The 115343-nt window shown below is 71.1% G+C and carries 100 protein-coding genes and 1 pseudogene (1 of these 101 running past the window's edge); 39 read left to right on the forward strand and 62 right to left on the reverse strand.

Annotated features, from left to right (window positions below):
- Positions 1-871: 871 nt before the first annotated feature.
- The 3 genes from ispG to dxr form a co-directional block, all read right to left on the reverse strand.
- A complete protein-coding gene (gene ispG / locus QSK21_RS22555) occupies positions 872-2029 on the reverse strand; it encodes a flavodoxin-dependent (E)-4-hydroxy-3-methylbut-2-enyl-diphosphate synthase (RefSeq protein ID WP_285698669.1) in 1158 nt (385 codons plus the stop codon).
- Positions 2030-2149: 120 nt separating this feature from the next.
- Positions 2150-3343, reverse strand: coding sequence for a M50 family metallopeptidase (locus tag QSK21_RS22560; protein ID WP_285698670.1), 1194 nt, complete (start codon positions 3341-3343; stop codon positions 2150-2152).
- A gap of 21 nt (positions 3344-3364) precedes the next feature.
- Positions 3365-4612, reverse strand: a complete 1248-nt coding sequence (dxr, locus tag QSK21_RS22565) for a 1-deoxy-D-xylulose-5-phosphate reductoisomerase (RefSeq protein ID WP_285698671.1) — start codon at positions 4610-4612, stop codon at positions 3365-3367.
- Between the two features lie 277 nt (positions 4613-4889).
- Between dxr and QSK21_RS22570 the strand changes: the two genes are divergently transcribed.
- The gene (locus QSK21_RS22570) at positions 4890-5855 is read left to right on the forward strand and encodes a trypsin-like serine peptidase (protein WP_285698673.1); all 966 of its coding nucleotides are present in this window, start codon (positions 4890-4892) and stop codon (positions 5853-5855) included.
- A 16-nt stretch (positions 5856-5871) separates the two neighbouring features.
- On the opposite strand, the gene QSK21_RS22575 is transcribed toward QSK21_RS22570, so the two are convergent.
- The 3 genes from QSK21_RS22575 to QSK21_RS22590 all read right to left on the reverse strand — a co-directional run bounded on the left by QSK21_RS22575 (position 5872) and on the right by QSK21_RS22590 (position 10186).
- Positions 5872-6972, reverse strand: a complete 1101-nt coding sequence (locus QSK21_RS22575) for a sensor histidine kinase (RefSeq protein ID WP_285698674.1) — start codon at positions 6970-6972, stop codon at positions 5872-5874.
- Between the two features lie 1305 nt (positions 6973-8277).
- Entirely contained in the window at positions 8278-9492 is a 1215-nt protein-coding gene (locus tag QSK21_RS22585; protein WP_285698676.1) for an extracellular solute-binding protein, read from the reverse strand.
- A gap of 334 nt (positions 9493-9826) precedes the next feature.
- A complete protein-coding gene (locus QSK21_RS22590; protein WP_285698677.1) occupies positions 9827-10186 on the reverse strand; it encodes a hypothetical protein in 360 nt (119 codons plus the stop codon).
- Positions 10187-10529: 343 nt separating this feature from the next.
- On the opposite strand from QSK21_RS22590, the gene QSK21_RS22595 reads away from it, so the two are divergent.
- Positions 10530-11921 (forward strand): hypothetical protein, encoded by a 1392-nt coding sequence (locus tag QSK21_RS22595; protein ID WP_285698678.1) that lies wholly within the window; start codon positions 10530-10532, stop codon positions 11919-11921.
- On the opposite strand, the gene QSK21_RS22600 is transcribed toward QSK21_RS22595, so the two are convergent.
- Together QSK21_RS22600 and QSK21_RS22605 are read right to left on the reverse strand one after the other, a co-directional pair.
- On the reverse strand, positions 11857-13359 hold the full coding sequence (locus QSK21_RS22600) for a CoA-acylating methylmalonate-semialdehyde dehydrogenase (protein WP_285698679.1): 1503 nt from the start codon (positions 13357-13359) through the stop codon (positions 11857-11859). The two genes, QSK21_RS22595 and QSK21_RS22600, sit on opposite strands and share 65 nt — an antisense overlap.
- Complete coding sequence (locus QSK21_RS22605) at positions 13356-14663, reverse strand: aspartate aminotransferase family protein (RefSeq protein ID WP_285698680.1); 1308 nt, start codon at positions 14661-14663, stop codon at positions 13356-13358. The genes QSK21_RS22600 and QSK21_RS22605 overlap by 4 nt, the downstream gene beginning before the upstream one ends.
- A 101-nt stretch (positions 14664-14764) precedes the next feature.
- Between QSK21_RS22605 and QSK21_RS22610 the strand changes: the two genes are divergently transcribed.
- The 3 genes from QSK21_RS22610 to QSK21_RS22620 are packed head-to-tail and all read left to right on the forward strand — an operon-like array spanning position 14765 to position 18173.
- Positions 14765-16357 carry a PucR family transcriptional regulator gene (locus tag QSK21_RS22610; RefSeq protein WP_285698681.1) on the forward strand — a complete coding sequence of 531 codons (1593 nt, stop codon included), beginning with the start codon at positions 14765-14767 and terminating at the stop codon, positions 16355-16357.
- A 30-nt stretch (positions 16358-16387) separates the two neighbouring features.
- Complete coding sequence (locus tag QSK21_RS22615) at positions 16388-17506, forward strand: carboxylate-amine ligase (RefSeq protein ID WP_285698683.1); 1119 nt, start codon at positions 16388-16390, stop codon at positions 17504-17506.
- Between the two features lie 13 nt (positions 17507-17519).
- Entirely contained in the window at positions 17520-18173 is a 654-nt protein-coding gene (locus QSK21_RS22620; RefSeq protein ID WP_285698684.1) for a class I SAM-dependent methyltransferase, read from the forward strand.
- 508 nt (positions 18174-18681) lie between these two features.
- Here the strand turns inward: QSK21_RS22620 and QSK21_RS22625 are convergent.
- Positions 18682-19167 carry a helix-turn-helix transcriptional regulator gene (locus QSK21_RS22625; protein WP_285698686.1) on the reverse strand — a complete coding sequence of 162 codons (486 nt, stop codon included), beginning with the start codon at positions 19165-19167 and terminating at the stop codon, positions 18682-18684.
- Positions 19168-19327: 160 nt separating this feature from the next.
- On the opposite strand from QSK21_RS22625, the gene QSK21_RS22630 reads away from it, so the two are divergent.
- The 8 genes from QSK21_RS22630 (at position 19328) to QSK21_RS22665 (ending at position 29959) form a co-directional block, all read left to right on the forward strand.
- Entirely contained in the window at positions 19328-20533 is a 1206-nt protein-coding gene (locus tag QSK21_RS22630; protein ID WP_285698688.1) for a hypothetical protein, read from the forward strand.
- A gap of 62 nt (positions 20534-20595) precedes the next feature.
- Positions 20596-23010 carry a serine/threonine-protein kinase gene (locus QSK21_RS22635; RefSeq protein WP_285698690.1) on the forward strand — a complete coding sequence of 805 codons (2415 nt, stop codon included), beginning with the start codon at positions 20596-20598 and terminating at the stop codon, positions 23008-23010.
- A 28-nt stretch (positions 23011-23038) separates the two neighbouring features.
- Positions 23039-24178 (forward strand): PP2C family protein-serine/threonine phosphatase, encoded by a 1140-nt coding sequence (locus QSK21_RS22640; protein WP_285698691.1) that lies wholly within the window; start codon positions 23039-23041, stop codon positions 24176-24178.
- On the forward strand, positions 24175-25479 hold the full coding sequence (locus QSK21_RS22645; RefSeq protein WP_285698692.1) for a vWA domain-containing protein: 1305 nt from the start codon (positions 24175-24177) through the stop codon (positions 25477-25479). Before QSK21_RS22640 ends, QSK21_RS22645 begins: the two co-directional genes overlap by 4 nt.
- Positions 25480-25481: 2 nt before the next feature.
- The gene (locus QSK21_RS22650; RefSeq protein ID WP_285698693.1) at positions 25482-26198 is read left to right on the forward strand and encodes an FHA domain-containing protein; all 717 of its coding nucleotides are present in this window, start codon (positions 25482-25484) and stop codon (positions 26196-26198) included.
- A 139-nt stretch (positions 26199-26337) separates the two neighbouring features.
- Entirely contained in the window at positions 26338-27765 is a 1428-nt protein-coding gene (locus QSK21_RS22655) for a GlnX family signal transduction membrane protein (RefSeq protein WP_285698694.1), read from the forward strand.
- Entirely contained in the window at positions 27762-28607 is an 846-nt protein-coding gene (locus QSK21_RS22660) for a glutamate ABC transporter substrate-binding protein (RefSeq protein WP_285698695.1), read from the forward strand. The genes QSK21_RS22655 and QSK21_RS22660 overlap by 4 nt, the downstream gene beginning before the upstream one ends.
- A 137-nt stretch (positions 28608-28744) precedes the next feature.
- Positions 28745-29959 carry a hypothetical protein gene (locus QSK21_RS22665; RefSeq protein WP_285698696.1) on the forward strand — a complete coding sequence of 405 codons (1215 nt, stop codon included), beginning with the start codon at positions 28745-28747 and terminating at the stop codon, positions 29957-29959.
- Here the strand turns inward: QSK21_RS22665 and QSK21_RS22670 are convergent.
- On the reverse strand, positions 29920-30486 hold the full coding sequence (locus tag QSK21_RS22670) for a hypothetical protein (protein ID WP_285698698.1): 567 nt from the start codon (positions 30484-30486) through the stop codon (positions 29920-29922). The genes QSK21_RS22665 and QSK21_RS22670 overlap by 40 nt on opposite strands.
- A 366-nt stretch (positions 30487-30852) precedes the next feature.
- Between QSK21_RS22670 and QSK21_RS22675 the strand changes: the two genes are divergently transcribed.
- Positions 30853-31365, forward strand: coding sequence for a PH domain-containing protein (locus QSK21_RS22675; RefSeq protein ID WP_285698881.1), 513 nt, complete (start codon positions 30853-30855; stop codon positions 31363-31365).
- Positions 31366-32306: 941 nt separating this feature from the next.
- On the opposite strand, the gene QSK21_RS22680 is transcribed toward QSK21_RS22675, so the two are convergent.
- Positions 32307-33401 carry an XRE family transcriptional regulator gene (locus QSK21_RS22680; protein WP_285698699.1) on the reverse strand — a complete coding sequence of 365 codons (1095 nt, stop codon included), beginning with the start codon at positions 33399-33401 and terminating at the stop codon, positions 32307-32309.
- A complete protein-coding gene (locus tag QSK21_RS22685) occupies positions 33398-34090 on the reverse strand; it encodes a hypothetical protein (RefSeq protein ID WP_285698700.1) in 693 nt (230 codons plus the stop codon). Before QSK21_RS22685 ends, QSK21_RS22680 begins: the two co-directional genes overlap by 4 nt.
- Positions 34091-34188: 98 nt before the next feature.
- Here QSK21_RS22685 and QSK21_RS22690 point away from each other — a divergent pair.
- Positions 34189-34773: pseudogene (locus QSK21_RS22690) on the forward strand (DUF6461 domain-containing protein).
- A 12-nt stretch (positions 34774-34785) separates the two neighbouring features.
- Here the strand turns inward: QSK21_RS22690 and QSK21_RS22695 are convergent.
- From QSK21_RS22695 to QSK21_RS22715, 5 genes are read right to left on the reverse strand one after another with little or no spacing between them, the layout of a single operon-like run.
- Entirely contained in the window at positions 34786-35616 is an 831-nt protein-coding gene (locus QSK21_RS22695) for an ABC transporter permease (RefSeq protein ID WP_285698701.1), read from the reverse strand.
- Complete coding sequence (locus QSK21_RS22700) at positions 35613-36569, reverse strand: ABC transporter permease (RefSeq protein WP_285698702.1); 957 nt, start codon at positions 36567-36569, stop codon at positions 35613-35615. Before QSK21_RS22700 ends, QSK21_RS22695 begins: the two co-directional genes overlap by 4 nt.
- Positions 36569-37840, reverse strand: a complete 1272-nt coding sequence (locus QSK21_RS22705) for a polyamine ABC transporter substrate-binding protein (protein ID WP_285698703.1) — start codon at positions 37838-37840, stop codon at positions 36569-36571. The genes QSK21_RS22700 and QSK21_RS22705 overlap by 1 nt, the downstream gene beginning before the upstream one ends.
- Entirely contained in the window at positions 37837-39081 is a 1245-nt protein-coding gene (locus tag QSK21_RS22710) for an ABC transporter ATP-binding protein (RefSeq protein WP_285698704.1), read from the reverse strand. Before QSK21_RS22710 ends, QSK21_RS22705 begins: the two co-directional genes overlap by 4 nt.
- Positions 39082-39112: 31 nt before the next feature.
- Complete coding sequence (locus QSK21_RS22715; protein WP_285698705.1) at positions 39113-40561, reverse strand: gamma-aminobutyraldehyde dehydrogenase; 1449 nt, start codon at positions 40559-40561, stop codon at positions 39113-39115.
- Between the two features lie 166 nt (positions 40562-40727).
- On the opposite strand from QSK21_RS22715, the gene QSK21_RS22720 reads away from it, so the two are divergent.
- Entirely contained in the window at positions 40728-41189 is a 462-nt protein-coding gene (locus tag QSK21_RS22720; RefSeq protein WP_285698706.1) for an Lrp/AsnC family transcriptional regulator, read from the forward strand.
- Positions 41190-41279: 90 nt separating this feature from the next.
- Positions 41280-41582 (forward strand): type II toxin -antitoxin system TacA 1-like antitoxin, encoded by a 303-nt coding sequence (locus QSK21_RS22725; protein WP_285698707.1) that lies wholly within the window; start codon positions 41280-41282, stop codon positions 41580-41582.
- On the opposite strand, the gene QSK21_RS22730 is transcribed toward QSK21_RS22725, so the two are convergent.
- Positions 41574-41990: an HIT family protein gene (locus tag QSK21_RS22730; protein ID WP_285698708.1), complete on the reverse strand. Its 417-nt coding sequence runs from the start codon at positions 41988-41990 to the stop codon at positions 41574-41576. The two genes, QSK21_RS22725 and QSK21_RS22730, sit on opposite strands and share 9 nt — an antisense overlap.
- A 1101-nt stretch (positions 41991-43091) precedes the next feature.
- Here QSK21_RS22730 and QSK21_RS22735 point away from each other — a divergent pair.
- The 4 genes from QSK21_RS22735 to QSK21_RS22750 all read left to right on the forward strand — a co-directional run bounded on the left by QSK21_RS22735 (position 43092) and on the right by QSK21_RS22750 (position 48414).
- Positions 43092-43619 carry a PadR family transcriptional regulator gene (locus QSK21_RS22735; RefSeq protein WP_285698710.1) on the forward strand — a complete coding sequence of 176 codons (528 nt, stop codon included), beginning with the start codon at positions 43092-43094 and terminating at the stop codon, positions 43617-43619.
- A 14-nt stretch (positions 43620-43633) separates the two neighbouring features.
- Positions 43634-44362 carry an ABC transporter ATP-binding protein gene (locus QSK21_RS22740; protein ID WP_502871591.1) on the forward strand — a complete coding sequence of 243 codons (729 nt, stop codon included), beginning with the start codon at positions 43634-43636 and terminating at the stop codon, positions 44360-44362.
- Between the two features lie 5 nt (positions 44363-44367).
- The gene (locus tag QSK21_RS22745) at positions 44368-46233 is read left to right on the forward strand and encodes an ABC transporter permease (protein ID WP_285698713.1); all 1866 of its coding nucleotides are present in this window, start codon (positions 44368-44370) and stop codon (positions 46231-46233) included.
- A 975-nt stretch (positions 46234-47208) separates the two neighbouring features.
- The gene (locus tag QSK21_RS22750) at positions 47209-48414 is read left to right on the forward strand and encodes an IS256 family transposase (RefSeq protein WP_285698882.1); all 1206 of its coding nucleotides are present in this window, start codon (positions 47209-47211) and stop codon (positions 48412-48414) included.
- Between the two features lie 278 nt (positions 48415-48692).
- On the opposite strand, the gene QSK21_RS22755 is transcribed toward QSK21_RS22750, so the two are convergent.
- The 3 genes from QSK21_RS22755 to rlmN form a co-directional block, all read right to left on the reverse strand.
- Positions 48693-49508 carry a DUF1963 domain-containing protein gene (locus tag QSK21_RS22755; protein WP_285698715.1) on the reverse strand — a complete coding sequence of 272 codons (816 nt, stop codon included), beginning with the start codon at positions 49506-49508 and terminating at the stop codon, positions 48693-48695.
- Positions 49509-49580: 72 nt separating this feature from the next.
- Positions 49581-50090 (reverse strand): DivIVA domain-containing protein, encoded by a 510-nt coding sequence (locus QSK21_RS22760; RefSeq protein ID WP_285698716.1) that lies wholly within the window; start codon positions 50088-50090, stop codon positions 49581-49583.
- Positions 50091-50130: 40 nt separating this feature from the next.
- Positions 50131-51324, reverse strand: a complete 1194-nt coding sequence (gene rlmN, locus QSK21_RS22765; RefSeq protein ID WP_285698718.1) for a dual-specificity RNA methyltransferase RlmN — start codon at positions 51322-51324, stop codon at positions 50131-50133.
- A 130-nt stretch (positions 51325-51454) separates the two neighbouring features.
- On the opposite strand from rlmN, the gene QSK21_RS22770 reads away from it, so the two are divergent.
- Positions 51455-52609 carry a suppressor of fused domain protein gene (locus QSK21_RS22770; protein ID WP_285698719.1) on the forward strand — a complete coding sequence of 385 codons (1155 nt, stop codon included), beginning with the start codon at positions 51455-51457 and terminating at the stop codon, positions 52607-52609.
- Positions 52610-52679: 70 nt separating this feature from the next.
- Here QSK21_RS22770 and QSK21_RS22775 read toward each other — a convergent pair whose 3' ends face one another.
- From QSK21_RS22775 to rpsB, 5 genes are all read right to left on the reverse strand, one after another.
- Positions 52680-53765 carry a phosphatidate cytidylyltransferase gene (locus tag QSK21_RS22775; protein ID WP_352231312.1) on the reverse strand — a complete coding sequence of 362 codons (1086 nt, stop codon included), beginning with the start codon at positions 53763-53765 and terminating at the stop codon, positions 52680-52682.
- Between the two features lie 572 nt (positions 53766-54337).
- Positions 54338-54895 (reverse strand): ribosome recycling factor, encoded by a 558-nt coding sequence (frr, locus tag QSK21_RS22780; RefSeq protein ID WP_285698720.1) that lies wholly within the window; start codon positions 54893-54895, stop codon positions 54338-54340.
- 84 nt (positions 54896-54979) lie between these two features.
- Complete coding sequence (gene pyrH / locus QSK21_RS22785) at positions 54980-55759, reverse strand: UMP kinase (RefSeq protein WP_285698721.1); 780 nt, start codon at positions 55757-55759, stop codon at positions 54980-54982.
- A gap of 623 nt (positions 55760-56382) precedes the next feature.
- Positions 56383-57219, reverse strand: a complete 837-nt coding sequence (gene tsf / locus QSK21_RS22790; RefSeq protein WP_285698723.1) for a translation elongation factor Ts — start codon at positions 57217-57219, stop codon at positions 56383-56385.
- 513 nt (positions 57220-57732) lie between these two features.
- Positions 57733-58659 (reverse strand): 30S ribosomal protein S2, encoded by a 927-nt coding sequence (gene rpsB, locus QSK21_RS22795; protein WP_285698725.1) that lies wholly within the window; start codon positions 58657-58659, stop codon positions 57733-57735.
- A 399-nt stretch (positions 58660-59058) separates the two neighbouring features.
- On the opposite strand from rpsB, the gene QSK21_RS22800 reads away from it, so the two are divergent.
- Complete coding sequence (locus QSK21_RS22800; protein ID WP_285698727.1) at positions 59059-59733, forward strand: M23 family metallopeptidase; 675 nt, start codon at positions 59059-59061, stop codon at positions 59731-59733.
- A 689-nt stretch (positions 59734-60422) separates the two neighbouring features.
- Here the strand turns inward: QSK21_RS22800 and QSK21_RS22805 are convergent.
- On the reverse strand, positions 60423-61340 hold the full coding sequence (locus tag QSK21_RS22805) for a tyrosine recombinase XerC (protein WP_285698728.1): 918 nt from the start codon (positions 61338-61340) through the stop codon (positions 60423-60425).
- 280 nt (positions 61341-61620) lie between these two features.
- Between QSK21_RS22805 and QSK21_RS22810 the strand changes: the two genes are divergently transcribed.
- From QSK21_RS22810 to dprA, 3 genes are read left to right on the forward strand one after another with little or no spacing between them, the layout of a single operon-like run.
- Positions 61621-61974 carry a YraN family protein gene (locus QSK21_RS22810; RefSeq protein ID WP_285698729.1) on the forward strand — a complete coding sequence of 118 codons (354 nt, stop codon included), beginning with the start codon at positions 61621-61623 and terminating at the stop codon, positions 61972-61974.
- The gene (locus QSK21_RS22815) at positions 61975-63537 is read left to right on the forward strand and encodes a YifB family Mg chelatase-like AAA ATPase (protein ID WP_285698731.1); all 1563 of its coding nucleotides are present in this window, start codon (positions 61975-61977) and stop codon (positions 63535-63537) included.
- Positions 63534-64790 (forward strand): DNA-processing protein DprA, encoded by a 1257-nt coding sequence (gene dprA, locus QSK21_RS22820; RefSeq protein ID WP_285698773.1) that lies wholly within the window; start codon positions 63534-63536, stop codon positions 64788-64790. The genes QSK21_RS22815 and dprA overlap by 4 nt, the downstream gene beginning before the upstream one ends.
- On the opposite strand, the gene QSK21_RS22825 is transcribed toward dprA, so the two are convergent.
- From QSK21_RS22825 to ffh, 9 genes are all read right to left on the reverse strand, one after another.
- Positions 64784-65098 (reverse strand): DUF2469 domain-containing protein, encoded by a 315-nt coding sequence (locus QSK21_RS22825; RefSeq protein WP_285698776.1) that lies wholly within the window; start codon positions 65096-65098, stop codon positions 64784-64786. The genes dprA and QSK21_RS22825 overlap by 7 nt on opposite strands.
- Positions 65095-65841: a ribonuclease HII gene (locus tag QSK21_RS22830; RefSeq protein ID WP_285698777.1), complete on the reverse strand. Its 747-nt coding sequence runs from the start codon at positions 65839-65841 to the stop codon at positions 65095-65097. Before QSK21_RS22830 ends, QSK21_RS22825 begins: the two co-directional genes overlap by 4 nt.
- Positions 65842-66854: 1013 nt before the next feature.
- Positions 66855-67775: a signal peptidase I gene (gene lepB / locus QSK21_RS22835; RefSeq protein ID WP_285698779.1), complete on the reverse strand. Its 921-nt coding sequence runs from the start codon at positions 67773-67775 to the stop codon at positions 66855-66857.
- A 567-nt stretch (positions 67776-68342) separates the two neighbouring features.
- Positions 68343-68693 (reverse strand): 50S ribosomal protein L19, encoded by a 351-nt coding sequence (rplS, locus tag QSK21_RS22840; protein ID WP_285698780.1) that lies wholly within the window; start codon positions 68691-68693, stop codon positions 68343-68345.
- 134 nt (positions 68694-68827) lie between these two features.
- The gene (gene trmD, locus QSK21_RS22845) at positions 68828-69613 is read right to left on the reverse strand and encodes a tRNA (guanosine(37)-N1)-methyltransferase TrmD (protein ID WP_285698781.1); all 786 of its coding nucleotides are present in this window, start codon (positions 69611-69613) and stop codon (positions 68828-68830) included.
- Complete coding sequence (rimM, locus tag QSK21_RS22850) at positions 69610-70197, reverse strand: ribosome maturation factor RimM (protein WP_285698782.1); 588 nt, start codon at positions 70195-70197, stop codon at positions 69610-69612. The genes trmD and rimM overlap by 4 nt, the downstream gene beginning before the upstream one ends.
- 2 nt (positions 70198-70199) lie before the next feature.
- On the reverse strand, positions 70200-70442 hold the full coding sequence (locus tag QSK21_RS22855) for an RNA-binding protein (protein WP_026414632.1): 243 nt from the start codon (positions 70440-70442) through the stop codon (positions 70200-70202).
- A 1-nt stretch (position 70443) separates the two neighbouring features.
- Complete coding sequence (rpsP, locus tag QSK21_RS22860) at positions 70444-70902, reverse strand: 30S ribosomal protein S16 (protein ID WP_285698785.1); 459 nt, start codon at positions 70900-70902, stop codon at positions 70444-70446.
- Positions 70903-71589: 687 nt separating this feature from the next.
- Entirely contained in the window at positions 71590-73164 is a 1575-nt protein-coding gene (gene ffh / locus QSK21_RS22865; RefSeq protein WP_285698786.1) for a signal recognition particle protein, read from the reverse strand.
- 323 nt (positions 73165-73487) lie between these two features.
- Between ffh and QSK21_RS22870 the strand changes: the two genes are divergently transcribed.
- Positions 73488-74201 (forward strand): RNA polymerase sigma factor, encoded by a 714-nt coding sequence (locus QSK21_RS22870; protein WP_285698787.1) that lies wholly within the window; start codon positions 73488-73490, stop codon positions 74199-74201.
- A gap of 72 nt (positions 74202-74273) precedes the next feature.
- A complete protein-coding gene (locus QSK21_RS22875) occupies positions 74274-75206 on the forward strand; it encodes a hypothetical protein (protein ID WP_285698788.1) in 933 nt (310 codons plus the stop codon).
- A gap of 54 nt (positions 75207-75260) precedes the next feature.
- Here the strand turns inward: QSK21_RS22875 and QSK21_RS22880 are convergent, their stop codons facing one another.
- From QSK21_RS22880 to rsmD, 13 genes are all read right to left on the reverse strand, one after another.
- Entirely contained in the window at positions 75261-77690 is a 2430-nt protein-coding gene (locus QSK21_RS22880; RefSeq protein ID WP_285698789.1) for a [protein-PII] uridylyltransferase, read from the reverse strand.
- A 14-nt stretch (positions 77691-77704) separates the two neighbouring features.
- Positions 77705-78043: a P-II family nitrogen regulator gene (locus tag QSK21_RS22885; protein ID WP_285698790.1), complete on the reverse strand. Its 339-nt coding sequence runs from the start codon at positions 78041-78043 to the stop codon at positions 77705-77707.
- Positions 78040-79392: an ammonium transporter gene (locus QSK21_RS22890; protein ID WP_285698791.1), complete on the reverse strand. Its 1353-nt coding sequence runs from the start codon at positions 79390-79392 to the stop codon at positions 78040-78042. Before QSK21_RS22890 ends, QSK21_RS22885 begins: the two co-directional genes overlap by 4 nt.
- A gap of 181 nt (positions 79393-79573) precedes the next feature.
- On the reverse strand, positions 79574-80734 hold the full coding sequence (gene ftsY / locus QSK21_RS22895) for a signal recognition particle-docking protein FtsY (protein ID WP_285698792.1): 1161 nt from the start codon (positions 80732-80734) through the stop codon (positions 79574-79576).
- A 787-nt stretch (positions 80735-81521) separates the two neighbouring features.
- The gene (smc, locus tag QSK21_RS22900) at positions 81522-85184 is read right to left on the reverse strand and encodes a chromosome segregation protein SMC (RefSeq protein WP_285698793.1); all 3663 of its coding nucleotides are present in this window, start codon (positions 85182-85184) and stop codon (positions 81522-81524) included.
- A gap of 715 nt (positions 85185-85899) precedes the next feature.
- The gene (locus QSK21_RS22905) at positions 85900-86097 is read right to left on the reverse strand and encodes a hypothetical protein (RefSeq protein ID WP_285698794.1); all 198 of its coding nucleotides are present in this window, start codon (positions 86095-86097) and stop codon (positions 85900-85902) included.
- Positions 86098-86275: 178 nt separating this feature from the next.
- A complete protein-coding gene (locus tag QSK21_RS22910; RefSeq protein WP_285698885.1) occupies positions 86276-86572 on the reverse strand; it encodes an acylphosphatase in 297 nt (98 codons plus the stop codon).
- A gap of 14 nt (positions 86573-86586) precedes the next feature.
- On the reverse strand, positions 86587-87465 hold the full coding sequence (mutM, locus tag QSK21_RS22915; protein ID WP_285698795.1) for a bifunctional DNA-formamidopyrimidine glycosylase/DNA-(apurinic or apyrimidinic site) lyase: 879 nt from the start codon (positions 87463-87465) through the stop codon (positions 86587-86589).
- A gap of 1 nt (position 87466) precedes the next feature.
- A complete protein-coding gene (rnc, locus tag QSK21_RS22920; protein ID WP_285698797.1) occupies positions 87467-88294 on the reverse strand; it encodes a ribonuclease III in 828 nt (275 codons plus the stop codon).
- Between the two features lie 375 nt (positions 88295-88669).
- Positions 88670-88849 (reverse strand): 50S ribosomal protein L32, encoded by a 180-nt coding sequence (rpmF, locus tag QSK21_RS22925; RefSeq protein ID WP_285698798.1) that lies wholly within the window; start codon positions 88847-88849, stop codon positions 88670-88672.
- 1 nt (position 88850) lies between these two features.
- A complete protein-coding gene (locus QSK21_RS22930; protein ID WP_285698799.1) occupies positions 88851-89546 on the reverse strand; it encodes a YceD family protein in 696 nt (231 codons plus the stop codon).
- A 142-nt stretch (positions 89547-89688) separates the two neighbouring features.
- Positions 89689-90168, reverse strand: coding sequence for a pantetheine-phosphate adenylyltransferase (gene coaD, locus QSK21_RS22935; protein ID WP_285698800.1), 480 nt, complete (start codon positions 90166-90168; stop codon positions 89689-89691).
- 99 nt (positions 90169-90267) lie between these two features.
- Positions 90268-90852, reverse strand: a complete 585-nt coding sequence (gene rsmD, locus QSK21_RS22940; protein ID WP_285698801.1) for a 16S rRNA (guanine(966)-N(2))-methyltransferase RsmD — start codon at positions 90850-90852, stop codon at positions 90268-90270.
- A 270-nt stretch (positions 90853-91122) separates the two neighbouring features.
- Between rsmD and QSK21_RS22945 the strand changes: the two genes are divergently transcribed.
- Positions 91123-92112 (forward strand): LPXTG cell wall anchor domain-containing protein, encoded by a 990-nt coding sequence (locus QSK21_RS22945; RefSeq protein ID WP_285698802.1) that lies wholly within the window; start codon positions 91123-91125, stop codon positions 92110-92112.
- A gap of 107 nt (positions 92113-92219) precedes the next feature.
- Here QSK21_RS22945 and QSK21_RS22950 read toward each other — a convergent pair whose 3' ends face one another.
- The 4 genes from QSK21_RS22950 to QSK21_RS22965 form a co-directional block, all read right to left on the reverse strand.
- Positions 92220-92567, reverse strand: a complete 348-nt coding sequence (locus tag QSK21_RS22950; RefSeq protein ID WP_285698804.1) for a hypothetical protein — start codon at positions 92565-92567, stop codon at positions 92220-92222.
- 8 nt (positions 92568-92575) lie between these two features.
- Positions 92576-94063 carry a protein kinase domain-containing protein gene (locus tag QSK21_RS22955; protein ID WP_285698806.1) on the reverse strand — a complete coding sequence of 496 codons (1488 nt, stop codon included), beginning with the start codon at positions 94061-94063 and terminating at the stop codon, positions 92576-92578.
- 130 nt (positions 94064-94193) lie between these two features.
- Positions 94194-96395 carry an ATP-dependent DNA helicase RecG gene (gene recG / locus QSK21_RS22960; RefSeq protein ID WP_285698807.1) on the reverse strand — a complete coding sequence of 734 codons (2202 nt, stop codon included), beginning with the start codon at positions 96393-96395 and terminating at the stop codon, positions 94194-94196.
- Between the two features lie 30 nt (positions 96396-96425).
- Positions 96426-98027, reverse strand: coding sequence for a DAK2 domain-containing protein (locus tag QSK21_RS22965; protein ID WP_285698809.1), 1602 nt, complete (start codon positions 98025-98027; stop codon positions 96426-96428).
- A 211-nt stretch (positions 98028-98238) separates the two neighbouring features.
- Between QSK21_RS22965 and rpmB the strand changes: the two genes are divergently transcribed.
- A complete protein-coding gene (rpmB, locus tag QSK21_RS22970) occupies positions 98239-98433 on the forward strand; it encodes a 50S ribosomal protein L28 (protein ID WP_285698811.1) in 195 nt (64 codons plus the stop codon).
- 752 nt (positions 98434-99185) lie between these two features.
- Here rpmB and thiD read toward each other — a convergent pair.
- The 3 genes from thiD to QSK21_RS22985 all read right to left on the reverse strand — a co-directional run bounded on the left by thiD (position 99186) and on the right by QSK21_RS22985 (position 101637).
- The gene (thiD, locus tag QSK21_RS22975) at positions 99186-99986 is read right to left on the reverse strand and encodes a bifunctional hydroxymethylpyrimidine kinase/phosphomethylpyrimidine kinase (RefSeq protein WP_285698813.1); all 801 of its coding nucleotides are present in this window, start codon (positions 99984-99986) and stop codon (positions 99186-99188) included.
- 31 nt (positions 99987-100017) lie between these two features.
- A complete protein-coding gene (locus QSK21_RS22980; RefSeq protein WP_285698815.1) occupies positions 100018-100491 on the reverse strand; it encodes a cellulose binding domain-containing protein in 474 nt (157 codons plus the stop codon).
- 225 nt (positions 100492-100716) lie between these two features.
- Positions 100717-101637 carry a thiamine-phosphate kinase gene (locus QSK21_RS22985; RefSeq protein ID WP_285698817.1) on the reverse strand — a complete coding sequence of 307 codons (921 nt, stop codon included), beginning with the start codon at positions 101635-101637 and terminating at the stop codon, positions 100717-100719.
- Positions 101638-101731: 94 nt separating this feature from the next.
- On the opposite strand from QSK21_RS22985, the gene QSK21_RS22990 reads away from it, so the two are divergent.
- Complete coding sequence (locus QSK21_RS22990) at positions 101732-101965, forward strand: Lrp/AsnC family transcriptional regulator (protein ID WP_285698818.1); 234 nt, start codon at positions 101732-101734, stop codon at positions 101963-101965.
- Positions 101966-101978: 13 nt separating this feature from the next.
- Complete coding sequence (locus QSK21_RS22995; protein WP_285698819.1) at positions 101979-102461, forward strand: DUF3515 domain-containing protein; 483 nt, start codon at positions 101979-101981, stop codon at positions 102459-102461.
- Positions 102462-102467: 6 nt separating this feature from the next.
- Here the strand turns inward: QSK21_RS22995 and QSK21_RS23000 are convergent, their stop codons facing one another.
- The 5 genes from QSK21_RS23000 to QSK21_RS23020 form a co-directional block, all read right to left on the reverse strand.
- Entirely contained in the window at positions 102468-103163 is a 696-nt protein-coding gene (locus QSK21_RS23000) for a substrate-binding periplasmic protein (RefSeq protein ID WP_285698820.1), read from the reverse strand.
- Positions 103160-104539 carry a glutamine synthetase family protein gene (locus tag QSK21_RS23005; protein WP_285698821.1) on the reverse strand — a complete coding sequence of 460 codons (1380 nt, stop codon included), beginning with the start codon at positions 104537-104539 and terminating at the stop codon, positions 103160-103162. The genes QSK21_RS23000 and QSK21_RS23005 overlap by 4 nt, the downstream gene beginning before the upstream one ends.
- 11 nt (positions 104540-104550) lie before the next feature.
- A complete protein-coding gene (locus QSK21_RS23010; RefSeq protein ID WP_285698822.1) occupies positions 104551-105882 on the reverse strand; it encodes an NAD(P)/FAD-dependent oxidoreductase in 1332 nt (443 codons plus the stop codon).
- A gap of 99 nt (positions 105883-105981) precedes the next feature.
- Positions 105982-107175, reverse strand: a complete 1194-nt coding sequence (locus QSK21_RS23015; RefSeq protein ID WP_285698824.1) for a cytochrome P450 — start codon at positions 107173-107175, stop codon at positions 105982-105984.
- A 12-nt stretch (positions 107176-107187) separates the two neighbouring features.
- Entirely contained in the window at positions 107188-108708 is a 1521-nt protein-coding gene (locus tag QSK21_RS23020) for an APC family permease (RefSeq protein ID WP_285698826.1), read from the reverse strand.
- 494 nt (positions 108709-109202) lie between these two features.
- Between QSK21_RS23020 and QSK21_RS23025 the strand changes: the two genes are divergently transcribed.
- From QSK21_RS23025 to QSK21_RS23055, 7 genes are all read left to right on the forward strand, one after another.
- Entirely contained in the window at positions 109203-109985 is a 783-nt protein-coding gene (locus QSK21_RS23025) for a FadR/GntR family transcriptional regulator (protein ID WP_285698828.1), read from the forward strand.
- Positions 109986-110039: 54 nt separating this feature from the next.
- Positions 110040-110798 (forward strand): cache domain-containing protein, encoded by a 759-nt coding sequence (locus tag QSK21_RS23030; protein WP_285698829.1) that lies wholly within the window; start codon positions 110040-110042, stop codon positions 110796-110798.
- A gap of 201 nt (positions 110799-110999) precedes the next feature.
- Positions 111000-111239 carry a hypothetical protein gene (locus QSK21_RS23035; protein ID WP_285698830.1) on the forward strand — a complete coding sequence of 80 codons (240 nt, stop codon included), beginning with the start codon at positions 111000-111002 and terminating at the stop codon, positions 111237-111239.
- Between the two features lie 304 nt (positions 111240-111543).
- Positions 111544-111801 (forward strand): hypothetical protein, encoded by a 258-nt coding sequence (locus QSK21_RS23040; RefSeq protein ID WP_285698831.1) that lies wholly within the window; start codon positions 111544-111546, stop codon positions 111799-111801.
- Between the two features lie 312 nt (positions 111802-112113).
- Positions 112114-112398 carry a hypothetical protein gene (locus QSK21_RS23045; RefSeq protein WP_285698832.1) on the forward strand — a complete coding sequence of 95 codons (285 nt, stop codon included), beginning with the start codon at positions 112114-112116 and terminating at the stop codon, positions 112396-112398.
- A 116-nt stretch (positions 112399-112514) separates the two neighbouring features.
- Positions 112515-112787 carry a hypothetical protein gene (locus QSK21_RS23050; RefSeq protein WP_285698833.1) on the forward strand — a complete coding sequence of 91 codons (273 nt, stop codon included), beginning with the start codon at positions 112515-112517 and terminating at the stop codon, positions 112785-112787.
- A 91-nt stretch (positions 112788-112878) separates the two neighbouring features.
- Positions 112879-114279, forward strand: a complete 1401-nt coding sequence (locus QSK21_RS23055; RefSeq protein WP_285698834.1) for a zinc metalloprotease — start codon at positions 112879-112881, stop codon at positions 114277-114279.
- Here the strand turns inward: QSK21_RS23055 and QSK21_RS23060 are convergent.
- Positions 114252-115343 carry the 3' portion of an alpha-amylase family glycosyl hydrolase gene (locus tag QSK21_RS23060; RefSeq protein ID WP_285698835.1) on the reverse strand. The gene runs 537 nt beyond the window's last position, so 1092 of the gene's 1629 nt are visible here — the last part of the coding sequence; its start codon lies off the right edge, out of view; its stop codon occupies positions 114252-114254. The two genes, QSK21_RS23055 and QSK21_RS23060, sit on opposite strands and share 28 nt — an antisense overlap.

Here is a 115343-nt window from a genome sequence, read left to right on the forward strand (position 1 = left end):
GCCTCAAGAACCGAGACCTCGGTCGCCCACCCGCGGCCAAACACAACCACGAACAGTAACCAACAACAACATCAAGGGGTTACGGTTCAAACGCCCTCAGGGGGTCACGATTGAGGCGCCGTTGACAGATCGCAACGCCTGGGCGCCGTTCGGGGCTGGGGTTAGGGGCTGAGGTGGTTGCGAGGTGGTTATTTGCAGGTACGAGCTGCGCTCCGTTCATTGGCAAGCACGAGCTGCGCTCCTCGCCTGGCGGCTCGTCGCTTGTCGTGCTTGCGGCGATCGCTGCATCGCTCCGACTCGCCCAGGGGCTCGCTACGCGATCAGGTTTCTCGCAGGCTCGAAACCTGCCTTCGGACGCGATCGCAACGCCTGAGGTTGGTGCGGGGCTGGGCTGTGGGCTGAGGTCGGTGGGCTTGCTTGACCGCTTGAGGTCTGCCCTGCTCAGGGTGGAGCGGACCTCAAGCGCTGGAAGGCAGTGGGAGAAACCGGATCGCGCACCGACTCGCCAGACGGGCCGCGAGGCACAACAAGCACAACCAGCAGCCCAGCCCCGCAGCGACCCTAACCGCCGCGATCGCGTCCGAAGGCGGATTCGAGCGAAGCGAGAATCTGATCGCGGAGCGAGCCGCCAGGCGAGGAGCGCAGCTAGCGCTTGCCAATGAACACAGTCGCACCCACCTCAGCCCCCAACCCCAGCCACGAACGGTCGCTCAAGCGTTGCGATCGCGACCGAAGGCAGGGGCGAGCGCGAGCGAGACCCTGATCGCGTAGCGAGCCCCTGGGCGAGTCGAAGCGATGCAGCGATCGCCGCAAGCGAGACAAGCGAGGAGCGCCAGCGACGAGCGCAGCTCTCGCTTGCAAATAGGCACGCTTAAGGGGTGCTTTCGATGTCTATGCCCATGTTTTCGGCGAGGCGCATGGCTTCTTCGATGAGGGTTTCGACGATCTGGGATTCCGGGACGGTCTTGATGACCTCGCCTTTGACGAAGATCTGGCCTTTGCCGTTGCCGGAGGCGACGCCGAGGTCGGCTTCGCGGGCTTCGCCGGGGCCGTTGACGACGCAGCCCATCACGGCGACGCGCAGGGGGACGGGGAAGTCCTTCAGGGCGGCTGTGACCCGCTCGGCGAGGGTGTAGACGTCCACTTGGGCGCGGCCGCAGGACGGGCAGGACACGATCTCCAGGCCGCGCTTCCGCAGGCCGAGGGACTCCAGGATCTGGGTGCCGACCTTGACCTCTTCCACGGGGGGCGCGGACAGCGAGACGCGGATGGTGTCGCCGATGCCCTGGGAGAGCAGCGCGCCGAAGGCGACCGCCGACTTGATCGTGCCCTGGAAGGCGGGACCTGCCTCGGTGACGCCCAGGTGCAGCGGGTAGTCGCAGGCGGCGGCCAACTGGCGGTACGCCTCGATCATCACGACGGGGTCGTTGTGCTTGACGGAGATCTTGATGTCGCGGAAGCCGTGCTCCTCGAACAGCGAGCACTCCCAGAGGGCGGACTCCACCATCGCCTCGGGGGTGGCCCTGCCGTACTTCTCCAGCAGCCGCTTGTCCAGCGAGCCGGCGTTGACGCCGATGCGGATGGGGACGCCGGCGTCGGAGGCGGCCTTGGCGATCTCGCCGACCTTGTCGTCGAACTTCTTGATGTTGCCCGGGTTGACCCGGACGGCCGCGCAGCCCGCGTCGATCGCGGCGAACACGTACTTGGGCTGGAAGTGGATGTCGGCGATCACCGGGATGGGCGACTTGCGGGCGATCTGTGGCAGCGCGTCCGCGTCGTCCTGGGAGGGGACCGCGACCCGTACGATCTGGCAGCCGGCGGTGGCCAGCTCGGCGATCTGCTGGAGTGTGGCGTTGACGTCGGCGGTCAGCGTGGTGGTCATCGACTGCACGGAGACCGGCGCGTCGCCCCCGACGGGGACGTCGCCGACCATGATCCGCCGGGAGGCGCGGCGCGGCGCGACCTGCGTCCGCTCACCGGCTCCGTCCCCTTCGCCGCGGATCGTCGGAATTCCGAGTGAAACGCTCATCCCTCTCCCTTTGAACGACCCCGTACGCGGGATGCCTGCACCCAGTCGGCACCCGCCTCCCCACCCTAAGTGCCCGCGGGGCATGGGATGACGCGGACCCGGGAGAAGTCTTGGTGATCGCTATTGCGGAAGCCGCAGGGGGTTGACCAAGTCCGCCGCGATCAGGAGCAGTCCCAGGCCGATCAGCAGGAAGATGGCCACGTAGGTGATGGGCATCAGCTTGGCCACGTCCACCGTGCCGGGGTCGGGCCTTCCGCGCAGCCGTGCCAGCAGGGCGCGGGCCCGTTCGTAGGCGACGATCGCCAGGTGGCCGCCGTCCAGCGGCAGGATGGGGATCACGTTGAGCGCGCCCAGGAAGATGTTCAGCGAGACGACCAGCGACAGGTACAGGACGAGCTTGTCCTGCCAGGAGCTGTCGGAGGCGAAGATCTGCCCCGACACGTCGCCCGCCCCGACCACGCTGCCGACCTGGCCGCCCGGGGTGCTGGCGCGGTCCTCGGAGAACAGGTGGGGGACGGCGGCGGGCAGGTCGGCCAGGGCCCGGCCGATGCCGCCCACGGTCTCGCCGATCGCCCGGGACGCGAACGCCGCCGCGCCGACCGGTCCGACGCGCTCGTACCCCTCGCCGACCACGCGCGCGGACATGCCCAGGAACGGCTGCCCGCCGGACGAGGCCAGCCTCGGCCGCAGGGTGACCCGCGCACGGGCGCGGTCCACCACGACGGTGACGGTCCGCCCCGGCCGGGACGCCGCGATGGCGTGCCGCAGCTCGTCCCAGTTCCGGACGGGCGTGCCGTTGAACGAGATCACCCGGTCGCCCTCGCGCAGCCCCGCGGCGGCGGCCGGTGAGGGCGGGTCTCCGCGGGAGCAGGCGGCCTTCGCGTTCGCCGGGACGCACGGGCTGACCTCCCGCACCGTGGTGGTGGCGGTGCCGGGGACGTGCAGCCCGATCGCCATCGCCATCAGCATGAGCAGCACGAAGGCGAAGGCGAAGTTCATCACGACGCCGCCGGCGATCACGACGGCCCTGCGTCCCGCGGGCTGCCGGTAGAAGGCGCGCGGCCGGTCGGCCGGGTCGATCTCCTCCAGCGGCGTATAGCCGACGATCTTGACGAAGCCGCCGAGGAGGACCGCCTTGATCCCGTACTCGGTCTCGCCCCTGCGGCGCGACCACAGCGTGGGGCCGAAGCCCACGAAGTACTGGGTGGCCTTCATGCCGAAGCGCTTGGCGGTCACCAAGTGGCCCGCCTCGTGCAGCATCACCGAGATCAGCAGCGCGGCGACGAACAGCACCACGCCGAGGAGAAAGGACACCGCGTCCCTCCCCTCCCGTGGTCAGGCCGACCCTGTGATCTCCCTCGCCCGCGCCCGCGCCCACGCGTCGGCGGCGAGGACGTCGTCGAGCGTCAGGCCGGCCGTGGCGGCCGTTCCGTGCTCCTCCACTACCCGCGCGACCGTGTCCACTATCCCCAGGAATGGGAGGCGTCCGGCGCGGAACGCCTCGACGCATTCCTCGTTGGCCGCGTTGTAGACGGCGGGTGCGGTCCCGCCTCTGGTCCCGACCTCGGCGGCCAGCGCGACGGCGGGGAACGCCTCGCGGTCGAGCGGGAACAGCTCCCAGGTGTGGGCCCGCGTCCAGTCCACGCCGGGCGCGGCGTCGGGGACCCGGTCGGGCCAGGCCAGTCCCAGCGCGATCGGCAGCCGCATGTCGGGCGGGCTGGCCTGGGCGAGCGTCGAGCCGTCGGCGAACTCCACCATCGAGTGGATCACCGACTGGGGGTGCACCATGACCTCGATCCGGTCGAACGGGACGTCGAACAGCAGGTGCGCCTCGATCACCTCCAGCCCCTTGTTCACCAGGGTGGCGGAGTTGATCGTGATGACCGGGCCCATGTCCCAGGTCGGGTGGGCGAGCGCCTGCTCGGGGGTGACGGCGGCCAGCTCGTCCCGGGTACGGCCGCGGAACGGGCCGCCGCTGGCGGTGAGCACCAGCCGCCGCACCTCGGCCGCGCGCCCGCCGCGCAGGCACTGTGCCAGCGCGGAATGCTCGGAGTCGACGGGAACGATCTGGCCGGGCCGGGCCCGCTCCTTCACCAGCGGCCCGCCGACGATCAGGGATTCCTTGTTGGCGAGCGCGAGCGTGCGTCCCGCGTCCAGGGCGGCCAGCGTGGAGGACAGGCCCAGCGCGCCGGTGACGCCGTTCAGCACCAGGTCGGACGGCCAGGACGCGACCTCGGCGACCGCCTCGGGACCCGCGACGATCTTCGGTATGGCGTACTCGCCCGCCGCGTACCCGCGCCGCCTCGCCTCGGCGTAGAAGGCCAGTTGCAAGTCCTGGGCGGCGGACGCGCGGGCCACCGCGACGATCTCGGGGCGGAACTCCAGGGCCTGCTCGGCCAGCAGCTCCACCCGTCCGCCGCCGGCCGCGAGCCCGGTCACCCTGAACCGGTCCGGATTGCGGCGGATCACGTCGAGGGCCTGGGTGCCGATCGACCCGGTCGAGCCGAGCACGGCGACGTCGCGGCGGCCCCGCGGGCCTCCGGAGGAGCCGTCGGAGGGGACGGCGGCGCTGGGAGATGGCATCACGCGGTCCATTGTCGGCCATCGCGGCTCCCGGGCGCGCGGACCCGCGCCGCCGTGCCCACCCACCGGCGATCTTCCGATCACCCACGGTGGCGGTCCGCCGTCACCCGGAAGGGCGATCCACATGCGGAAACGTCCAAGACTGTGCAGATGCATGGCTCTGTTTGTGGATTTATGCCACTAGTCGCGCCATGGTCGGCGAAATACGGTCCGCTTACCGTCCGCTCACGAACGGACACGCCTCGCCTTCCACCTCCCCCGGCTCTTCGGAGGCCCCATGAAACGCTCCCCTCACTTCCGGGCCATGACCTTCTCCGCGCTCGGCGGAGCCGTCCTCGTCACGCCGCTGCTGGCCGCCCCCGCCCAGGCCGCCCCGCCCTCGCCGAAGGTCCGCGCGCAGGCGATCGGGGACGCCGCGGAGAAGCGCGTCACCGCCTACTGGACGCACGAGCGCATGCGTTCGGCCGTACCGATGGAACGGCTGTTCAAGGCCAGGCCCTCCAGCCAGAAGGCGGTGAAGCGAGGCGTCAAACAGCAGTTCCCCGCCACCAAGGCGCTGCCCCTCCTCACCCCGGGAGCGGCCTGGACGCAAGGCGGCAAGGTCGCGCGCACGGCGGGACGCGTGTTCTTCACCTTCCAAGGGCGCAACGCGTCCTGCTCAGGGGACGCGGTCACCAGCGCCAACAGGAGCACGGTCATCACGGCGGGCCACTGCGTGAAGCTGGAAGGCTCCTGGCACACCAACTGGGTGTTCGTCCCGGGCTACGACGACGGGCAGCGCCCGTACGGCACCTGGACCGCCAGGCAGACCCTGACCACACCCCAATGGGACGCCACCGAGGACATCAACTACGACGTGGGCGCCGCCGTGGTGAACTCCCTGGACGGCCGCAACCTGGTCGACGCCGTGGGCGGCCAGGGCATCGCGTTCAACCAGGACCGCGGGCAGACCATGTACGCCTTCGGCTACCCGGCCGAGGCGCCCTACGACGGAAGCGCGCTCACCTACTGCAGCGGCCCCGTCATCAACGACCTGCTGGGCACCACCGCGCAGGGGATGACGTGCACCATGACCGGCGGGTCCAGCGGGGGACCATGGTTCCTGAGCTTCGACGAGGCGACCGGCACGGGCGTCCAGAACTCGGTTAACAGCTTCAAGTACAACTTCTTGCCGACGCACATGTTCGGGCCGTACTTCGGCGCCGACGCGCAGAACCTGTACCGGAGGGCGCAATCGTCGTAACGGCGGCGGGCCTGGCTCAGCCGGTCCCCTTGGCGCGCGTGGTGGCGCGCATGGGCGGGCGGAACGTGGCGCGTTCCGCCCGCTCCGGGTCGTCCTCCTCGGCCTGCTCGCCCCTCTCGCGCCGGCGGTACAGGGGGAGCCGCAGAACGAGACGCGCGCCGCGGTCACTGTCCGCGACGTTCAGCCGCCCGCCGTGCGCGGCCACGATCTCGCGGGCCACGGGCAGCCCGAGGCCGCTGCCGCCGCGGTCACGGCTGCGCGCGGAGTCCAGGCGGGCGAACGGGTCGAAGACGCGCTCCCGATCGCCCACGGCGATGCCGGGCCCGTCGTCGCGCACCTCCAGCACCGCCTCACCCCCCTCGGTTCCGAGGGTGACGGTGATCTCCCGCTCGGCGTACCGTTCGGCGTTGTTGAGCAGGTTCACCAGCGCCCGGACGATCTGCGGGCGGTTCCCCTCCACCAGCACGCCGTCCCGCAGGCCGCTGCGCAGCGGGACGGCCGACGTGCGGGCCGCCACCTCGTCCCGGACCAGGCCGGTCAGGTCCAGCGGCGCGCGCTCGGGCCGCGCGCCGACGTCGATCCGGGCCAGGGCCAGCAGGTCCTCCGCGATCTGGTGCAGCCGCTCGACATCGCGGAGCGCGTCCTTCAGCGTCGCCACCGGATCGATCTCCTCCGGATCCGCCAGCGCCACCTCGATCTTGGTGCGCAGCCCGGCGATCGGGGTGCGCAGCTCGTGCGAGGCGTCCGCGGCGAACTGGCGCTGCCGCGCCACCGTCCGTTCCTCCCGGTCCAGCATGCCGTTGACCGTACGGGTGAGCCGAGCGATCTCCCCTCCGCCGCGGTCGGCGGCGCCGGGCGGGGGGACGCGCAGCCCCCACCCGGACTCGGCGACCTCCGACAGCCGCGCCTCGAACCGCTGGACGGCGTCCGTGCGCCGGTTCGCCGAACGCCGCAACGACCACAGGACCGGCGTGAGCAGGAGCAGGCAGAGACCAGCGCCCACCACGGCACCGGGCAGGAACGTGTCCATCGCCCAGGCGCCGGTGGTGAGCAGCGACGTGGCGACGATCGCCACGGAAAGGGAGAGCAGCCGCAGCGGCGCCGGCCTGTCACGCACCGGACGCGACGACCTCGCCGGGCGATCGGCCCCGCTGTTTCCCCGCATCTCTCATTTCTATGCGGAGACCATCCAAACCAGGGCAAAGCGGGCGCCGCGATCCGGCCCCCTCCTCCCCCGCAATTCCCACCCCGCCTGCGGCGACGGCAGATCACCCATGTGCATTCCCGGAACGGCCACCCCGGACCGCCCGGCACACCCCCTGACCTTTGCCGCCATTTTCACTGAGAGTAACGAGAGCAACACGTTTCACCACCTATAAAGGATTCTGTGATGTCGGCTCCCGCTACACAGGGGGAATGGGCAATGGGCCACACGGGGGAACCACGGTTCGACCCCGGCGTGCTGACCGCCGCGCAACGCCAAGGCGACGCCTGCGTCGTCTGCCACAAAAAGTGGCCGCGGCCACGAGTACGCCTAGGGCTACTGCCCGACGGCCAAGGGGTGTTCGCGTGCGACGATTGCGCACCCGCCCTGCCGGTCCCCCGCGGGCCCCAAGGCCCGGAGCCGACCACCGCCGCCCGCCCGCCCACCCGGCGGGCCAGAGCGGCGATGCCGGTACTCGACTAGCTCGCTAGACCGACACCGGCATCCAGGAGATCTCTCCAGGAGAAAGGGTGACCCGGACCATCGGGGGGAGGTCCGGGACCACCCGGGTGGCGCGCCCGGCTGGGGGCGGCCGGGCGCGCCCTTTCTTATTTGCTTCAGCGAGCTGCGCTCCTCGCCTTGACGGCTCGTCGCTTGTCGCTTCCGCGGCGATCGCTGCATCGCTCCGACTCGCCCAGGGGCTCGCTACGCGATCAGGGTCTCGCTGGCGCTCGCCCCTGCCTTCGGTCGCGATCGCAACGCCTGGCCGCCGTTCGGGGCTGGGGGTTGCGGGCTGAGGTAGTTGCGCGTGTGTTTATTGCAGGCGCGAGCTGCGCTCGTCGCTGGCGCTCCTCGCTTGTCGCGCCTGCGGCGATCGCTGCATCGCTTCGACTCGCCCAGGGGCTCGCTACGCGATCAGGGTCTCGCTGGCGCTCGCCCCTGCCTTCGGTCGCGATCGCGGCGGTTGGGCGCCGTTCGGGGTTGGGGTTGGGGGCTGGGGTGGGTGCGAGAGGTGACTATTTGCAGGCGCGAGCTGCGCTCCTCGCCTTGGGGGCTCGTTGCTTGTCGCTTGCGCGGCGATCGCTGCATCGCTTCGACTCGCTGCTGGCTTCGGGCGCGAGCGCGCCGGTTGGTGTTGTTTCGGGACCTGGTTGCTCGACCTGGGGCCGCACGCCGTTGGCTGTCGCTGGCGGTCGTTCTTGTCTGCTGTTGGTGGGCTTAGGACTTGGTGGCTTGGATCCAGGCTTTTGTCCACTCCGTGTAGTCGGTGCAGTCGCGGCGGCCGTTCATGTCGTTCTCGTCGCCCGCGCCGCATTCTCTGGACGGGGTGTGGGCGAAGATGACCTTTTCCAGGTAGTCGCGGTCGCTCACGCGGTAGGCGTTGCAGAAGGCGGCGCGCAGGCGGTCGCCGGTGCATGCCTGGGGGTTGGCGGGGGCCACGCCCGACCACTCGGCGACCTGTTGCTGGACGTCGGGTGACGCGGTCCACTGCAACCACTGGTACATGCAGTTGGGGTGCTGGGCGCGGGCGCCGATCATCCATGCCTTCATCCAGCCGGTGACGCCGCCGTCGGGGACGACGCCCTGCACCGGCTTGCCCGCGCGGGTCAGGACGTCCACCTGGTACGGCCAGACCTGGCCCACGGCCGCTCCCCCGCCGGCGAAGGCGCTCACGGCGTCGGCGGGGAGCTCCCAGTACTCCTTCACGTGCGGGCGCTGCCGGACCAGGATCTTGATGACCTCGTCGAGCTGGCGGCGGGTGAGGGAGTACGGGTCGCTGATCTTGAGCTTGCGGTTCTTGCTGCGCAGGTAGAGGGCGGCCTCGGCGATGGTCAGGGGGCTGTCGCGGATCACCAGCCGGCCCGAGTGCTTCGCGGCCTGGGCGGGGTCGAACAGCGCGGCCCAGCTCGACGGGGCCGAGTCCACCGCCCTGGTGTCGTACATGAGGAGGTTCGAGCCCCAGACGTAGGGGACCCCGTACACCTTGTCGTCCTTCTTGAGCAGGGCGCGCAGGCGGGGCTGGAGCTTCTTGTAGCCCTCCACCAGGTCCGGGTTGACCGGGGCGACGTCCTTGCCCTCGATGAGCCGACCGGCGACCTCCGGCGGGGCGGCCACGCCGTCGTACCGACGGGACTCGTTGCTCATCAGCTCGGTCAGCTCCTGGGCGTTGCGGGCCCCCTTGACGCTGACCTTGCACCCGGTGCGTTCCTGGAACGGGGTCACCCAGTCGACCCGGGGGTCGGTGCCGCCCGCCTCCACCTCGCCGGGCAGCGTCACCAGGTTGAGCGCCCCCTCGCCGGGGCCCAGGGTGCTCGCCGCCCGCATCGCGCCGACCGGCTCCCGTTCGTCGTCACCGGTGCAGGCGCCGCCCAGCGCCCCGACCATCGCCGCCACGGCCAGCACCGAGGCCGCCGCCTTGGACCTCCGCCTCATCACGCTCCCGAATCGCCCACGTCACCCGTCGGCGCAGCGTAGCGCCTCCAGGGCCGCTTCGGGATCCGTTCGGACGGCGGCGGCACGCGAATTCCGCGACGCGCGGGCACGGCGCGGCTTTTCCGGTGCTGTTTTTAGGGCGCTCCGGTGAACACCATTAAGGAATAGCCTTTGGGTCGTGGCGCACGAGAAACCGCCACGGCCCGGGGGGACGGCGGGTGCTGGCGTCCGCGCCACACACGGAGGTTGCTGGAGAGGGATATGGCGCGGGCTGACCGTCCGTCCCGGGCCGTGGCGGCACCGGTGGGGCGTGGCGAGGTTGGGGAACAGCGGATCACCTTGCAGTGCTGCCTGGCCACACGATCACCGGTACCCGCCGGGACGCCGCCGGTGTGATGCCCTCGAGACGGAGGAGGTTCGAGGGCCGGTGCGCGTCCTGCCGGGGGTCTGGCGGGGAGTAGGCCCTGGTCGGGGCCTGGCTCCCGGGCTCTTGCCGGGTGGTTTCGCCGTGCTGGACCACCTCGATCCGTGCGATGAGCCGCTGCGGTGACTCGGCCTCGACGAACCCCGCCGGGTTCCGCTCCCGCGGAGGGAGCGCCCACCAGCGGCGGGTGAACGGGCCGAACCAGACGGTCCAGCCCGGATACCGCCGGCTGAGCGCCTCGGCCTCGGCCGAGTGGTCGCCAGTAGTCATCGCGCGGAACCCGTCCTTTTTAATTGCATCTCGAATTAATTGAGACAATCAGATTGTGGCGTCTCGCCACAGAGCCAGTCAACACCTGTAGCTATTATTTGTCGGAGGCGGCGTGACGAAAATTGACGACGAAAACCTGCGAACGGCAGGAAATGCCCATCATCCGGACCTGCCGGTTGTCACAGCGGGTCGCGGACGCGTCCCTCCCCGTCGGCGGCGGAGCCCGGACGGACCTTGCCCGAAGGTTCGATCAAGGCATCGCCGGCGTCTGGTGAACATGACCTGTTCACCAAGTCAGGCGCGGCGTTCACGGCGCGCGACCTGTGGTGCCTAGCCTGACCTGGTGGGTCGGCTTTTTGGTCAGATATGTCCCACTCATGCGCCGTTCGTCGCCGCGCTCGCCTTGGGCGCCGCCGTCCGGTGGCTCACCATGCTCGGATATCCCGGCGTGCTGTGGTTCACCGGGGACTCCTACTTCTACCTCGGTTACGCGCTGCGTCCCGCTCCGTCGCCGAGCAAGACGCTGGGCTATTCGTTCGTGCTGAGGCTGCTCGAACCCGTCCACAGCCTGGCCCTGGTGGCGAGCTTGCAGCACGCGATGGGGCTGGCCGTCGCGGTGATGGTCTACGCGCTGCTGTGCCGGGCGGGGTTGCCGGGGTGGGCCGCCACGCTGTTCACACTGCCGATCCTGTTCGACGCGTACACGATCGAGCTTGAGCACCTGCTGATGTCCGAAGCGCTGTTCACCTTCCTGATCGCGGCGGCGTTGACGCTCGTGCTGTGGAGGTCCGAGTGGTGGATGGCCGCCGTCGCCGGAGGGCTGCTCGGGTACGCGGTGCTGGTGCGGTCGGCCGCCCTGCCCCTGCTTCCGGTGGCCTTCCTGTGGCTGCTGCTCCGCAGGTGGCACGCTCTGGTCTTCGGTGCGGCCGCCGTGGTGCCACTCGCGGCTTACGCCGTCTGGTTCCACGGTGCTCACGGCTCCTACGGCCTCACGTCCAGTGACGGCATCTACCTGTGGGGACGGACGACGGCGTTCGCCGACTGCGGTGAGATGCCACCCGGCTTGAAACCGCTGTGCCTCAGCCCCTCGTTGCGCGCCAAGGGGTATCCGCCCGGACGTCTCATCTGGGTGAGCCAGGCCCCACCCCGGGTCGTGTACGAGAACGTCACCGGCCGGGAGGCCAACGCCACCCTGCGTGACTTCGCGGCACGCGCCATCGTCACCAATCCCGGCGGCTACCTGAAGGCGATCGGCGACGGTGTCGGCATGGCCTTCGGCCCCCACCGTTCCCCGCATCCGACGGCAAGCACCGAGGCGCTGTACCACTTCCCCGACCGGCCCCAGGTCCTCCCCTCCCGCAAGGGGTGGGGCGGAGGGCACAGCACGGCGCTGGCTGACGCGACCCGGTACGAGCGGTCACCCGTCGTGAGCCGGGTCGTCCAGCCGTACGCCGACCTCATGATCGCCTACCAGAGGTGGGTGTACCTTCCGGGGCCGGCGCTGGGCGCGCTGTTCGCGGTCGGCGCGGTGGGGCTCACCCGTCGCGGGCCGGCGCCGGCATGGGCGTCCGCCGTGGCGTTGCTGGTGTTCCCCATCGCCAGCGCCGACTTCGACTACCGGTACGTGGTGCCCACGATCCCGTTCGCCTGCCTGGCCGCCGGGCTCGCGCTCAGCCGTTGGTGGGGAAGCCCAGGTTCACTCCTCCGTGGGACGGGTCGAGCCAGCGCGCCGTGACCGCCTTGGTCCTGGTGTAGAAGTGGACGCCCTCCATGCCGTAGGCGTGGCTGTCGCCGAACAGGGACGACTTCCAGCCGCCGAAGGAGTAGTAGGCCATCGGCACGGGGATCGGCACGTTGATGCCGACCATGCCGACCTCCACCTCGTTCTGGAAGCGGCGCGCCGCCCCGCCGTCGTTGGTGAAGATCGCGGTGCCGTTGCCGTACGGGTTCCCGGCGATGACCTCCATGGCCTCGTCGTAGGAACGGACCCGGACCACCGAGAGGACGGGACCGAAGATCTCGTCCTTGTAGGCGTCCATCTCGGGCGTCACATGGTCGAGGACGGTCGGGCCGAGCCAGAACCCGTCGCCCGGATCGCCGAGGATCGGGGTCTTGCGCCCGTCCACCACGAGGGTGGCGCCCTGGGCGACGCCCGCGTCCAGGTAGGACGCGACCTTGTCCCGGTGCGCCCTGGTGACCAGCGGACCCATCTCCGACTCGGGGTTGTCCCCCGGACCGACCTTCAGCTTGGCGACGCGCTCCGTGATCTTGCCGATCAGCTCGTCCCCCACCGGGTCGACGGCGACGACGACGGAGATGGCCATGCAGCGCTCGCCCGCCGAGCCGAACCCGGCCGACACCGCGGCGTCCGCGGCCAGGTCGAGGTCGGCGTCGGGCAGCACCACCATGTGGTTCTTGGCGCCGCCGAGGGCCTGGACGCGCTTGCCGTGGCGGGCCGCCGTTTCGTAAATGGAGCGGGCGATCGGGGTGGAGCCGACGAAGCTGACCGCCTTGACGTCGTCATGGTGCAGCAGCCCGTCCACCGCGGCCTTGTCGCCGTGGACGACGTTGAAGACGCCCTCGGGCAGCCCGGCCTCCGCCCACAGCTCCGCCAGCCGGACCGAGGCGGACGGGTCCTTCTCCGACGGCTTGAGGACGAAGGTGTTCCCGCAGGCGATCGCGACGGGGAACATCCACATCGGCACCATCGCGGGGAAGTTGAACGGGGTGATCCCCGCGACCACGCCCAGCGGCTGAAGGATCGAGTAGGCGTCCACACGGGACGAGACGTTCTCCGAGAACCCGCCCTTGAGCAGGTGCGGGATGCCGCAGGCGAACTCCACGACCTCCAGGCCGCGCGCCACCTCGCCCGCCGCGTCCGAGACCACCTTGCCGTGCTCGGACGAGATCAGCCTGGCCAGCTCGTCGCGGTGCGCGTTCACCAGTTCGCGGAAGCGGAACAGGACCGCGGTGCGCCGGGCGAGCGAGGTGTCCCGCCAGGCGGGGAAGGCGGCCTTCGCCGCGGCGACCGCGGCGTCGATCTCCTCCCGCCCGGCGAAGTCGACCCTGCCGCTCACGCGGCCGGACGAGGGCTCGTACACCTCGCCCTGCCGTTCGGCGGGGGCGCCGGTGTGCGGCTTGCCGTCGATCCAGTGGGTGATGTGCCTGGTCATGACGTCGCGTCCTCGTTCACGCTGTGGAGGGCGTCGGTCAGGATGGCCAGGCCCTCGGCCGCCTCGGCGTCGGTGAGCGTCAGCGGAGGCGCCATCCGGACCACGTTGCCGTACAGGCCGCCCTTGCCGACCAGCAGCCCGCGTTCCCGCGTGGCCTCCAGCACGGCGGCGGCCAGCGGCGGGCTGGGCTCGCCCGTCGCCGGGTCGGCCAGCTCGACCGCGAACATCAGCCCCTTGCCGCGCACGGCCCGGACGATGTCCAGCGTCTCGGCCGCGGCGCGCAGCCCGCCGATGATCGTCTCGCCCTGCCGGGCGGCGTTGGACTGGAGGTCGTGCTCCAGGACGTAGTCGAGCGTGGCGTTGCCGGCCGCCATGGCGATCGGGTTGCCGCCGAACGTGGAGATCCCCACCGCGGGCAGCGCGTCCATCAGGTCCCCGCGGGCGACGACGCCGCCGATCGCGAAGCCGTTGCCCAGGCCCTTGGCGAAGGTCATCATGTCGGGCGTCACGCCGTGGCTCTGGATGCCGAAGAAGCTCTGCCCGGTACGGCCCCATCCCGTCTGCACCTCATCGGAGATGAGCAGGATGCCGTACTCGTCCAGGACCTCCTTGTACGCCCGGAACAGCCCGTCGGGGGCCATGGTGAAGCCGCCCACGCCCTGGATCGGCTCGGCGATCAGCGCGCCCACCTCACCGCCCGCCGCGGTCGCCAGCACGTGCCGCAGGTCCTCGACGCACACGTCGATGTACGCCTCGTCCGACAGGTCCTTGAACTGCGGCAGGTGCCGGTCGGCGCCGTGCAGGAAGTGGACGTGGACCGGCGAGTACGACAGGTTCGTCCAGGCCCGGGTGCCGGTGACGCCGATCGCGCCGAACGAGCGGCCGTGGTAGCTCTGCCGCATCGCCAGCATCTGGTCGGTGCGGCGGGTGTAGGCGGCCAGCAGCAGCGCGGTCTCGTTGGCCTCGGTGCCGGAGTTGGTGAAGAACACCTTGGCGCCCGGGATGCCGGACAGCCGCGCGATCTTCTCCGCGAGCTCGATCTGGCCGCGCAGCAGGTAGGAGGTGGAGGTGTGCACGATGCCGGTGGCGATCTGCCGCTCCACCGCCTCCCTGACCTCGGGCACGTCGTACCCGATCATGTTGCTGAGGATGCCCGTGAAGAAGTCGAGGTAGCCGTTGCCCTCGCCGTCGGTCACGCGGTTGCCCTTGCCGGCGACGATCTCGATGGGACGCTCGTAGTTGAGGGCCACCCAGGACGGCATGACGGCCCGGTGGCGCTGCAGCAGACTCGCATGTTCCGACATGCCCACAGTCTGGTCCCGGCGGCCTGCCCTGGGAACCGCCACAGTGTCACGATCCAGGCCGGACGCTTGACGGAGTGGCACCCTTTACACTGTGTAAGACCATGCTTCCCACGCTGGGCGATGTGCTCTGTCTCGACGCGGTGCGCCGCGGCCAGCCGCATGTGGTCGCCGGCGGCGACCGGCTGGACAACCGGGTCCGCTGGGTCCATGTGGCCGAGGTCACCGACATCGCGCACCTGCTGCACGGCGGCGAGCTGGTCCTGACCACCGGCATCGCCTTACCGGACGAGCCGGAACGGCTGCGGGCCTACATCGCCGAGCTGGCCGAGGTCGGGGTCAGCGGGCTGATGATCGAGCTGGGCCGGCGGTACGCCGACGCCCTGCCGCCCGCCCTGCTGGCCGCCGCCGAGGAGCACCGGCTGCCGGTCGTCATGCTGGCGCACGAGCCCGCGTTCGTGGACATCACCGAGTCCGTGCACGCCCGGATCGTCCAGGAGCAGTACGCGGAGCTGCGCGCCTCCGAGCGGCTGCACGAGATCTTCACCCAGTTGTCGGTGGAGGGCGCCTCCACCGAGGAGGTCGTCCGGCAGACCGCGGCGCTGGGCGGGCACGCCGTCGTCCTGGAGAACCTGTCGCACCAGGTGCTGGCCGCCGACGCCGACGGGCGCGACCCGGCCGAGCTGCTGTCGGCGTGGGAGACCCGCTCGCGCGCCGTCCGTCCCGGGCAGCGCACCGCGTACGACGCGGCGTCCGGCTGGCTGGTCACCATGGTCGGCGCCCGCGGCGAGGACTGGGGGCGCCTGATCATCACGTTGGGCGCGCCGCCCACCGCCCGCGACACCGTCCTGATCGAGCGGGCCGCCACCACGCTGGCGCTGGGCCGGCTGCTGGACCGGCACGCCGAGAGCGTCGAACGCCAGGCGCACGGCACGATCATCGCCCGGATCCTGGAGCACTCCTACTCCGACCCGCAGGAGGCCGCCGCCCGTTCCCGCGCGCTGGGCGTCCCCCTGTCGGGCCGCCGCCTGATCGGCGTGGTGCTGCGCACCCGCGGCCACGCGCAGCCCTCGGAGGTCTCCGAACTGGCCGAGGTCGCCGCCGCGGCCTGCAAGGACGCCCGGCTCGCCGCGCTGGTCGGCGTCCTGGACGAGGGCGGGCCCTCGGCGCGGGTCGGCGTCCTGGCGTCCCTCCCGGCGCGCTCCGACCCCGAGACCGCGCTCACCGCCGTGGCGACCCGCGTCCGCAAACAGTCCGACGGGGTCATGGCGGCCGGGTCGGTGGTGGCCTCCATCCGGGACGTGCGCCGCTCGTTCCTGGAGGCCGACCAGGTCGCCGACGTGGCCAGCGGCTCCTCGGGCGACCGGCTCTTCTACCGCCTGCCCGACCTGCGCCTGCGCGGCCTGCTGCACCTGCTCCGCGACGACGCCCGCATCCAGACCTTCGTCGAACGCGAACTCGGCCCCCTCCTGGAGTACGACGCCGAGCGCAAGGGCGACCTGACCCACATCCTGCGCCTCTACCTGGACGCGGGCCGCAACAAGGCCGTCGCCGCCCAAAAGGCCCATCTGTCCCGTCCCGCCTTCTACGAACGCCTGCGCCGCATAGAACGCGTTCTCAACGCCGACCTGGACGACGTGGAGTCCTGCGTCTCCCTCCACGTGGCCCTCTTGGCCCTCTCCTCCCTCCGCCAGTGAAGGCGCTGATAAGGCGGGCACAACACAACGATGGACGTGCGAACGTTCGGGGTCGAGGAGGAGCTGCTGCTCGTCGACCCCGACGGCGGGGGACTTCGGGCCGTGTCGGACGCGGTGATCCGGTACGCGCGGGAGCACGGGGGCGTGCCGCTGGCGGGGGCGGGCAACGCGGGGATCTTCGAGACCGAGCTACAGCGCGAGCAGCTCGAGATGTGCACGCTGCCCTGCGCGACGCTGGACGAGCTGGCCGAGCAGGTTGTCACCATCCGCCGGGCCGCGTCGATCGCGGCGTCCGGCGTGGGCGCGGCGGTGGCGGCCCTGGCCACCTGCCCGGTGGAGGTGCACCCGTCGCTGACGCCGTCCCGCCGGTACCGGCGCATGGCCGACGCGTACGCGCTCACCGCCGACGAACAGCTCACCTGCGGCTGCCACGTGCACGTGAGCATCGGCTCCGCCGACGAGGGCGTCGCCGTCCTGGACCGGATCAGGCCCTGGCTGCCGCCGCTCCTGGCGCTCAGCGCGAACTCCCCGTTCTGGCAGGGGCACGACACCGGGTACGAGAGCTGGCGGCAGCAGGTCTGGTGGCGGTGGCCGTCCAGCGGCCCGACCCAGTTGTTCGGGTCGGCAGCAAAGTACCGCGCGGCCGTGCAGGCGCTGATCGAGACCGGCACCCTGCTGGACGAAGGCATGATCTACTTCGATGCCCGGCTGTCCCGGCACCACCCGACCATCGAGATCCGGGTGGCCGACGTGTGCCTGCGCTCGTCCGACACCGTGCTGGTGGCGGCGCTGGTACGGGCGCTGGTCGACACCGCCGCGACCGCCTGGCGCGCCGGCGAGCCCCCGGACCCCGTACGCACCGACCTGCTGAAGCTGGCCATGTGGCGGGCCGGCCGCTCCGGCCTGGACGAGGACCTGGTCCACCCCGTGACCCACCGCTCCGCTCCCGCGGCGGACGTGGTGACGGCCCTCCTCGACCACGTCACCCCCGCCCTGGACCGCTACGGCGACCTGCGCACCGTCCACGACCTGCTCGGCCGCGTCATGAAGGACGGCAACGGAGCCCGCCGCCAACGCGCCATCTACCAGCGCGAAGGCACAATTCCCCCCGTAATGACCGACGCCGTCCACCAAACCGCCGAGCACTAGCAGACTGTCCGGCGTGACTCGATTGCTGAACGACAAGGAACTGCAGCGGTCGTCGGTGGTGGCGAACTGCACCATGAACCGCGAACGCTCCCTGACCGGCTCCAACGGCTACGGCCGCGAACTCGGCATCGACGTCCTGGCGAAGCTGCCCGCCGGGGCGCGCTGGCTCGACCTGTGCTGCGGCACGGGCCGCGCCCTCCACGAGGCCGCGGCCCTGCTGGAGGGCGCGGCCGAAATCGTGGGGGTGGACCTGGCCGGTCACTTCATGCCCGCCCCTCCCCCGCCGGGCCTCACGCTGGTCGCCGCGTCCGTCACCGAGTGGGTCCCGGAGGGACGCTTCGACCTGATCACCTCAGTCCACGGCTTGCACTACCTGGGCGACAAACTGGCCGTACTGGCCCGGGCAGCCTCCTGGCTGTGCGACGACGGCCTACTGGTAGCCAACTTCGACGCGCGTTCGATCCGGGCAGCGGACGGAACACCCTTAGGACGCCGCCTCACCACCGAACTAGAACGCCAGGGCTTCACCTACGACACCACCCGCCGCCGCATCTCCATGCAGGGACGCCAAGAGCCGACGTTCCCCTACCGCTTCCTGGGAGCCGACGACACAGCGGGCCCCAACTACACGGGCCAGCCGGCCGTCGACTCGTTCTACGAGCTGTAAGCGAAAGGCCGCTGCGGGACGTCCCGGGGGCGAACGCCCCGCAGCGGCGGTCCAACAACCCACCCCAGCCACCGGCCCAGCCCCGCAACAACCCCAGGCGTTGCGATCGCGACCAAAGGCAGGTTTCGAGCCTGCGAGAAACCTGATCGCGCAGCGAGCCCCCAGGGCGAGTCGAAGCGATGCAGCGATCGCACGCGGTGCCGGAGAAGGAGGGCGCCCAGCGCCCGACGCCGCAGGCACCGCCAATAAACACAACCGCTGCGGGACGTCCCAGGGGCGAACGCCCCGCAGCGGCGGTCCAACAACCCACCCCAGCCACCGGCCCAGCCCCGCAACAACCCCAGGCGTTGCGATCGCGACCGAAGGCAGGTTTCGAGCTTGCGAGAAACCTGATCGCGCAGCGAGCCCCCAGGGCGAGTCGAAGCGATGCAGCGATCGCACGCGGTGCCGGAGAAGGAGGGCGCCCAGCGCCCGACGCCGCAGGCACCGCCAATAAACACAGCGCCGCTCACGCGCGCCTTTGGAACGGCAAGTAGCGGTCGGCGCGGCGGGGGCGGGCGAGGAGGCCGGTGGACTCGACGGCCAGGATGCGGTCGAAGCGGAAGGCGCGGATGGCGCGGCGCATGCGGCACCAGCCGACCAGGTACCAGTGGTCGCGGTGGACGAGGCAGGTGACGGGTTCCACTTCGCGGATGGTGACGTTGGCGTCGGCGTCGCCGTAGCAGAGCCGGACGACGCGGTGTTCGGTGATGGCGGCGGCGATGACGCGGGCCCGGTCGGCGGTGGAGGTGTCGAGGGGCGCGGTCAGCGTGCCGAGGGTGGTGGTGACGAGGTCGTCGTGGGCGTCGTGGTCGAACAGGGCGCGCAGGGCGCGGCGGGCGGTCGCGGCCTGCGGGCCGGTGCCCAGGTGGGCCAGGGAGAGCGCGAGCGCGGCGATCTCGGCGGCGGTGAGGTCGTTGCGCTGGTCCGTGGTGGGTGTCGCGACGTTGGCCATGGTTCGATCATACGTTCGAACACTGACATTTCCCAGCGTTTTAACGGCCCTGTCCTCCGGCCTGTCGCGCATGACCTTGAGAAGCCGCCCGCGCATGGTGAACACTGATCCACCAAGTGGGCGTAACGGGGGATACAGGGTCGATAGGGGCAACCCGCCGATGAACCGTGAAGAGGTGGACCGCGCCCTCCGGCACCTGCGGGACGAGAGGGAGCGCATCGGCACGGCTCTGCTCGATTTGGAAGGGCACACGGGGTACCGGTTGCTGGAGGGCGCAACGCTCAGCGGCGAGACGGCGAGGCGGCAGTCCGAGGTGCGCGCCCGGATGGCGTCGCTGTGGACGCTCTTCGACCTGTACGGGCGGACGCTGCGGGAGGCGGAGGAGCTGCGGGCCCGGCACGCCAGGCCCGGCGGCGAGCAGCTCGCCCGGCTGACGCATCTGCTCGGCGGCGCCTCGGTGGAGCTTCCGGCCGAGGAGGTCCCGCTGGAGCGGCGCACGCTGCTGGGTGCGCCGCAGGCCGAGCGGCTGTCGCTGGACGCCGTCGTGCGGCGCATGAACCCGTTGTACGAGCAGGTCGCCCGTGATGTGGCGGCGCTCGACGGCGTCTGGTCGGCGCTGCTGGACCGGCTGGAGGAGGCCGAGGCCGAGCGCCGTGCCGTCGCGGAGCTGGTGGACGATCTCGGCGAGCCGGAGACGGAGTTCCGGCGGGCCGCCGGGAACCTCGACGCGCTGGCCCGTACCGTCCGGTCGGATCCGCTCGCGCTCACGCGCGACGGGCGACCCGACACCGGGGCCTTGGACGCGGTCGCGGCCGAGCTGGCGGAGCTGAAGGAGCGGCTGGCGGAGGCGGTGCGGTTCCGTCGCGGCTTCGACGAGCGGATGGCGCGGATGCGGGAGGCGGTCGCGCTCGTCCGGTCCGCCGAGGACGAGGTGGAGCGCGCCCGCCGGGAGGTGCGAGCCAAGATCGCCTCGCCCATGCTGCCCGATCCGGCCGACCGGGCGTCGCTGCTGGCGGACCGGCTGGCGGCGTTATCGGCTCTGCGTGACCGGCGGCGCTGGGGCGACCTTGCCGACCGCGCCGTCGACCTGGAACGCGCCGCGCGGGACGCCCTCGACCAGGCACGCGCCGACCTGCGGCTGATCACCGGACTGCTGGACAGGCGCGAGGAGCTGCGCGGGCGGCTCATGGCGTACAGGGCCAAGGCGACGCGGCTCGGCCACGCCGAGGATCCCGAGCTGGGCGCCCTGTACGAGGAGGCGCACGCGGTGCTGTGGACGTCGCCCTGCGACCTGAGGAAGGCGACCGTGATGTTGTCCGGCTACCAGCAGGCCGTTTCGGCGAGGACGAAGGGACAGGGCCGTTGAACCAGTGCACCGCGCCGGGATGTACCGGAAACATCGAAGACGGTTACTGCGTCGTATGCGGTATGGCTGCCGCGACGAACCCCCCTTCGCCCGGCGGCGCGGTTCAGGCGCCTTCCTCCCCGCCGTCCAGCGCCCACACGTCCTGCTCCGAGCCCGGCTGCTCGGGGACGATCCAGGACGGCTACTGCGACACCTGCGGCAGCCCTCCCGCGCAGGCGGCGGCCTCCGCGCCCCCGGCTCCGGCGGCGGCCTCGACCCGGTGCGCGCGCCCCGGCTGCGGCGGCACGATCGCGGACGGCTACTGCGACGTCTGCGGAATGCCACCGAGCGCCGGCTCGACGGCCGGCGGGTCGGCGGGCCTCGGATCCATGGGCACCGGACCCACGGGCACCGGATCCACCCGTACCGGGTCCTCGCGCTCCTCGGGACGGCGGGGCATGCTGGGCGCCGGGCTGGTCGAGGTGCCGCGCGTCCCGTACCGGGACCCGTCCTCGGCGGTCCTGTCCGACCCGCAGGTCCCGGAGGCCAGGCGGTTCTGCAGCAACTGCGGGGAGCCGGTGGGCCGCAGCCGCGAGGGCCGTCCGGGACGGACGGAGGGCTTCTGCCCCAAGTGCCGGACGCGCTTCTCCTTCACCCCCAAGCTGTCGCCCGGCGAACTGGTCGGCGGCCAGTACGAGGTGCTGGGCTGCATCGCGCACGGCGGGCTCGGCTGGATATACCTGGCCCGCGACCGCAACGTCAACGGGCGCTGGGTGGTGCTGAAGGGCCTGCTGGATACCGGCGACGCCGACGCGATCGCCGCCGCGGAGGCCGAGCGGGCGTTCCTGGCCGAGGTCGAGCACCCCAACATCGTCAAGATCTACAACTTCGTGCGGCACGGCGACGCCGGCTACATCGTGATGGAGTACGTCGGCGGGCAGTCGCTGAAGGACATCCTGCTGCGGCACCGCGAGGAGACCGGCGAGCGGGCGCTGCCGGTCGGCCAGGCCATCGCCTACGGCCTCGAAGTGCTCCAGGCGTTCGGCTACCTGCACGCGCAGGGGCTGGTGTACTGCGACTTCAAGCCGGACAACGTGATCCAGTCCGAGGAGCAGCTACGGCTGATCGACCTGGGCGGGGTGCGCCGCCTGGACGACCAGGACGGGGCGATCTACGGGACGACCGGCTACCAGGCCCCCGAGATCTCCGAGGTGGGCCCCTCCATCAGCTCCGACCTGTACACCGTCGGCCGGACGCTGGCCGTGCTGAGCTTCCCGTTCCGGGGGTACACCACCACCTACGTGCACGACCTGCCGGAACGCGGCGAGGTGCCGGTGCTGGACCGGTACGAGTCGTACGACCGGCTGCTGCGCCGCGCGACGCACCGGGATCCGGAGCGCAGGTTCCAGGACGCCGCCGAGATGGCCGAGCAGCTGACCGGTGTGCTGCGCGAGGTGCTGGCCGCCGAGGACGGCCGGCCCCGCCCCGCGCCGTCGGTGCTGTTCGGGCCGGAACGGTCGGTGCCCGGCGCGGACGTGGCCCGCCTGGGCGACGCCGAGGGGGTGCTGCCGCCCGTCCGGCCGGTCGAGGCCGCGGCCTCGCTGCCCGCCCCGCTGGTGGATCCGGCCGACCCGGCCGCCGGTTTCCTCGCGGGGCTCACCGCCCTCGAATCCGAGCAGCTCGCCTCGGTGCTGCCGAACGCCCCCGAGCAGACGATCGAGGTGAGGCTGGCGCTGGCCCGCACGTGGATCGAGCTGGGCGAGACCCTCAGGGCGATGGACCTGGTGGACGCGGTCGAGGCGGAGCGCCCCGGCGACTGGCGGATCGCGTGGTACCGGGCGGTGGCCGAGCTCGCCTCGGGACGCCAGGAGGCCGCCAAGCTGTTCGACGACCTGTACTCGCTGCTTCCCGGGGAGGCGGCGCCGAAGCTGGCGCTGGCCCTGTGCAAGGAGCAGGCCGACCCGCAGGGGGCGGCGCGGCTGTACGAGACGGTGTGGCGCACCGACCGGAGCTATATCGGCGCCGCGTTCGGACTGGCAAGGGTGCATCTGGCGGCGGGTGACCGGGCGCGGGCGACGGAGGTGCTCGACTCGGTGCCCAAGGTCGCGATCCAGTACATCGCCGCGCAGGTCGCGGCCGTGGCCACCGCCGTGCGCGACCGGCCGCCCCACGACCTGACCCCCGCCGACCTGGAACGGGCGGGCGCGCGGCTGGAGGCCGTGCCCGGCCTGGACGGGGTACGGCGCGACCGGCTGGCCGCGGAGATCCTGGAGGCGGCGCTGAGCTGGGTCGTCCACACCACCGGCCCCCACGCGGTGTGGATCGGGCAGCGCCCGCAGGGCAACGGCAGCGTGCTCGGGACGCCCTTGGAGGAGCAGTCGCTGCGCCGCAAGCTGGAGGAGACCTACCGGTCGCTCGCCCGGCACACCAACGACCGCGAGGACCGCCGCTGGCTGATCGACTGCGCCAACTCCGTACGGCCCAGGACCCTCCTGTGACCGGGACGGCGTCGTGACGGGAGAGCACATGGCCGAAGCGGCGAAGACCGCCGAACTGACCTGCCCCTCCTGCGGCGAGGTGGTGTACCCCGGCGAGGGCTTCTGCGAGGCGTGCGGGCACCGGCTCAGCGAGGACGCCGAGGCCGCGCCGGGAACGGACGCCGCCGCGTCCCCCGAGGGCCGCTGTGTCGGCTGCGGCACCGGCACGATCGACGACGAGGGCTACTGCGAGCAGTGCGGGCTGCGCCAGCCGGCCGAGCGCGACCACGTCGAGGTCGAGCTCGCGGACGGGACCGCGGCGGGGGCCAGCGACCGCGGCAGGCGTTACAGCCACAACGAGGACGCCCTCGCGCTCGTCCGCCATCCCGGCGGGATCGCGGCCGTGGTGTCGGACGGCGTGGGCTCCTCGCCGCACCCCGAGGTGGCGTCCCGTACCGCCGCGGACACCGGCGTCGAGGAGCTGGTCGCCCAGTTGGCGTCGGGCGCCGACCCGGAGGCGGCGACGCACGCGGCGGTGATGCGCGCCGCCGAGGCCGTCGCCGCGCTGGCCGAATCCGAGAGTTCGGCCCCGTCCTGCACGTTCGTCTCCGCGCTGACCGTGCCGGGCTCGGTCACGATCGGCTGGGTCGGCGACAGCCGCGCCTACTGGCTGCCGTCCGTCCCCTCGCCCGAGCCGGTCGAGCCGCCCAAGCCGCCCGAGCCTGCCGGGGACCCGGCGGACACCCTCGACATGGGCCTGGCCGCCAGGCCGTCACTGGACGGCACGCCCCGCGTCCTCACGACGGACGACTCCTGGGCGGCGTTCATGGTCGCCGAGGGCGCGCTCACCGAGGCCGAGGCGGAGGCGCACCCCAACGCGCACGTCATCACCGGCTGGCTGGGCGCCGACGCCGAAGAGGTCCGGCCGCACGTCAGCACCTTCACCCACGATCAGACCGTGCCCGGCACGCTGCTGGTGTGCAGCGACGGGCTGTGGAACTACCTGCCCGGCGCGGACGACCTCGCCGCCGTCCTCGACGGGACGGGGGCCGGTCCGCTGGCCGCCGCGCGCGCCCTGGTCCGGCGCGCCCTGGACGCCAGCGGCCGCGACAACATCACCGTCGCGGTGATCCCGCTGCCCCCGGCCTCCCCTCCCACGTCCGACCCCACGATGGAGCATCAGCGTTGAGCGAGCAGCCCCAGTTCAGCATCAAGGTCGACCAGAACAAGTTCCTGCCCGAGGGCGGCCGCGAGGTGCACGCCATCGTGTCCGTGGAGTCGGCGGGCGGCGCCCCGGCCGCCGCGCCGCCGGCCGCCGCCGAAGTGATCATCATCGACCACTCGGGGTCGATGACCTATCCCGAGACCAAGATGCGCTCGGCGATCGCCGCCGCGCAGACCGCCATCGACACCATCCGCGACGGCGTGTACTTCGCGGTGGTCGCCGGGTCCAACTCCGCCTCCATGGTCTATCCGAGCCAGACGGTCCTGAAGCGGGCCGACGCCGAGACGCGGCGCGAGGCCAAGGCGGCGGTCGGCCGGCTCCGGGCGTACGGCGGCACCGCCATCGGATCCTGGCTGCGGCTGGCCAACGAGTTGTTCGAGCAGCTCGAGGGAGGCGTCCGGCACGCGATCCTGCTGACCGACGGCAAGAACCAGCACGAGACCGCCGAGGAACTGGACGCGGCGCTGTCCCGCTGCACGGGGCGGTTCGTCTGCGACTGCCGCGGCGTGGGAACCGACTGGGAGGTCGCCGAACTGCGCAAGATCGCCTCCGCGCTGCTGGGCAGCGTGGACATCGTGGCCGACCCGCAGGACCTGGTCGCCGACTTCCAGGCGATGACCGAGGCCGCCATGGGCAAGAACGTCGCGGACGTGGCGCTGCGCGTGTGGACGCCGCAGACCGCCAAGCTGAGGTTCGTCAAGCAGGTGCTGCCGTCCGTCGAGGACCTCACCGGCAAGCGCACCGAGTCGGGGCCGCAGTCGGGCGACTATCCGCTCGGGGCGTGGGGCGCGGAGAGCCGCGACTACCACATCTGCGTCGAGGTGCCCCCCGGCGAGGTGGGCAAGGAGCTGCGCGCCGCCTGGGTGAAGCTGGTCGTGCCCGGCCCCGCGGGCACGGAGCCGCAGGTGCTCGCCACCGGGAACGTGCTGGCCCAGTGGACCGACGACGAGGCGCAGTCCACCAGGATCAACCCGCGGGTGGCGCACTACACCGGCCAGGCGGAGCTGGCCGAGGTCATCCAGGAGGGGCTCCAGGCCCGCAAGGACGGCGACCTCGACACCGCCACCGCCCGGCTCGGCCGCGCGGTGCAGCTCGCCGAGGAGGCCGGCAACGACGCGATCACCACCATGCTGCGCAAGGTCGTGGACGTGGTCGATCCGGCCACCGGGACCGTCCGGCTGAAGAAGAAGGTCGACAAGGCCGACGAGATGCAGCTGGAGACCCGGTCCACCAAGACGGTCCGTACCCGCAAGGGCGAGGGCTGAGCATGGCGACCTGCCCCGCTGGCCACACGTCCGCCGCCTCGGACTACTGCGACGTCTGCGGCGAGCGGATCGGCGCCCCATCGGTTCCGCCCCCCACGGCGACCGTCGAGATCTCGGCGGTGTCCAGCGAGGTCCCCTGCCCTGACTGCGGCACCCCGAAGACGGACCGGTTCTGCGAGGAGTGCGGGTACGACTTCGCGCTCGGCGGAGGCAAGCCCACGCCGGCGCCTCCCTCCGAGCCGCCTCCCGCACCCGTACCGGAGGCGCCCCCCGCACCTGAGGGGGCACCGCCCCGGCCCGCGCCCGGCCCCGGGGAGTGGGTGGCGGTCATCACCGCCGACCGCGACTACTACGAGGCGGTCGTCGCCGAGCTGGAACCGGACGCGGGGGTGATCGCGTTTCCGCCGTACTGCCCGGAACGCCGCGTCCCGCTCCACGGCGAGCAGGTCCGCATCGGACGGGGCAGCGTCACCAAGGGCATCGCCCCGGAGATCGACCTGCGCGTCGCGCCCGAGGACCCCGGGGTCTCGCACATGCACGCCGTGCTGCTGGCCCGTCCCGGCGGGACGTGGGCGCTGGTCGACCCGGGATCCCGCAACGGAACCTGCCTCAACGGCTCGACCACGACCATCCCGGTCAACACCGAGGTGCCGGTCGGCGACGGCGACCGCATCCACGTCGGTGTCTGGACCACGATCACTTTGAGGAAGGCATCATGACCGACGGGAGCGAGGGCTCGTCCTCTCGGGAGGGTAAGGCGTCATGACGGCCGTACAGCCGGCCCCGGCCGCCCAACCCGTGTCCCCTCGGCCCGGATCGTCGGCGCCCGTACGTCCAGGAGGGTCCCACGGGCGGAGCGTGCGGCGGCCCTCTCCCTCGCCGTCCGAGCGCCGCAGGCGCACACCGCTGCCGCGGACGGTCGCGGGGCGGGTGCGCGCGCTGACCGGCGCCGTGGTGGTGGCGCTCGCCGCGCTCATCGCCGTGACGGCCGTGACGGTCGGCAACGCCCGCGACGGCGTACGGGTCATCGGGCACGACGCGGGACCGCAGGTCGTGGCCACCGGCAACCTGTACTTCCACCTCACCCAGATGGACGCGCAGCTCGCCAACGCGCTGCTCATCGGGAACACCGCGGACCTGGGGATGCGGCGCTCGGACGCGCTGGCCCGCTTCGACCAGAGCCGGCTGGCCGCGGGCGACGCGCTGCTGCGCGCGGCGAAGCTGGCCGACGAGCCCACCGAGGAACGCACCGCACGCGAGTCTTTGAACGCGCTGGCCCGGTACGAACGGCTGGCCGGGCAGGCGCTGCTGCTCGACGAGCGCGCCGCGCACCGGGCGGGACCGCCGCCGGGGGACGTCATCGGGATCTACCGGCAGGCCACCGACCTGATGAAGCTGGACCTGCTGCCCAAGGCGTACAACCTGACGCTCGACAACGGCACGCTGGTGCGCACGACGTACGAGTCCGAGCGGCGGGCCGTGCTGGCCGGCCAGTTCTGGGTGATCGTCCTGGGGTTCGTGGCGCTGGGACTGCTGGTCCTGTTGCAACTGTTCCTGTACCGGCGGTTCCGCCGGATGCTGAACCCGGCGCTGGCCGGCGTGACCGCCGCCACGGTGATCCTGCTGGTGGCCAGCTCGGCGATGCTGGTGGGCCAGCTCGGCCACCTGCGCACCGCCAAGGCGGACGGGTTCGACTCGATCCTGGCGCTGTCGAGGGCGCGCGCCATCAGCACCAGCGCCAACGCCGACCAGACCCGGTACCTGCTCGACCCGGGCCGCGCCGACACCTACGAGCAGGTCTACCTGAGCAAGTCGCAGTCGGTGCTGTACCGGTCCGAAGGCAGCAACGTCGACCGCTACAACACGGCCATCCAGCGGGACCTGGCCGACGGCGAGATCGTCAGGACCCGCTTCCTCGGCTTCCTCGGCCGCGAGGCCGAGCACAACATGCTGCCCGGGCACCTGAACGCCTTCGATGACGTGCTGGAGACGTACCGCATGTTCCAGCAGAGCGACTCGCGGGTGCGGCAGTTGGCGCGGGCCGGGCAGCGGGACGCCGCCATCGAGGCGCGCCTGGGCGGCGGCCAGTCCTCCGACCGTGTCTTCGCCCAGTACGACGCGGCCATGCAACGGCTGATCGCCATCCACGGCAGGGCGTTCGACGACGCGGTCAAGAAGGGCGACGACGGGACGAGGGGATGGGACGTGGGCCTGCCCATCGCGGGCCTGGTCCTGATCGGGCTCGTCCTGGCGGGCGTCCGTCCCCGGCTGGCGGAGTACCGGTGAGGGGCGTCGCGACACGCGTGGGCCTGGCCGTCGCCGGCGCGGCCACCGTGCTGGCGACGGCGGGCTGCGGGACGGTCTCCGGGAGAAACTCCGTCGCCGACGCCAAGTCGCTGGTCATCGGGGTGAACGGGGACCAGCCCGGCCTCTCCTCCCGCACGGCCGACGGGACGTACGAGGGCTTCGACATCGACGTGGCACGGTACATCGCCGGTCGGCTCGGCGCCACGGTCACCTTCAGGCCCGTCACGTCCGCCACCCGCGAATCCATGATCCAGACCGGTGCGGTCGACCTGGTGGTGGCGAGCTACTCCATCACCCAGGACCGCAAGACCAAGGTGGCCTTCGCCGGCTCGTACTACGTCGCCCACCAGGACATCCTCGTCCGCGCGACCGACGCGCCCGCCATCCGGGACGTGCACGACCTCGCCGGACGGCGGCTGTGCCGGGTGCCGGGCTCGGTCTCCTTCCCCCGCGTCCGGGAGGAGCGGGGCGTGGACGTGCGGGCACAGGACGCGCCCGGCTACACCGGCTGCCTGGAGCAACTGCTCGGCGGGCGGCTGGACGCCGTCTCCACCGACGACCTGATCCTGGCGGGGCTGGCGGCCACGTCCGGCGCCGCGGGCGGCACCGGCAAACGGCTGCGGATCGTGAACGCGCCGTTCTCCGACGAGCCGTACGGGATCGGCATCGCGCGCGGCGACCTCGACGGGTGCACCGCGGTGAACCAGGCGATCACGCGGATGTACCAGGACGGGACCGCGGAACGGCTGCTGAGGAAGTGGTTCACCCCCGTCGGGCTGAAGGTGACCACGACCGTGCCGCAGTTCGAGGGCTGCGACTGACGTCACGTCCCAGGGCCCCGCGGTCAGTGAGATCAGTCGGTTACGTAAGTGTCGGTATGCGCACCTGATCGTAAGTTATGGTCGCGATCAAAACCCCATCCGTTAATGTCAATCATGGGCCGGCTGCGAGGAGTTCCATGACGACGGTCATCCTGGTCGTGATGTGCCTCGTGGTCGGAGCGCTCGAACTGTACGCGGGCAAGCAGAGCAAGGACCAGGCCCGCGCGTTCGTCCGCCGCATCGACGAGCTGAACGACCAGGTGAGCAAGCAGAACAACGTGCTCGTCACGGTGGGCGAGCAGCTCACCGCCGAGCTGTCGAAGGTCAAGCGGGACACGCTGCCGCGGCTGGACGAGCGGCTGCGCTCCCAGTCCGTCCAGGTCGAGGAGCTGGCCACGCTCGTCCACCAGGCCGACGAGTACCTGCGGGCGCAGGCCGGGCGGCTGCACGACCTGGAGAAGCAGCGCATCACCCTGGCCGCGCTGCGCCGCAAGCTGGCCGAGATGGAGACGTCGGTGCGCTCGTTCACTCGGGCGGGCGCCGCCGCGGTGGAGAGCAAGGTCGACACCGCCCTCGACCGGCTGACCGACCTGGAACGCAGCGGCAACGAGATCCTGGAGCTCCAGCGCACCCTCACCAGGACGCTGGAGGAGGTCGAGGACGTCGTCGCCGAACTGCTGCGGTTCACCGAGGGCGAGCTGGACGAGTCGGTGACCGCGGCGCTCACCGGGCGTCCCCGCGACCCCGCCGCGGGCGACGGCGCCGCGGTCCGCGCCACCGGCCGGTTGTGGACGCGTGACACGCAACTGGAGGACATCCTCGTCGAGATGTACGAGCGGTGCGTGCGCTCGTCCGGGCTCAGCGTCCGGTTCCGCGTCTCCGACGGCGACGGCGGCGCCCTCCCGGGCACCCCCGCGCAGCGCCGCTACTTCCTCGCCGGGCAGAACGCCGAGGACCTCGTCGGAAGCTTCACCGCCCTGCTGATCTCGACGGGCGCCGACCTGCCGGGTAACGGCACGCCGCCTCCGGGATCCATCGCCAGGACACGGCCGGGCCAGGGCGCCGCGGGACTGCCGCCGGGGGTCGAACCATCCCGCCAGCCCGAGGACGAGGCGGCGCTCAAGTCGCTGCTGCGGACACTGCACGAAAGCCATGGCGCGATCGCGCAGATCGGCCCGCTCATGGCGGTGCGCACCCGGGACGAACTGCTGTGCGCGGTGCTCTCCCCGGCGCAGTCACTGGAAATGGAGAGCGACGAGGTCTTCTGGGACCCCTCGGCCGCCACCGTCCGGCTACGGCGGCTGCCGTCGCATCAGCTCTGGGACCTCACCACCTGGGCCGCCACACCATAGGCCCGTACCGTCCGCTGCGACGGCGGGCCGATCCGCACGAACACCGGGCACCGCACCGCCTGGCTCTCCGGGTCGGCCTCCGCGCACAACCCGACCCCCGCCGCGCGGTCGAGGAAGACCACGTTCTGCACGGCCCGTGCGGCGCGCACCGCGTACGGCACCGAATCCGGGTCGCCGGGTTCGACCAGTTCCTCGAACGTCAGCATGCGCGCGTAACGGAACAGCTCGGCCGCGTCCACGACCCGGGTCCCGATCGCGGCGGCCGGGCCCGCGATGACGATGCCGAAGCTGCGGTCCTCCCGCCCACGCACGTAGATCTCGCGATCCGGTTCCAGCCCGCGCCGCCGATCCCGCAGATGCAACCCGAACCCCGCGTCCCCGTTCAAGAACGCGGGCGGCCCGAACCCGTACGAGCTCTGCGTGGACGGCGACTCGGGCAGGCGTAACGCACCCGCGGGATGCCTCCAGCCGGGCAAGTACACGCCGAGACCGCGCAGGAGCAACCGCCATACGGGGCGCCCGGTCACATCCGGAGCGAACTCCCCTGCGGCACCCCGCGCCCGCTCATCCGCAGGCTCGGCGGGCGCACCGTCCCCAGGGGGAACGGCCGGGGGCCGAGGGCGGGAGACCAGAAGCTTGTCCTCCGGAGGGCCGGGACGCGGACGCTCATGCGTGCCGTCAGGGCGGTCCTGTCGCGGCGGCCCCGCCCCCCACGGCTTCCCCGAAGGGCCGTCGCTCATGCCCTCGCTTCGCTCGGCCATGCCAACATCCTGTGCGGCCGTACCCGCACGCACAAGTGACCCGACCGTCCTCACCCCGGCGACGCTGCGCGGCGGGTACGGCGTCGGCTACCGTTGACCTCGACGGATCATGATGGGGATGCCGCCGTGAACATGCAGGACCTGATGGTCTACCGCGACTCCGGTTCGCGGACGGTCGACAAGTACCTGATGTCCCACGAGGGACGCGTCATCGCCGTACGCAGACACCCCGCGGTCCTGCTACCACCCCTCCTGGCCGTCGTAGGCGGCCTCGTCCTGTGCGGCTTCGTCGCCACCTTGGGCAACCTCATGTGGATCTGGTGGCTCTGGCTCGTCACCATCGGCTACCTCGTCTGGAAGGTCATCGCCTGGTCGGTCGAGTTCTTCCTCGTCACCGAACACCGGGTCATGGTCATCAGCGGCGTGCTCAACCGCAACGTCGCGATGATGCCACTGTCCAAGGTCACCGACATCGCACTGGAACGGTCACTCGGCGGACGCCTGCTCGGATACGGCGAATTCGTCATGGAATCCGCCGGCCAGAAACAGGCCCTCCGCAACGTCGGCTTCATGCCCTACCCCGAACAGCTCTACCTGGAAGTCTCCGGAGTGATCTTCGGCGCCGAAGAAGAATCGCCGGATTGATTGGCAAGCACGAGCTGCGCTGTGCTTATTGCAAGCACGAGCTGCGCTCGTCGCTGGCGCTCCTCGCTTGTCGTGCTTGCGGCGATCGCTGCATCGCTCCGACTCGCCTAGAGGCTCGCTACGCGATCAGGTTTCTCGCAAGCTCGAAACCTGCCTTCGGACGCGATCGCAACGCCTGGGCGACCGTTCGGGGCTGGGGTGATGGGCTGAGGTAGTTGCGAGAAGTGTTTATCGCATCTGCGAGCTGCGCTCCTCCTTATGGCAGGTGCGAGCTGCGCTCCTCGCCTGGCGGCTCGTCGCTTGTCGCACCTGCGCGCGATCGCTGCATCGCTCCGACTCGCCTAGAGGCTCGCTACGCGATCAGGTTTCTCGCAAGCTCGAAACCTGCCTTCGGACGCGATCGCAACGCCCGGGCGACCGTTCGGGGCTGGGATGATGGGCTGAGGTAGTTTCAAGAAGTGTTTATCGCATCTGCAAGCTGCGCTCCTCCTTATGGCAGGTGCGAGCTGCGCTCCTCGCCTTGGCGGCTCGTCGCTTGTCGCACCTGCGCGCGATCGCTGCATCGCTCCGACTCGCCTAGAGGCTCGCTACGCGATCAGGTTTCTCGCAAGCTCGAAACCTGCCTTCGGACGCGATCGCAACGCCCGGGCGACCGTTCGGAGCTGGGGTGACGGGCTGAGGTAGTTTCAAGAAGTGTTTATCGCATCTGCAAGCTGCGCTCCTCCTTATGGCAGGTGCGAGCTGCGCTCCTCGCCTTGGCGGCTCGTCGCTTGTCGTGCTTGCGGCGATCGCTGCATCGCTCCGACTCGCCCAGGGGCTCGCTACGCGATCAGGTTTCTCGCAAGCTCGAAACCTGCCTTCGGACGCGATCGCTGATCGCGGAGATCGGCGAGCGGGCCGAAGCCCACCGGCTGGACACCTGGTACTTGATTGCGATGTTCTCAGGTGTTCAGTGTGGGTCGGGAGCGGGGTGGGACTAGGAGGTCCAGGTCGGCTCGGGTTACTCGGGCGCGTTCGGCCAGGGCGTCGCGGTCGGTTCCGGAGGCGGCGGTCAGTTCCACCGCGCGGGTGAGCATCGTGGGGGCTTCGAGCGGCTTGGGCGGGCCCGGCTCCTGGCGGCGCCAGCCGCGTGCCGCCATGGTGCTCATCGCGTTCCGGTACGTGACCTCCTTCATGATGCCGAGCGTCCGGGCGCGGTAGAGAAGCGCGGCCATGCTGACCCCCCACGTAGCCTTGAGCACGGCCAGCCGGGACCAGTCGGCGGTGCGGGGCAGCTCCGGGGCGATGGCGTCCTCCGGCATCAGGAACTCGGCGGCGAACCGGTGCGCCTGGTCCTCGATGACCTTGCTGCCGGGCTCGGCGTCGGCATGCATCACGAGGTGGCCCAGCTCGTGCGCGCCGTCGAACCGGTTGCGCCAGTAGTCGCCCTTGGCCGGGTTGAACAGCACCATGGGGCGTGGGTGCGCGCCGATGCTGAACGCGTCCACCCGTTCGGTGGACGGCGGCAGGATCAGCACGATCACACCGTTGCGCTCCAGCAACCGCACCATGTGCGGGACGGGGGCGCCGCCACCGCCGAGCAGCGCCTCCCGTGCGAGCCGGGCCGCCTCGACCGGGCCGCGCCCGGCGATCTCGTCGGGGGGAACGGGACGTTCGGGCAGCTCGGCCGCCGGGAACTCCACGAGGTCCTCCAGGGCCCCGACGATGTCGGCGGCGATCCTGCCGTACGCGAGCGCCTGGTCGCGTTCGATCTGCGTGGTCGAGCGCAGCGACCGGAAATGCGCGTGCGCCGAGTCGAGCGTGACCGGGCTCCGGCCGGCATGGAAGAACTCCACGGGGACGCCCAGCGCGATCGCCAGCCGCGACAGCGTCTTCTCCGACGGGCGGTGCACCCCCGCCTCGTACTGGCCGATCGCGGTGGGTGTCGTCCCGACCGCCTGGGCGAGCTGGTTCTTGCGGAGGCCGCGCAGGCGGCGGGCGAGCGTCAGCCGTTCGCAGTCGAACAGCAGACGCGCCTCCGTGACGCGGTCGCTCACGACGCCGTGCCACCGGCGGCGCGGCGGGTGTCGCGGAGCCGCATGGGGACGTCCTCGCCGTCGAGCGGGCCGGGCTCGTCGTCCGTCCAGAGCGGGATGGTCCGCTCGGCGGGCCTGCGGCGGGGGTCGGGGCCGAGTGCGTCGCCGCTCAGCTCCAGCAGCCAGTGCCACGGATCGCCGCCGTCGGCGTTCAGCCGGGGACGCCCCAGGAACAGCTCCAGCTCCAGCGGCTCCTCGCTGGCGCTGTGGGCGAGGACCAGCGTCACCGGCTCGGCGGCATCGTGGCCGATCCGCGTCCCCGAGTCGAGCACCAGGTCGAGCGCGAGCTGCGCCTCGCCGGCGAAGCCCTGCCGCGCCACCATCTGCTTGGTGGGGCTGTCGCGGTCCCACCGGATGGCGCGGACGGCGCCGAACTCGTGCCGTTTGAGCAGGACGCGGTACCGCCCGCGCCGCCATCCCGGGGACCCGTTCAGGTCGTCGCGCGTCACCGCCGGATCGTCCCGGAACACCCGGTCGACCTGGCTGGCCAGCACGTCGTAGGCGGTGAACCCGAACGAGCGGTCCGTGAACCCGGCGGCGCGGCTCAGCCCGCCGAACACGGCCAGGGTCGCCTCAAGATGGGCCTCGCGCAGCCCGTGCAGGAACCCCGCGGCGTGCAACTCGTCCCAGGCGTCCCGATCCTCACTCACGCACGAGACTATAGATGCCATCAGTGACTCCCGCGCGAGAATGAAGTCCGTGTCGCGCGGGAGTCCCGATTGTCGGTGACATCTGGCAGCATCCCGTCATGGTCGCGACCGCTGCCGATTACGCCTGGTTCGAGCGGAGTTTCCCCAAGCTGGCCGAAGCGTACTGCCTGACGCTGGTCAGCGGGCTGAGCCCGCCGTAGGTGCTGGCGCGGCTGGGTGCCCGCACCAACGGCCCGCATGTCACCGGGATCGGAGGGCTGTCCGCGCTCGACCTCGACACCGCCGACGAGCAGTTGATCGCCGTCACGATCGTGGACGGGGCGTGGGCGCTGGCCGTGGAGGCGGGCGGGCGTGTCGGCGTGACCGAGGAGGCGGTCGTCGCGCTGTCGGCGGGCACCCGGCTGGTGGCGCACCAGCGGGGCGCCGGGGGTTCCGGACGGTTCTCCTGGGCGGAGGACGGGGACGTACGCGCCTCGTTCGACCCGAACGTCCCGTCCCGCCGCGAGGGCAGCACGCCGGACGAGCCGCTGGAGGCGATGCGGGCCGCCGGGTTCGACCTCGACGGCGACGAGCGGCGCTTCCACGCGGCGTTCGCGCTGGCCGAGAACCTCACGGGCGTCCGGGTCACGTCCGAGATCCTGGAGACGTCGTCGTTCCACTGCGGGCTGGCGCCGCTGCCCTGACCGCCGTCCCCGTCAGGGCTCGCCGGCGGTGTCCGGCCGCGAGGCGCGCGCGGCGGTGCCGGAGGCGCGGCGGGCGACGACGACGGCGATCAGCACCCCCACCGCGAAGATCAGCGTGCCCATCACGTTGACCTGCGGCGGCGTGCCCGTCCTGGTGGAGCCGTAGATCCACAGCGGGAACGTCACCGTGGCGCCGCTGGTGAAGTTGGTGATGACGAAGTCGTCGATGGACAGCACGAACGCCAGCAGCGCGCCCGCGACCACCCCCGGCATGATCATCGGCAGGGTGACCAGCCGGAACCGGGTCCACGGCCCGGCCCCGAGGTCCTGCGCGGCCTCTTCGACGGCGGGGTCGAGCACGCTCACCCGCGCCCGCACGGTGACGGCGACGAAGGCGATCGAGAACATCACGTGCGCGGCCAGGATGGTGCCGTACCCGCGCGGCAGGTTGAACGTCACGAACATCGACAGCAGCGCCGCGCCCATCACGATCTCCGGGCAGGAGATCGCCATGAACAGCACCAGCGTGGTCGCGCCCCGGCCGCGGAAGGCGAACCGGCCGAGCGCCAGCCCCGCCAGCGTCCCGAGCACGGTCGTGATCAGGGTGCTGAGCAGGGCGATCGTCAGCGAGTTGACCAGCGCGGTGGTGAGGTCGGCGCGGGCGAACAGGTCCGCGTACCAGCGGAGCGTGAAGCCCTCCCACCGGAAGTTCTGCTTGCTGTGGGTGTCGTTGAACCCGAACAGGATCATGACCGCGATCGGCAGCACCAGCCAGCCGACCAGCAGGTAGGTGTAGATCCGCAGGCCCTGTCCCCGCAGGCGAAGCCTCGTCCTCGTCGTCATCGCCGGGCCGCCTCCAGGACGTCCTGGGTGCCCAGGGCCCGCGCGTACGCGAAGATCCCCAGCAGCAGGATCGCCATGAGCGTGAACGACAGCGCGGAGGCCATCGGGTAGGCGCTGTTGTCGAAGTACTCCGCCTGAATGACGTTCCCGATCATGGTGTTGCGGGGGCCGCCCAGCACCTCGGCGTTGACATAGTCCGAGGCCACCGGGACGAACGTCATGATCACACCGGCGAAGACGCCGGGCAGCGACAGCGGCAGGATCACCCGCAGGAAGGTCTGCGCGCGGGACGCGTACAGGTCGTAGGCGGCCTCCACCACGCGCGGGTCGATCCGCTCCAGCGCCACGTAGATCGGCAGCGCCATGAACGGCAGGAAGTTGTAGGCGAGCCCGGTCACCACGGCCACGCCCGTGTCGAGCACGTGGAAGCCGTCCGGCAGCAGCCCCCAGCCCCGCAACGGCCCCAGGATCGGCCCGTTGTCGGTCAGCACCAGCTTCCACGCCACCGTGCGCAGGATGAACGAGACGAAGTACGGCAGGACCAGCAGGAACAGGTAGGCGTTCTTGCGGTCCCCGGCGCGGAACGCGATCCAGTACGCGGCCGGGTACGACAGCGCGATGCACAGCAGCGTGGCCACCAGCCCGTACCAGAGGGAGCGCAGGAAATGGTCCTGGTACGTCGCGAGCCCGTCGGTGTAGTTCCTCCAGTGGAAGGTCTGCTGGAACCCGTCGATCAGGTTCCCTGTCTGCAACGACAGCGAGACCATGAGGACCAGCGGGATCGCGAAGAACGCCAGCAGCCACAGCCCGCCCGGCAGCAGCAGCGCGTACGGGGCGAGCCCGCCTCTGCGTCCGGCCTCGCCCTTGGGGGCGCGCCCTGACCGCCCGTGCCGTTCCGGCGGACCCTGCGGCGCCGCGCCCTCGCCCTCGGGACGTCCCGTCAGGACGGCCATCAGGAGCCCTTCGGGATGGGCTCGAAGATCTTCTGGTACTCGGTCTCCTCGGCCTGGGTGAGCTTGCGGTAGTTGCGCAGCCGCGCCAGGTCCGCCTGGGACGGGAACACCAGCGGGCTGGTGCTGAGCCGTTCCAGGTCGGCCTTCTCCTCACCCCTGGCCGCGCGGGCGTGCTCCTCGATGATCGGCTTGGTGGCCGGGACGGGGGTGATGTAGTTGATGTACTCCGTCAGCGTCGCGTTGTTCCGCGGGTCGTAGAGCCAGTCCATGAGGGTCAGCGCGTCGACCGGGTTGGCGGCGGTCTTGGGGATGCACAGGTTGTCGGTCCACAGCGTGCCGCCCTCCCTCGGCACCACGAACCTCACATTCGGGCCCGCCAGGCTGTAGACGTCCCCCGACCAGGCCATCGCCAGCCAGACGTCGCCCTTGCTGACCGCGTCCACGTAGTCCTGGTTGTAGTACTTGCGGACGATCCCGGCGTCGCGCTGCTCGCGCAGCTTGGCGCCGGCCCGCTGCCAGTCCGCCGGGGTGGACTTCTCCGGGTCGATCCCGAGCGCGAACATCGCGAAGTTGCCCAGCTCCTGCGAGTCGGCCATCATCCCGACCCGGCCCTTGTACTTGGGGTCGAAGAGCTGCGCGATGCTGGTGATCTCGTCCTTGACGAACTCGGTGTTGTACGCGATCCCGGTGATCCCCGAGACGTACGGGATCGTGAACGCGTTGCCGGGGTCGTACGACGGGTTCTTGAAGCCGGCCCCGGCGTTGGCCGCGAAGGTCTTCAGCCGCGAGTGGTCCAGCGGCGCGAGGTAACCGAGCTGCCGGCACTTCTCCAGCTGGATCCCGTTGGTCATGACCATCAGGTCGAAGCCGATGTCCTGCCCGGCCGCCAGCGGCGCCTGGATCCGCCCGAACCACTGCGCGTTCTCCTGGATGACCTCCTGGTAGGTCACCTTGATGCCGTTGGCCTTCTCGAACGCCTTGAGCGTGGCGCGGTCCTCCTCGATGTAGCCGGGCCAGTTCGCCCAGCGCAGGACGCCCTTTTTGGTCTTGCCCGCCCAGTACTTCTGGACGTCGTTCCGCGTCACGTTCTGCTTGCCGCCCTTGCCCTCGACCCCGCAGGCGGCCAGGGCGAGACCGGCCCCGGACGCGCCCATGAGACGCAGAACGTCACGGCGGCTGCGAACGGCGTGGGCGGAGGGGATCGCGGGGACGGCGGTGCGGATGCGGGGCTGGGTGAGGCCGCGCAGGAGCGAGGGGTCGATCGGGCTCACGTGAGTGCTCCTTGGGCTCCTGAAGTGGCTGCGATGGCGTAGGAGTGCCGCGGGTCCCAGGACAGCCAGACGGTGTCGCCCCGCGCGGCGACGTCGTCGGCCGAGGTGGCGTTCTGCGTGAAGACGACCATGTCGGACCCGGCGGCCGTGATCACGTTGTAGTTGGTCGAGGTGCCCAGGTAGACCACCTCGGAGACGGTGCCGCGGACGCCGCACAGTGCCTCGGCGGGCCGGTCCGGGCCGATGCCGATCTTCTCCGGCCGTACCGTCAGCTCCAGCCGGTCCCCCGCGGACACCGGCAGGCCGGGACGCAGCGGGACGAGCACGCGGCCGTCCGGGCCGTGCGCGATCACCGCCCGTCCCGAGGAGACCTCGGCGACCTCGCCGGCGAGCAGGTTGGACGTGCCGATGAACCCCGCCACGAACCGGGTCGCCGGATGCTCGTAGATCTCGCGTGGGGTGCCGAGCTGCTCGATCCGGCCGTCGTTCATGACCGCGATCCGGTCCGACATCGTCAGCGCCTCGCCCTGGTCGTGCGTGACGTACACGAACGTGACCCCGACCTCGCGCTGGATCCGCTTCAGCTCCACCTGCATGGCCTGCCGCAGCTTGAGGTCGAGCGCGCCGAGCGGCTCGTCCAGGAGGAGCGCCCGGGGCCGGTTCACCAGGGCGCGGGCCAGCGCCACCCGCTGCTGCTGGCCGCCCGACAGCTCCGCGGGCCGCCGCCGCTCCCGCCCCGCCAGGTCGACGATCTCCAGCATCGCGCCGACCCTCGACCGGATCTCGTCCTTCGGGACGCGCTTGCGGCGCAGCCCGAACGCCACGTTCTCGAAGACGTTCATGTGCGGGAACAGGGCGTAGGACTGGAACACCATGTTCACGTCCCGGCGGTTCGGCGGCACCCCGGTGACGTCGCGGCCGTGCAGCAGCACCCGCCCGGCGGTGGGCTCCTCGAACCCGGCGATCACCCGCATCGTGGTGGTCTTGCCGCAGCCGGACGGTCCGAGCAGCGAGAAGAACTCCCCCTGCGGGATCGCCAGGTCCAGGCCCCGGACCGCCACGACGGTCTCGCCGCGCGCGTGGAACTCCTTGACCACCCCGTCGAGCTCGATCGCCGGGGCGGCGCCGTCGTCCCGTCCCCTTGTCCCGGCGGTCCCCTCCTGACCGGCGGGCTCGTCGTGCCCGTCGACGGGGGGCCGGACGGGCGTGGACGCCGTCGCGTGGTGATCGGTCTCGGCCATGGTGGGTCCTTCGCGGGGTGTGCCGGGCGCGTCACTCGCCGATGTAGTGCATGACGTGCTTGACGCGGGTGTAGTCCTCGACGCCGTACATCGACATGTCCTTGCCGTAGCCGGAGTGCTTGAAGCCGCCGTGCGGCATCTCCGACACCAGCGGGATGTGGGTGTTCACCCACACCGCTCCGAAGTCGAGCGCCTTGGTCATCCGCATCGCCCGTCCATGGTCGCGGGTCCAGACGCTGGCCGCCAAACCGTAGTCCACCCCGTTCGCCCAGGTGACCGCCTGCTCCTCGGACGCGAACCGCTGGACGGTGATCACCGGGCCGAAGATCTCCTTCTGGATCATCTCGTCGTCCTGGCGCAGCCCGGAGACCACGGTCGGGGCGAAGAAGTACCCCCGGTCGCCCACCCTCTCGCCGCCGGTCAGGACCTCGGCGTGGGCGGGGGCACGTTCCAGGAACCCCTGGACGCGGGCGAGCTGGTCCGCGTTGTTGACCGGGCCGTAGTAGGCGTCGGGGTCGCTCGGAGGGCCGACGGCGGTGCCGCGCGCCGCCTCGGTCAGCGCGTCGGTGAAGTCGTCCGCGAGACGTTCCGCCACCAGCACCCGCGTCGCGGCGGTGCAGTCCTGGCCCGCGTTGAAGTACCCGGCCTCGGCGATCCCGGCGGCGGCGCTCTCCACGTCCGCGTCCTCGAACACCACGACCGGCGCCTTGCCGCCCAGTTCGAGGTGGACGCGCTTGAGGTCCTTGGCCGCCGCCGCGGCCACCTCCATCCCCGCGCGGACGCTCCCGGTGATCGACACCATCCGCGGGACGGGATGGTCCACCATCGCCCGTCCGGTGTCGCGGTCGCCGCACACCACGTTGAACACGCCGGACGGCAGGAACCCGGCCGCGATCTCGGCGAGCAGCAGGGTGCTGGCGGGCGTGGTCTCCGACGGCTTCAGCACCACCGTGTTGCCCGCGGCCAGCGCCGGGCCGAACTTCCAGATCGCCATCATCAACGGGTAGTTCCACGGCGTCACCTGGGCGCACACGCCGATCGGCTCACGCCTGACCGAGGAGGTGTGGTCGGCCATGTACTCGCCCGACGCGCGGCCTTCGAGGACCCTGGCCGCCCCCGCGAAGAACCTGAGGTTGTCCACCATGGGCGGGATCTCCTCGTCCAGGGTCAGCTGGACCGGCTTGCCGGTGTCGCGCACCTCCACGTCCACCAGTTCCCGCGCCCTGGCCTCGACCGCGTCCGCGATCCGCAGCAGCGCGAGGCCACGCTCCCCCGGGGTCGTGTCACGCCACGCCGGGAACGCCTCCTCGGCGGCGCGGAACGCAGCGTCCACATCCTCGGGACCCGACACCGGGGCCTGCGCGTACGCCTCGCCGGTGCTCGGGTCGATCACCTCCTGGACACGCCCATCCTTGGCGTCGACGTACTCTCCGCCGATAAAGTTGCGCAGCTTGCCATTGCCGGTGGTCTGTCCGGTCATCGCCGACCCTCCCTGATGGCCGCGCATCCGATGCGTCCCATTGGCCCGACCTTGACAGAGCCATCCGGTCATGACAAGTGATTCCGTTGTTACGATCCAGTTTCACGACTAAATCACTTGACGCACACGGACAACAGCCACGATGCCGCAGCGAGGAATGAGGACGATGGACCGCCGTGCGAGCGTCCAGCTCGACGAGACCGCCAAGCGCATCATCGAGCAGCTCCAGCAGGACGGCCGCCGCTCCTACGCCGCCATCGGCAAGGCCGTCGGGCTGTCGGAGGCCGCCGTCCGGCAGCGCGTGCAGAAGCTCCTGGACGCGGGCGTGATGCAGATCGTGGGCGTCACCGACCCGCTGATGCTGGGCTTCTCCCGGCAACTGATGATCGGCGTCAAGTGCGAGGGCGACCTGGAGCGCGCCGCCGACGACCTGGCCGCCATCGACGAGATCGACTACGTCGTCATCACCGCCGGCTCGTTCGACATCCTGCTGGAACTGGTCTGCGAGAACGACGGTCAGCTACTGGAGCTCCTCGGCCGCATCCGCGCCGTCCCCGGCGTGGTGTCCACCGAGAGCTTCGTCTACCTGAAGCTGCGCAAGCAGACCTACTCCTGGGGCACCCGCTGACCCGCGCCGTCCGCAGGATCATTCTCGATGATGATGCCGACGGGGTCTCCCCCGGCGTACTTTTAAGTGCTGCCAGGAAGGAGACCGGCCATGTCTGAGTCGGTTCAGCAGGACCTTCCCATCGCCGCCCCCAACGATCGCATCGAGGTCCCGGTGTCGGGGAACCAGGGCCTCGCGATCCGCAAGGCGGCCGAACTCGTCGGCTGGACGGTCGAGCAGTACGTGCTGTCCGCCGCGCTGGACAGAGCCGAACGCGACCTGTACGAGCACGCCACGCTCCGCCGGGAGACACGCGGGAGGCTCACGGGGGGAGCCGACTCACCGAAGGACCGCCCCGCCAAGGGCCCGCCCTTCATCGAACCCTTCGTGGCCGCGGTGACGGCCCTAGGCTGAGAGGGCCGAGCGCAGCCGTTCCGCGTACTCCGCCGCCTCCTCATCGGAGGCGTACTTGTGCCTCGGCCAGAAGAACCCGCGCAGGCCGTCCTTGCGGTTGCGCGGCACCACGTGCACATGAAGGTGCGGCACGCTCTGGCTGATCCGGTTGTTCATCGCCACGAACGACCCCGCCGCACCGAGCGCGGACTCCATCGCGCCCGCCAGCCGCTGCGCATACCCGAAGAACGGCCCGAGCATCTCCCCCGGCAGGTCCGTCAACGTCTCCACGTGCTCACGCGGGACCAGCAGCACATGCCCCTTGAAAAGCGGACGAGAGTCCAGGAACGCCACGGCATCGGCACACTCCAACACCATGTGCGCAGGCCGCTCCCCTTGAATGATCTCGCAGAACACGCAGTCACCCATGCCGCGCATTCTCGCACCGCTCCCACCACCAACCCATCCCAACGCCCGCGCAACGAAAAGGCACATCCCACCGCCACAACCAACCCGCCACAGGCGCTCAGCCACCCGACCGCATCACCAAGGCACCAGCCCACAACCACGCAGCCAAGCCACCCCTCCGGCCAACCGGATCCGGGGGGACATGCACGCCCAAGCGCTGCAAACCCTCAGCGCTCTAAAACAAGCACCAGAGCTGGCCGAGCCGAGGCCGCCACCAACCGATTCACACGCTGCGGACCCCGGGGAGACATGCACATCCAAGCGCTGCAAACCCTCACCACCTCGAAACAAGCACTGGAACTGGCCGAGCCGGGACTACCACCAACCGAATCTCAAGCTGCGAACCCCGGGGGACCATGCACCCAAGCGCTGCAAATCCTCAGCGCTCTGAAACAAGCACCAGAGCAGGTCGGACCGAGGCTGCCACTGTTGGTGGCCAGTTCGGACTCCCCACTGGCGGCCAGTTCGTGGAGAATTATTTGGCCGCGGATGCGGCTACGTTCCGTCACGTGAGCGGCCGGTTTGGCCAGGGGCGGGAGCCCGTGCGCTGCCCCGCAGGTCGGGCAGGTCATCCACCTGCCCCCAGAGCCCGACCTGGGCTCCTGCGAGGGTTCCCTGGCCAACCGGCCGCGCCCGACCACTGCGAACCCCCGGGTGTCATCACGCAGCGTTGCCCTCTCCGCTGATCAGCAGTGCCGTTCCGGCCATCCGTGGGGAACCCCATGGCCGCGAGCGGGGAGTCGAACTGGCCGTACACGGGGAGACGATCTTGGCCGCTGTCATGCCATCAACCGATTCACACGCTGCGGACCCCGGGGGAACATGCACACCCAAGCGCTGGAAGCCTTCAGCGCCTTGAAGCGAGCACTGGAGCTGGTCGGGCCGGGGCTGCCGCCGACCGGTTGTCATGCTGCGGACGCGATTCGCCGGATCGCGGTCTGCCGCAATTCGCTGGTTGAGCCGGGTCCGGTCCGTCCCGGGGCGTTGGGTTCGTTCGTTGGGGCTTGACAATGGATGGAGGGATAACCGTTATATTAGGCTAACGGTTAGACGGGAGGCGTCATGCAGCAGGAAGTGATCCTGGCGATGCTGGCCAAGGAGCCTTCGCACGGGTACGAGCTGCGCGCGCGGTTGCGTGAGGCGCTCGGGCCCTTCGGGGAGGCGATGAACGCCGGACACGTCTACGTCACGCTGACCCGGCTGGAAAAGGCCGGGCTTGTGGCGGTGGAAAAGGCTCCGGGTGGCGCCGACCGGTCGGATCGCAAGGTGTACGCGCTGACGCCCGACGGCCAGCGGCGGGTCGCCGAGTGGATCTCGGAGGTGGACTGGCCCAGACCCGACCTCGCGGAGTTCCATCTCAAGCTGATCGCGGCCGCGGCGGCCGGGCTGGCGGACCCGATCGCCATCGTCGACACCCAGCGCCGCGAACTGCTGCGCCGGCTGCGTGACGCACAGCGCGCCGCCATGGCCGCGCGGGACCGCTGGGACGCGGCGCTACTGCTGGAGGGCATCGTGCTTCGGCTCCAGGCCGACCTGCGCTGGCTCGAGGCATGTGAGAAGAGCTGGACCCACCGAAGGAGCGGATCGTGAACGACGGCGCCGCGATGCCCGTGCTTCGCGCCCGTGGGCTGCGAAAGGAGTACGGCAAGGGAGAAGGTCTGGTGCGCGCCGTCGACGGGGTCGATCTCGACATCGGCGCGGGAGAGACGGTGGCGGTGATGGGACCGAGCGGCTGCGGGAAGTCAACGCTGCTGCACCTGCTGGGAGGGCTGGACCGGCCCTCGGGTGGAGAGGTGTCGCTGAACGGCCGCCGCATCGATGACCTCGGTGAGAGGGCCCTCGCCCGGATGCGGCGCACCGATGTCGGCTTCGTCTTCCAGGCATTCCATCTGATGGAAGAACTCACCGCCATCGAGAACGTCGAGCTCGCCGCGCTGCTCGCGGGACGCGCACCGCGGGCCGCCAGACGGCGTGCGGAGGAGCTGCTGGAGCAGGTAGGGCTCGCCGACCGGGCACGTTTCCTGCCCTCGGCGCTGTCGGGCGGCCAGCGGCAGCGGGTCGCGATCGCCCGGGCGTTGAGCAACGAGCCGTCGGTCGTTCTCGCGGACGAGCCGACCGGGAACCTGGACAGCGCCGCCACCCTGGACGTCCTCCAGCTCTTCGAAAGCCTGCACCAGTCCGGGCAGACGCTGGTCGTCGTCACCCACGACGCGCGGATCGCGGCGACCACGGACCGGATGATCTCGATGCGTGACGGCGCCTTCGTGGACGAGACCCGGCTGTCCGGTGGCACCACCGGACAGCTCGGGGCCTTCGTCGGGCTGGAGGACTGAGGACCATGGGCCACCGCGCGCTGCTCGTGAGCCGCATGGTGCTCGTCGCCCGCCTGGCCGCACGTGACCTGCGGCGGCGTCGTGGTGAGGCGGCGCTGCTGCTGCTCGCCATGGTGACGGCCACCACGACGCTGACGCTCGGGCTCGTCCTGCGGGACGCGGCAGCCGACCCGTACCAGAGCACCCGCGAGGCGACCAAGGGACCCGACGTGGTGGCCAGCGTCGACGCCGACCGGCTCACCGACCTTCGGAGACTGACCGGCGCCCGCGGCGTCATCGACCACAGCGGCCCGTACCCGGTCGCCGCTGCGAAGCTCCAGGCGTCCGGTCGAACGTCGGACGTGCAAGCCGTGGGACGGGATGCCGCGCCCGCGCCCGTCGACCAGCCCGAAGTGGTCCAGGGCGGATGGGTCAGGAATGGCGGCGTGGTGCTCGAAGCCGCCTTCGCCAACGCGCTCGATGCGCGCGTTGGTGATCCGGTCACCCTGAACGGTCGGTCGTTCAAGGTCGCCGGGCTTGCGGTCACCGCCGCCATGACGCCCTACCCGGGGGCGTCCTGCATCTTCCCCTGCATGAGCGGCCCCGCTCCCGGTGGACGGGCCGACGCCGAATTGCCCGCAGACGTATTGCGCAACCCCGGGCTGGTCTGGCTCACCCAGGCGGATGCGCGGAGCCTTACGCCGGACCCGGGCTTCCTGGCCTACGTGATGAACCTGAAGCTGGCCGAGCCCTGGAAAGCCGAGGCGTTCGCCGAGGCCGAAAGCCAGGGGCACCTGGGCATCGCCCCTCGCCTGGAGCCGTGGGAGAACATCCTCCGCGAGGCCACCGAAGTGGCCAGAGACACCCAGATCCTGCTGATGATCGGAGCCTGGCTGCTCGGCCTGCTCGCCGTGGCCAGCGTTTCGGTGCTGGTCGGGGGGCGGATGGCGGACCAGACCAGGCGCGTCGGGCTCCTCAGGGCGGTCGGCGGCACACCGGGCCTGATCGCCACCGTGCTGCTCGCGGAGTACCTGCTCGTGGCCCTCGTCGCGGCCGTGGCCGGGCTGGCGATCGGATCGCTGACCGCCCCGTTGCTCACCGAGTCCGGTGCCGGCCTTATCGGTAGCGCGGGCACACCGTCGATGACCTGGTCCACGTTCGGTTCGGTGACCGCGGTGGCACTCATGGTCGCGGCGATCGCGACCGTCGTCCCGGCCGTACGCGCCGCCCGCTCCAGCACCCTCAACGCGCTCGCCGGCTCGGCACGCCCGCCCCGCCGCACCGGTTGGCTCATCGCGATGTCGGCGCGACTGCCCGTCCCGCTGCTCCTCGCCTTGCGGATCTCCGCCCGCCGACCGCGCCGCGCCGTGCTGACCGTGGCCAGCATCGCGATCACGGTCAGCGGAATCTTCGTCGCGCTGATCCTTGACACCTTTCTCACCGACGGGCCGCTCACCACCGGTTACGACGAGACCCAAGTGGAACTGCTGAGGCGTGTACTCCTCATCGTGATGGTCACGTTGCTCGCCCTGACGGCGGTCAACGCCGTCTTCATCACCTGGGCGACCGTGCTCGACAACCGGCATTCGTCCGCACTCGCACGCGCCCTGGGCGCGACCCCTGGCGAGGTGAGTGCCGGACTGGCCGCCGCCCAGGTCCTCCCCGCACTTGCCGGCGCCGTGCTGGGCATCTTCCCCGGAGGCTACGGGTTGTTCGCCGCCATCATGGTGATCACCGACGGTGAGAGCGACAGGGCCACGTTCCCCTCCCTTTGGCAGGTCCTCACCTTGGTGCTGGCGACCGCACTCGTGGTCGCGGCACTCACCGCGATTCCAGCCCGCCTGGGCGCCCGCCGCCCCATAACCGAAACCCTCCAAGCCGAACTCACCTGACCCACCAAAAAACTCACTCGGCCCAGATGACCCGTCACTCCACCAGCGGCCGACAAGACCTGAATGATCACCATCCAGTAGATGAGCCCCTCCGGAATCCGGATCACGGACTACGACGACGTTCGACACTGCTAGCTCACTTCCTCCAACTTCGGGATGGAAAGCCCTGGGGCATCGCGGCCCTGGACAGAGGGCTCCGGGCCGGCGCTCAAGGCAAGGACTCCGGGTAGGTGCTTCGGGCGGACGCCCCAGGCAGGCGCCCCGGGGTCGCCACTCGTGCTCGGCCTGCCCAAATCCGGGCGCTTCCGGCAAACGCACCGGCGAGCACTCCGAGCGAACGCTCCGCGGGCGCTCCGGGATCGCCGCTCGTGCCCGGCGAGCTCATGTCCGGGTGCGTGCGGCAAACGCTCCCGTGAGCACTCCAAACGGACGCCCCAGGCAGGCGCCCCAGGATCGCCACCCGTACTCGGCAACCTAAGGCCCGGGCGCTTCCGGCAAACGCACCAGTGAGCACTCCAAACGGACACTCCAAGCAGGCGCTCCGGGGTCGCCGCTCGTATTCGGCCTCCTCAGGCCCGGGCGCTTGCGACAGACACTCCCGTGAGCACTCCAAACGGACACTCCAAGCGGGCGCCCCGGGGTCGCCACTCATGCTCGGCCTGCTCAGGCCCGGGCGCTTGCGGCAAACGCTCCGGTAAGCACTCCAAACGGACGCCCCAGGCAGGCACTCCAGGCGGGCGCCCGGGGTCGCCGCTCGTGTTCGGCGTGGCTCAGGTTCGGGTGCTTGCGGCAGACGCTCCGGGGAGCACTCCGAGCGGACGGTCCGGGTGAGCGTTCCGACCGGGAGTGTCTAATTAACGGCGGATCCGATGATCAAGGAGACGCCAGGTGACTGACACCGTTGTTGAGGACGAGTCCGGGGAGCAGCCGGTCCAGGCGCCGCAGGGTACGGCGTCGGAGGAGCAGCTGATCGCGATGCTGGTGGACCGTGCTCGGACCCAAGGGCTGCAGCTGACCGGTGAGGGCGGGCTGCTGCAGCAGCTGACCAAGCGGGTGCTGGAGTCGGCTCTGGAGGGGGAGATCACCGATCACCTCGGTTACGACAAGCATGATGCGGCGGGCCGGGGCAGCGGCAACAGCCGTAACGGGACGCGGGCCAAGACGGTGCTCACCGATGTCGGCCCGGTCGAGGTCAAGGTGCCCCGCGACACCGGCGGCACTTTCGAGCCGCAGATCGTGCGCAAGCGGCAGCGCCGTCTGACCGGCGTGGACGAGATGGTGCTGTCACTGTCGGCCAAGGGCCTCACGCACGGGGAGATCAGTGCGCACCTGGCCGAGGTCTACGGCGCCCAGGTCTGTAAGCAGACGATCTCCACCATCACCGACAAGGTCATGGACGGCATGGCCGAATGGCAGAACCGGCCCCTGGACCGCGTCTATCCGGTCCTGTTCGTGGACGCGATCAATGTCAAGATCCGGGATGGGCAGGTCGCCAACCGGCCGATCTATGTGGTGATGGCGGTGACCGTGGAGGGCCACCGCGACATCCTGGGCATCTGGGCCGGCGACGGCGGCGAGGGCGCCAAGTACTGGCTGCACGTGTTCACCGAGTTGAAAAACCGCGGCGTCCAGGACGTCCTGATGCTGGTCTGTGACGGCCTCAAGGGCCTGCCCGAGGCGGTGGAGGCCCTCTGGCCTCGCACGATTGTCCAGACCTGCATCGTTCACCTGCTGCGCAACAGCTTCCGTTACGCGGCCCGCCAGGACTGGGACAAGATCGCTCGTGCGCTCAAGCCGATCTACACGGCGGCCAACCAGGAAGCGGCCGAGGAACGGTTCCTGGAGTTCCAGGAGGCCTGGGGCGGGAAGTATCCGGCGATCATCAAGCTCTGGTCGGACGCCTGGGCCGAGTTCGTGCCCTTCCTCCGCTTCGATGTGGAGATCCGCAAGGTCGTCTGCAGCACGAACGCGATCGAGAGCGTGAACGCGCGGATCCGCAAGGCCGTCCGCGCCCGTGGGCACTTCCCCAACGAGGCCGCAGCGATGAAGTGCATCTACATGGCGCTGATGTCCCTGGACCCGACCGGCAAGGGCCGCAAGCGGTGGACCATGCGCTGGAAAGCGCCTCTCAACGCCTTCCAGATCGCCTTCGAAGGCCGACTCACCCCGCCCATCAACTGAACACATCAACCACCAAGATCAGCCGTTAACTTGACACACCCTTCCGACCGGGCGTTCGGGCGGTTGAGCGTTTCGTGAGCATTCCGAGTGGGCGCTCCGGGCAGGTGCTCCGGGTGAGTGGTGCAAGCGAGTGCTCCTCCATGTGAGTGGGTCGCACGGATGCTTTGGGTCGGCGCTCCGGGCGGGCGCTTCAGGTGACTGTCCGCATGAGTGCTTCGGGTGGACGCTTCAGGCGGGTGCGCTCAGTGGGTGCTTCTCGTGGACGCTTTGGGTGGTGGTTAGGGGGTGGCTTGGAGGGTTAGCCAGGTGGATTCCGTGGGGTCGTCTTGATGGGTGCAGAAGTAGATGCGGCCGGGTTCGCCCCAGTGCCAGCCGAGGTGGGGGTCGGAGTCGAGTTGGAGGAGGAGGCGCCACTGGTCTGCGAGGGTCGTCGCCTCTTCCGGGGAGAGGGGTGTGGCTGCGATGTCGCGGCCGGTGGAGGCGCAGTGGCAGTCGGGGCCGAGGGGGCGCTGGACCAGGGCCGGCCAGCCGCCTACCTGGTGAACGGGGACGTGGTCAGGCCAGACGTACTGTTGCCAGGCTGCATAAAGCTGCTCGTACACGGAGAGGACGCCGCTGTACGAGCCGTCCAGTCGCCGCAGGATCGGCTCTTGTGGTGAGGGGAGCGACAGGAAGGCGGCTGCCCCGAGAGGGCGCTCCGGCGAAGGTGTGACTTCGGGCGGGGCCGCGGTGGGGCGCAACTCGCCGGTGAAGACTCTCCAGGCGCCACGCTGGGAGGGATCGTCACCCCAGGGACGGGGCAGGTCGTTCACGTAGTAGAAGGCGTACGTGCCCCGAGGCGGAAGGCAGGGCAGGCGCGGCAGCCGGGCGAAGTCGACCGCGCCTAGGTAGTCGAGCGGGCGGCCCTGCCAGGTCGGCCACGGCTCGCCGGGCGGGAGGAGCGGGGACCCTCCGAGCCGTACCCTCGCGCCGCCACCGGTGGCAAGCCGGACGGCGGGTCGGGCTAACCGGAGCAGCGCCTCGGTGATCCCCGGGGCGAGGAAGATGCCGAAGAGGGAACGCAGCATCGGAAGCTGCGCTTCGTAGCGGTCCATGCACCCAGAGTCCCCGCGCCGTACTGCCGGCGCCAGGCCCGCACGAGATTGTGGATAACTTCGTGAGCCGGGTCAGTGCCGTTCAAGGGCCGCCGCGAGCTGCAGGAGGAACCGGTCGACCTCGCCCTCGTCGTAGCCATGGCCTATCCGTACGGTACGAAAGGCGCATTCCCTGATATCGCGGGCGGTCATCGGCGCGGCATACCCGCGCAGGCCGGCGACGACGCGGTCGAGGAAGGCGTCCACGTCTCGGACGTCGTAGCCCGCACGCATCCCTGAGCTGGGGAACTTCGCGTTCTGGATCCACCCGATCAGCCATCCCGGGTGGACCTGGGGCCGGCGGGGCCGGTATCCGATCGGCCCGGTCGACTGTAGCTCGCGGATCGCCTCCTGTAGCAGTTCGTCCACCGCACGCTGGTCGTAGCCGCGCAGCACGATGTCGAACCGGGTGCGGCGCACGTCGTCGGCGGTCACACCCCAGCGCCCGTGGCGGAGTGTCGCGGTGATGCGTTCGAGCAGCGCGTCAACCTGGGTCCTGTCGTAGCCCCGCAGCGCCACAGGCAGCCGCGTCTCCGTGATCAAAGGTATCTCCGCTCCCCGTCCGTCCGGGCCCACCACTCACTCACCCCTTCGTGGTGGCGGCCAGCTGGCCGCAGGCGCCGTCGATCTCCCTCCCCCTGGTGTCGCGGACCGTGACCGGCACCCCGTGGGCCTCCAGCCTTCGCACGAACTCCCGCTCGTCCTGCGGCCGGGAGGCGGTCCATTTCGACCCCGGAGTCGGGTTCAACGGGATCAGATTGACGTGAACGAGGTGTCCGCGCAAGAGCCTTCCCAGCAGATCGGCCCGCCACGACTGGTCGTTCACATCCTTGATCAAGGCGTATTCGACCGACACGCGGCGCCCGCTGCGTTCCGCGTACGCCCAGGCCGCGTCCAGGACCTCGGCGACCTTCCACCGGTTGTTGATCGGGACGAGCTCGTCCCGCAACTCGTCGTCGGGAGCGTGCAGGGAGACGGCGAGCCGCACCGGCAGGTCCTCGGCAGCCAGCCTCTCGATCGCCGGGACCAGGCCGACCGTGGACACCGTCACCGAACGCCGCGAGATACCCAGCCCGGCGGGCGCGGGGTCGGTGATCCGGCGGATGGCGCCCAGCACGGCCTTGTAGTTGGCCAGCGGCTCCCCCATGCCCATGAACACGATGTTGGACACCCGTCCGGGACCGCCCGGGACGCGGCCGCGGGCCATCGCGCGGGCTCCCGCCGCGACCTGCTCCACGATCTCCGCCGTGGACAGGTTGCGGGTCAGCCCGGCCTGCCCCGTCGCGCAGAACGGGCAGTTCATGCCGCAGCCGGCCTGCGAGGACACGCACATCGTGGTGCGGTCCGGGTAGCGCATCAGGACCGACTCGAACAGGACGCCGTCGAAGGCCCTCCAGACCGTCTTCAGCGTCGTCCCGCCGTCACAGTCCAGCTCACGCAACGGAGTGAGCAGCGGCGGCAACAGCTCCGCCACCAGACGTTCGCGCATCTTGGCCGGAAGGTCGGTCATCTGGGACGGATCGTCCGCGAGACGGGAGAAGTAGTGCCGCGACAGTTGGTCCGCCCGGAAAGGCTTCTCTCCCAGGGCGGCCACCGCTTCGCGGCGTTCGGCCGTGCTGAGGTCCGCCAGGTGACGCGGCGGCTTCGCACGCCGTGGCGCCGCGAAAACCAGCTTCGGCGGCGTCTTCCCCGACTCGGCGGCCGCCGTGGAAGGTGTGGTGGGGATCGCGTCGCCGGACGGGACGGTTGTCGCGGCTGGATCAGGGGTGACAGACATGGTTCCTCCAGTGTGGCAAACCCTTCGGCGTGCACCGGTCACGACGGCACGCGCGCAGACGCGATCCGGTCGTCCGGCAGGGGTGCGAAGACGCCATCGTGGCCGGAGGCCAGGCGGTAAAGTCGCGATCATGTCGGTATTCCGAAGGGGGCACGCCGCGGGCCGGGGCGCCACCACGACCGTCCGGACCGAACTCAGCCCCTACGGGAGCCGCCGCCTCGTCATCGAGACCGACGGAACGGTCAGCGCCGCCTATCTCAAGGACGCCAGGGGCGCGGTGGTCGGCGCCGTCTGGCTCGCCAACCACCAGGCGGCACCGGCCGAGCCGGACCAGGCGCGGCTGGAGGACGGTGCGGCCCCAATGCTGCCCGCCTCGCACACACGCCATCCCGAGGGACGTCCAATGCCCGATTGGGACGCGCTCGAGGTCGTGTGGTTCGAGGAAGGGGACGGGGTGGCCGTCCTGGAGGAGGGCGAACCACTCTGCGTCATCCCCGGATGGTCCGACATCGGCCGCGGCATCCCCGGCTACAACCGGGACGTGACAGGCCAGAGCCCTTTCGCCTTCCCGCTGGACGACGAGATCGAGAACTTCGGCCCACGCATCGACCGTGCCCGCGACCACTGGAAGGTCTGCGAGGCGGACGGTTCCTGGGCCGACTTCCAGCAATCGGTTCTGGGACACCTGCTCCAGCGTCTCGGCCCCGGCGGACACTACTGGCACGACGTGGGACGGCAACTGCCCAGCAGTGGCAGCGGCGGAATCAAGGCCGCGTCCCCTGTCGTAGGGGTGACCGAACGTCCTGCCAGCGGAGACCGCGAATTCACCGTCCTGAGCACGGTCGGCATGAGCCGCCAGCGGATGCCCACGGTCGAGCTGTACGAGGACGACGTCGCCCCCTACAGCCGCATCGAACTCGCCGTTGCCACGACCCTGCCCAGCCAACGGGCGGGAAGCATCTTCCCCTGGCTCGCCCAGTACCCGTGGCGGGTCGTGACCTGGTTCGCCGCCGGGGACGTGGTCAAGTGGTACCACGAGGCCCACACCTTCCCGCTCGGCACGGGTGAGGCGGCATGGGAGGGCGTCCTCCTCTTGGACGACCCGAGCCGTCTCGCGGGGCCGGTCGTTCCCGGCCTCACGGGCCTGTCGACCGAAGGCGACCCCGTGCGGTGGCTGTGGCTGGTGCCCATCACGGGCGAGGAACACCGCTACGCCAAGAACGAGGGCTCCGACGCCCTGATCCGCCGCCTCGCCCAGCAGAACCGCTCCTGGGTGATCTCCTGATCCCCCGTCCCGGAGAGGACTCGTGGCGGCTCCTGCCGGACGCCCACGCCCGCCAGGACCGCTGGGACCTTTACTGGGACGAGGGGACGAAGACCTCCAGCAGCAGCCACACCACGGGGGCCGTGGCCACCAGGGAGTCGAGGCGGTCCATCACGCCGCCGTGGCCGGGGAGCAGGCTGCCCATGTCCTTGATGCCGAGGTCGCGTTTGAGCATCGAGACGATGAGATCCCCCGCGGTGGCGGTCACCACGGCCGCGGCTCCGATGACCACGCCGTGCCAGACCGCGCCCCCGTCCAGCAGCCACCACACCAGCCACGCGCCGACCAGCATGCAGGCCAGCGCGGACCCGGTGACGCCCTCCCACGTCTTCTTCGGGCTGATCGTGGGGGCGAGCTTGTGCCGGCCGAAGAACGTCCCGGCGAAGTAGCCGCCGATGTCGCTCGCGATCGTCACCGCGATGAAGATCACGATGCGGTGGTCGCCGTCCCCGGGCGCGATCAGGAGCGCCACGATCCCGCCCATCAGGACGAGGTATCCGGCGGCGAACACCGCAGCCGTGGCGTCCGGTACGTAGCCTTCGGCGGGGCCTTCGGCCATCCGCCACACCAGCGACGCGAGGATGGCCAGCGCCACCGCGGCCACCAATGCCTCGGGCCCCCAGACGTACGCGGCCAGCGGCGCGGCGACCATGCCGGCGTGCAATGGCGGCAGCGGGATCCTGATGCTCCGCGCGCTGAACGCCTCCGCCAGTTCCCGCAGGCCCTGGAGGAGGAAGAGCATCATGACGACAAGAAAGAGTTCCTTGACGTAGTACAAGGACGCCAGGACCATCGCGCCCAGCGCGACCCCGACACCGATCGCCAGGGGCAGGTTCCGCCCCGTACGGGAGGTCTTCGCAGATCCAGGTGTCTTCGGCGCGGTGGCGTCTGGAGGGGTATCGCTTGTGGCGGGGCCTGTGCCGGTGGCCTTGCCCGGTGACGCGTCGCCGCCGCTCTCGGACGAGGAGGCCGCGGGCTCGCGCCCCGAGGGCGCCGCGGCGTCGCCCTCGGAAGGCGTCGCGGGGCCGCGCCCGCTGGGCGTCCCGGCATCGCCCTCGGAAGGCGTCGCGGGCTCGCGCCCGCTGGGCGTCCCGGCGTCGCCCTCGGAAGGAGCCACGGAGCCGCGCCCGGAAGGCGTCGCAGGCTCACGCCCGGAAGGCGTCGCGGGGTCACGCTCGGAGGGCGTTCCGGGATCGCGCTCGGGCGCGGCCGTGCCGCCCGCGTCCCGGGACTGTGGACGCGCGGAAGGCGGGCTCGGAGCGGCCGTCGCAGGTCCGGGACCCGTCGATCCGCCCACCCCCGCGGCCTGCGAAGAGGCGGTCGAGCCCGCGAGGTCATCCTCGGAGCCCAGCGTCTTCGGGGCAGGGACCTCGGGTTCCGGCTCGTCGACGCCCTGATCCTTTGCGGCCGGCTTCTCAGGGCCGGGCTCTCCCTGACCAGCTCCTTCCGGGCCAATTCGTTCCGGACCGGTTCGTTCCGGGCCGGGCCCCTCGGGACCCGGGGCGGGAGCGGGGTCGGCCGCGCCGTCCACGGCCCGGGGCGCGGTGACGGCCTCGGGCCGTACGGCGGCGGCAGGCGGTACTGGGGTCGCAGGGGGCAGGCCCGAGTCGCGGGCACCGGCAGCGCCGGGACCGGACGCCTCAGGCTCGCCCGGGGAGCCCGCGGGCCCCCCGGTACGGTCGAGTCTCATCAAACCTCGAGCAGCTCGGCCTTCTTGTGCTCAAGGAGCTCGTCGATCTGCGCGACATACCGGTGCGTGAGGTCCTCGAGCTCCTTCTCGGCACGCCGGACCTCGTCCTCCCCGGCCTCGCCGTCCTTGGCCATCTTGTCCAGGGTCTCCTTGGCCCGCCGCCGGATGTTGCGGATGGCGATCCGGCTGTCCTCGGCCTTGGTGCCGGCGACCTTGATGAACTCCCGGCGCCGCTCCTCCGACAGCTCCGGGAACACCACCCGGATGACGTTGCCGTCGTTGGTGGGGTTGACGCCGAGGTCGCTGTCGCGGATGGCGCGCTCCACCGCCTGCATGGAGGACTTGTCGAAGACCTGGACGATGACCATCCGCGGCTCGGGCAGCGTGAACGACGCCAGCTGGTTGATCGGCGTCGGCGTCCCGTAGTACTCGGCGGTGATCTTGTTGAACATGGCGGGGGTGACCCGGCCGGTGCGGATGGCCTGGAAGTCCTCCTTGGCGACCGCGACCGCCTTCTCCATCTTCTCCTCTGCCTCGAGGAGGGTCTCGTCGATCACTTCGGCTCCCGTGTCATCTGCTCGGCCCCTGTCCCTGCCGGTTCTATCCTGCCGGTCGGTGTTCGTACGGGCGAACGGGCCGGATCAGCCGTCCGCCGGACTGACCAGCGTGCCGATCTTCTCACCCCGGACGGCCCGTACGATGTTGCCCTGGCCCATGAGGTCGAAGACCACGATGGGCAGGGCGTTGTCCATGCAGAGGCTGATGGCCGTGGCGTCCATGACCTTCAGGCCCCTTTGTAGAACCTCACCGTATTCCAAACGGTCGAACTTCACCGCGTCAGGATTCTTACGCGGGTCGGCGTCGTACACGCCGTCGACCTGAGTGGCCTTGAGGACCGCCTCCGCGCCGATCTCCAGCGCGCGCTGCGCGGCCGTGGTGTCGGTGGAGAAGAACGGCTGGCCAAGGCCCGCCCCGAAGATCACCACGCGGCCCTTCTCCAGGTGCCTGATGGCGCGGCGGGGGATGTACGGCTCGGCCACCTGGCTCATGGTGATCGCCGTCTGCACCCGCGTGTCCAGGCCGAGTTTCTCCAGGAAGTCCTGAAGGGCCAGGCAGTTGATCACCGTACCGATCATGCCCATGTAGTCGCCGCGGCCGCGGTCCATGCCGCGCTCGGCCAGCGCCGCGCCGCGGAACATGTTGCCTCCGCCGCACACCACCGCGACCTGGACGCCCTCCCGGACGGCCTCGGCGATCGCCTCGGCGACGTGCTGCACGACCTCAGGGTCGATTCCCAGCGGTTCGCGTCCCGCGAACGCCTCGCCCGAAAGCTTCAGCAGGACCCGCTTCCAGCCCGCGAGGGGGGCGTGCTGACCCGGTGGCGCTGCCGCCGTCGGATCACTGGTCGTTGGCTCCGGCACGTCAGCGGCCTCCTCGTAACGGCTTGTAACGGCGTCTGGTGGGCTTCGTCGGGCCCCTGTCTCCAGGATGCCCTCTCAACTGGCGGTTCTCGTCGTGCGACCCTCACCGGCCCGTGGCGGCCCCTCCGTTCCGGGCCCCTTTCCTGAACGGACGGGACCTGAACGGACAGGACGGGCCGAACGGCGCTCACACCCCGTCCCATCTGGACGTGAGACGGGCAGGCACGCCCGGACCGGGCACAACCCGAGCCCCCTGGCCGGACGCGGACCGTCCGGTCACCCCGGGGACACCCTAAGGCGTAACCCGTCCAGGACACCGGAAGCCGCCCGGCACACCCAGATATGCCCCGAACGCGCCCCGATACCGCGACCGGCCCGCCACGGGTCACCCCCCCACGGCGTGCCGGGCCGCACCAGACCCATCTCGCCCCGCACCGATTGTCCAGGACCCTACGCCCTGGCACCGACAATCGGCCGGGATTCGCCATGCCGCCCGGCCCCTCGGAGCCGCCCGGTCCTGGCCATGTCCGCCGAAAGGCCCCGTTCGGAGAACGGGGCCATGGCACGGGCGGACGCGACCTACCAGGTCGCAGGGCCTGATCGGAAGGTCGGAGGACCGGTGATCAGACCTGGCCGACCTTGAAGCGGGCGAAGCGCTTGACCTTCACGCCCGCCTCGTCCAGAACCTTGGAGATGGTCTTCTTGCCGTCCTTGACGAACGCCTGCTCCAGCAGCACCAGGTCGCGGAAGTAGGCGTTGACCCGGCCCTCGACGATCTTCGGGATGGCCTGCTCGGGCTTGCCCTCCTCGCGGGTGAGCTGCTCGGCCAGCGCCCGCTCCTTCTCGACCGCCTCGGCGGGGATCTCCTCACGGGAGAGGTACTTGGGCGCCATCGCCGCGATCTGCTGGGCGATGTCCTTGGCCACCTCGGGGTTCGCGGTGTCCAGCTCGACCAGCACGCCGGTGGTCGGCGGCAGCGACGGGTCGGACTTGTGCATGTAGCTGGTCACGTACTCGCCGGTGAAGTGGGCGAAGCGGCGCAGCTCCAGCTTCTCGCCGATCTTCGCGCTGTTCTCCTCGATCAGCGCCTGGACGGTCTTGCCCGGCTCGATCTCGGCTCCCAGCAGCGCCGGTGTGTCGGCGGCGCCGCTGGTGACCGCGAACTCGGCGAGCCGGTCGGCCAGTTGGATGAACTGCTCGTTCTTGGCCACGAAGTCGGTCTCGCAGTTGAGCTCCAGGATCGCGCCGTCGCCGTCACTGGCGAAGTACTGGGCGACCAGGCCGTTGCCGGCGGTGCGCTCGGCGCGCTTGCCCACGTCCTTGGCACCCTTGAGGCGCAGCAGCTCGACCGCCTTGTCGAAGTCGCCCTCGGCCTCGGTCAGCGCGTTCTTGCAGGCCATCATGCCGGAGCCGGTCAGCTCGCGGAGCCGCTTGACGTCAGCGGCGGTGAAGTTTGCCATCGCTCTCTTCGTCTCTGTCGTGGTGGAACGTCTGGTGAAGTGGTAGATGTACCCGGCGGAGCGCGTTCCGCCGGACGTCATTGGCCGCCCGTCCGCCGGGCTCTGGGCCCTTCGCGGAGGAGCCTGCCCTCGTTCACTGGACCACGGGTGCCGTGCGCGGGAGCCTCCGGCGACCGGTATCCGTCCGGAACGCGACCGCGACCTCACGTGGCAAGTCCCGCGCGCCGCGTACCGGAACCGGTCGTAGGGCGGGCTCACGTCCACCGGTCCGCTTTGAGCCCTACCCCGGACAGCCGGGCCTGGAGCACTTCCTCCACGGAATGAACCATTCCGCGAACCGAACTGTTCCATGGGATCTTCCGACCACGACACCCGGTGCCTCAAAACCGACCGGCCGCGCCCCCGCCTTCCAGAGACTGGCTTGGCCGGGGGGCGGTAGGCGGACGCACAGCACCCCTACGAGCACGGCCCCAGGACGCGACGGTCACCTCGCCCCGGGGCCATGCGTCGCCGTCAGCTCTGCCCGGCGCCCTGGGGCCGATCCTGAGCGGCCTCCGCGGACGCGCCCTCGGAAGCCTCCGGGGCGGCCTCGGACGCGGCACCCTCGGCCGGCTTGGCCTCGGCGGCCTGCGCGGCCTCAGCGGCGGGCTGCTCCTGGTTCTCCAGCAGCTGGCGCTCCCACTCGGCCAGCGGCTCGGACGCCCCGACCCCGCCCTCGGCCGGCTTGTCCCCGCCGGTGGCGGCGCCCGCGCGGGCGATCAGGCCGTCCGCGACCGCGTCGGCGACCACCCTGGTCAGCAGGCTGACGCTGCGGATCGCGTCGTCGTTGCCCGGGATCGGGTAGTCGACCTCGTCAGGGTCGCAGTTGGTGTCCAGGATCGCGACCACGGGGATGCCGAGCTTCTTGGCCTCGTTGACCGCGATGTGCTCCTTCTTGGTGTCCACGATCCAGACGGCGCTGGGCACCTTGGCCATGTCGCGGATACCGCCGAGGGTGCGCTCCAGCTTGTCCTTCTCGCGACGCAGCCCCAAGAGCTCCTTCTTGGTCATTCCGGAGCCGGCGACATCGTCGTAGTTGATCTCCTCCAGCTCCTTGAGCCGGGTGAGCCGCTTGTGGACGGTCGAGAAGTTGGTGAGCATGCCGCCCAGCCAGCGCTGGTTGACGTACGGCATGCCGACCCGCGTGGCCTGCTCGGAGATGGTCTCCTGCGCCTGCTTCTTGGTGCCGACGAACAGGATCGTGCCACCGTGCGCGACCGTCGCCTTGACGAACTCGTAGGCGCGGTCGATGTAGGACAGCGACTGCTGCAGGTCGATGATGTAGATGCCGTTGCGGTCGGTGAGGATGAACCGCTTCATCTTCGGGTTCCACCGGCGGGTCTGGTGGCCGAAGTGAACGCCGCTTTCGAGCAGCTGCCGCATCGTGACGACGGGTGCCATGGGCCCGTACTCTCCTTGTCCGGCCCGTTACCGGGCCACGTTTGGTTGGTCGCCCGCGTCCGGACACAACCCCGCCGTCACCGGGATGACGGACCGAGGGATTGCGCCCCACCAAGCAAAGCAGGTGGCCGGCGGACGCGTGAATTCGGTCGCGGACACGACCGCTGGCCGGGGATCGACCCCCGGGCCTGTGGCCTGTCCGCTCCATAATGGAACGGCTTCCCGCTCACCAGGCCGTGATGGCCGTTCGAGCGACGGCCAAGCCTTGACCGGTGCCCATTCGAACACCCGCCTAGGTTATCAGGGCGCGGAGACCGCCGGGAAACCCCGATCACAAGGGTTATCCACAGTTGGCGAACCCCCTGGGCCGCGGCTTCGGGCACCGGCCAGACTGCCGATATGACGCTGATCACGCTGCTTCTGGCCTGCTCACTGACCGTCGGAGCCCCTCTCTCACCCCATGAATGGCACTGGCCGCTGGGCCCGCCCGTCCCCCAGGTCCTTCGCGCCTTCTCCCCTCCCGCGACCCCTTGGGGTCCTGGCCACCGGGGAGTCGATCTCGCCGCCCGTCCCGGCCTCCCGGTGTACGCGGCGGCGCCCGGCGAGGTCTCTTACGCGGGACGTCTCGCGGGCCAAGGCATAGTCGCCGTAACGCATGGGGCGCTACGAACCACCTATCTCCCCGTGCGGCCGGCCGTCCAGAAGGGCCACTCCGTAAAGGCGGGTGCCCGTATCGGCACCGTAGAGCCGTCCACGCACTGCGCCACACCCTGCCTGCACTGGGGCCTGCTGCGGGGAGACACCTACCTGGACCCGCTTCCTCTGGTACGGCCCCAGGTACGCCTGCTGCCCCACTGGCGAGCCCCCACGTCCGCCCCCGATCCACCGGCTCCATCGGCCCAGATGGACCTCCGCGACGCCACGACGGCCGGCGGCGGCGCCCTGGCGGGCATGCTTTTCACCTTCACCCTGATCTCACTCCTGAAGTTCAACCGCAACCGCCGCCCGCCCCCTCCCGGGGTGATCGACCTAACCCAAGAACGCCGCGAACGCCGCCTACGCCGAGTCCGCTAGACCCACGCCTCCCAGGGCCCCTCACCCAGGGCCCTGGGAAGGCTCTCACCAAAGGACCACAACCAAAACCAGCACCGCCGCCGCGCTCTACCTCACACAACCCCAACCTCAAACGCTTTTCACACCACCCACCAGGTCCGCCCCGCACTGGCAGGCACGACGGCTCTGTCTCTCCCGCAGGTCTTATCTCGCCCGCGGGGCCCGCTCAGCGCCGCAGGCGCCGACTCGGATCCGTAGATCAGGTCGGCCCCGCAGAGTGCGACCCGACCCCACAGGGCGCACCGGCCGCGTAGGGCGCGACTCGGAGTGGAGGCACTCGTGGCGGAGCACGGCCTCGAAGCAACTCATCCCACCCGGCCCGGAAGCCGCGGAGGACGCACAGCCCATCCTTTACGACAGCGGAACAGGAGCACCATGCCAAGGCCGCTAAGCGGCAGCTCAACCAACTCAGCAAGGTCAACGTCAGCCCGCTGGCCCTGAGGGTTCGCGGCCCTGGAGGAACGGCACGCCTTCCTCACCTCGCAGCTCGAAGACCTCAAAACAAACCCGCCGCCACTCAACCCGAGGTGCGATCGGCCCCGCAGGGTGTGAGTCGGCTTCGCGGGGTGTGAGTCGGCTTCGCGGGGTGTGAGTCGGCTTCGCGGGGTGTGAGTCGGCTTCGCGGGGTGGCTTGGCGTTGTCGGGGGTGCCTACTCGGTGCCGCGGGGGTGGGCTTGGCGGTGTACCTGTCTGAGGCGTTCCGGGGTCACGTGGGTGTAGATCTGCGTGGTCTGGAGGGACGCGTGTCCGAGGATTTCCTGGACGCTTCGCAGGTCGGCGCCGCCTTCGAGCAGGTGGGTGGCGGCGCTGTGCCGTAGTCCGTGCGGCGCGAGGTCTGGAACGTCTCCGACCTCGGCGATCCGGCCGTGGACGATCCTGCGCACGGTGTTGGCGTGCAGGCGTCCACCGCGGGCGCCGAGGAAAAGCGCCGGCCCGCTCCGCTCGTTCGCGAGCGCCGGGCGTCCCGCGGACAGCCACGTCGCCACGGCACGCGCCGCCGGTTCGCCCAGGGGCACCGTTCGCTCCTTGCCGCCCTTGCCGAGCACACGGACGGTTCCTCGGCCGGTGTCCAGGTCGTCGATGTCCAGGCCGCAGAGTTCGCCGACCCGGACGCCCGTCCCGTAGAGGAGTTCGAGCACCGCCTGGTCCCGCAGGCCCAGGGGGCCTTCGGCGTCCATCTCGTCCAGCAGCCGGGCCGCCTCGTCCTGGTCGAGCACACGGGGAAGGTCGCGATGCCGCTTAGGGGTGCCCAGGAGCTGCCCGGGGTCGTGCGTGATAACCCGACGCCTGTGGAGGTGAGCGGTGAACGCTCGGGCCGCCGCGGTGCGGCGGGCCAGCGTGGCGCGTGACAGGCCGTCCGCATGCTGAAGCGCGAGCCAGGCACGCAGCACGTTGACATCGAGTTCGCTCACTTTGCGTACGCCGACCTCCGCCGCGTACCGGCACAGGTCTCGCAGGTCCCCTTCGTACGCGCGCAAAGTGTGCGGCGACACGTCGCGTTCCCCGCGCAGATACCGCCCGAACTCGGCCACGGCCTCCGGCAGTTCCCCATCGCCCGCTTCCGTCACACGGCCCCCTCAGAAAGCTAGCCACCTACTAAACCCCGACTTCAGGCACAGCACCAATCCCCACGCCACTTAACCGGCCGACACCATCACGTCATGGCACGCGTCATCCCCAAGCTCGTCCTGGAGTCCTCCTGCCTGCCCCCACACGACGCCGCGCCATCCGCCCAATAAACGGCCACCTCAGGTAATCGATCAAGAACGGAAAGTTATCCACAGACCTACGTTTTGCTGGTTTCCAGGTGAACGCTCCGGCAGCGTCATAGGTCGGAGGTGAGGCCCGATGAACGCCAACAAGAGCCTCGGAGAGCGCGGCGAGGACGCCGCGGCCGCCTATCTGGCGGGGCAGGGCTGGACGGTCCTGGAACGCAACTGGCGGTGTTCCGAGGGCGAGCTCGACATCATCGCCCACGACGGCGTGCGTCACGTCGTCTGCGAGGTGAAGACCCGCAGTTCCACCGACTACGGGGATCCGCTGGAGGCGATCACCCCGCGCAAGGCCGTCCGGCTGAGGCGGCTGGCGTGGCGCTGGGCGAACGCGCGCGGCGTGCCCAAGGACGACGTCGGCGTGGACCTGCTCGGCTTGGTGACCGACCGGGACGGCTTCGTCGTCGATCACATGCGGGGGGTGTGCTGAGTGGCGCTCGCCAAGACACGCTCGGTGTCGCTGGTAGGCGTGGAGGGTTTCGTCGTGGACGTGGAGGCCGCGATCACCAGCGGGGTTCCCGGGCTCCATCTGGTCGGGCTCCCCGACACCGCGCTGAACGAGGCCCGTGACAGGGTCCGGGCCGCCGTGTACAACTCCGGTGAGGACTGGCCCAATCGCCATGTCACCATCTCCCTGTTTCCGGCCAGCCTGCCCAAACGCGGTTCGATCTTCGATACGGCCATCGCCGTGGCATTGATGGCCGCCGCCGAGGCCATTCCGCCGCGATCCTGTGAGGGCCTGGTGGTGATCGGCGAGCTGGGGCTGGACGGGCGCCTGCGGGCCGTCCCCGGGGCCCTGGCCGCCGTGCTCGCCGCGTCGCAGGCGGGGTGCACGACGGTCGTCGTCCCCAGCGCCAACAGGGCGGAGGCGGAGCTGGTCGACGATCTCCAGGTGATCTCCGCGTCGAGCCTGCGAGGGCTGCTGTGCCTGCTGCGGGACGAGCCACCGCCCATCGAGGAGGCCGAGGAACCTGCGGACGCCTCACCGCACTCGGTCGCCGAAGGGATGGTGCTGAGCGGCCAAGGCAACCGAGGCCCGCTCGATCTGGCGGACGTGCGGGGCCAGGCGGAGGCACGCCGCGCCCTGGAGATCAGCGCCGCGGGCGGGCACCATCTCTTCTTCACCGGTCCCCCGGGCTGCGGCAAGACGATGCTGGCCGAGCGCCTGCCCACGCTCATGCCGCCGCTCGACCGCGAGGAGGCGCTGAAGGTCACCGCGATCCACTCCGTGGCCCGCGCGCTGCCCAGCGATCAGCCGCTGATCACGCGTCCGCCCTTCTACGCGCCGCACCACACCGCGAGCACGGCCGCGATGGTCGGGGGCGGCCACGGCCGGCACATCCAGCCGGGCGCGGTATCCCTGGCCCACAACGGCATCCTGTTCCTCGACGAGGCCCCCGAGTTCCAGCGGACCGCCCTGGACGCGCTCCGCCAGCCGCTCGAAGAGGGAGAGGTCAGGATCTCCCGCATCGAGGGCGCGGCCTGCTTTCCGGCCCGGTTCACCCTCGTCCTGGCGGCCAATCCCTGTCCCTGCGCGGCCGCGAAGCAGGTCGACTGCTGTTGCGCCCCGGGTGTGCGCCGCCGCTACCTCAACAAGCTGTCCGGCCCCCTCCTTGACCGTATCGACCTCAAACTCGAACTGACCCCCGCCAGCCGTGCCGAACTGCGCTACGACCTGGAGTTCGCCGAGGCCAGCGAGGTCGTCGCCGAACGCGTTCTGCAGGCACGCGAACGTACCGCCAAACGGCTCGCCGACACCCCTTGGCGCTTCAACTCCGAGATTCCAGGTCCCGAGCTTCGCCGCCGGTTCACGCCTCCGCCTGAGGCGATGCGCGCCGCCGACGCCGCGCTTCAGAACGGCTCGCTCAGCGTCCGCGGCTTCGACCGGATCCTCCGCGTCGCCTGGACGATCGCCGATCTGGCCGGACGCGACCAGCCCAACGAGGACGACGTCGGCGGCGCCCTTGCCCTGTGGACCGGGAGGAGACCATGACCGACGACGACCTCACCGGGCGTGAGCCCGTGCCCGGGCCGGCCGCGCACGAACAGCGGGAGGGATCCGCGTTGGACGCCCGTGCCGATCAGCCCGTCCAGCAGGTGCGGCAGGAGGAGCGCGAGGCGCGGGCGGCGCTCTGCGCGGCGGCCGAACCAGGGGACGCGTTCCTCAACCGGATCCTTGACCACGCGGGCGCGCCGGGAGCCCTCGCCGCTCTTCGCGGCGGACGGCTTCCCGCCGATCTCCAGGCGAGCGAAGGGGAGCTACGCCGGTTCGACCAATGGCGGATCAGGCTGAAGGCCGCCTCCCTCGAGGAGGATCTCGCCGTCTGCGAGCGTATGGGGATCCGCGTGGTCTGCCCGGGTGATCCTGAATGGCCCACCACACTGGACGACCTCGGCGCGGCACGTCCCTACGCGTTGTGGCTTCGCGGCCCGGCCGACCTGCGGTACGGGTGCCTGCGCTCGGTCGCGATGGTCGGATCCCGCGCCGCGTCCCCCTACGGATTGCGGGTGGCCGCCGAGATGAGCACGGAAGTGGCCGAGCGTGGCTGGACGGTGGTCTCGGGGGGCGCGCTCGGCATCGACGGCGCGGCCCATCGAGGCGCGCTGGCCGCCGACGGGACGACCGTGGCGGTGTTCGCCAACGGTGTGGACGTTCCCTACCCGAGCAGCAACGAAGGGCTGTTCGCGGAGCTGGCCAGACGGTGCCTGCTGATCAGCGAGTCGCCGCCGGGCACCCCGCCGCACCGGCTCCGCTTCCTCGTCCGGAACCGGGTGATCGCCGCGCTCTCCCGGGGCACGGTGATCGTCGAGGCGGAGCGCCGCAGCGGGGCGCTCAACACCGCCGCCTGGGCGCGCAGGCTGGGACGCGCGCTGATGGTGGTGCCCGGACCGGTCGACTCCCGTTCGTCGGCCGGATGCCTGCGGCTGCTGCGCGAGGATCCGGAGACCATTTTGGTAACCTGCGCCGACGAGGTGATCGAAGCGGTGGGCGACCTGGGCACCGACCTGGCTCCACGGCCGAGCGCCCCTGTTCTGCCCCGTGACCGCCTGGATCCACCGACCCGCGCGGTGCTGGAGGCGTTCCCGTCCCGTGGCACGACCGGTCCGGCGCAGCTCGCCGCCAAGGCGGGCATGGACATCTTCTCGGTGAACGGCAAGCTCGGTCTTCTCGCCGCCGGAGGGTTCGTCGAGCGCGCCGACGCGGGCTGGCGCCTGACCCGGGCCGCCAGATCAAGGGACTACTGATCGGCGGGGAGTTCGAAATCGCTCTTGGCGAGTTCCTCGACGTTGACGTCCTTGAACGTAACGACACGGACGTTCTTGACGAAGCGGGCGGGTCTGTACATGTCCCAGACCCAGGCGTCCTGCATCGTGACCTCGAAGTAGACCTCGCCGTTCTCGGTGCTGCGCACCTGAAGGTCCACCGAGTTGGTGAGGTAGAAGCGCCGCTCGGTCTCGACGACATAGGTGAACAGACCGACCACGTCGCGGTACTCGCGATAGAGCTGCAGCTCCATCTCGGTCTCGTACTTCTCGAGATCCTCGGCGCTCACGCTGGTGCCCCTTCTTCAGTCCGGCCGTCGCCGGGAATCTCTCCCAGAAGATCCTCCCCGGCGTCCTCCCCGATGGCCATCACCTCTCCATTCTTACGCAGCGCCCGCCCCACATTGACGTAGGAGAACCGATGCTCAGGACAGGGACCGTGTTCGGCCAGTGCCGCAGAGTGATCGCGCGTGACATACCCCTTGTGCTCGTCGAATCCGTACTGCGGGTACCGATCATGCAGGGCGACCATGATCCGGTCTCGGGTGACCTTGGCCACGATCGACGCCGCGGCCACGCAGGCGGCCACCTGATCCCCCTTGATCACGGCCAGCGAGGGCACGCCGACCCCGGGCACCGGGAACCCGTCGCTCAGCACGTACGCGGGCCGCCGCTCCAGCGCCGCGAGCGCTCGTCGCATCCCGGTGATGTTGCACCGGTGCACGCCGATCCGGTCGATGTCATGGCACGGGATGACGATCACGCTCCACGCCAGGGCCCGCTCGATGATCTCGGCGTACAGTTCCTCCCGCCGCGCCGGCGTGAGCAGTTTGGAATCGGTCAGCCCCTCGATCCGCCCCCGCTTGCCTCCCGCAAGGATCACCGCCCCCACCACGAGCGGCCCCGCGCACGCGCCCCGTCCCGCCTCGTCCACACCGGCCACCGGCGAGAACCCGGCGTGCTCAAGCACGCGCTCATAGGCGTGCAACCCTGCGTCTCGTCGCGGTGTGTAGCGGAGCGGCCGACCCTTCATGCCCCGCAGGGTACGTCGCCGAAACCCATCAAGGTCCCCCGATTCCCCCGATCACTCCCCCATCGATACCGATGACCACCACACAAATCAGCACTTACCTGACCAAACGCCCAATCACCACCCGCAACGCTAGCCCGCCCACTCGGAACCCTCACCGCACCACCCACTCACACGGCAACACGCCATCCGCTGCTTCACCGAAATTCCGAATCCCCGCCCCAGGCGGAGGCAACAACTCGAACTCACCGCCTGGACCACCACCACTCGAGCCGCTGACCTGCCGCACCTGCACGGCTTCGCAGGCGGCCCGAGCTCGACCGCGACACCGCGAACGCCGACCCACCACAGCGGCTGCACCGAAGGCGTCAACACCCGTACGAAAAGGATCATGCGGCAGCCGCACAGCCGTGCCAGTTCGAATACTCGGCCACCGCGTCCCGCTGCGGTGATGATCGCTCAGCGCCATCACCGATGACCCGACAGGGCAGCGACCCTGCGCCGGCTGATCACTCCCACCGACCCCACTTCCGCCTGGACTGTCGCGACAAGCGTGTAGGTGGGGTGGTGATCCGGAAGGCCCGAGCCCGTTGGCTTCGGCCGAGAAGATCCATGTGATCAACGACGAGAGGATGAGCGGGCGAGCGGGCCGGATATTCGGCTCGCCCAGGAACGGATTCGTCCCGGAGAACGTGATCGGACAGGTCCCCGGCCTCGACATGCCGCCGTCTCTCGTCCTCCTGACCAGTCGCCCGGGTCTTCCGAGGCGTACCGGTACACGCCGCGACCGGGAGCGGGTTCGGGGTGATACCCGGCGCTGATCCGGCACGACCACGGCGTGGGCAGAGGGGCGGCCGTTGGCCGGTCTGGCAGGACCGCTTACGGTCGGCTCGAGCCGGGCGGTGTGGAGATCGAGTCTGTTCATCCGGCCACGTGATCGACGGCCCGGGCCGACAGCCACTGACCACTCGCTCGCCGGCGAGATCACTTTCACGTTCGGGGAAATATCAGCGCGGTTATCGGCGGAGGCGGCGGCGTAGGTAGGTGATGGGGACGGCACCGACCAGGCCCAAGGCGATCGGGGTGGCCGGTACGGCGGCGGAGGCGGCGTTCAGGCCGGGTTGGTCGTAGGTCTTGGGGATCGGGAGGGTGCCGATCCGGTTCAGGGGCCAGACGATGACGAAGGCGCGGCCGATCACGCGGTTGGTGGGGATCGTGCCGCCACCTGGGTCGCCGCGATGCGAACGGGAGTCGAAGGACAGGTCGCGGTGGTCGCCCATCACCCAGAGCTGGCCCGGCTTGACGGTGACCTCGAAGGGGTCATCGGAGGGCTTGTTCCGTTCGTTGGTGACCGGGTCGGTGAACAGATAGGAGTCCTCGTTGAGGGGGACGCCGTTGACGGTGACGCGGCCCTTGGCGTCACAGCACTTCACCCGGTCACCGGGGATGCCGATGACCCGCTTGATGTAGTCCTTCTCCGTGGGGGCGACACCGAAGGCGGTTCCGATGGTTCGCAGCAACTTCGCGACGGGGTTGCCGGGCTCCTGGACCTCGGTCTCCGGGTCCCACGAGTCCAGGCCGTTGAAGACCACGATGTCACCGCGCTTCACGTCGCGCGTATGGTAAACGATCTTGTTGACCAGGACGCGGTCGCCCACCTGCAGCGTGTTCTCCATCGAGCCCGAGGGGATGTAGAACGCCTGAACGGCGAACGCCTTGATGACCAGTGCGAGGACGAGCGCGACCCCGATCAGGATCGGGAGTTCCTTCCAGAAGGAGCCCTGCTTCTTGGCCTTCTTGCCCTTGGCGGGCCCGCGCTTACGCTCGGAGTCGGAATCCTTCTCGGAGTCCTGCTCAGAGGTCACGGCCTGCTCGTTCTCGGGCACCGCGCCCTCGGCCTCGGATCGCACGTTTCTCCGATCGTCCTCGTCGTCCATCAGAGCGAAAGCCTATCGGCGCCGAGGCCACGGCACCGTGTCCCCGGCCGTGTCGCCCGCTGGGACGTGTGCGTCAAACAGACGTACACCGCCAAATCGGCAACGCCTCGGTCGATACGCCGGTTCCCGCGAGGCCGGATGAGGGTGGAGACCCTATTCCGAACGGACGGCCGCCACACGGGCGGCTCCACGTTCCGATCCGACCCAGGGGCTTCGCCGCCTGGGTGGCGTTTTGGGTGGTTTCTTTGTGGAGGTCTTCTACTTCGCCTCGTCGAGTCGCCGCGTTCGCGCCGATTGGCGAGGCTGGCCCCCTGCGTCCTGCCTGATCACGGTGGGCCGGGGCTCCCCAATGGCTTCGCCGGACGCGGCGTCCCACTCACTACCGCCTGAGGCGGCTCCTCGCGCTCGATCCCACGAGGACCCGCCTGCGGACGAGCTCAGTCGGCCGTTCTGAGAGGGAATGGGGCCTGCTTTCCGGGCGACCCCTCCGTCCAGCGGATCGCGAGGGCGCTTGGGTGGCTCTTCCTGCCCGGCCCCGGTTGGGGCCGGGTGCCCTGAACGGGGGCGTCAGAAGTCCCGCTTCTCCTTGATGCGGGCGGCCTTGCCGCGCAGGTTGCGGAGGTAGTAGAGCTTCGCGCGGCGGACGTCGCCCCGGGTGACGACCTCGATCTTGTCGATCGACGGGCTGTTGAGCGGGAAGGTGCGCTCGACGCCGACGCTGTAGCTGACCTTGCGGACGGTGAAGGTCTCACGGGCGCCGCCGCCCTGGCGCCGGATCACCACGCCCTGGAAGACCTGGATACGGCTCCTGTTGCCCTCCGTGACGCGGACGTGCACCTTGAGCGTGTCGCCCGGACGGAAGTCCGGGACGTCGGTGCGCATCGCGGCCTTCTCGATCTCCTGGATCAGGGTGTGCATGGCGGCGTTTCCTCGCAGGTCGAACGCGGACGTCGAGAGGCCCCTCCCGGCTCGTGCATGGGGCGTCGCGCCGCGCGATGTGTGGTGGCTCGAAAGTCGCGCGCAGCACGCGTCAGCGCGCACAGGGCGACGCTCTAGTGTGCCATAGGTTCGCCGTCCACCGGAAAACCGGCCTCCTCGAGGACCTGCCGATCGCGCTCGTCGAAGGCGTCGGCGGGCATCCGTGCCAGCAGTTCGGGACGGTTCCGGGCGGTACGGCGAAGGGCCTGGTCGCGACGCCAGCGAGCGATCGCCCCGTGGTTGCCGGACAGCAGGACGTCCGGGACGGCGCGGTCGCGCCAGACGGGTGGCTTGGTGTAGACGGGGCCTTCGAGCAGGGATTCCATCGCGCCCGGGGCGAACGAGTCGTCGGCCACCGAGGCGGCGTTGCCCAGGACACCGGGGAGCAGACGGCCCACGGCCTCCACGATCACCAGGACGGCGACCTCCCCGCCGGCGAGCACGAAGTCGCCGAGGCTGACCTCGTCCACCGGCATGCGGGTACGGGCCTCCTCGACCACGCGGGAGTCGATGCCCTCGTACCGTCCGCAGGCGAACAGCAGCCAGTCCTCGGTGGCGAGCTCGGCGGCCATGGCCTGGGTGAACGGGCGCCCGCTGGGCGTGGGGACCAGCAGGCGCGGGATGCGCGGGCCGGGTGGCGCGATGGTGTCCAGGGCCTCGCCCCAGGGTTCGGGTTTCATCACCATGCCGGGGCCGCCGCCGTAGGGGGTGTCGTCGACGGTGCGGTGCCGGTCGTGCGTCCAGTCCCGCAGGTCGTGGACGTGGACGTTCAGGATTCCCGCGCGCCGGGCCTTGCCGAGCAGGGAGACGTCCAGAGGGGCGAAGTAGTCCGGGAAGATCGTGACGATGTCGATTCTCATAGCTCGTCGAGACCGGGCGGGGGGTCGACCACCAGCCGTCCGCCGGCGACGTCCACCTCGGGGACCAGCGCGGCGACGAAGGGGATCAGCGACTCACCGCCATCGGGGCGGCGGATCACCAGGAGGTCCTGCCCGGAGTGCCGGACCTCGGTGACCGCGCCGAGCTCGTCCCCCGTGACGGTGACGGCGGCGAGGCCGATGAGCTCCTGGTCGTGGAACTCGTCGGGGTCGGGGGACGCGGGGATGTCGGTGGGGTCGACGACCAGCCAGGCACCGCGGAGCTTCTCCGCGGTGTCGCGGTCGCCGACCCCGGCGAAGCGCACGAGCAGACGGCCCGAGTGCCAGCGGGCACGCTCGACCGTCAGGGGGCCGAGGCCCGGTGGGTCGGTGGCGAGCTCGGTGCCCGGGGCGAACCGCAGATTCGGATCGTCGGTGCGGACGTCCAGGGTGACCTCACCGCGGACACCGTGCGGCCGTCCGATCCGGCCGACGACGAGCGGGTCGGCGCCCTCCGCGGGGGCGGAGCCCCGGACTCCCGGGGCCGCGCCCGAAGGACGATCGGGGGGCGGCCCGCCCGAGGTCATGGTCAGCGGACCTCGTTGACATCGAGCAGATCAACGCGCACGTACCGGCCCCCGGACAGGGCGCTGATGACCGTGCGCAGGGCCTTGGCGGTACGCCCGCTGCGGCCGATGACCTTGCCGAGGTCGTCGGGGTGCACCCGCACCTCGAGGACCCGGCCGCCCCTGATCCTGCGGGCGCGCACCCGGACGTCGTCCGGGTTCTCGACGATCCCGCGGACCAGATGCTCGAGCGCTTCTTCGAGCACGTCAGCCCTCGCTCTTAGCTTCGGTGGACTCCTCGGCCTTGGCGTCCTCGCCCTTGGCCTTCTTCGGCTCGGCCTTCTTCCTGGCCTTGGTCTGGGTGGCCGGGGCCTCGACGTCGCCCATCGACTCCTTGACCGCGGCCTCGAAGACGGCCTTCTTGTCGGGCCTGGGCTCGGCCACCTTGAGCGTGCCCTCGGCACCGGGCTCGCCCTTGAACTTCTGCCAGTCGCCGGTGATCTTCAGCAGGTTGAGCACGGGCCGGGTCGGCTGCGCGCCGACGCCGAGCCAGTACTGCGCCCGCTCCGAGTTCACCTCGATGCGCGAGGGCTCCTCCTTGGGGTGGTAGAGCCCGATCTCCTCGATCGCCCGTCCGTCACGCTTGGTACGGGCATCGGCGACGACGATCCGGTACTGCGGGTTCCGGATCTTCCCCAGACGCTTGAGCTTGATCTTGACTGCCACGGGTGTGGTGTTCTCCAGACTGATACAGGGGTGAACGGGCGTTACCAGGTGGGGACACCGGCGCACGGCCGCTCGTGGACTCCGGGCGCTCAGGACGAGAGAGGGCGCCTGGCGACTCCGGGGTTTCCAGCCTGCCATTCTGCCAGACGTCAGCGGGAAAGACGCAATCAGCCGATGACACGCGGCCATTCTTCGCGAATCCCGCCCCCTTCGGCCGCCCGACCCCGGCCGGCGGCGCCCCGCACCCCTCCCCAACGCCAAGCCAAGGCCGCGCATCGCGCCAGGCTCACCCCCGCGCCAGGCCACTTTCACGCCCGTCCCGGGCCGCAAACGGACGCGCGTCCGGGACTGCGGGTCCACGCCTGTCCTGGGTGTGCGCCGTGGGCTCGTGCTGGCTGGGCCTCGCGCTCGGGTCGCTCCGGGGGCTCGCATCCGTCTCGGGCGGTGGCCGCACACCCGTGCCGGGCGGTGGGTTCGCTTCGTCCCAGGCGGCGTGTCGTGGCGGCCACGGACTTACGCCTGTGCCCGGCGTTGGCCGTACGCTCGTCCCAGACCTCAGGCTGATATCCGTGCCGGGATGGCGGGCTTACGCCCGTACCGGGCGGAGCGTGGCCTGCGCTTCCGCCGGACGGTCGCGACGGTCGGCCCGTGCGCGGGGTGGGGGACGGGCTAGCGCCTGGTAGTGGGTTACTTCTTTTTGCGGGGTTGAAGTTTGCCCAGATCCGGCATTTGGAAGCCGGGTGGGAGCTGGCCGCCCAGGCCGGGGGGGAGTTGGCCGCCCAGGCCCGGGGGGAGGTTCTGGGGGACGCCGGCGGCGGGCTGCTGGCGCTGGCCGTCGCCTCCGGCGCGCTGGGCGGCGGCGCGCTTGCGCGGGTCGCCGCTGCGCTGCTTGCCCTTCTTGTTCTTGGCCTTGGCGGCCTTCGCGGCCTTGCGGCGTCCGGGCATGCCGGGGAGTCCCATGCCGCCGGCCATCTGGCGGACCATCTTCTGGGCGTCGAAGAACCGGGTGACCAGGCTGCTGACCTCGCCCACGGTGACGCCGGAGCCCTTGGCGATGCGGGCCCGGCGGGAACCGTTGATGATCTTGGGGTTGGAGCGCTCCTGCGGCGTCATCGAGCGGATGATGGCGGCGACCCGGTCCAGGTCCCTGTCATCGATCTTGCTGACCTGGTCGCGGACCTGGCCCATGCCGGGCATCATCCCGAGCAGGTTGCCGATCGGCCCGAGCTTGCGGATCATCATCATCTGCTCGAGGAAGTCCTCGAGGGTGAAGTCCTCGCCCGAGGCGAACTTGGTGGTCATCCGCTCGGCCTGGGCGGCGTCGAACGCCTGCTCGGCCTGCTCGATCAGGGTGAGGATGTCGCCCATGTCGAGGATGCGGCCCGCCATCCGGTCCGGGTGGAAGACGCTGAAGTCCTCAAGCTTCTCCCCGGTCGAGGCGAACATGATGGGACGGCCGGTCATGTGCCGTACCGACAGGGCCGCGCCGCCGCGGGCGTCGCCGTCCAGCTTGGTCAGCACCACGCCGTCGAACCCGACGCCCTGGACGAACGCCTCGGCGGTGGTGACGGCGTCCTGGCCGATCATCGCGTCGACCACGAACAGGATCTCGTCCGGGCTGACGGCGTCGCGGATGTCGGCCGCCTGCCGCATCATCTCGGTGTCCACGCCGAGACGGCCTGCGGTGTCGATGATGACCACGTCGTGCTGGGCGTGCCTGGCGTGGTCGAGGGAGCGGCGCGCCACGTCCACCGGGTCGCCCACGCCGTTGCCGGGCTCCGGCGCGTACACCGGCACGGCGGCGCGCTCGCCGATCACCTGGAGCTGCTGGACGGCGTTGGGACGCTGGAGGTCCGCGGCCACCAGCAGCGGCGCGTGGCCGTCGGACTTCAGCCAGCGGGCCAGCTTGCCCGCCAGGGTGGTCTTACCCGAGCCCTGCAGACCGGCCAGCATGATCACGGTGGGCGGGTTCTTGGCGAAACGGATCCGGCGGGTCTCGCCGCCGAGGATGCCGATCAGCTCCTCGTTGACGATCTTGACGACCTGCTGTGCCGGGTTCAGCGCCTGGGACACCTCGGCGCCCCGGGCCCGCTCCTTGACCTGCGCGATGAAGTCCTTGACCACGGGCAGGGCGACGTCGGCCTCGAGCAGCGCGACACGGATCTCGCGGGCCGTCGCGTTGATGTCGGCCTCGGAGAGCCGGCCCTTGCTGCGCAGCGACGAGAAGACCGTCGTCAACCGGTCGGAGAGCGTCTCGAACACGTGTCTGGACCCGTCCTTGGAAGCTTCTGGGATCAACCTTCAGGGTATCGGGTCGATGGGTGGTTCCCGCCCCCGCCGAATTCACGGAAGTTCCGCCAATCCAGGTGTGACGACTGGGCTGATACGTACGCTGAACGCTTAAGGGGAGCCTTGTGGCGACGCCGTATGGCCCCTGAGACCGTCAGGAATCCCCCATACCGCGAGGTCCAACAGGTGATGACGTGGCCGCCCGCGGGCGCACGAGACGACCGCGTGAGCGGCGCGGCCGTTCCGGGGGGCCTGGGCGTCCGTGGCGTGTACGGCCATTCGGGAGGGGGCGCCGCATGAGGGAGCGCGCGACGCCCCGGCCGGACGTCCCGGAGCTCGAGACGGCCCTGCGCGCCGCGCAGGACGGTGACGGGGACGCGTTCCGCCTGCTGTACCGCGATCTTCAGCCCAGGCTGCTGAGGTACCTGCGGGCCCTGGTGGGGACGGAGGCGGAGGACGTCGCCGCCGATGCCTGGTTGCAGATCGCACGTGATCTCGGGTCGTTCACAGGGGACTACGACCGGTTCCGCGGATGGGCGTCCACCATCGCCCGGCACCGCGCCCTGGACCATCTGCGCCGCGCCGGGCGCCGCCCGGACGGCGGGGTCGACGTCGACTCCCTCGCCGACCTGGTGGCCCGCGATGACACCGAACGGGACGCTCTGGAGCGCCTGTCGACGGGCTCGGCGATCGCGCTGATCTGCGACCTGCCCCGTGATCAGGCGGAGGCGGTGCTGCTGCGCGTGGTGGTCGGCCTGGACGCCAAGGAGGCGGGACGGGTTCTGGGCAAGCGGGCAGGGGCGGTCCGCACCGCGGCCTACCGCGGCCTGCGTCGCCTCGCCGAGCGCCTTACGGCGCAGACCGGCGCCGCCAAGGCGGACGTGGGATCCCCGAAGGGCAGGCGAGCGGGCGCTGTCGCCTCCGCCGAGCGGTCGGGCGCGGCGCCTTCCGCCGCGGCCCCGTCCGCCGGGCGTCCTGGACGCGAGGCGCCCCCGGAGGGCGGGGGGTAGCGCGGGATGGGAGACGCGGTTCACGGTGACGGGTGTGACACCTCCGGGCGCGGTGGCGCTGAAGAGGATGAGATGAGGACGGACGGCAAGGGACTGGATCGCGGCGTCGCCGAGCGGTTGCTCGACGGCGTCCCCGGCGCCCCTGCCTCCGCCCCCTATCTCCTCGCCGATCTCCTCGCCGCCGCGTCGGCCCCAGCCAGGGACGCGGAGCTGGACGGCGAGGAGGCCGCCGTGGCCGCGTTTCACGCCGCGCTCTCGCCAGGCGACCCGTCACCTCAGGAGGCCGGGCGGGCCTGGTTCCCGTTCGCCCGGCTGCTGCCGGTGAAGTTCGCGGCGGTGGCTTTGGCGACGGCCACGGCGGCCGGCGGGGTTTTCGTCGCGGTCCAGGCCGGGGCGTTGCAGGTCGATCTGCTCCAGCCCCGGCCGTCCGCGTCCGGGTCCCCGGCGGAGCCGTCGCGGACGGACCCGAACCCGGTGGGCTCAGCGGGCACTTCCCGGCCGTTGCGCACTCGTCCGGACCCGGCCGTGCTGGGGATGTGCCGCAGTTACAACGCCATGCCCCCGCACAGGCGCCTGGACGCGTTGAACAGGCCCGCCATGCAGGCGCTGGTCGCGGCCGCGGGAGGCGCGGCCAAGGTGGGGGCCTACTGCGATGTGCTGCTGACGTCCCCGCCCGGCTCCGCCGAGCACAGCCGTGAGAACAGCAAGGCCACCCCTGGGAAGGGCCATGAGGACAAGGTCAGGCCCACGTCCAAGGGGCGTCCGGACAAGGCCGAGGACGACACCGCCACGGGCGGGGCGCCCGAAGGCGAGGACGACACCGACGACGTCACGGACGACAGCGACACGCCCAAGCCCGGCGTCCCAGGCAGCGGACCGAACGCTCCCGAAGAAGCCGAGCGTGCGACGAACGGCGGAGCGCAGCAGCAACAGGAGACGCCCACCACCATGGAGGAATCCGAGCCGGAGGAACCCTCAGCGGACCCGGACCCGGCGACTTCCTGATCCAGGACCGGGCGGAGAGGCGGTCGTGCCCCCGTGGCCGTCTCTCCGCCCCCCTTACCCGGCCTGCCGCGTGTCCGGTGGCTGCAACGCGGCCAAGACGTGCTGCCGTACGTGTGACAGCCGTGCGGGTTCGGTGAGGGGCCGGTTGGACTCGTCCACTACGTAGAAGACGTCGACGGCGTCCGATCCGAGCGTGTCCACCTGGGCGGCCCGCACCTGAAGGCCGCACTCCCCCAGCGCCTGGCCCACGCGCCACAGGAGCCCCGGACGGTCGTGGGCACGTACCTCCACGACCGTGGCCGTGCTGGACGCGTCGTCCACGATGGTGACGCGAGGCGGGGGGACGGGGATGCCGGTCCGTACGCGCAGCGACCGGGCCCGCCGTTCCAGGCGTGCGGCCACGTCAAGGCGGTCGGCGAGCATGCGTCGCAGGTCGGCCTCTAGAGCGGCCGGGTCGGGCGGGTTGCCATATTCGGGGACGGCCGTGAACTCCAGCACCGCCGTCCCGAGCGCCCCGTCCCCGGGCGCGGGGGACGACAGCCGGGCGGTGCGGACGGCCAGCCGGTGCATGGCGAGCACTCCAGCGGCCTTCCAGAGCAGCCCTGGGCGGTTCGGGGCCGCGATGGTGACCCGGGACCCCAGGACGCGCACGGAACCGCCGTCATGGCGCGCCAGGGCGAGCGCGGACGGGCTCAGGTGCGGGGCCGGGGGCGGGGTGCCGCCCGCGAGGGCCGCGGAGGCACGGCGCGCCAGCTCGGCGATCAGGCCCGCCTTCCAGTTGCCCCAGGCCCCGGGCCCGGTGGCGAGCCCGTCGGCGATCGCCAGCGCGGCCAGTAGCTCCACGAGCTCACGTTCCCTACCGGGGACGTCGGACACCGCGGAGGTGACCACCTCGATCGTCTTGGGGTCGGCGATGTCGCGCCTGGTCGCGGTGTCGGGTAGCAGGAGGTGGTGCCGGACGAGGGCCTCCAGCACCGTGACGTCCCCGTCGTCGAACCCCATCCGCGCGCCCAGGTCACGGGCCACGACGGCGCCGCTCACGGAGTGGTCGCCCGGCCAGCCCTTGCCGATGTCGTGCAGGAGGGAGCCGACCAGCAGCAGGTCGGGGCGGGACACCTCACGGGTGAGCGCGGCGGCGTTGGCGGCGGCCTCCACCAGATGGCGGTCGACGGTGAAGCGATGCACGGGGTTGCGTTGCGGGCGGTTGCGTACCCGTTCCCAGTCGGTCAGCAGCCTGACGATGAGCCCGGCCTGGTCCAGCGCCTCCCATACGCCGATGGCCGCAGGCCCCGCCCCCAGGAGCGAGACCAGGGCGTCCCGTGCCTCGGCGGGCCATGGCACGGGAGGAAGAGCCGCGTGCTCGGCGAGCCGCCCCACGGTGGCCAAGGCCAAAGGAAGCCCGGCTTGAGCCGCCGCAGCGGCCACGCGCAGGGTGAGCGCGGGGTCGTCCAGGTCGGCGCCACGGGCCAGGACGACTTCGCCCTCCTGTTCCACGGCACCGTCCCCTACGGGCGTGCGCTCGATGCCACGCGCACCGGCACCGGACGGGGTGCGCGCCACCCGCATAGCCGACGTTCGACGCGGAGCGCAGAACCGCTCGACCTGCCGCCAGAGGTGGTCACCGGCATACGTGACCGTCCGCGCGGCCTCCGCGAGGGTGCGCAGCAGCACGTTGCCGTCGAGCATGCCCAGCGCCTGCGCCACCGCCTCATGCTCTTGGAGGACGAGGCGGTCCGTGCCGCGCCCGGTCACCTCATGCAGCGCGTGCCGTACGTCCAGGAGAAGGTCATAGGCGGCCCGTACGCGCGCATCCGGGGCCGAAGCCACCCAGGACGCGGCGACGGCCTGCATGACGTTCACATCGCGCAGGCCCCCATGGGCCTCTTTGAGGTCGGGTTCCAGCAGGAAGGCCAGCTCCCCCTTGGACTCCCAGCGCTTGCGGCACATCTCCGCAAGCTCGGCCAGGCGCTTGCGCGCGTCGGCGCGCCAGTCCGACAGGACGGCCGCGCGCATCTCGTCCACCAGGGAGTGCTCCCCCGCGATACGGCGGGCCGAGAGCAACCCCAGGGCCGCCTTCATGTCGGCGCGGGCCACCTCCCTGGCCTCGTGGACGGTGCGCACCGAATGGTCGAGCCGTACCCCCGAGTCCCAGATCGGGTACCACACGCGGTCGGCGACCTCGGCCACGTCCGGGCGTCCCCGATGCAGGAGGACCAGGTCCAAGTCCCCGCCGGGCGTCAGCTCCCGCCGCGCGTGGCTGCCGACGGCGACCAGCGCCACGCCGTCCACGGGCCGATGGCCCGTGAAGCCGGCCCCGTCCGGCCCGGTCAGGACCGGCCGTCCCCGCAGACCGGGGCTGACGCCGCCCAGCAGCAGGCCGGAGAGCCAGCGGTCGAGCTCACCAGCGCGCGCGGCCCGCGCCGCCACGAGGGCTGCGCGGGCCGCGTGTGTCTCTCCCCCGAGAGTGCCGTGAACCAGCGTCATCCGTTCCTACAGGATCACAGGGCATCCGGGCCGGTCTCGCCGGTGCGGACGCGGATGACGGTCTCGACGGGCACCGCCCAGACCTTGCCGTCACCGATCTTCTCGGTACGGGCGGACTTGACGATCACGTCGATGATGTCGTCGGCGTCGGCGTCGTCGACCAGCACCTCGACCCGCAGCTTGGGCACCAGGTCGACCTTGTACTCCGCGCCTCGGTAGACCTCGGTGTGGCCCTTCTGCCGGCCGTACCCGCTGGCCTCGCTGACGGTGAGGCCCTTGACCCCGAAGGTCTCCAGGGCCGCCTTCACCTCGTCCAGCTTGAACGGCTTGATGACCGCTGTGATCAGTTTCATGCGTCTGCCTCCACCTTCGTGGCCGAGCCGGCCGGGGCGCCGGCCGCGGTCGCGGACGAGGGCAGCGAGGCCCCCACACCGGCGTGGACGCTACCGAAGTCGTAGGCGGTCTCGGCGTGGGCCGCGCTGTCGATGCCGGCGACCTCGTCCTCCTCGCTGATCCGGAAGCCCATGATCAGGTCGATGACCTTGGCGATGAGGAAGGTGACCACGAACGAGTAGACCAGGGTGGCCACGACGGCGACCGCCTGCTTGCCCAGCAGCGAGGCGCCGCCGCCCGCCAGCAGCCCGTCCGCGCCGGCGTCGTTGACGGCCGTGGTGGCCAGGACGCCGATCAGCAGGGCGCCGATGATGCCGCCGACCATGTGCACGCCGACCACGTCGAGCGAGTCGTCGTACCCCAGCTTGTACTTGAGGCCGACCGCGTAGGCGCAGACCGCGCCGGCGATGAGGCCGATCACGATGCCGCCGAGCGGGGTCACGAAGCCACAGGCCGGGGTGATCGCGACGAGTCCGGCCACGACGCCGGAGGCCAGGCCGAGGGTGGTCGAGCTGCCGTCGCGCAGCTTCTCCACGACGATCCATGCGAACGCGGCCGCGCAGGTGGCGCCGAGCGTGTTGATGAACGCGACGGCCGACAGGCCGCCCGCGGCCAGCGCGGAACCGGCGTTGAACCCGAACCAGCCGAACCACAGCAGACCGGCGCCGAGCAGCACGAAAGGCAGGTTGTGCGGGCGCATCGGGTCCTTCGGCCAGCCCTTGCGGCGGCCCAGGACCAGGGCGACCGCGAGCGCGGCGACACCGGCGTTGATGTGCACGACCGTGCCGCCCGCGAAGTCAAGGGCGCCGAGGTCGAACAACCAACCGGCCCGCCCGTTCTCCTCGCCGTCGCTCCACCAGACCCAGTGCGCGATCGGGAAGTACACCAACGTCACCCAGACCAGGGTGAACACCACCCAGGCGCCGAACTTGGCACGGTCCGCCACGGCGCCGCTGACCAGAGCGACCGTGATGATCGCGAAGGTGGCCTGGAAGGCCACGAACACCAACTGCGGGATGCCGGAGCCGTCGTCGGCGGTGGCCGCGTTCTCCAGGCCCACCAGTCCCCAGTCGCCAAGTCCGCCGATGAACGCGCTCAGGCCCCCCGCCTCGCTGAAGGCGAGGGAGTAGCCGTAAACGATCCAGGCCATGCCCACCACGGCGATGCTGACGAAGCTCATCATCATCATGTTGAGCACGCTCTTGGCCCTGCTCATCCCTCCGTAGAAGAACGCAAGGCCCGGTGTCATCAGCAGGACGAGTGCGGTGCTCGTCAGCATCCAGGCGGTACTACCGCTATCTACATTCATCTCGGGGAGAGCCCCTCCTCGACAGGGAACTTGGACTGCTCCGAGATTCGAATGCAGCCGTTTCGCCTGAAAGGCCCTCGTGTTTCTACGGTGTGAAACCCCTCACCGGTGTGTTTCCAAGATGTTTCAGAATCCTCACAGCCTCACGGAACGCCGCCGGGGGGCGGCGTTCGCCGCGCTTTCAGTCGCCCAGCACCGCGTCGACGAACGCCTCCGGCTCGAAGGGGGCCAGGTCGTCCGGGCCCTCGCCCAGCCCGACGAGCTTCACCGGCACCCCCAGCTCGCGCTGCACCTGGACGACGATGCCGCCCTTGGCGGTGCCGTCCAGCTTGGTCAGCACGATCCCGGTCACGTTGACCACCTCGGCGAACACCCGGGCCTGCTGAAGGCCGTTCTGCCCGGTGGTGGCGTCCAGCACCAGCAGCACCTCGTCGACCGTGGCCTGCTTCTCGATCACCCGCTTGACCTTGCCGAGCTCGTCCATCAGCCCGACCTTGGTGTGCAGCCGGCCGGCGGTGTCGACGATCACGGCGTCGGCCCTGGCGTCGATGCCCTGCTTCACCGCGTCGAACGCGACGCTGGCGGGGTCGGCGCCCTCCTCCTTGCGGACCACCCGCGCGCCCACCCGCGCGCCCCACGTCTCCAACTGGTCCGCCGCGGCGGCCCGGAAGGTGTCGGCGGCGCCCAGCACCACGCTGCTGCCGTCCCCCACCAGCACACGCCCGAGCTTGCCGCAGGTGGTGGTCTTGCCGGTGCCGTTCACGCCCACCACCATCAGCACCGCGGGACGGTTGCCGTGCGGCTGGGTGCGCAGCGACCGGTCCAGGTCGGCGCCGATCTGCTTGATCAGCTCCTCCTTCAGCAGGCCCCGCACCTCCTCGGGGCTGCGCGTCCCCAGCACCTGGACGCGGGTACGCAGGTCCTCGGTGATCTGCCGGGCCACCGCGACGCCGATGTCGGCGCCGATCAAGGTGTCCTCGATCTCCTCCCACGCCTCGTCGTCCAGCGTCTCGCGCGACAGCAACCCCAGCAGCGTCCGGCCGAAGGTGTTCTGCGAACGCGCCAGCCGCGCCCGCAGCCGCACCAGCCGCCCCGCGGACGGCGGCGGAACCTCGATCTCGACCCGGGGCACCGCCTCGACGGGCGGCGCCCGTTCCGCCGGAGGCGCCGCCGCCTCCCCCTCTTCAACGGTGGTGGTGCCCGCGGCCGGCGGCCGCTCAGAGGGACGCTCCGCGGGCGGCCGCACCGCACGGCGCCCCGGCCGCATCAACGCGACGGCCCCAATGATCAGCGCGACGACCGCCACCACGCCGAGCACGGAGATGAGGGTCACATAGTCCATAGCCCACCCAGTCTTTCAGACACCCCCCGATGCCCCGAACGACCTCCCCACCCACACCCCGAACGCTCGCCCGGGCGACCCTCGATCCCTCAGCGAGCCATCAAGGCGAGTTCAAAGCGATGCCAGAGATCGCGCAGGCGCGACAGCTGAGAAGCCGCAGCGACGAACACCCCGCCCCACCAAGATTCGCAACCACCTCACCCCAACCCCAGCCCCGAACGGTCGCCGCGCCCGCCCCAGCCTCCAACCCCAGCCCCGAACGGTGCCCAACCGCCGCGATCGCGTCCGAAGGCAGGGGCGAGCGTCAGCGAGACCCTGATCGCGTAGCGAGCCCCTAGGCGAGTCGAAGCGATGCAGCGATCGCACGCGGTGCCGGAGAAGGAGGGCGCCCAGCGCCCGACGCCGCAGGCACCGCCAAGAAACACGCGCTGCGATCGCGACCGAAAGCAGGTTCCGAACCTGCGAGGAACCTGATCGCGCGGCGAGCCCCCAGGGCGAGTCGAAGCGATGCAGCGACCGCCGCAAGCGCAACAAGCGACGAGCCGCCAGGCGAGGAGCGCAGCTCGCACCTGCAAATAATCACCTCTCGCACTCACCCCAGCCCCCAACCCCAGCCCCGAACGGTCGCCCAAGCGTTGCGATCGCGACCGAAGGCAGATTCGAGCGAAGCAAGAATCTGATCGCGAAGCGAGCCCCTGGGCGAGTCGGAGCGATGCAGCGATCGCCGCAAGCGCAACAAGCGACGAGCCGCCAGGCGAGGAGCGCAGCTTGCGCTTGCAAATAAGCACTACCCCAGCCGTTGGCTGACGACTTGGGTGACGCCGTCTCCTTGCATGCTCACTCCGTAGAGGGCGTCGGCGCCTTCCATGGTGCGTTTTTGGTGGGTGATGATGATGAGCTGGGAGGATTCGCGCAGTTCCTCGAAGACGCGTAGGAGGCGCTGGGTGTTGGTGTCGTCCAGGGCGGCCTCGACCTCGTCGAGGACGTAGAAGGGCGAGGGTCGTGCCTTGAACACGGCGACGAGGAAGGCGATGGCCACCAGGGAGCGTTCGCCGCCGGAGAGCAGGGACAGCCGTTTGACCTTTTTGCCTGGTGGGCGGGCGGAGACTTCGACGCCGGTGGTGAGCATGTCGTCGGGTTCGGTGAGGGACAGGCTGCCTTCGCCGCCGGGGAACAGCCGGGCGAAGATCCGCTCGAATTCGCGGGCGGTGTCCTCGTAGGCGGAGGCGAAGACCTGCTGCACCCGGTCGTCCACGTCCTTGACGATGTTGAGCAGGTCGCGGCGGGTCTTCTTGAGGTCTTCGAGCTGCGAGGTGAGGAAGGCGTGCCGTTCCTCCAGGGCCGCGAACTCTTCCAGGGCCAGGGGGTTGACCTTGCCGAGCTGGTTGAGCTGCCGCTCGGCGGCCTTGGCGCGTTTCTCCTGTTCCGCCCGGTCGTAGGGGATGGGCTGTGCGTCCTCCGCGGCTTCCGGGCCGGGTGGGATGGGCTGGTCGGGGCCGTACTCCGCGACAAGGGCGTCCACTTCGAGGCCGAACTCCTCAAGCGCGCGCTGCTCGAACTGTTCCAGGCGCAGGCGCTGTTCGGCGCGGGCCACCTCGCTGCCGTGGACGACGTTCACGAGGCGTTCCAGCGTGCTGGAGAGTTCGCGTACCTGCGTCCGGATGACCTTCAGCTCGGATTCGCGTTCGGCCCGTGCGCGCTCGGCGGCCTCCCGCCGCGTCACCGCGGTCTCCAGGGACGTCTCGATGTGCCTCAGCGCGGCCTGAGCGCCCTTGTGGACGGCTTCGGCGGTCCTGGCCTGTTCTTCGCGGCGGGCGCGGCGCCGGGCGGCCCTCGCGCGCTCCTCGCGTTCGCGGCGTGCTCCGCGTTCGAGCGCGTCGGCGCGGCCCGCGATGGCCTGGACGCGTTCTTCGGCGGTACGGACGGCCAGGCGCGCTTCCATCTCGGCGGCGCGCAGTTCCTGGCAGCGGGCGCTCAGTTCGTCCCGCGCCTGGGTGTCGTGCCCGGCGTCGTCGGCGACCTCGGCCGCCTCCTCCGATTCGGCGAGGCGCTCGGCGAGTTCCTCGGCGGCCTGAGCGTCCCGTTCCAGGGACTCGTTGGCGGCGTCCAGGGCCTTGGTGAGGCGCTCCACCTCACCGCGTGCCGCCCGCACGTCGGCCTCCAGCCGCGCCGCCCGTTGCGCTTCCCGGGCGGCCTGGGCCTCGTGTTCACGCAGCCTGCCGCGTACGCGGTCGAGGTCGGCCTGGGCTTGGTTGACCCCGCCCTGGGCCTGGTTCACGGCGGCCTGGGCCGCGTCCACGGCGGCCTGGCCGTGCTGCTCGGCCGCGGTGGCCTCGGCGAGGGCCGCGGCGGAGCGCTCCGCCTCCGCCTCGGCGGCGGCGAGGTCTTCGGTGGCCTGGTCGAGGGTGCCTCGCATCTGCAGGAGGCTCTGTGCGCCTCCGGCGGCGCCTCCCTGGGCCCAGTGAGGGCCGACCAGGTCTCCGTCCCTCGTGACGGCCCTCAGGCCCGGCTCGCGCCGTACCAGGGCCACGGCGGCGGGCACGTCGTCCACCACCGCCACGTCGCGCAGCAGGTCGGCCATGGCGGGACGCAGGGTCTCCGGTACGGTCACCGCGTCGATCGCATAGTCGACCCCGGCGATCCTCGGGGGTTCCGGGCCCGTGGCGGGGGAAGTGTCGCCGATCAGGAGCCCGGCCCGGCCTGCGTCGCGTGTGCGCAGCAGCGCCAGGGCCGCCTCCGCGACGTCCAGGGAGCCCACCGCGATGGCCTCGGCCGCACCCGCCAGCGCGGCGGCGACCGCCGTCTCGTACCCCGGCCGTACGGTCAGCAGCGACGCGACCGTGCCCAGGACGCCTTGCAACGTCCCGTCCGCGCCCGCAGCCAGCACCGCCTCCCCGCCTTCGGCGGCACTGGCCAAGGTCAGGTTGAGGGCTTCGATGCGAGCCTGGAGCGCCGCGACCTGCTTCTGTGCCGCCTGGTCGGCCGAACGTGCCGCGTTCACGGCCGAGCGGGCGTCCTTGAGCGCGCGCTTGGGTCCGTCCACGGCCGCCTTGGCCGCCTCCAGTGCCTCCTTGGCCGTCTCCAAGGACTCCTGGGCCATCTCATGCTCGGCCAGCAGCTCCGGGTCGTCCACGACCTCGGACTCGAACGACTCGTACTCGGCACGCGCCGTGTTGACGCGCTGCTCGGCCTCCGCGCGCGCCTCCTCAAGCCGTCCGATCTCCGATCGTCCCGCCTGGACCTTGCTGCGCAGCGCCTCGACCCGGCCGCGCAGCCGCGCCAGTTCCTCCCGGCGGTCGGCGGCGGCGCGGGCCGCGGCCTGGAGGCGCCGCTCCTCCGCCGCCAGGGACTCCTCCGCCTCCGAACGCCTCTCCACGGCCGCCGCGAGCCCGTCCTGGGCCTCTTCAAGCGCGGCACGGAGCATCTCCTCCTGCTCGCGCACTTCGGCGGCCTCGCGTTCCATGTCCTCGGGGTCGCGGCCACGGCGTTCCTCGTCGCGGGCCTCGGCGGCGTTGCGGTGCCGTTCGGCCGCAAGGTCGGCCACGCCCCGCAGCCGTTCCTTCAGTGCCGACAGCTTGAACCAGGTGTCCTGCACCTGGGCCAGCATGGGCGCCTGTGCGGCCTCTTCGGCCTCCAGCGCCGCCTCGCGTTCCTGCGCCTCCGCCAGTGCGCGCTCGGTCTCGGCCCTGCGTTCCCGCACCGCGGCCTCGTCCGCCGCCTCCTGGTCCAGCTTGGTGCGCAGGGTGACCAGGTCGTCGGCCAGCAGCCGCAGCCGCGCGTCCCGCAGGTCCGCCTGGATCACCGCGGCGCGCCGCGCGATCTCGGCCTGCCGGCCCAGCGGCTTGAGCTGGCGGCGCAGCTCTCCGGTGAGGTCCTGGACGCGGGTCAGGTTGGCCTGCATCGCGTCCAGCTTGCGCAGCGCCTTCTCCTTACGCTTGCGGTGCTTCAGGACGCCCGCCGCCTCCTCGATCACGGCGCGGCGGCCCTCGGGACCGGCGTGCAGCACCCGGTCCAGCTGGCCCTGCCCGATGATGACGTGCATCTCGCGGCCGATGCCCGAGTCCGACAGCAGTTCCTGGATGTCCAGCAGCCGGCAGTGGTCCCCGTTGATCGCGTACTCGCTCTGCCCGGACCGGAACATCAGCCGGCTGATGGTCACCTCGGTGTACTCGATCGGCAGCGCGCCGTCGGTGTTGTCGATGGTGAGCACGACCTCGGCGCGGCCCAGCGGCGGCCGGCTGGCCGTCCCCGCGAAGATCACGTCCTCCATCTTGCCGCCGCGCAGGGACTTCGCCCCCTGCTCGCCCATCACCCAGGCGAGCGCGTCGACGACGTTGGACTTTCCCGAGCCGTTGGGCCCGACCACGCAGGTGATCCCCGGCTCGAACTTGAGGGTGGTGGAGGACGCGAAGGACTTGAAGCCGCGCAGCGTCAGGCTCTTCAGGTACACGCGCTCCCTTTCTTCTGGAGGTCCGACCCCCAGACCCCCAGGGCGGGGCGGGCTGTCCGCCCCTTCGCTCGTTCCTCGCTACGGGGCAGGGACGCCCCGCGCGGGAGCTCCGCCCCGCGCCCCCGGCGAGGCTCCGCCCCCATGCCCCGGCCCGTGACGTCCTCCGGGACCCGTTCGACGATACCGGCCGGGACGCTTCCGGCCCGTCAACCGCGTGGCGGTTCCCCTCCAATGTGCCACGATCTGCCCGAACACGTGTCGTCAACCGCCGTCGCGGGCGCGCCTCCGCCGCGCGTCGCGCCGCTCGCCCGGCACCCTGTCCGGCCCTGCTCGCCCTCGTCGCCTGTGCGTCGTGTTCGAACGATCCCAAGGAACGCATGGCGATCAACGCCAAAAAGAAAAGCCGGTAAAAGCCGCCGAAACACATAAAAAGGGACACCGCCGTCGCCCGTGGAACGATCCGAAGTATCGGAGACGCCGGGCGGCGGTGCCCGCCGGAAGAGGGTGGAGGAGGCCCCTGTGGGACGGTACGCCGGGTTGTGGGATCGGCAGAGCGACCGGTTCTGGATTCGACGGAACTCGTGCGCCGATCGACCGAGCCGATCAAGCCGAGTCGATCACTCTGAGTAGGGCCGGCCGATCAAGGGGGTGGGGCGAAAACATGAGGGACGCCTATGGACGGCGTCCCTGTATGTTCACCTCGAGCAGGCGCTGATCAGGTCAGCGCCGGTTCGCGGTCCTTCACACCGAGCGACAATACGTCGTCGTCCGCCGCCGTAGCGAGTGCGTCGTTCTCCGCCTGAAGCCGTACGAGCTCGGCTTCCAGATCACGTACGCGCTGCTGAAGGCGCCGCATCTCCGCGACCATCCGGGGGTCGGGACCGCCGACGTGGCCGAGTAGAGCCTTCGCCATGACTAAGGGTCCTCCACGCTGAGTAACCAGCAGGGATCGCGCACGAGAAGCAACTCGAACCGGTGCGCGTATCGTCTAGAGTCGCACCGGCCGGAGTCCTGGTCAAGACGCACATCACAGGCCGGTAACAACCTGTCGTCACTAGTTTAGCAGGTACAAACCGCTAACCCATACCCGATCAGCGTTCGAAGAAACCGGGCCCCTCGCCGCGCGGCTCGCTCCACCGCTCCGCGACTCCGTCCACCCGCCCGGGGGCGCCGCCGCCCCGCAGAAGTTCCAGCAGCCGCTCGCAGGACGCCCGCGGTCCCTCGGCGACGATCTCCACGCGGCCGTCCGCGAGATTGGTGGCGCTGCCGTTCAGGCCGAGCTCCAGCGCCCGTGACCTGACCCACCACCGGAAGCCCACGCCCTGAACACGACCGCGCGCCCACGCGGTCAGCCGCACCGTCTCCTGTCCCTCAGCGGCACCACCCATCACATCGTCCACGCTCAATATCGTGCCCGGCGCGGGCGGGGCTGGCACTTGGGACAGCTGAAAGAGGACCGGTTCATGAAGACGTCGCGCCGGATCGGCGTCCCGCAGCGCCGGCAGGGCTCGTCGCGGCGCCCGTAGGCGTCCAGGGAGCGGTCGAAGTAGCCGCTCTCCCCGTTCACGTTGACGTAGAGGCTGTCGAACGAGGTGCCCCCCACGGCCAGTGCGGCGGTCATGACCTCGCGCACCCCGTCCAGCACGCGGCGCACCTCCGGCCGTGTCAGGGTCTCGGTTGGACGCGCCCAATGGAGCCTGGCGCGCCACAGTGCCTCGTCAGCGTAGATGTTGCCGACCCCGCTGATGAGCGACTGGTCGAGGAGCGCGCGCTTGATGCCGGTGTGGCGGCGGCGCAGCGCCCGGTAGAACGCCTCGTCGTCGAAGGCGTCCTCAAGGGGGTCGGCCGCGATGTGCGCTATGGGCGCGGGCACGGGCGTGCCCGCGACACCGGCCGTCTCCTCCGTCACCATCAGGTGCCCGAAGGTGCGCTGGTCGACGAACCGCAGGTCGAACCCGCCCGTCGCGGAGTCGGCGAAGGAGACGCGGACGCGCAGGTGCTTCTCGCGGGGACGTTCGGGCTCACCGACCAGCAGTTGCCCGCTCATGCCCAGGTGGGCCAGCAACGTCTCACCCGAGTCCAGCGGGATCCACAGGTACTTGCCGCGGCGGCGCGGGGCCGCCATGGTGCGGCCCGCCAGGCGTCCGGCGAAGTCGGCGGGACCTTCCGCGTGGCGGCGCACCGCCCTCGGGTGCAGGACCACCGCGGAGGCGATGGTGCGCCCGGTGACCCAGCGGTCGAGGCCGCGGCGGACGACCTCGACCTCGGGGAGTTCGGGCACGCTAGGACCGCCTGCCCGCGGAGCCCCCGTCGGCCCCGTTGCCCGTCCCCGAACCCGTCCCCGAGCCCGCACCGGACGTGCCGGAGCCCGCCGACCCGGCGGCGCCCGCGGACTCGCGCCGGACGGCCATCTCGCGGATGGCGTTCCAGGCGGCCTCGGCCGCGTGCTGCTCGGCCTCCTTCTTGCTGCGGCCCTCGCCCGACCCGTACGTCGTGCCGCCGACCCGCACCGCGGCCCGGAACGTCTTCTGATGGTCGGGACCGCTCTCGGCGACGTGGTACTCGGGAACGCCCAGTTCCTCGACGGCGGTGAGCTCCTGCAAGGAGGTCTTCCAGTCGAGACCGGCGCCCAGACCGGCCGACCGGGTGATCAGGGCGTCGAACAGCCGGTGCACGAGCGCGGCCGCCTCGTCCAGGCCGCGGTCCAGGTACACCGCGCCGATCAGCGCCTCCAGGGTGTCGGCGAGGATGGACGCCTTGTCGCGCCCGCCCGTCCCCTCCTCGCCACGGCCCAGGCGGATGTGGTCGCCGACCCCCAGGCCGCGCGCCACGCCCGCCAGGGCGCGCATGTTGACCACCGCGGCGCGCAGTTTGGCGAGCTGTCCCTCCGGGAGGTCGGGGTGCCCCCGGTACAGGGTGTCGGTGACGACCAGGCCCAGCACCGAGTCGCCCAGGAACTCCAGGCGCTCGTTGGTGGGCAGGCCGCCGTTCTCGTACGCGAAGGAACGGTGCGTCAGCGCGCGTTCGAGAAGGTCGTCGGACACCTCGACGCCGAGCGCGCGGGTCAGTTCCGCGCGGTCCGGCGCGGGCTCGGTTCTCCTACCGCTCACAGGCCCTCCTCGCAAGCCTGGCGCCGCGCCGGCGGCGCCGATGGCGGCGTGTGACGCACCGGGCGCCCGGGGTGGCCCAGGACGGCCCGGACGGAGCCCGGGACGGCGCGGCCGCACGGCCGAGGAGAGGTCCACGAAGACGAGGTGCGCGCCGGTCGAACGATGTCCCCGGCGTGCACCACGGCCTCGGGCGCCGCACCTCGCCGCCACCACGCCGGCGTCACCCGCCGGGTGGACAAGGCTGGTCCAATGGCTCTGCCTACAAGGCTTCACCTTAGACAACGATGCGCCGGGTGGCCTCAGGCACCCGGCGGCCCGCGCATCGGGAGGGGCGGGCCCGCGCCGACCGCGGCTCCGCCCCTCGCGAGGCCGGACTCAGGCCGACGGGGTGATGACCTGCCGCCGGTCGTAGGTGCCGCACGTTCCACACGCGATGTGCGGGAGCTTGTAGTCGCGGCACGTCGGGCACTGCACCAGGTTGGGCGCGGTGGCCTTCCACTGCGCGCGCCTGTGCCGCGTGTTGCTCCGCGACTTCTTCCGCTTGGGGACGGCCACGTCAGCCCTCCTGCTTTCCTTCTCGTCGGTCGGATGCCCGGCGGGCGCCACTCCCTCCGGGGGATGCCTGCGGCGGCCCGCCGTTGGCGGCGAGGCCGTCGCCGGCCAGGCCCCGCAGCGCCTCCCAGCGAGGGTCGGCGACGGCGTGGCCGTGGTCCGGCTCGGCGTCCGCGAGCCGGACGCCGCACTCCGGGCACAGTCCGGGACAGTCGTCCCGGCACAGCGGGGACAGCGGCAGCGCGAGCACCACCGCGTCCCGGAGCACCGGCTCGAGATCGATCAGATCGTCCTCGAGGTGGAGCTCCTCGTCGTCCGCGCCCTGCTCATGCCGACCCCCTGGCGAGGGCCCGCCCCCGCCTCGGCCGGAGCGGGTGTCAGGATAGACGAAGAGCTCCTGGAAGTCCGCCTCAAAGGTCGAGGCGATCGGGTCAAGGCAGCGCGCGCACTCCCCTTCGAGGGGAGCCCGCGCGGTGCCCGTGACGAGCACGCCTTCGAGCACCGCCTCCAGCCGCAGGCGCAGCTCGATGGCGGCCCCTTCGGGCACGCCCACCATCTCGACGCCCAGATCCGCCGGGGCCGGCACGGTGAGGACCTCTTCGCGCGACGACCCGGGCTGCCTGCCCAGCGCCCGGGTGTCGAGCACGAGAGGGGCGTTCGGGTCGAGGCGTGACAGAGTGATCCTGCTTTCGTGAGCCATGGGATTCGCGGCCGTCGGTCCAGGCCGAGGTACCAGGGTACCCAACGCGACGGTCCGCCCCCAACTCGCACGCCCCCCACCCGTACGTCACGCCGCCCCACGGCTCATGACGGCTCACGCTCGCGGCCCGCCGTCCGGCGGCCTACGGTTCCCGGAGCCGCTCGGCGAGCCGGGTGTGCACCAGCTCCGGGATCAGCCCGGACACATCGCCCCCGTACTTGACGATCTCCTTCATCAGGCTGGAGGACAGGTAGGAGTAGAGCGGGTTGGTCGACATGAACATCGTCTCGACCCCGGCCATCCGATGGTTCATCTGGGCCATCTGCAGCTCGTACTCGTAGTCGCTCACCGCGCGCAGGCCCTTGATGATCACCGAGATGTCGTTGTGCCGGCAGAAGTCGACCAACAGCCCATGCCACTTGTCGATCCTGACGTTGCCGTACTCCTTGGTGACCTCCTCCAGCATCTCCATCCGCTCGTCGATGCTGAACAGGCCCTTCTTGGTCTTGTTGATCAAAACGGCGACCACCACCTCGTCGAAGAGCCGGGACGCCCGGCCGATGATGTCGAGGTGGCCGTTGGTGACGGGATCGAATGAGCCTGGACAAACGACACGGCGCACGAGGTGGCTCCATCCTTGCGTCTGGGCTTCCGTGCAGGTGGGGGCCCTGCGGCGCGACGGTACCAAACCGGCCTCCGGCGCCTTGTCACCGGGTCGCGGTCACGCCGAAGCCGATTCGGTCGACGTGGCGCTGCCGTACCAGAACACCGCCTCGCCGTAGCGCCGGTCGCGCTCGGCCGCGTACCCCTCGGGCCAGCTCAGCGCCGGGCCGCGCGCCGCGCGCTCGACCACGACCAGCGATCCTGGGACGGTCCAGCCGTGGTCGCGCAGGGCCTCCAGCAGCCTGGTCACCGCGGTGTCGGCGAGCGCGTACGGCGGGTCGGCGAAGATCAGGTCGTACGGGCCGCCCTCGGGTTCGTGTTCGACGAGGCGTTCCACCGTGCCGCCCTGGGGACGGGCGCCACGCAGGCCGAGCGAGGCGACGTTCCGGCGGATGACCTTGAGGGCGCGGGGGTTGGACTCCACCAGCAGGGCGTGCGCGGCGCCCCGCGACAGCGCCTCCAGGCCGACCGCGCCGGATCCGGCGTACAGGTCGGCGACGCGCAGGCCGTCCAGCGAGCCCAGCAGCGCCAGGACGGTGCCGAACAGGCCCTCCCGCGCACGGTCGCTGGTCGGGCGGGTGTCCCGTCCCGGCGGCACGGCCAGCCGCCGCCCGCCCGCACTGCCCGCGATCACCCTGGTCATTTCTCAAGTATCGGGGGCGGCGGAGAGTGGAGGCGACGGCGGCATGCCGGAATTTCACCGATTCGCTCATAGGGATCCGCTCATGGTGATTCGGTCATGGGCCGCCATTCCCGCCGCGCTCCCGGTACGGGGCGCCACGGGCATCGCCGGGGCATCGCGCCGATACGCCAATTCGCGAGCGAATCCGGCGATCGGTATTCCCTAGCGGCTACCTGCCGTGTCAGGGTGAACGCAGGTTGTTGTAGAGGCTATACCCCCCAGGAGTACCTCGTGCACCACGGTAGAAGGCTGGCGGTGACGGCGGGCGCGACGGTTCTGGGTCTGGCGGCCATGAGCGGGGTCGGGCAGGCCGACACCCGCGGTGGCTCAGGCTCGGGCTCCCCCCTGGCCGACCTCACCTCGTCCCTCACTGGCACCATCGGGGGCCTGACCGGAGCCCTCGTCGGGTCCGGCGGGTCGGCGCCGGAGTCGCGGACGAGCACCGGCGGGTCCTCGGGTCCGTCCGCTCCCGGCTCCGTCGGCAAGCCGCCGAGCGTCAAGAAGGCGACATCGGGAGGCACAGGGACCTCCCGGACATCGCGCACCACGTCCAGCGGCCCCGCGAAGTCCGGCAAGCCCGCCGCCAAGGCCGGGAAGAAGAAGGAGAGCACGAAGCCCGGTCACCTGCGGATCGGCCTGTCCCCCGAGGTGGACCCCAAGAAGCTGACGCTCAAGGGCGGGCTGGTCATCGACGCCGGGTTGCGCACGCTGCTCGGACCGGCCGGTCTCAAGGTGGAGGCGGACGGCAGGCTCTCCGCCGAGGACATCGCGATCGGCGACCCCGAGGCCGAGGGGAACGTGGCGCTGGGCGGCTACGTCCTCGGCATCGGCGCCAACGCCGAAGTGGGCGGCGGCGCGGTCGTCAGGCCGGGCCAGATCGGCGCCAATGTCGGCGCGAACGTGTGCGCCGGTCCTGTGACCTGCGTGGACATCCCCGGAGAACCGGGCGAGCCCGGAGAGCCGGGCGAGCCGCCGGGCGGAGGCCCCGGCCCCGGGCCCACACCCCCGATCCCGGGCGATCCCTCGTCGCCGCTGCTGCCCGACCTCCCGCGGGCCGAGATCCCGCAGGCGTCGCAGGCGGACGCGGCGCCGACGGAGGACCTGCCCTTCACCGGGGCCGACAGCCTCTCGCTCGCGGCGATCGGCCTGACCGCGATCGTGACCGGCGGCGCCGCCGTCGCGTTCACCCGCCGGCGCAGGGCCGAGCAGGCGGCGGACTGACCTCCGGGACTGCACAGGGAAACGGGACGCCCGACGGCGGGCGTCCCGTTTCCGTCATTCCCCGCTGATCACTCGAAAGCCGTTAAGGCGCCGTCCAGAGTCGCCGTTCACAAGCGCTCGGTCCTGGCGACCTGCCATCCGTTCTGACCCTGCCGCCGCAGTTCCAGCCGATACATGCTGATCTTGTCGTTGGTCCGGCAGCGGTCCTTGGCGCATTCCCCCACCGCGACCAGCGCGGTCGGGCGGTCGGCCGGCCCGCCGGGACGCACCGCCGTCTCGACCGGCGTGCCGGACCTCACCGGTTCGCTCCGGTTCACCGCGTCGATCAGGCCCCGGCCCTTCGTCCTGGGCCAGGCGTCGCCCGCCGACGCCAGCCGTGGCACGGAGTCGGCGCGCAGCACGTAGAAGGTGTCCAGCAGCCAGGACGCGCTCCGTTTGACCATGGTGACCCGCATCGGCTCGTTCAACAGGTTCGGCTGGGCGTTCGCGGCGGTGACAGCACGGTGACCGTGCCGCCCGACGACGAGATGACCGCCGAGTCGGTGATGGCCGCGCTGATCGTGCTCTGCCTGTCGCGGAGCTGCGTGCGCCAGTTGCTGGTCTCCAACTGGCGGTCGTACTCGGCGCGGTACCGCTGGGTGATCCGGGCGTGCGCGGCGGCGATGTCCTGGTCGATGCGGCGGTAGTCGAAGCTCAGCACGGCCTTGATCGCCTCCCCCGCCGCGCGGGTCGCCTCGGCCGTGCCGGCGGGCGGCACCGCCACGTCGGCCACCGGGGAGGCGGAGGGCGACGGCTTGGGATCGCCGTTCCCGCCGGACGCCAGCGCGAACGCGGCACCGCCGCCCGCCAGCAGGACGAGCGGAGCCGCCACCGCCACGGCGATCCGCAGGCGGCGCTTGGCCGAGCCGGGCGGGATGGTGTGATGCGGCGGAAAGGTGACGGGCTGCCCGGGGACCGGCGGCGCTCCCGGACCGCCGGGCGGCGGCTCCGACTCGGCCGCGGTGCCGAACCCGCCAGGCCCGATCCCGAAGCCCGCGGGCCCGCCGAACCCGCCCTGGCCGGCGAACGGCCCGGCCGGGGCGCCGCCCGCGAAGGACGCCCCCGTGGTCAGCGCGCCCTCCGGCTCCGCCGCCACCGTTTCCTGGCTGCCCAGCAGCTCCAGTAGCACCTCCTGCGCCCCGGGACGGTGGGCCGGGTCCTTGGCCAGGCAGGCCGCCACGACCGTGCGCAGCGAATCCGGCAAGGCCGACATGTCCGGTTCGTAGTTCAGAACGCGGTGGAACACCGCGGAGATCGTGTCGTTGCCGAACGGGTGCCGCCCGGTCGCCGCGAACAGCATCGTCGAGCCCCAGGCGAACATGTCCACGCCGGGGCCGAGCTCGCCGTCGGTGACCTGCTCGGGCGCCATGTACGAGGGGGTGCCCACCACGCCGCTGCCCTTGGCCGCGGCCGAGCCCATCACCCGCGCGATCCCGAAGTCGATCACGCGCGGGCCGTCCGGGCCCATCAGGACGTTCGCCGGCTTGAAGTCGCGGTGCAGGATGCCCGCGCGGTGGATGGCCGCCAGCGCGGTGACCGTGCCGATCGCCAGCCGGTCCAGATCGGTGCCGGTGCGCGGCCCGGCGTCCCCGCCGACCAGCTCGGTCAGGGACGGGCCCGGCACGTACTCGCTCACCACGTACGGAAGCTCGCCGGAGATGTCGGCGTCCAGGACCTGCGCGGTGCAGAACCCGGCGACCCGCCCGATCAGCTCCATCTCCCGCTCGAACCTCGCCCGCCACTCGGGGTTGCGGCTGAGCGAGGCGCGCAGCAGCTTGATCGCCACCTCGCGGCCGTCCTCGCCCTCGGCCAGGAACACCACGCTCTGACCGCCCTCGCCCAGCCGCCCCTTGACCTGGTAAGGCCCCAGCCTCTCCGGATCGCTGGGCAGCAGGGGGCGAACGGACGTCATCGCTTTCCTCCGTCAGGTACGGACCCGCCACGGCGTAACGTGCCGATTACTGCGGATGATGTCAGATCGCACCCTTCCGGTCACCCAGGTAAACCGGCCGACTCCCCTATCCCGGCCATGCCTTCCCAGGTCACGCCTTCTCCAGGTAGTCCGCGCGCTCCTCGTCGAGGAGGGTGGCCAGCTCGGCGGCGAGCCCGGGGTGGTCGGCCAGGTCGGGATCGGCCTCGACCAGCATCGTCGCCTCGTCCCTCGCGTCCCGGATCACCTCCTCGTCGCGCAGCAGCGTCAGCAGCCGCAGGCTGGAGGCGCGGCCCGCCTGGCTCGCGCCGAGCACGTCGCCCTCGCGGCGCTGCTCCAGGTCGAGCCGGGAGAGCCGGAACCCGTCGGTCGTGGACGCCACCGCATCCAGCCGCTCCCGCGCCGGGCTGCCCGGCTCGGCGTCGGTGACCAGCAGGCACAGCCCGGGGAGCGTGCCGCGGCCGACCCTTCCGCGCAACTGGTGCAGTTGGGAGACCCCGAACCGGTCCGCGTCCATGATCACCATCACGGTGGCGTTCGGGACGTCCACCCCGACCTCGATCACCGTGGTGGCCAGCAGCACGTCCAGCTCGCCGCGGGCGAACGCGCGCATCGTGGCGTCCTTCTCGTCGGGGTGCAGCTTGCCGTGCAGGACGCCGAGCCGCAGCCCGGCCAGCAGTTCCTCCAGGCGCGGCAGGAGCTCCATGATGCCCAGCGGCGACCGGCGGTCGCCGTCCTCGGCCGGGCCGGGGGCGGCGGCCCCGTCGCCCTCGTCCCCCTCCCGCTCCCCGATCCGCGGGCACACGATGTAGATCTGGCGGCCCTCGGCGGCCTCCTCCTTGATCCGCTCCCAGGTGCGGGCCAGGAAGGCGGGCTTCTCCGGCGGCACCACATGTGTCCTGATCTCCGCCCGCCCGGCGGGGAGCTGGCCCAGCACGGAGGTCTCCAGATCGCCGAAGACGGTCATCGCCACCGTCCGCGGGATCGGCGTGGCGGTCATGACCAGCACGTGCGGCCGCCCGCCCGGCACCTTCTCGCGCAGCGCGTCCCGCTGCTCGACGCCGAACCTGTGCTGCTCGTCCACGACCACCAGCCCGAGGTCGGCGAACTGGACGTGCTCCTCCAGCAGCGCGTGCGTGCCCACCACGATCCCGGCCTCGCCGGACGCCGCCTCCAGCAGCGCCGCCCTGCGCGCCTTCGCGCCCTGCGAGCCGGTCAGCAGCGCCACCCGAGTCGCGTGGTCGGCTCCCCCGATCTGCCCGGCCTGCGCCAGCTCGCCCAGCATCGTGGTGATCGAACGGTAGTGCTGCTGGGCGAGCACCTCGGTCGGCGCCAGCAGGGCCGCCTGCCCGCCGCCGTCCACGACCTGCAACATCGCCCGCAACGCGACCACCGTCTTGCCCGCCCCCACGTCGCCTTGGAGGAGGCGGTGCATGGGATGGGACAGGGAGAGGTCCTCGGAGATCTCGCGGCCCACCTCGCGCTGGCCAGGGGTCAGCTCGAACGGCAGGCGGGCGTCGAACGCGTCCAGGAGACCGCCTTCGATCGCGGGGCGCGGCTTGGCGGGGAGCCGGGCGGCGGCCATCCGGCGCTGCGCCAGCGCCACCTGGAGGACGAACGCCTCGTCCCACTTCAGGCGTGCGCGGGCCTTGCTCAGCTCCTCCCACGACTTGGGACGGTGGATGCCCTCGTACGCCTCGCGCAGCCCGATGTAACCGTGCCGCTTCAGCATCAGCCGCGGCATCGGGTCGGCGTCCAGCCGCAGGTGGTCCAGCACCGTGCCGACCGACTTGCCGATCGTCTCGATGTCCAGGCCCTTGGTGGACGGGTAGATCGGGATGATCTCGTCCGCCCACTCCTGCGCGGCCTCCTCCGCGTCCCTGGCCGCGACCACCTTGTACTGGGGATGGGCGAGCTGCCGCTGCGGCTTCCCGCCGCGCGGCCGGTACGTGGTGATCTTGCCCGCGAACAGGCCGCGCGTGCCCGGCGACAGCTCCCGCTCGGGACGGTACGAGCCCCGCCTGCCGAAGAAGCTCAGCTTGAGCAGCCCGGTGCCGTCGGTGACGGTGATCTCCAGCACGTAGCCGGGACTGCGGGTCAGGGGACGCCCCTGCACCTTCACCACCTCGGCCATCACCGTGACGTGCTCGCCGTCCTGCAACCCGCTCAGGGGCGTCAGCTCCCCCCTGTGCGCGTACCGGCGCGGGTAGTGGTGCAGCAGGTCGCCGACCGTCTCCAGGCCCAGGCCCTTGGACAGCACCTTGGCGGTCTTGTCGCCCAGCACCTTGTACAACGGCTCGTCGAGATTCGCCACGGTCCCCTTTCTACCGCGCGGCTCCGACCCTTACTCCACTCCTATAAGGAGCGGGGAACGCACCTGGCCGCCCTCGTACACGCACACCTCCACGTCCGGGTGCCGGTCGCGCAGGTGGGTCTCCAGTGCCTCGACCAGGTCGTCCGGCGCGTCCACCCCGTGGATCAGCGTGACCAGCTCGCCGCCGCCCGACAGCATCCGGTCCAAAACGTGCGCCGCCACGCCGGTGAGATCCGAGCCGATCATCACCACGTCCCCCTCGATCAGGCCGAGCACGTCGCCGGGCTGGCACAGGCCCACGCTGGTGACCGCCTCCTCCACGGCCAGTTCCAGATGCCCGAAGCGGGTCGCGCCCGCCGCCCGCGTCATCGCGATCACGTCCTCGGGGAACCGGCGTAGCGGATCGTGCACCGCCAGCGCGGCCAGCCCCTGCACCGACGCCATGGTCGGCACCACCGCGATGCGCGCCCCGCTATCACGCGCGCGCTCCGCCGCCGCCTCCGCCAGGGCCAGCACCTCCGGCTCGTTCGGCAGCACCGCGACCTCGTCCCCCGCCGCCAGGATCGCCTCGGCCAGCACCGCCAGCGGCGGCACCGTACCCGGCTCGCGCCGCACGACGCGGGCGCCGGTGCTCTCGAACAGCGCCGCCAGACCGTCCGCCGCCGTCACCGCCACCACCGCGCGCCCCACGCAGGGAGCGGGCCGCCCCTGGTGCGGCGAGTCGCCGTCGTGCAGGTAGGTGACGCGGATACGGTACGGACGCCCCGCCGCCAGCCCAGCCTCGATCGCGGCGCCCGCATCGTCGACGTGGACATGGACGTTCCACAGCCCGTCCCCGCCCACGACGACCAGCGAATCACCCAGGCCGTCCAAGACGCTGCGCAAATCGGGGATGGTCTCGTCCGGGGCATCCAGCAGATACATGACCTCATAGCCGGGACCCGTGGGCGGCGGCCCGGCCCGTTCGTCCCGCACCGGCGAGGGCGCCCGCGCCGGGATCTCGTACCGCTCCGGGTACTCCTCGGTGATCACGGCGGCCAGCGCGTCCAGGACCACGCACAGCCCGGCCGCGCCCGCATCCACCACACCGCTGCGCGCCAGCACGTCGAGCTGGTCCGTGGTACGCCGCAACGCCCGCCGCGCCCCATCCGCCGCCGCCCGCGCCACCACGGCCAGCCCCGGATCGCCGTTCTCCCCCGTCGCGCTCGCCGCCGCCTCCAGAACGGTCAGGATCGTGCCCTCGACCGGACGCTCCACCGCGTTGCGCGCCAGCACCGACGCGTACCCCAGCGCCTCACCGAACGCCACACCGTCCGCCACGTTCTCCGGACGCCCCACGATCTCCGCCAGGCCGCGGAACACCTGGCTGAGAATCACCCCCGAGTTGCCCCGGGCACCCACCAGCGCCCCACGCGTCAGGGCCCGCCACGTCTCCTCGACACCCGCGTCCCCGGGCAGCTCCGCGACCGCGTCGGCCGCGGCCAGGACGGTCAGATGCAGGTTCGTCCCCGTATCACCGTCCGGGACCGGGAACACATTGAGCGCGTCGATCTCACCCCGGGTCCGCCCCAGCGCCTCCGCCGCGAGCCGGCTCCACCTCCGCACCGCGATTCCGTCGAGGACTTCGCCCACACTCGGCCCCCTCGCTCCTCCCACAGGAAGGTACTACTTACTCCGGCAGACACCTCTGTACCGGCACCGATCGGCCCGGCCGATTCGCCTAGATGGACGGCCGTCGGCTACCCTGATCCGTGCGCCTCGTCCCGTGGCGCCTTCAGAGCGACCGGCAGGCCCGGCATACGGCCACTCCGGCTCAAAGCATCGACACCACTTGGAGTTTCCCGTGGCTTCCGTCTGCGACGTCTGCGGCAAGCGACCCGGCTTCGGCATGCGCGTCTCCCACTCGCACCGCCGCACCCCGCGCCGCTGGAACCCCAACATCCAGCGCGTCCGCGCCGTCGTGAACGGCACCACCAAGCGCATCAACGCCTGCACGTCCTGCATCAAAGCCGGCAAGGTCATCAAGCCCAGCGTCTAGCGCTTATTGCAGACGCGAGCTGCGCTCCTCGCCTGGCGGCTCGTCGCTTGTTGCGGTTGCGGCGATCGCTGCATCGCTCCGACTCGCCTAGAGGCTCGCTCCGCGATCAGGGTCTCGCTGGCGCTCGCCCCTGCCTTCGGTCGCGATCGCAACGCCTGGCCGCCGTTTGGGGCTGGGGTGATGGGCTGAGGTCGTTGCGAGAGGCTGCGCTCGCCCTCTGCTTTGGGTCGTGATTGCAGCGTTTGGGCGATCGTTCGGGAGCTGAAGGGTGGGTATGGGGGGCGTTCATCGCGGCCGCGGGCTGCGCCTCAGCCCCGAACGGTCGCTCAGGCGTTGCGATCGCGTCCGAAGGCAGGTTCCGAGCTTGCGAGGAACCTGATCGCGCAGCGAGCCCCCCCAGGTGGGTCGAAGCGATGCCAGCGATCGCACGCAAGCGCGACAAGCGACGAGCCGCAGGCGAGGAGCGCAGCTCGCGCCTGCTATAAAAGATGGCGCTCATCGCCCGCCGCCGCAGGCGCGCCAATGAGCACAGTCCCAACTACCTTAGCCCCTCGCCCCAGCCCCGAACGGCGGCCAGGCGTTGCGATCGCGTCCGAAGGCAGATTCGAGCGCCAGCGAGAATCTGATCGCGCAGCGAGCCCCCAGGGCGAGTCGAAGCGATGCAGCGATCGCCGCAAGCACGACAAGCGACGAGCCCCCAGGCGAGGAGCGCAGCTCGTGCTTGCCAATAAACACAGCGCAGCTCTCGCTTGCTAAGTCCAAGCGTGATTGACGGGGCCGATTCCGTTGCCTAGGGGGAAGCCTGCGGCTATGGCGCCGGTGACGTAGTCCTTGGCTTTGGCGACGGCGGTGGGGACGTCTTCGCCTCGGGCCAGGTAGGAGGCGATGGCCGAGGCTAGGGTGCAGCCGGTGCCGTGGGTGTGGCGGTTGTTGTGGCGGGGGGCGGTGAAGCGGTGTTCGTGTTCGCCGTCGAAGAGGAGGTCGGCGGGTTCGCCTGGGAGGTGGCCGCCTTTGATCAGGACCCAGCGGGGGCCGAGGGCCTTGACGGCTTCGGCGGCTTCGCGGAGGCCGGTCTCGTCGACGACTTTCACGCCGGTGAGTTGTTCCACTTCCCACAGGTTGGGGGTGGCGACGGTCGCGGTGGGGAGGAGCGCGGAACGTACGGCGTCGACAGCGTCGGGGGCGAGGAGGGGGTCGCCGTGCTTGGAGACGCCGACGGGGTCGACCACGATGGGGGCGGTGGCTTCGGCGAGGACTTCGGCGACGGTTTCGACGAGGGCGGTGGACGCCAGCATGCCCGTTTTGATCGCGTGGGCGCCGATGTCGGACAGGACCGAGTCGAGCTGGGCTCGGACGGCCTCGGGGGGCAGTTCCCAGTAGCCCTGGACGCCGAGGGAGTTCTGCGCGGTGACGGCGGCGATGACGCTCATGCCGTGGGTGCCGAGGGCGAGCATCGTCTTCAGGTCCGCTTGGATGCCCGCGCCGCCTCCGGAGTCCGAGCCGGCGATGGTGAGGACGAGCGGGGGCGCCTGGTTCTCGAGTGATCCGGTCACGATGCCCACTCTAGGGCGATATGCGGTGGTTCTACACGCGTGTGCAGGTCAGGCCGTTCAGCTTGCAGGAGGACGGGCCCCTCGCGACACCGCGGGCGAGGTAGCTGACCTTGACCTTGCCGCCCGGCTGGAGGGCGGGGGCGCCGGCGGGGCTGCGCACCAGGCCGAGCGCGCCGGTGCGGACGGCGGTGGCGCCGCGCACGGCGACGATCGTGGCGTTGGGGATGCGGAAGGACATCGTCCAGGACGGCACGGGACGGTCCCCGCGGTTGGCGATGGTGGTGGTGAAGCGGAAGCCGTTCGAGGTCTTGCTGACCAGCCTGAACGCGACGACGAGCCCATCGGGGCGCTCGGTGGCGCGGGGGCCGCGCTGGGACACCTGGCCTTCCTTGGTCGGTTCCCTCGGGGCGCCGCCGGCGAAGTTGAGGGCGATCTGCTGGGTGCTCAGCGCGTAGGACACCATGCCCACGGCGAGGACCAGCGCGACGATCGGGAGCAGCGGCACCGGGATCGATGGCGGCCTTCTGCGGGTGTCCGAGGGGTGCGGCCCGGGAAGCGGAGGTTCGGCGTCGGGCGGTGCGCCCTCGTCCCCGGTTCGCGCGTGCCTGGAGTGTCGTCCCATCCCATCCCTCTTCGATCACAGGATGTATACCAAACCCGCATCAAGCATGCCTACCAGACGCCCAAAGGGTTGTGCGGGAACACGACGGCCGCCCGTGTCGCCCCTGGCTCACCGGCGGAAGTGGTCCCAGCCGCCTCCCTGGTAGGACGTGCCGTCGACCAGCACGCCCGCGCCTTCGACGACCCTTCCGACGACCGTCCAGGACGCGGGCGGCACGGTGCCCGGCGGGACGGTGGCGGCGAAGGCGTGATCCTCCCCACCCGTGAGGGCGTGGCGGAGGCCGTCGGGACCGAGCTCCCGTGGCCTCGGGACGGCGGACGAGTCCACCTCGATGCGGACGCCGCTCGCCTTGGCGATGTGGCCGAGGTCTTGGAGGAGGCCGTCGCTGACGTCCATCAGGGCGGTCGCGCCCATCGCGCGGGCCTCCTCCCCCGCCGTGTACGGAGGGCGGGGCCGGCGGTGCGCCTCGATCAGCCCGGCGGGCTCGTCCTTGCCGGCGTCGAGCAGTTCCAGACCGGCCGAGGAGTGCCCGAGCCGTCCCCGGACGGCCACCAGGTCGCCGGGGCGCGCGCCGGAACGCGTCAGCGGCGGCCGGCCCGCGAGGTCGCCGAGCGCGGTGATCGCGAGCGTGATGAGCGGCGCGGCGACGACGTCGCCGCCGGCCACGGACGCGCCGGCCATCGCGCATTCCTCGCCCAGCCCCGCGTACAGCTGCTCGGCCCATTCGACCGGGGTGTCGGCCGGTGCCGCCAGACCGACCAGCAGGGCGGTCGGCCGCGCCCCCATCGCCACGACGTCGGCGAAGTTCTGCGCGGCGGCCTTGCAGCCGATCTCGTACGGCCCGGACCAGTCGCGCCGGAAGTGGCGGCCCTCGACGAGCAGGTCGGTGGTGGCCACCACGCGCCCGTCGCTCGCCCGGACCACCGCGGCGTCGTCGCCGGGCCCCAGCTCCACGGCCGGGCCCTGCCGCAGCCGATCGGTCAGCCGTGTGATCAGCCCGAACTCGCCCAGCTCCCCGATGCTGCTCATCCGCCCCCGTCCCACCGCCGCCCCGAGGGGCCAGGGCGGCGTGTAACACGATACGGTGACCGTCCGACGTTTATTCTCCGCCCGGGGAGGACGGATGGTGCAGGCCTACATCCTCATCCAGACCGAAGTGGGCAAGGCGGCCGAGGTGGCGCGCGAGATCGGCGGCATCCCGGGCGTCACGCTGGCGGAGGACGTGACGGGGCCCTATGACGTGATCGTGCGAGCGGAGGCGCGCAATGTCGACGAGCTGGGCAAGCTCGTCGTGGCGCAGATCCAGGCGGTCGAGGGGATCACCCGGACGCTCACCTGCCCGATCGTGCACATCTAGCTTCCAGGTTCCCGTGCCGGCTCGATCTGGACGGCGAGGCGCCCGGCGGCGCCTCCTCGCCGCGCTTCTCCCAGGGCTGCTGCTTGCGGCCGGATGCGGGGCGGGCGCCGTGCGGGTCCCGGTGCCGACGCCGGACGCGGCGGGCGCGCGGTTGTGCGCGGGCCTGCGGCTCCCGGAGAAGGTGCTGGGCGCCGAGCGCCGCGACACCTCCCCGGAGTCACCGTTGACCGCGGCGTGGGGCTCGCCCGCGATCGCGCTGCGCTGCGGCGTGCCGCGGCCGGCCGCGCTGACCCCGGACGCGCAACTGGTGACGGTGAACGGCGTCGACTGGTTCGGCCAGCCCGCGGACCGTCCGGTCACGTTCACCGCCGTGTCACGGCAGACCTACGTGGAAGTGACCGTCCCGCCGAAGTACAGCCCGCCCGGCGACGTGCTGATCGAGCTGGGCCGCCCGATCGCCGCCACGATCCCCAGGAAGCCCGAGGGGCAGATCTGACACCGTTCACAACGGGAAGGGCAGGGTCGGCATCCAGGTGTTCCAGATCCGCCGCAGGCGGCCGTCCCCGATAACGGTGGCCAGCGCGTCGTCGAGGGCGGAGCGCGTTCCGGGACGGTCCTTGGCCACGGCCACGCCCCACCGGTTCGCGGTGGGGACGGTGAAGGCCAGGTCGAAGTCGGCGTCCTCCGCCAGGGGGACGAAGACCACGTCGTCGTCCACCACGGCGTCGACCTCGCCGGAGCGCAGCGCGGCCAGCATGTCGCCGAAGACGTCGTCGGTCTCGCCGCCGAACGGCACGGTGGTCGCACCCTCGAACGTCTCGGCCAGCGCCATGTTGGTGCTGCCCTCGATCGCCGCGACGCGCAGGCCGCGCAGGCCGGACGGCGAGGTGATACCGGCGCCGCGCCGTACCAGGACCGCCTCGTTGAACACCGCGTAGGGACGGGTGAAGTCGACATGGCGCAGGCGCTCCTCGGTGATGCCCTGCCCGCACCAGACAGCGTCCACCTCGTGGGCCTGGAGGGACGGGACGAACTCGGCCCAAGGCATGAAGACCCATCGCAACGGGCGGCCCATCACCTCGGCCACCAGGGCGGCCGCGTCGGGTTCGTAGCCGTGCCGGGCGACGCCGTCGGGGCTGCGCGAGAACAGCGGCGGCGCCTCCGCGTCGATGCACGCCAGCCGCAGGGGCTCGGTCACGGCAGGTGCTCGGTGTACATCTCGCGCTCCCAGTCGGTGATGGCGCCGCAGAACCGGGCCCACTCGTCGCTCTTGAGCTCCAGGTACAGCGCGGACATCGCCTCCGGGAAGGCGCCGCGGACGACGGCGTCGGCGGCGAAGGCGTCCAGGGCGTCCCGCAGCGTCAGCGGAAGCGGCTCGAACTTCGAGGGGGTGGCCTCGTAGCTGCTGCCGGCCTGTGGCGGGCCGGGGTCGATGGCGTGGTCGAGGCCGTCCTTCATGGCGGCGATGACGGCGGCGTGGGAGAGGTACGGGTTGACGGACGCGTCGGGCAGCTTGCATTCGAGCCGTCCGTTGGCCGACAGCCGCACCGTGCAGGTCTTGTTGTCCATGCCCCAGTTGATCTGGGACGGGGCGAACTGGCCCGCGTCCCAGTAGCGCTTGTAGGAGTTCACCGTGGGGCCCATCAGCGCCATCATCCCGGCGGCGTGGCTGAGGACGCCGCCGAGCGCGTGCCTGCCCTCCTCGGTGAGGTGCAGTTCCGTCACGCCGGGGTCGGCGAGGATGTTGCGGTCGCCGCGCCACAGGCTGAGGTTGTGGTGGCAGCCGTTGCCCATCACCCCGGCGGCGGGCTTGGGCATGAAGCTGGCGGTGACGCCCATCTCGCGGGCCACCTGCTTGCAGATCTGGCGGTAGGTGACGAGCCGGTCGGCGGTGACGCAGGCGTCGTCGAACATCCAGTTCAGCTCGAGCTGCCCGGGGTCCTCGTAGTCGCCTTCGATCATGTCGAGGCCGAGCGCCTGCGCGTACCGGATCACCCGCTGGAAGATCGGGCGCATCAGCTCCAGGCTGTCGACGTGGTAGGACGGGCTGGACCCCGGTTTGACGTGCACGTCGAGCCCGGGACCCGTCCAGGTCATCTCGGGCTCGCAGCCGCTGCGCAGCCGCAGCCCGGTGGCCTCGGTGAACGCGTCGTGGACGCGGCGCAGGTTGGAACGGGCGTCGGTGGCCAGCGGGCTGCCGCCGATCTCCGGGAAGTGCCCCGGCTCGTACACGCTGCAGAAGAACCGGCCGACGGTAGTGTCCCACGGCAGCACCGCGAAGGTGTCGGCGTCGGGCACGGCGGTGAACTCCTTGGCCTCGGTGCCGCCGCCGAGCAGGTTGCCGAACCGGTCGACCTGGAGGTCCGACATCGCGGTGCGATGCAGGTTGACGCCGCGTTCCAGGTTGCGGCGCAGGTGCCGGGCCGGGACGACCTTCCCGACGATCCGGCCGGTCAGCGACACGGTCTGGTAGTAGATGAACTCGACGCCGGACTCCTGGACGCGGGCGGTGACGTCGTCCATCGCGGCGGCGTTGCGTTCCTTGTGCTCGTCGAGAGCCGTGGTGGCGGACATGGGACCTTCCCTCAGACGGTGAGCGGTCGGATCACTTCGGGGGGACGGCCCCCCACGTCCCCGGGCCAGTACGCCCGGCCGCCTGCCGGGCGCTCGGACGTCCAGGTTCGGGGCGGGACGGTGGCGTCGGCCACCAGTTCGCGGTAGTGGCGGTGCCGGGACTCGGGGATCCCGGCGAGCACGACCCCGACCATCTGCCGGTCGCGGTAGTACGCCATCGCCACGCCGCCGGTCAGGGCCCGGGGGTGGTCGAGCCCGCCGTCGAGCAGGACGCAGCGGTCGCCGAGGGCGGGCGCTCCGTAGCTCTGCACGCGTACGCCGTACTGGTCGCTCCAGAACGACGGCAAGGGGGTGAACGGGCCGTCGTCGTGGGATCGCACGCCCAGGTGCGCGGCCAGTGTCGCGGCCGCGCGCCGGGCGGTGTCGCCGGTGACGCTCCAGTGCTCGACCCTGCGGGGCACGTCGTCGTACCGGGGGTTGGGGAAGCGGGCCACGTCGCCGGCGGCGACCACGCCGGGCAGCCCTTCGACCCGCATCCAGTTGTCGCATTCCACCCCGTCGTGGAGGTCGAGGCCGTTGCCGTCGAGCCATTCCACGTTGGGCCGTGACCCGACCGACTCGACGATGAGGTCGGCGGGGATCGCGGTCCCGTCGTCCAGCACCGCGCCGGTGACGCGCTCGCACGGCCCGTCCGACAGCAGTTCGGAGACGACCCGCCCGGTCACGAACCGCACGCCGTTGTCCTCGTGGTGGCGGCGCAGGACGCGGCCCAGCTCGGGGCCGATCGCGCGTTCCATCGGCTCGGCGCCCGCCTCGACCACGGTGACCTCGCATCCGGCCGTACGGGCGGTGGCGGCGACCTCGCAGCCGATGAACCCGCCGCCGACGATCACCACCGAGCATCCGGGGACGAGCCGTTCCCTCAGCCGCAGCGCGTCGTCCAGGGTGCGCAGCACGTACCGGCCGAAGTCGGGCCCGGGGATGGCGGCGCGCGAGGGGCGCAGGCCGGTGGCCACCACCAGCCCGTCGTAGGTGAGGACGGTGCCGTCCGCCAGCGTCACCGACCGGGTTCGCAGCGAGGCCCGCACGACCGGGGTGCCGAGCCGCCAGCGGACGTCGGCCACGCTCCTGGACCGCCGGTACGCGTAGGCGTGCGCCTCCGCCGCGCCGCCGGCCCCGGTGCCGCCGACGAGCAGGTCCTTCGACAGCGGCGGCCGGTTGTACGGGAGGTGTTCCTCCGCGCCGACAACGGTGATGGCCCGGTCCCATCCGGCGGCGCGCAGGTGCTCGGCCGCGCGCAGTCCCGCCAGCCCGGCGCCGACGATCACGACCTGTCCGGCCAACGGTCAGGCCCCGATCCGGACGGGACGTACGACCTTCATCAAGAAGACTCCTCTGGTTACGGTTTCGGCGGGTGGGATGAGGCCCCGGGGGCTCGGGGCTCAGGGCCTCGGGGTGAACGCGAGGGGCAGTGTGATGGGCCCGGTGTTCCCGCTGAGCGGCAGCGAGCGGACCTCGCCGTCCACGCGCGGGTCCCGTAGGCGGCGCGCGAGGAGGGGCAGTGCCACGCTCATGTCGGTGCGGGCCACCAGGTGGCCGAGGCAGTAGTGGATGCCGCCGCCGAACCCGAAGTGCGCGGGACGTTCGGCGGTGATGTCGAACGTGCCGTCCGGGACGGCGCGCGGGTCGGTGCCCGCGGACTCGGTGAACAGGTGGACGGTGGTCCCGGCCTCGATGTCCAGGCCCTTGTAGGTGAAGTCCTCCAGGGCCTCCCTGGTCACCCAGGTGGTGGTCGGGTTGACCCGCATCACCTCCTCCACGGCCGCGGGTCCCAGCTCGGGCCGCTCGCCCAGCAGCGCCCACTGGTCCGGGTGCCGCAGGAACGTCCGCATGGCCAGCCCGAGCTGGTTGCGGGTCGTGTCGAACCCGCCGAAGATCAGCAGGACCATCGAGTCCCGCAGCTCGGCCCGGCTCAGCCGGTCCTGGTCGGCCTCGGCCCGGACGAGGGTGGTGACGAAGTCGTCGCGGGGCGACCGCAGCCGGTCCTCGATCACCTCGTCCACATAGCCGTACAGGTTGTCCAGCGCCGCCTCGATCCTCGGCAGGTCCTCGGCGATCGTCACGCCCATCGCCAGGCCGATGGTGGCGGACTCGCGGGCGATCATCCTCCACTCGGACTCGGGCAGGCCGAGCATGATGGCGATGACCCGCGCCGCGTAGGGCTCGGCGAACTCGGTGACGAACTCGCAGCGGCCCGGTTCGGCGAAGGCGTCCACCAGCTCGCCGGCCAGCTCCTGGAAGCGCGGGACGAGCCCGGTGATGAGCCGCCGGGAGAACGCGGGGTTCATCAGGCGGCGCAGCCGGCGGTGGTCCTGACCCTCCTTGTTGAGCACCCAGTTGGACCACCATCGCGCGAACGGCCCGCTGGTGATGCCGTGGTGCTCGGGCCATTTCACGCTTCCCTGCCGCAGCTTGGGATGCGTCAGGAGCTCTCCGACCTCGTCGTACCGCAGAACGGCGATGCCGTAGTTGGTGCGCGCGTACCAGCCGTGCTCGCGCGCGTCCCGCACCTCCTGGGACTGGACGGAGAAGGCGGGGTCGGCGATGTTGAAGTACGGCGCGGTCCGGGAGCTCACGGGTCACTCCTCTCAGCGGGTCGCGAGCGGGTCCGCGGCGGACGCGGGAACGGCGTCGCCCGCCGGGGTGTCGCCGCGGCCGTAGTGGCGGGTGGCGGCCATGTAGGCGAGCCCGGCGACGATCACGATGGCGGCCGAGAGAGGCACGATGTAGTTGTCGTACCAGGGCACGTCGGGCGTCCGCGGCCAGGACATGTTGATCATCGCGGCGATGCCGTACACCAGCGCGGCGACGTTGACCGCCAGGCCCCAGCGGCCCAGCGTGAACGGCCCCGACGGGCGCCAGCCCTTGAGCCTGGCCCGCAGCGCGGCCAGCACCACCGCCTGGAAGGCCAGGTAGATGCCCAGCGCGGCGAACGAGATGATCTTCGTGAGGGCGTCCGTGGACAGCTTGGAGCCGACGACCAGCACGGCGGGCAGCACGGCGGCCAGCAGCAGCGCGTACGGCGGCACGTGCCGGGTCGGCGAGAACCTGGCCAGCACCCGGCTGCCGGCGATCATGTCGTCCCTGGCGTAGGCGTAGGTCAGCCGGCTGGCCGCGGCCTGGAGGCTCATCGCGCAGGACACGAACGAGATCAGCACGATCCCGAGAATGATCTTGACGGGTCCGGAGCCGAACGCGGCGGTGAGCGCGGTGGTGACGGGATCGGCGTCCGCGCCGGAGACGACGGCGCCGAAGTCGGCGACGGCGAGCACCAGCGACAGCGCGACGAAGGTGGCGGCGGCCCCGCCCACGTAGATCGTCATGCGCATCGCCTTCGGGATGCGGCGGGCCGGGTCGCGGACCTCCTCGGCCACGTCGCCGCACGCCTCGAAGCCGTAGTACTGGTAGATGCCGATCAGCGAGGCGGCCAGGAAGGCGGCGGCGTACGAGCCGCCCTCCCCGGCGCCCTGGCCGTCGAAGAACACCCCGAGCCCGTGGTGGCGCTCGGTGACCAGCAGCCAGACCCCGACGACCAGCGCGCCGACCAGTTCGGCGGTGAAGCCGACGATCGCGGCCATCGCCAGCCGGCGGGTCCCGGACAGGTTGATCACCGTGGCGACCGCCAGGATCGCCAGCGCGCACAGGATCGTGGCGTTGACCGAGGTCTCGAAGCCGAGCATCGCCGCGGCGTACGGCCCGGCGCCGTAGCTGACGCCGGCGATGGTGGCCAGCAGCGCCACCAGGTAGATCCAGCCGTTCATCCACGCCCAGCGGCGCCCCCACAGCCGCCGCGCCCAGGGGTAGATGCCGCCGCTGACCGGGTACTGCGAGACGATCTCGCCGAAGACCAGCGCGACCAGTAGCTGGCCCAGCCCCGCGATGACGAACGCCCAGATCATCGGCGGGCCGGCCTGGGCGAGCGAGATCGCGAACAGCGAGTACACGCCGACGACGGGCGAGAGGTAGGTGAAGCCGAGGGAGAAGTTGGCCCAGAGGCTCATGTCCCGCCGGAAGTGGCTCTCGTAGCCGAGCGCGGCGAGCCGTTCGGCGTCGTCGTCGAGGGGTCGTGCGGGCGGTGGAACCGCCCCGGTCTCCTTGCCGGTGGACACCAGTGGTCCTCCCTTGTCTGCGGACGTGCCGGCGCGTCGTCCTCGTGGCCACGGCCGGTCCGTTCCGGTGTGGGGTACGACCCCCACACCCCACGGAAGAGCCGGCCGGGCCGGTTCCCCTCCACTCCGCCGGCGCTTGGCTCCGCGGACCGGCCCGGCGTGTGGAAGGACCGCGTGACCGGACCCGTCGACAGGGGGGCGGTCCCATCGCGTTCGACGGTCACGCGGCAGCGTCGAGCCGTCTGGGACGGACCCCAGACGGGGGTGTTGCGGTTCGGGTCGCGGTGCCGCCGTCCCGGCGGGTTCCGGGACGCCGGCCTGCGAGACTGATGTCGGCGAGGCCACCTCGGAGAGCGGGGTACCGCCCTGGCCGAAAAGATATGGCGCCAGATATTTTCTGGCAAGAGGTCGGCGCGAACTCGCCGCCCACCTGGTGCCCGGCCCCGCGCCCACCGGCCCTCCGCGACGGGAAGGCAGCAAGAGAAGGGAGAACGATGCCCGCACCGGACGCGTCCGTGACCGCCCGGCTCGCCGTCTTCGCGCCCCTGGAGAACCTGGGCAGGGCGGAGGCCATCACCCGCCGGCTGGCCGACGCGATCTCGCTGGGACTGCTCGCGGACGGGGAGCAACTGCCCAGCGAGCCGGATCTGGCCGCGCAGCTCGGCGTCGCCACGGTGACGGTCCGGGAGGCGCTGAGCGAGCTGCGCAACCAGGGGCTGATCGTGACGCGGCGCGGGCGCGGCGGCGGCAGCTTCGTGCGCGCGCCCGAGCAGGACGAGACCGCGGGGCGGCTGCGGCGCCGCCTGCGCGACCTGACCGTGGCCGACCTGCGCGACCTCGGCGACCACTACTCGTCGCTGGCGGCGGGCGCGGCCCTGCTCGCGGCCGAGCGCGCCTCGCCGGACGACCTGGAGCGGCTCGGCGAGGCGGCGGCGGCGTTCGCGGACGCCGTGTCGGGCGAGCGGCGGCACCACGCCGACGGGCGGTTCCATGTGGAGGTGGCCGCCGCCGCGCAGTCGGCACGGCTCACCCGCGAGGAGATCCGGCTCCAGACCGAGATCGGCCCGCTGCTGTGGCTGCCGGGCGCCGACGCCCGGACCAGGCGCAGGCTGGACCGGCAGCACCGCGAGATCGTCGCCGCCATCGCGGCCGAGGACGCGGGGCGCGCGGCGGACCTGGCCAGGCGGCACGTGACCGAGGCCATCGAGCGCCTGGTCGAACTGCATCTCAGCCTCGTCGAATCGGGAGGCGGGGAAGCGGAAGGCGTAGCACCATGATTGGCCGGCCCCTGGGCGCGACCCGGCGACGCCCACCGACCGTGAGGTGACAGTGTGAGACGACGCCAACCCGCACGCACTCCCGCTCCGGAGGGCCACCCTCAGGGCGAGTCCGCCGTCGGGCAGGTCTTCGACTCCGTGCTGCGCTCCATCGAGGGGCTCAGCGCCCAGGTGGTGGAGGTGGTCCGGGCGGCGTCCGGACGTGGCACCCGTCCTGCGCGGGACGAGCTCGCCCCGGTGCGGCAGGAGGTGTTCCGCATTCTGCGGGAGCACGCGCCCCTGGTCACCGGCAGCGGCTTCGTCGCCGCACCCGACCTGCTCAGCGACGCGCCGCTGTGGCTGGAGTGGTGGCAGGCGGGCGAGGGCGGCGATCCCGAACGGCTCGTGGTCGACCTCGACCCGGCGAGCCGCGGCTTCTACGACTACACGGGACGCCCCTGGTTCACCGTGCCCGACCGTACGCGCGGCCCCAACATGCACGGTCCGTACGTGGACTACCACGGCACCGACCAGTACATCCTCACCATGTCCACGCCCGTCCTGGAGGGCGGGACGTTCCTCGGGATCACCGGTGCCGACCTCTACCTGCGGACCGTGGAGAAGACCGTGCTGCCGCTGCTGCCGCCGGGCGCGATCCTGCTCAACGCGCAGGGCCGGGTGATCATCTCCCGTTCCGCGCGGCATGTGACGGGGGCGTTGCTCCGGCGCCTGGACGTGGCCACGGTGGAGCGCACCGGATCCCCGGTCGCCGTCCCCGACGGAGGCACCCTGGCCCGCTGCGGGGAGCTGCGGCTGTACCTTCTGACTCCCTGAAAGGTCCGCCGCCTTGCCTCCGGCGCCGCCCCATTGACGTCATCTTTCAAAGGGCCTCAACGATCGCCCATATTAATGTCAAGGTCGGTCAATTGATCACCTCGTCCCGCATGAGAGGCGGGGGTGCGTGCTAGTTCTAACGGTGCACTACTTCATGTAGGCATCGACAGAACTCTCCGCGGATGAGCTTAGGAGGCTCATATGATGAAGCGACTGGCCGCGAGCGCCATCGTGACCACCGCGCTCGGCGGCGCCCTGATGACGGCCACGCCCGCGCTGGCCAACGACGACGACAACACCGTCAACCAGGAGAAGGTCGCCGAGCTCAACGTGCTCTGCAATGTCGCGGTGCTCGCCGTCCAGAAGGACGCGAACTGCGGCGGCACCAAGTCGGTGCTCTCCGACAGGGACCAGGCCAACGAGGTCAAGATCCGTCACTGAGCCGAGGCGGTACTCGGGGCAGGGAGCCGTCCGGCTCCCTGCCCCTTTTTTCGTCGCCGCACCGGGCCACCCCGGAAACCGCGCATTCCGATATTTCCGAGGAATTGGAACAGCCCGAAATGTCGGATACCTATCGTCGTTCGGCCATTACCGCCAAGCGCGCCCAGCGGACGGGCAATGTTATGGTCAACGACGCCGATTCTCGCGTTCCACAGCGCATGAAATGCGCGACATCGTGTTACTAATAACCGTGCCTACACCGCTGTAGGCGCGAAGCGCTCTCGAGAGAGGCTAGGAGGCTCAAATGCTCAAGCGACTGGCAGCGGCCGGAATGCTCACCGCCGCGCTGGGCGGGGCCATGCTCACGGCGACGCCCGCCATGGCCAACGACGACGACAACACGGTGAACCAGGAGAAGGTTCTCGAGGTCAACCTGCTCTGCAACGTCGGCATCCTCGCGATCCAGAAGGACGCGAACTGCGGCGGCAGCACGTCCGCGCTCTCGGACGACGACCAGGCCAACGAGATCAACATCCACAAGCACCACAAGAAGCGCCGCTGACGTCGTCGTCACGTCCAAGGCGGGAGGCCACCGGCCTCCCGCCTTTTCGCGTCTTCCGGCCCGCCCCGCCGCGGCCGCTTCGCCAATCCGATTCGGAATACCATTCCGGACATTATTGAAGGTCGATCGCCCTACCTTTTGCCACCCCTTTGCCGACGGTATGGGGAGGTGTGGGAGAAACGCGCTCGCTCACCCTTTGCCGTCGAAAGCGAGAGCCGATATACCTAGACGTGCCCTCGCTCGGCGAGAGCGGGGGCAGGACATCCGGTATCGGCTTATGTACCGGAAGCGACGAGAAAGAGGAAAAACCCCATGAAGACACTCAGCTACACCGAGCTGGACGAGCTGGCCGGCGAGGTCCTGCCGGAGCGCGCCGTGCTCTCCACCCTCCTGGTGGGCGGCAACGGCGGCGACTCCTACAACAACAACAACGGCGGCGGCTGGGACCACGACGCGGGCTCGTCGATCGCGCAGAACGCCTGCCAGAGCCACATCAGCAAGCCCGACAGCGGCCTGCTCCAGCTCATCGGCCTGCACGCGCAGAACGACCACCAGTCGCTCACCTGCGTCCCGGGCACCTCGATCTCCGGCCACTGAGCCGCACGCAACACATAGGCGGGTTCACGCCCGTGCGAAGGGCTGGCGCAATGCCAGCCCTTCCCCTTCTTCTCGCCCATTTCCACCACATCCTCCGCCAAGGGAACGCAGACGAAATGAAACACTCTGGTGGCCAAGAGCTGAATTATGCCGATCTCGACCGTTTGACGGCCGAGGTGCTGCCCCCGCGGCTGGCGCTGTCGAACGGCGTTCCGGCACCGGGTCCCGCCCCCGTCCATTACATGGCGAGCCCGAGCACCGAGGTGTTCTACGCCTGCCAGGTGACCCATTCGGAGGGCACGCCCGGCGTCCTCGGCACCGGGCTGCTGGCACGGGCGCCGTACTCCACGATGACCTGCGTCCCCGGTGTCGTCCATGCACGGGGCTAGGAGCCCGCGCGCCAGGAACCCGCGCACCCCCGTCAAGGCCCCCGATGCGGCCTTCCCAGATGCGACCCTCTCCTATGCGGCCCCCTCCGCCATGACCACCGGTGGGACCGACGGTGGGACCGGCGGCGAGCCCCCCGCCGGACAGACCATACGGGCGGCTCCGCTGACCCTGCCCGTCCTCGCGGACGGCGCGGAGCTGGTCGGGAGGTTCAGGCACTCCGGGTACCGCGAGCCGTCCCAGTTGGTCTGCCTGCCCAACCGGCAGCTCGTCCGGCTGCCCACTCTGCTGTACCTGGTCGTCAGGACCCTGGACGAGTACCGCGACGCCGCCCCGGCCGCCGACCCCCGCCGGACGCTGGAACGGGTGGCCGAGGACGTCAGCCGTGCCGCGGGCGTCCGGATCACCGGAGAGCAGGTCGTCTATCTCGTCGACCGCAAACTCGCCCCCCTCGGCATCACCTCCTACAGCGACGGGACGCCGCCGCCGGTCGTGAAGGCCAGCCCGTTCCTGGGGCTGCGCTTCAAGATGGCCGTGCTGCCGGAGCGGGCCACCTGGTTCCTCGGCGGCCTGTTCTCGTGGCTGTTCCGCCCCACCGTGATGGTGGTCATGGTCGCCGCCATCCTGGTGAGCGAGGTCTGGCTGTTCACGACCCGGTCGCTGGGCGACGCGCTGCACCAGCTCATCCTCGCGCCCGTGACCATCCTGCTGGTCATGGGCCTGGGCGTGCTGTCGTGCGCGTTCCACGAGGTCGGCCACGCCACCGCCTGCCGCTACAGCGGCGTCCGGCCGGGCGCCATGGGCTGCGGCATCTACCTGGTGTGGCCGGCGTTCTACACCGACGTCACCGAGTCGTACCGGCTGGGCGTCGCCGGGCGCGTCCGCACCGACCTGGCCGGGGTGTACTTCAACGGCGTCTTCGTCGTCGCCCTGACGCTGCTCTACCTGCAGACCGGGTTCCAGCCGCTGCTGGTGGCGATCCTGTACGTCAACTTCGAGATCGTCCAGCAACTGCTGCCCAGCCTGCGGTTCGACGGGTACTACATCATCTCCGACCTGATCGGCGTCCCCGACCTGTTCAAGTACATCGGGCCGATCCTGCGCCGCACCCTGCTGCGCCGCCCGGCCGACGTTCGGCTGAAGGAGCTCAAGCGCTGGCCGCAGCTCGTGGTGACGCTGTGGGTGCTGACGGTCCTGCCCGCGCTGGCCTTCCAGCTCGGGCTGATCGCGACGCAGCTTCCCCGGCTGTTCGGCTCCGGCTGGTGGATGATCAAGCAGCTCGCCGCCACCGCGATGGCCGGGGACGCGGGGACGCTTCTCCTCGTCACCTCGGGCCTGCAAATCCTGCTCCTGCTGCTGCCGCCCCTGGGCGTGGTGCTGATCCTGTACCAGATGGCCCGGTGGGTGGTGCGGAGGCTCGTCCTGTACGTCCAGGGTCCGCCCGAACCGGAGCCGGTGCCCGATGGTCAGCCGTCCAGGTCGACGATGGCGTAGGAGAAGCCCTCGGCCTCCACACCGTCGCCGGTGAGGGTGACGCCGCGTCCCTCGACCAGGCGTCCCGTGCCGATCGCACCCCGACCCGGCTTCCGGGCGGGCTTGAACGCGGCGGCCCGGCGGCGGGGGTTGATGACGACGAGGTACCGGTCGCCCCGTACGTAGGTGAAGGGGAAGCCGTCGTGCAGGATCCTCACCTCCGCCCCGGCTCCCAGCTCGGGGGACGACGCGCGCAGCGCGATGAGGCGGCGCACGAGGTTCAGCAGCGAACCCGGGTCGGCGCGCTGGCCCTCCACGGTGGGACGCGACGGGTCGGGGTCGATCGGCAGGTACAGGCGGTCGGCGGGCGCGGTGGAGAAGCCGGCGTTCGGCCCGGAGTCCCATTGCATGGGGGTGCGGGAGCCCGCGCGGTTGTAGTCGGGACCGGCGAAGCCGATGACGCTGCCCTCCTTGTCGGGCAGCCCCGGGACGTAGCGCATGCCGATCTCGTCGCCGTAGTAGATGGCGGGCAGCGTGGGCCACGTGAGGAGCAGCGCGAAGGCCGCGGGAAGCTCCTCGGGCGTCCGGGGACCGCAGCCCAGCCGCGAGAAGTCGTGGTTGGACGTGGGCAACGCGATGTGCCCCGCGTCGCCGATCGTCTCCATGGCCTCCAGCCACGCCTGGACGAACGGGCGCGGCGACCCCTTGCCCTCGGCGTCGAAGAAGCAGTCGACGGCCTTCCAGTGCTCCATGTCGATGCCGCCGTGGTTGTTCCACAGCGACCGCAGGGCCAGGCCGTCGCCGTCGCCTCCGAAGTGCAGGAAGAAGTCACCGTGGAAGCCCGCGGGCACCGACACCGCCGGGTCTCCCCACTCGGACAGCAGGACGGCGTCGGGATGGGCGCGGTCCAGCCACGCGCGCAGTTCCTTCCACAACAGGGAGGTCTCGCGGAACCCGGGATCGTCCTTCACCAGGGACGAGGCCATGTCGACGCGGAAGCCCGCGATCCCCAGCCGCAGCCAGTGGTCCATGATCTCGCGGAGCGCGGCGCGGTTGGCGCGGGGCCCGTCGGCGTCCACCGGCTG

The organism is Actinomadura sp. NBRC 104412 (assembly GCF_030269515.1).
GTDB lineage: Bacteria > Actinomycetota > Actinomycetes > Streptosporangiales > Streptosporangiaceae > Spirillospora.

What these genes read in the sequence shown, in the direction of transcription:
- QSK21_RS22665 (WP_285698696.1), top strand. Translation starts at nt 28,745, where the DNA reads ATGACGACGGTCATCCTGGTCGTGATGTGCCTCGTGGTCGGAGCGCTC.
- QSK21_RS22735 (WP_285698710.1), top strand. Translation starts at nt 43,092, where the DNA reads ATGCAGCAGGAAGTGATCCTGGCGATGCTGGCCAAGGAGCCTTCGCAC.
- QSK21_RS22930 (WP_285698799.1), bottom strand. Translation starts at nt 89,546, where the DNA reads ATGGCTCACGAAAGCAGGATCACTCTGTCACGCCTCGACCCGAACGCC.
- QSK21_RS23055 (WP_285698834.1), top strand. Translation starts at nt 112,879, where the DNA reads ATGACCACCGGTGGGACCGACGGTGGGACCGGCGGCGAGCCCCCCGCC.
- QSK21_RS22695 (WP_285698701.1), bottom strand. Translation starts at nt 35,616, where the DNA reads ATGACGACGAGGACGAGGCTTCGCCTGCGGGGACAGGGCCTGCGGATC.
- QSK21_RS22720 (WP_285698706.1), top strand. Translation starts at nt 40,728, where the DNA reads ATGGACCGCCGTGCGAGCGTCCAGCTCGACGAGACCGCCAAGCGCATC.
- rpsB (WP_285698725.1), bottom strand. Translation starts at nt 58,659, where the DNA reads ATGGCACCCGTCGTCACGATGCGGCAGCTGCTCGAAAGCGGCGTTCAC.
- QSK21_RS22770 (WP_285698719.1), top strand. Translation starts at nt 51,455, where the DNA reads ATGTCGGTATTCCGAAGGGGGCACGCCGCGGGCCGGGGCGCCACCACG.
- QSK21_RS22640 (WP_285698691.1), top strand. Translation starts at nt 23,039, where the DNA reads ATGGCCGAAGCGGCGAAGACCGCCGAACTGACCTGCCCCTCCTGCGGC.
- rsmD (WP_285698801.1), bottom strand. Translation starts at nt 90,852, where the DNA reads ATGACCAGGGTGATCGCGGGCAGTGCGGGCGGGCGGCGGCTGGCCGTG.
- QSK21_RS23040 (WP_285698831.1), top strand. Translation starts at nt 111,544, where the DNA reads ATGCTCAAGCGACTGGCAGCGGCCGGAATGCTCACCGCCGCGCTGGGC.
- QSK21_RS22625 (WP_285698686.1), bottom strand. Translation starts at nt 19,167, where the DNA reads ATGGCCAACGTCGCGACACCCACCACGGACCAGCGCAACGACCTCACC.
- QSK21_RS22630 (WP_285698688.1), top strand. Translation starts at nt 19,328, where the DNA reads ATGAACCGTGAAGAGGTGGACCGCGCCCTCCGGCACCTGCGGGACGAG.
- QSK21_RS22955 (WP_285698806.1), bottom strand. Translation starts at nt 94,063, where the DNA reads ATGACGTCCGTTCGCCCCCTGCTGCCCAGCGATCCGGAGAGGCTGGGG.
- dprA (WP_285698773.1), top strand. Translation starts at nt 63,534, where the DNA reads ATGACCGACGACGACCTCACCGGGCGTGAGCCCGTGCCCGGGCCGGCC.
- QSK21_RS22610 (WP_285698681.1), top strand. Translation starts at nt 14,765, where the DNA reads ATGCTTCCCACGCTGGGCGATGTGCTCTGTCTCGACGCGGTGCGCCGC.
- QSK21_RS22830 (WP_285698777.1), bottom strand. Translation starts at nt 65,841, where the DNA reads ATGAAGGGTCGGCCGCTCCGCTACACACCGCGACGAGACGCAGGGTTG.
- QSK21_RS22800 (WP_285698727.1), top strand. Translation starts at nt 59,059, where the DNA reads ATGACGCTGATCACGCTGCTTCTGGCCTGCTCACTGACCGTCGGAGCC.
- tsf (WP_285698723.1), bottom strand. Translation starts at nt 57,219, where the DNA reads ATGGCAAACTTCACCGCCGCTGACGTCAAGCGGCTCCGCGAGCTGACC.
- QSK21_RS22950 (WP_285698804.1), bottom strand. Translation starts at nt 92,567, where the DNA reads ATGCGGGTCACCATGGTCAAACGGAGCGCGTCCTGGCTGCTGGACACC.
- QSK21_RS22750 (WP_285698882.1), top strand. Translation starts at nt 47,209, where the DNA reads ATGCTGGTGGACCGTGCTCGGACCCAAGGGCTGCAGCTGACCGGTGAG.
- QSK21_RS22585 (WP_285698676.1), bottom strand. Translation starts at nt 9,492, where the DNA reads ATGAGGCGGAGGTCCAAGGCGGCGGCCTCGGTGCTGGCCGTGGCGGCG.
- QSK21_RS22615 (WP_285698683.1), top strand. Translation starts at nt 16,388, where the DNA reads ATGGACGTGCGAACGTTCGGGGTCGAGGAGGAGCTGCTGCTCGTCGAC.
- QSK21_RS22910 (WP_285698885.1), bottom strand. Translation starts at nt 86,572, where the DNA reads ATGGGTGGTGCCGCTGAGGGACAGGAGACGGTGCGGCTGACCGCGTGG.
- QSK21_RS22700 (WP_285698702.1), bottom strand. Translation starts at nt 36,569, where the DNA reads ATGGCCGTCCTGACGGGACGTCCCGAGGGCGAGGGCGCGGCGCCGCAG.
- QSK21_RS23005 (WP_285698821.1), bottom strand. Translation starts at nt 104,539, where the DNA reads ATGTCCGCCACCACGGCTCTCGACGAGCACAAGGAACGCAACGCCGCC.
- QSK21_RS22985 (WP_285698817.1), bottom strand. Translation starts at nt 101,637, where the DNA reads ATGAGCAGCATCGGGGAGCTGGGCGAGTTCGGGCTGATCACACGGCTG.
- QSK21_RS22635 (WP_285698690.1), top strand. Translation starts at nt 20,596, where the DNA reads ATGGCTGCCGCGACGAACCCCCCTTCGCCCGGCGGCGCGGTTCAGGCG.
- QSK21_RS23050 (WP_285698833.1), top strand. Translation starts at nt 112,515, where the DNA reads ATGAAACACTCTGGTGGCCAAGAGCTGAATTATGCCGATCTCGACCGT.
- QSK21_RS22730 (WP_285698708.1), bottom strand. Translation starts at nt 41,990, where the DNA reads ATGGGTGACTGCGTGTTCTGCGAGATCATTCAAGGGGAGCGGCCTGCG.
- QSK21_RS22675 (WP_285698881.1), top strand. Translation starts at nt 30,853, where the DNA reads ATGCAGGACCTGATGGTCTACCGCGACTCCGGTTCGCGGACGGTCGAC.
- QSK21_RS22590 (WP_285698677.1), bottom strand. Translation starts at nt 10,186, where the DNA reads ATGACTACTGGCGACCACTCGGCCGAGGCCGAGGCGCTCAGCCGGCGG.
- QSK21_RS22885 (WP_285698790.1), bottom strand. Translation starts at nt 78,043, where the DNA reads ATGAAACTGATCACAGCGGTCATCAAGCCGTTCAAGCTGGACGAGGTG.
- QSK21_RS22890 (WP_285698791.1), bottom strand. Translation starts at nt 79,392, where the DNA reads ATGAATGTAGATAGCGGTAGTACCGCCTGGATGCTGACGAGCACCGCA.
- QSK21_RS22870 (WP_285698787.1), top strand. Translation starts at nt 73,488, where the DNA reads ATGAGGGAGCGCGCGACGCCCCGGCCGGACGTCCCGGAGCTCGAGACG.
- QSK21_RS22880 (WP_285698789.1), bottom strand. Translation starts at nt 77,690, where the DNA reads ATGACGCTGGTTCACGGCACTCTCGGGGGAGAGACACACGCGGCCCGC.
- QSK21_RS22905 (WP_285698794.1), bottom strand. Translation starts at nt 86,097, where the DNA reads ATGGCGAAGGCTCTACTCGGCCACGTCGGCGGTCCCGACCCCCGGATG.
- trmD (WP_285698781.1), bottom strand. Translation starts at nt 69,613, where the DNA reads ATGAGAATCGACATCGTCACGATCTTCCCGGACTACTTCGCCCCTCTG.
- ftsY (WP_285698792.1), bottom strand. Translation starts at nt 80,734, where the DNA reads ATGGACTATGTGACCCTCATCTCCGTGCTCGGCGTGGTGGCGGTCGTC.
- ispG (WP_285698669.1), bottom strand. Translation starts at nt 2,029, where the DNA reads ATGAGCGTTTCACTCGGAATTCCGACGATCCGCGGCGAAGGGGACGGA.
- QSK21_RS22740 (WP_502871591.1), top strand. Translation starts at nt 43,634, where the DNA reads ATGCCCGTGCTTCGCGCCCGTGGGCTGCGAAAGGAGTACGGCAAGGGA.
- lepB (WP_285698779.1), bottom strand. Translation starts at nt 67,775, where the DNA reads ATGGACGACGAGGACGATCGGAGAAACGTGCGATCCGAGGCCGAGGGC.
- QSK21_RS22745 (WP_285698713.1), top strand. Translation starts at nt 44,368, where the DNA reads ATGGGCCACCGCGCGCTGCTCGTGAGCCGCATGGTGCTCGTCGCCCGC.
- QSK21_RS22600 (WP_285698679.1), bottom strand. Translation starts at nt 13,359, where the DNA reads ATGACCAGGCACATCACCCACTGGATCGACGGCAAGCCGCACACCGGC.
- dxr (WP_285698671.1), bottom strand. Translation starts at nt 4,612, where the DNA reads ATGCCATCTCCCAGCGCCGCCGTCCCCTCCGACGGCTCCTCCGGAGGC.
- rlmN (WP_285698718.1), bottom strand. Translation starts at nt 51,324, where the DNA reads ATGTCTGTCACCCCTGATCCAGCCGCGACAACCGTCCCGTCCGGCGAC.
- QSK21_RS22570 (WP_285698673.1), top strand. Translation starts at nt 4,890, where the DNA reads ATGAAACGCTCCCCTCACTTCCGGGCCATGACCTTCTCCGCGCTCGGC.
- QSK21_RS22725 (WP_285698707.1), top strand. Translation starts at nt 41,280, where the DNA reads ATGTCTGAGTCGGTTCAGCAGGACCTTCCCATCGCCGCCCCCAACGAT.
- QSK21_RS22810 (WP_285698729.1), top strand. Translation starts at nt 61,621, where the DNA reads ATGAACGCCAACAAGAGCCTCGGAGAGCGCGGCGAGGACGCCGCGGCC.
- rplS (WP_285698780.1), bottom strand. Translation starts at nt 68,693, where the DNA reads ATGCACACCCTGATCCAGGAGATCGAGAAGGCCGCGATGCGCACCGAC.
- QSK21_RS22755 (WP_285698715.1), bottom strand. Translation starts at nt 49,508, where the DNA reads ATGGACCGCTACGAAGCGCAGCTTCCGATGCTGCGTTCCCTCTTCGGC.
- QSK21_RS22715 (WP_285698705.1), bottom strand. Translation starts at nt 40,561, where the DNA reads ATGACCGGACAGACCACCGGCAATGGCAAGCTGCGCAACTTTATCGGC.
- QSK21_RS22605 (WP_285698680.1), bottom strand. Translation starts at nt 14,663, where the DNA reads ATGTCGGAACATGCGAGTCTGCTGCAGCGCCACCGGGCCGTCATGCCG.
- QSK21_RS22990 (WP_285698818.1), top strand. Translation starts at nt 101,732, where the DNA reads ATGGTGCAGGCCTACATCCTCATCCAGACCGAAGTGGGCAAGGCGGCC.
- QSK21_RS23035 (WP_285698830.1), top strand. Translation starts at nt 111,000, where the DNA reads ATGATGAAGCGACTGGCCGCGAGCGCCATCGTGACCACCGCGCTCGGC.
- QSK21_RS22650 (WP_285698693.1), top strand. Translation starts at nt 25,482, where the DNA reads ATGGCGACCTGCCCCGCTGGCCACACGTCCGCCGCCTCGGACTACTGC.
- QSK21_RS23025 (WP_285698828.1), top strand. Translation starts at nt 109,203, where the DNA reads ATGCCCGCACCGGACGCGTCCGTGACCGCCCGGCTCGCCGTCTTCGCG.
- rimM (WP_285698782.1), bottom strand. Translation starts at nt 70,197, where the DNA reads ATGACCTCGGGCGGGCCGCCCCCCGATCGTCCTTCGGGCGCGGCCCCG.
- QSK21_RS22875 (WP_285698788.1), top strand. Translation starts at nt 74,274, where the DNA reads ATGAGGACGGACGGCAAGGGACTGGATCGCGGCGTCGCCGAGCGGTTG.
- QSK21_RS22710 (WP_285698704.1), bottom strand. Translation starts at nt 39,081, where the DNA reads ATGGCCGAGACCGATCACCACGCGACGGCGTCCACGCCCGTCCGGCCC.
- QSK21_RS23045 (WP_285698832.1), top strand. Translation starts at nt 112,114, where the DNA reads ATGAAGACACTCAGCTACACCGAGCTGGACGAGCTGGCCGGCGAGGTC.